97 protein-coding genes, 1 tRNA gene and 2 pseudogenes (2 of these 100 cut by a window edge) are annotated in these 115343 nt (G+C 58.0%); 57 read left to right on the top strand and 43 right to left on the bottom strand.

The window, feature by feature from the left end; translation table 11 throughout:
* Positions 1-485, bottom strand: partial view of a pyruvate kinase gene (gene pyk, locus LOY56_RS20390; RefSeq protein WP_258616831.1) — the 5' portion only. The gene continues 967 nt to the left of window position 1, outside the view; only the first 485 of its 1452 coding nucleotides appear in the window; its start codon is at positions 483-485; the stop codon falls past the left edge of the window.
* Positions 486-675: 190 nt separating this feature from the next.
* Between pyk and LOY56_RS20385 the strand changes: the two genes are divergently transcribed.
* Together LOY56_RS20385 and LOY56_RS20380 are read left to right on the top strand one after the other, a co-directional pair.
* A complete protein-coding gene (locus LOY56_RS20385) occupies positions 676-1050 on the top strand; it encodes a tol-pal system YbgF family protein (RefSeq protein ID WP_258616829.1) in 375 nt (124 codons plus the stop codon).
* 242 nt (positions 1051-1292) lie between these two features.
* Positions 1293-1652, top strand: a complete 360-nt coding sequence (locus LOY56_RS20380; RefSeq protein ID WP_258616827.1) for a PilZ domain-containing protein — start codon at positions 1293-1295, stop codon at positions 1650-1652.
* Positions 1653-1794: 142 nt separating this feature from the next.
* Here LOY56_RS20380 and LOY56_RS20375 read toward each other — a convergent pair whose 3' ends face one another.
* Entirely contained in the window at positions 1795-2169 is a 375-nt protein-coding gene (locus LOY56_RS20375; protein ID WP_258616825.1) for a DUF6124 family protein, read from the bottom strand.
* Positions 2170-2670: 501 nt separating this feature from the next.
* Here LOY56_RS20375 and LOY56_RS20370 point away from each other — a divergent pair.
* The 4 genes from LOY56_RS20370 to LOY56_RS20355 all read left to right on the top strand — a co-directional run bounded on the left by LOY56_RS20370 (position 2671) and on the right by LOY56_RS20355 (position 18471).
* Positions 2671-5955 (top strand): hypothetical protein, encoded by a 3285-nt coding sequence (locus LOY56_RS20370; protein ID WP_258616823.1) that lies wholly within the window; start codon positions 2671-2673, stop codon positions 5953-5955.
* Positions 5956-6077: 122 nt separating this feature from the next.
* Positions 6078-9683, top strand: a complete 3606-nt coding sequence (locus tag LOY56_RS20365; RefSeq protein WP_258616821.1) for a Tc toxin subunit A — start codon at positions 6078-6080, stop codon at positions 9681-9683.
* Positions 9684-9728: 45 nt separating this feature from the next.
* The gene (locus LOY56_RS20360; RefSeq protein ID WP_258616819.1) at positions 9729-13817 is read left to right on the top strand and encodes a neuraminidase-like domain-containing protein; all 4089 of its coding nucleotides are present in this window, start codon (positions 9729-9731) and stop codon (positions 13815-13817) included.
* Positions 13810-18471 (top strand): Ig-like domain-containing protein, encoded by a 4662-nt coding sequence (locus tag LOY56_RS20355; protein ID WP_258616818.1) that lies wholly within the window; start codon positions 13810-13812, stop codon positions 18469-18471. The genes LOY56_RS20360 and LOY56_RS20355 overlap by 8 nt, the downstream gene beginning before the upstream one ends.
* 23 nt (positions 18472-18494) lie before the next feature.
* On the opposite strand, the gene LOY56_RS20350 is transcribed toward LOY56_RS20355, so the two are convergent.
* Positions 18495-19826: a DUF58 domain-containing protein gene (locus LOY56_RS20350; RefSeq protein WP_258616814.1), complete on the bottom strand. Its 1332-nt coding sequence runs from the start codon at positions 19824-19826 to the stop codon at positions 18495-18497.
* A gap of 187 nt (positions 19827-20013) precedes the next feature.
* Entirely contained in the window at positions 20014-21015 is a 1002-nt protein-coding gene (locus LOY56_RS20345; RefSeq protein WP_258616813.1) for a MoxR family ATPase, read from the bottom strand.
* A 184-nt stretch (positions 21016-21199) separates the two neighbouring features.
* Between LOY56_RS20345 and LOY56_RS20340 the strand changes: the two genes are divergently transcribed.
* The 3 genes and pseudogenes from LOY56_RS20340 (at position 21200) to LOY56_RS20330 (ending at position 23450) form a co-directional block, all read left to right on the top strand.
* Complete coding sequence (locus tag LOY56_RS20340) at positions 21200-22009, top strand: hypothetical protein (protein WP_258616812.1); 810 nt, start codon at positions 21200-21202, stop codon at positions 22007-22009.
* Between the two features lie 261 nt (positions 22010-22270).
* Positions 22271-22871: pseudogene (locus tag LOY56_RS20335) on the top strand (metallophosphoesterase).
* A 222-nt stretch (positions 22872-23093) separates the two neighbouring features.
* Positions 23094-23450: a hypothetical protein gene (locus LOY56_RS20330; RefSeq protein ID WP_258616809.1), complete on the top strand. Its 357-nt coding sequence runs from the start codon at positions 23094-23096 to the stop codon at positions 23448-23450.
* Between the two features lie 362 nt (positions 23451-23812).
* Here the strand turns inward: LOY56_RS20330 and LOY56_RS20325 are convergent, their stop codons facing one another.
* Complete coding sequence (locus tag LOY56_RS20325) at positions 23813-24112, bottom strand: hypothetical protein (RefSeq protein WP_258616808.1); 300 nt, start codon at positions 24110-24112, stop codon at positions 23813-23815.
* Between the two features lie 456 nt (positions 24113-24568).
* Here LOY56_RS20325 and LOY56_RS20320 point away from each other — a divergent pair, with 456 nt between their 5' ends.
* Positions 24569-25195, top strand: a complete 627-nt coding sequence (locus tag LOY56_RS20320) for a transcriptional regulator (RefSeq protein ID WP_258616807.1) — start codon at positions 24569-24571, stop codon at positions 25193-25195.
* A 111-nt stretch (positions 25196-25306) separates the two neighbouring features.
* Here the strand turns inward: LOY56_RS20320 and LOY56_RS20315 are convergent, their stop codons facing one another.
* The 5 genes from LOY56_RS20315 to LOY56_RS20295 all read right to left on the bottom strand — a co-directional run bounded on the left by LOY56_RS20315 (position 25307) and on the right by LOY56_RS20295 (position 30313).
* Entirely contained in the window at positions 25307-25690 is a 384-nt protein-coding gene (locus tag LOY56_RS20315; protein WP_258616805.1) for a RidA family protein, read from the bottom strand.
* A gap of 63 nt (positions 25691-25753) precedes the next feature.
* Complete coding sequence (locus tag LOY56_RS20310; protein ID WP_258616804.1) at positions 25754-26899, bottom strand: asparaginase; 1146 nt, start codon at positions 26897-26899, stop codon at positions 25754-25756.
* 30 nt (positions 26900-26929) lie between these two features.
* The gene (locus LOY56_RS20305; RefSeq protein ID WP_258616803.1) at positions 26930-28186 is read right to left on the bottom strand and encodes a dicarboxylate/amino acid:cation symporter; all 1257 of its coding nucleotides are present in this window, start codon (positions 28184-28186) and stop codon (positions 26930-26932) included.
* Between the two features lie 164 nt (positions 28187-28350).
* The gene (locus tag LOY56_RS20300) at positions 28351-29379 is read right to left on the bottom strand and encodes a threo-3-hydroxy-L-aspartate ammonia-lyase (protein WP_258616802.1); all 1029 of its coding nucleotides are present in this window, start codon (positions 29377-29379) and stop codon (positions 28351-28353) included.
* Positions 29342-30313, bottom strand: coding sequence for an ornithine cyclodeaminase family protein (locus LOY56_RS20295; protein ID WP_258616800.1), 972 nt, complete (start codon positions 30311-30313; stop codon positions 29342-29344). Before LOY56_RS20295 ends, LOY56_RS20300 begins: the two co-directional genes overlap by 38 nt.
* Before the next feature lie 283 nt (positions 30314-30596).
* Between LOY56_RS20295 and LOY56_RS20290 the strand changes: the two genes are divergently transcribed.
* The 3 genes from LOY56_RS20290 (at position 30597) to LOY56_RS20280 (ending at position 32403) form a co-directional block, all read left to right on the top strand.
* Complete coding sequence (locus LOY56_RS20290; protein ID WP_258616799.1) at positions 30597-31079, top strand: YbaK/EbsC family protein; 483 nt, start codon at positions 30597-30599, stop codon at positions 31077-31079.
* 3 nt (positions 31080-31082) lie between these two features.
* Positions 31083-31730 (top strand): HAD family phosphatase, encoded by a 648-nt coding sequence (locus LOY56_RS20285; RefSeq protein WP_258616798.1) that lies wholly within the window; start codon positions 31083-31085, stop codon positions 31728-31730.
* A 175-nt stretch (positions 31731-31905) separates the two neighbouring features.
* Positions 31906-32403: a 3'-5' exoribonuclease domain-containing protein gene (locus LOY56_RS20280; protein WP_258616797.1), complete on the top strand. Its 498-nt coding sequence runs from the start codon at positions 31906-31908 to the stop codon at positions 32401-32403.
* A 484-nt stretch (positions 32404-32887) separates the two neighbouring features.
* Here the strand turns inward: LOY56_RS20280 and LOY56_RS20275 are convergent, their stop codons facing one another.
* From LOY56_RS20275 to LOY56_RS20245, 7 genes are all read right to left on the bottom strand, one after another.
* Positions 32888-33316, bottom strand: coding sequence for a TetR family transcriptional regulator (locus LOY56_RS20275; protein WP_258616796.1), 429 nt, complete (start codon positions 33314-33316; stop codon positions 32888-32890).
* A gap of 55 nt (positions 33317-33371) precedes the next feature.
* On the bottom strand, positions 33372-33815 hold the full coding sequence (locus LOY56_RS20270) for a hypothetical protein (RefSeq protein WP_258616794.1): 444 nt from the start codon (positions 33813-33815) through the stop codon (positions 33372-33374).
* Positions 33812-34042: a hypothetical protein gene (locus tag LOY56_RS20265; RefSeq protein WP_258616793.1), complete on the bottom strand. Its 231-nt coding sequence runs from the start codon at positions 34040-34042 to the stop codon at positions 33812-33814. The genes LOY56_RS20270 and LOY56_RS20265 overlap by 4 nt, the downstream gene beginning before the upstream one ends.
* A 445-nt stretch (positions 34043-34487) precedes the next feature.
* A complete protein-coding gene (locus tag LOY56_RS20260; RefSeq protein WP_258616792.1) occupies positions 34488-35651 on the bottom strand; it encodes a DUF4350 domain-containing protein in 1164 nt (387 codons plus the stop codon).
* The gene (locus LOY56_RS20255; RefSeq protein WP_258616791.1) at positions 35648-37189 is read right to left on the bottom strand and encodes a DUF4129 domain-containing protein; all 1542 of its coding nucleotides are present in this window, start codon (positions 37187-37189) and stop codon (positions 35648-35650) included. The genes LOY56_RS20260 and LOY56_RS20255 overlap by 4 nt, the downstream gene beginning before the upstream one ends.
* On the bottom strand, positions 37176-38153 hold the full coding sequence (locus tag LOY56_RS20250; RefSeq protein WP_258616790.1) for a stage II sporulation protein M: 978 nt from the start codon (positions 38151-38153) through the stop codon (positions 37176-37178). Before LOY56_RS20250 ends, LOY56_RS20255 begins: the two co-directional genes overlap by 14 nt.
* A complete protein-coding gene (locus LOY56_RS20245) occupies positions 38150-38875 on the bottom strand; it encodes an RDD family protein (RefSeq protein ID WP_258616789.1) in 726 nt (241 codons plus the stop codon). The genes LOY56_RS20250 and LOY56_RS20245 overlap by 4 nt, the downstream gene beginning before the upstream one ends.
* A 183-nt stretch (positions 38876-39058) precedes the next feature.
* On the opposite strand from LOY56_RS20245, the gene sbcB reads away from it, so the two are divergent.
* Positions 39059-40489 (top strand): exodeoxyribonuclease I, encoded by a 1431-nt coding sequence (gene sbcB, locus LOY56_RS20240; protein ID WP_258616786.1) that lies wholly within the window; start codon positions 39059-39061, stop codon positions 40487-40489.
* Between the two features lie 98 nt (positions 40490-40587).
* Here the strand turns inward: sbcB and mvaT are convergent, their stop codons facing one another.
* Positions 40588-40965 (bottom strand): histone-like nucleoid-structuring protein MvaT, encoded by a 378-nt coding sequence (mvaT, locus tag LOY56_RS20235; protein WP_007933316.1) that lies wholly within the window; start codon positions 40963-40965, stop codon positions 40588-40590.
* 325 nt (positions 40966-41290) lie between these two features.
* On the opposite strand from mvaT, the gene purU reads away from it, so the two are divergent.
* Both purU and LOY56_RS20225 read left to right on the top strand, forming a co-directional pair.
* Positions 41291-42139: a formyltetrahydrofolate deformylase gene (gene purU, locus LOY56_RS20230; RefSeq protein WP_258616784.1), complete on the top strand. Its 849-nt coding sequence runs from the start codon at positions 41291-41293 to the stop codon at positions 42137-42139.
* Between the two features lie 83 nt (positions 42140-42222).
* A complete protein-coding gene (locus LOY56_RS20225) occupies positions 42223-42399 on the top strand; it encodes a hypothetical protein (protein ID WP_258616782.1) in 177 nt (58 codons plus the stop codon).
* Between the two features lie 17 nt (positions 42400-42416).
* On the opposite strand, the gene LOY56_RS20220 is transcribed toward LOY56_RS20225, so the two are convergent.
* From LOY56_RS20220 to LOY56_RS20205, 4 genes are all read right to left on the bottom strand, one after another.
* On the bottom strand, positions 42417-43412 hold the full coding sequence (locus LOY56_RS20220) for a lysylphosphatidylglycerol synthase transmembrane domain-containing protein (protein ID WP_258616780.1): 996 nt from the start codon (positions 43410-43412) through the stop codon (positions 42417-42419).
* Positions 43409-44185, bottom strand: a complete 777-nt coding sequence (locus tag LOY56_RS20215) for a DUF2334 domain-containing protein (RefSeq protein ID WP_258616779.1) — start codon at positions 44183-44185, stop codon at positions 43409-43411. The genes LOY56_RS20220 and LOY56_RS20215 overlap by 4 nt, the downstream gene beginning before the upstream one ends.
* On the bottom strand, positions 44178-45299 hold the full coding sequence (locus tag LOY56_RS20210; RefSeq protein WP_258616778.1) for a glycosyltransferase family 1 protein: 1122 nt from the start codon (positions 45297-45299) through the stop codon (positions 44178-44180). Before LOY56_RS20210 ends, LOY56_RS20215 begins: the two co-directional genes overlap by 8 nt.
* 130 nt (positions 45300-45429) lie before the next feature.
* Entirely contained in the window at positions 45430-47319 is a 1890-nt protein-coding gene (locus LOY56_RS20205) for a methyl-accepting chemotaxis protein (RefSeq protein ID WP_258616777.1), read from the bottom strand.
* A gap of 174 nt (positions 47320-47493) precedes the next feature.
* On the opposite strand from LOY56_RS20205, the gene LOY56_RS20200 reads away from it, so the two are divergent.
* The gene (locus tag LOY56_RS20200; RefSeq protein ID WP_258616776.1) at positions 47494-48981 is read left to right on the top strand and encodes a DUF853 domain-containing protein; all 1488 of its coding nucleotides are present in this window, start codon (positions 47494-47496) and stop codon (positions 48979-48981) included.
* 147 nt (positions 48982-49128) lie between these two features.
* Here the strand turns inward: LOY56_RS20200 and LOY56_RS20195 are convergent, their stop codons facing one another.
* Positions 49129-49584, bottom strand: a complete 456-nt coding sequence (locus tag LOY56_RS20195) for a DUF721 domain-containing protein (RefSeq protein ID WP_123357942.1) — start codon at positions 49582-49584, stop codon at positions 49129-49131.
* Positions 49585-49890: 306 nt separating this feature from the next.
* Between LOY56_RS20195 and secA the strand changes: the two genes are divergently transcribed.
* The 4 genes from secA to LOY56_RS20175 all read left to right on the top strand — a co-directional run bounded on the left by secA (position 49891) and on the right by LOY56_RS20175 (position 55717).
* Positions 49891-52626 (top strand): preprotein translocase subunit SecA, encoded by a 2736-nt coding sequence (gene secA / locus LOY56_RS20190; protein WP_258616773.1) that lies wholly within the window; start codon positions 49891-49893, stop codon positions 52624-52626.
* A gap of 135 nt (positions 52627-52761) precedes the next feature.
* A complete protein-coding gene (argJ, locus tag LOY56_RS20185; RefSeq protein WP_258616772.1) occupies positions 52762-53979 on the top strand; it encodes a bifunctional glutamate N-acetyltransferase/amino-acid acetyltransferase ArgJ in 1218 nt (405 codons plus the stop codon).
* Between the two features lie 164 nt (positions 53980-54143).
* Positions 54144-54776 (top strand): glutathione S-transferase family protein, encoded by a 633-nt coding sequence (locus LOY56_RS20180; protein ID WP_258616770.1) that lies wholly within the window; start codon positions 54144-54146, stop codon positions 54774-54776.
* Positions 54773-55717: a Nudix family hydrolase gene (locus tag LOY56_RS20175; protein WP_258616769.1), complete on the top strand. Its 945-nt coding sequence runs from the start codon at positions 54773-54775 to the stop codon at positions 55715-55717. Before LOY56_RS20180 ends, LOY56_RS20175 begins: the two co-directional genes overlap by 4 nt.
* A gap of 134 nt (positions 55718-55851) precedes the next feature.
* Here LOY56_RS20175 and LOY56_RS20170 read toward each other — a convergent pair whose 3' ends face one another.
* The 3 genes from LOY56_RS20170 to LOY56_RS20160 are packed head-to-tail and all read right to left on the bottom strand — an operon-like array spanning position 55852 to position 59435.
* On the bottom strand, positions 55852-56433 hold the full coding sequence (locus LOY56_RS20170; RefSeq protein WP_258616768.1) for a cob(I)yrinic acid a,c-diamide adenosyltransferase: 582 nt from the start codon (positions 56431-56433) through the stop codon (positions 55852-55854).
* 2 nt (positions 56434-56435) lie between these two features.
* Complete coding sequence (locus LOY56_RS20165; protein WP_258616766.1) at positions 56436-58472, bottom strand: PAS domain-containing sensor histidine kinase; 2037 nt, start codon at positions 58470-58472, stop codon at positions 56436-56438.
* A gap of 45 nt (positions 58473-58517) precedes the next feature.
* Positions 58518-59435 carry a putative 2-dehydropantoate 2-reductase gene (locus tag LOY56_RS20160; RefSeq protein WP_258616764.1) on the bottom strand — a complete coding sequence of 306 codons (918 nt, stop codon included), beginning with the start codon at positions 59433-59435 and terminating at the stop codon, positions 58518-58520.
* 140 nt (positions 59436-59575) lie between these two features.
* On the opposite strand from LOY56_RS20160, the gene LOY56_RS20155 reads away from it, so the two are divergent.
* Together LOY56_RS20155 and LOY56_RS20150 are read left to right on the top strand one after the other, a co-directional pair.
* Positions 59576-60061 carry a YajQ family cyclic di-GMP-binding protein gene (locus tag LOY56_RS20155; RefSeq protein ID WP_007906601.1) on the top strand — a complete coding sequence of 162 codons (486 nt, stop codon included), beginning with the start codon at positions 59576-59578 and terminating at the stop codon, positions 60059-60061.
* Positions 60062-60196: 135 nt separating this feature from the next.
* Positions 60197-61039, top strand: a complete 843-nt coding sequence (locus LOY56_RS20150; RefSeq protein ID WP_258616761.1) for a mechanosensitive ion channel family protein — start codon at positions 60197-60199, stop codon at positions 61037-61039.
* Between the two features lie 145 nt (positions 61040-61184).
* On the opposite strand, the gene LOY56_RS20145 is transcribed toward LOY56_RS20150, so the two are convergent.
* Positions 61185-62513 carry an OprD family porin gene (locus LOY56_RS20145; protein WP_258616758.1) on the bottom strand — a complete coding sequence of 443 codons (1329 nt, stop codon included), beginning with the start codon at positions 62511-62513 and terminating at the stop codon, positions 61185-61187.
* A gap of 865 nt (positions 62514-63378) precedes the next feature.
* Between LOY56_RS20145 and LOY56_RS20140 the strand changes: the two genes are divergently transcribed.
* Both LOY56_RS20140 and LOY56_RS20135 read left to right on the top strand, forming a co-directional pair.
* Positions 63379-63810 carry an HIT domain-containing protein gene (locus LOY56_RS20140; RefSeq protein WP_258622790.1) on the top strand — a complete coding sequence of 144 codons (432 nt, stop codon included), beginning with the start codon at positions 63379-63381 and terminating at the stop codon, positions 63808-63810.
* Positions 63807-64013, top strand: a complete 207-nt coding sequence (locus tag LOY56_RS20135; RefSeq protein ID WP_253550924.1) for a SlyX family protein — start codon at positions 63807-63809, stop codon at positions 64011-64013. Before LOY56_RS20140 ends, LOY56_RS20135 begins: the two co-directional genes overlap by 4 nt.
* Positions 64014-64086: 73 nt before the next feature.
* On the opposite strand, the gene LOY56_RS26865 is transcribed toward LOY56_RS20135, so the two are convergent.
* Positions 64087-64689, bottom strand: a complete 603-nt coding sequence (locus LOY56_RS26865) for a cold-shock protein (RefSeq protein ID WP_309474864.1) — start codon at positions 64687-64689, stop codon at positions 64087-64089.
* A 464-nt stretch (positions 64690-65153) separates the two neighbouring features.
* Here LOY56_RS26865 and LOY56_RS20125 point away from each other — a divergent pair, with 464 nt between their 5' ends.
* The 18 genes from LOY56_RS20125 (at position 65154) to nadA (ending at position 79593) form a co-directional block, all read left to right on the top strand.
* Entirely contained in the window at positions 65154-65492 is a 339-nt protein-coding gene (locus LOY56_RS20125; RefSeq protein ID WP_258622789.1) for a ribbon-helix-helix domain-containing protein, read from the top strand.
* Between the two features lie 137 nt (positions 65493-65629).
* Positions 65630-65851, top strand: a complete 222-nt coding sequence (locus tag LOY56_RS20120; protein ID WP_010457489.1) for an FmdB family zinc ribbon protein — start codon at positions 65630-65632, stop codon at positions 65849-65851.
* A gap of 122 nt (positions 65852-65973) precedes the next feature.
* Positions 65974-67749: an aspartate--tRNA ligase gene (gene aspS, locus LOY56_RS20115; protein ID WP_258616757.1), complete on the top strand. Its 1776-nt coding sequence runs from the start codon at positions 65974-65976 to the stop codon at positions 67747-67749.
* A gap of 124 nt (positions 67750-67873) precedes the next feature.
* Positions 67874-68620, top strand: coding sequence for a YebC/PmpR family DNA-binding transcriptional regulator (locus LOY56_RS20110; protein WP_008072427.1), 747 nt, complete (start codon positions 67874-67876; stop codon positions 68618-68620).
* A 158-nt stretch (positions 68621-68778) separates the two neighbouring features.
* Positions 68779-69303, top strand: coding sequence for a crossover junction endodeoxyribonuclease RuvC (gene ruvC / locus LOY56_RS20105; RefSeq protein ID WP_007897036.1), 525 nt, complete (start codon positions 68779-68781; stop codon positions 69301-69303).
* Positions 69304-69418: 115 nt separating this feature from the next.
* Positions 69419-70033, top strand: coding sequence for a Holliday junction branch migration protein RuvA (gene ruvA / locus LOY56_RS20100; protein WP_038981959.1), 615 nt, complete (start codon positions 69419-69421; stop codon positions 70031-70033).
* A complete protein-coding gene (gene ruvB / locus LOY56_RS20095; protein ID WP_034149142.1) occupies positions 70034-71095 on the top strand; it encodes a Holliday junction branch migration DNA helicase RuvB in 1062 nt (353 codons plus the stop codon).
* A 127-nt stretch (positions 71096-71222) separates the two neighbouring features.
* Positions 71223-71690: a tol-pal system-associated acyl-CoA thioesterase gene (gene ybgC / locus LOY56_RS20090; protein WP_063341317.1), complete on the top strand. Its 468-nt coding sequence runs from the start codon at positions 71223-71225 to the stop codon at positions 71688-71690.
* Positions 71680-72375, top strand: a complete 696-nt coding sequence (gene tolQ, locus LOY56_RS20085; protein ID WP_007897030.1) for a protein TolQ — start codon at positions 71680-71682, stop codon at positions 72373-72375. The genes ybgC and tolQ overlap by 11 nt, the downstream gene beginning before the upstream one ends.
* A gap of 23 nt (positions 72376-72398) precedes the next feature.
* Entirely contained in the window at positions 72399-72851 is a 453-nt protein-coding gene (gene tolR / locus LOY56_RS20080; RefSeq protein WP_162556275.1) for a protein TolR, read from the top strand.
* Positions 72851-73930, top strand: coding sequence for a cell envelope integrity protein TolA (gene tolA, locus LOY56_RS20075; RefSeq protein WP_258616756.1), 1080 nt, complete (start codon positions 72851-72853; stop codon positions 73928-73930). Before tolR ends, tolA begins: the two co-directional genes overlap by 1 nt.
* 29 nt (positions 73931-73959) lie before the next feature.
* Entirely contained in the window at positions 73960-75228 is a 1269-nt protein-coding gene (gene tolB / locus LOY56_RS20070) for a Tol-Pal system beta propeller repeat protein TolB (RefSeq protein WP_258616755.1), read from the top strand.
* 52 nt (positions 75229-75280) lie between these two features.
* Positions 75281-75778: a peptidoglycan-associated lipoprotein Pal gene (gene pal, locus LOY56_RS20065; RefSeq protein ID WP_003178634.1), complete on the top strand. Its 498-nt coding sequence runs from the start codon at positions 75281-75283 to the stop codon at positions 75776-75778.
* Between the two features lie 6 nt (positions 75779-75784).
* Positions 75785-76636 (top strand): tol-pal system protein YbgF, encoded by an 852-nt coding sequence (gene ybgF, locus LOY56_RS20060; protein ID WP_258616754.1) that lies wholly within the window; start codon positions 75785-75787, stop codon positions 76634-76636.
* A gap of 166 nt (positions 76637-76802) precedes the next feature.
* Positions 76803-77450, top strand: a complete 648-nt coding sequence (queE, locus tag LOY56_RS20055; protein WP_258616753.1) for a 7-carboxy-7-deazaguanine synthase QueE — start codon at positions 76803-76805, stop codon at positions 77448-77450.
* 1 nt (position 77451) lies between these two features.
* On the top strand, positions 77452-78144 hold the full coding sequence (gene queC / locus LOY56_RS20050) for a 7-cyano-7-deazaguanine synthase QueC (protein ID WP_258616752.1): 693 nt from the start codon (positions 77452-77454) through the stop codon (positions 78142-78144).
* Positions 78145-78207: 63 nt separating this feature from the next.
* Positions 78208-78283 (top strand) — tRNA-Lys (locus tag LOY56_RS20045).
* 251 nt (positions 78284-78534) lie between these two features.
* Positions 78535-79593 (top strand): quinolinate synthase NadA, encoded by a 1059-nt coding sequence (gene nadA / locus LOY56_RS20040; RefSeq protein WP_258616751.1) that lies wholly within the window; start codon positions 78535-78537, stop codon positions 79591-79593.
* A gap of 92 nt (positions 79594-79685) precedes the next feature.
* Here the strand turns inward: nadA and LOY56_RS20035 are convergent, their stop codons facing one another.
* The 13 genes and pseudogenes from LOY56_RS20035 to LOY56_RS19975 form a co-directional block, all read right to left on the bottom strand.
* Positions 79686-80174, bottom strand: coding sequence for an RDD family protein (locus LOY56_RS20035; RefSeq protein ID WP_258616750.1), 489 nt, complete (start codon positions 80172-80174; stop codon positions 79686-79688).
* Positions 80175-80269: 95 nt separating this feature from the next.
* Positions 80270-80482: a cold-shock protein gene (locus LOY56_RS20030; protein ID WP_003175786.1), complete on the bottom strand. Its 213-nt coding sequence runs from the start codon at positions 80480-80482 to the stop codon at positions 80270-80272.
* Positions 80483-80874: 392 nt separating this feature from the next.
* Entirely contained in the window at positions 80875-81999 is a 1125-nt protein-coding gene (gene gcvT / locus LOY56_RS20025; protein WP_258616748.1) for a glycine cleavage system aminomethyltransferase GcvT, read from the bottom strand.
* Positions 82000-82032: 33 nt separating this feature from the next.
* Positions 82033-83409: an L-serine ammonia-lyase gene (locus LOY56_RS20020; protein WP_258616746.1), complete on the bottom strand. Its 1377-nt coding sequence runs from the start codon at positions 83407-83409 to the stop codon at positions 82033-82035.
* 133 nt (positions 83410-83542) lie between these two features.
* Positions 83543-86395 carry an aminomethyl-transferring glycine dehydrogenase gene (gene gcvP / locus LOY56_RS20015; RefSeq protein WP_258616745.1) on the bottom strand — a complete coding sequence of 951 codons (2853 nt, stop codon included), beginning with the start codon at positions 86393-86395 and terminating at the stop codon, positions 83543-83545.
* An 11-nt stretch (positions 86396-86406) separates the two neighbouring features.
* Entirely contained in the window at positions 86407-86781 is a 375-nt protein-coding gene (gene gcvH / locus LOY56_RS20010) for a glycine cleavage system protein GcvH (protein WP_258616744.1), read from the bottom strand.
* A gap of 437 nt (positions 86782-87218) precedes the next feature.
* On the bottom strand, positions 87219-88727 hold the full coding sequence (locus LOY56_RS20005; protein ID WP_258616743.1) for a sigma-54-dependent transcriptional regulator: 1509 nt from the start codon (positions 88725-88727) through the stop codon (positions 87219-87221).
* Between the two features lie 214 nt (positions 88728-88941).
* Entirely contained in the window at positions 88942-89304 is a 363-nt protein-coding gene (locus LOY56_RS20000) for a DUF5064 family protein (RefSeq protein WP_258616742.1), read from the bottom strand.
* A 12-nt stretch (positions 89305-89316) separates the two neighbouring features.
* A complete protein-coding gene (arcC, locus tag LOY56_RS19995) occupies positions 89317-90246 on the bottom strand; it encodes a carbamate kinase (RefSeq protein ID WP_258616741.1) in 930 nt (309 codons plus the stop codon).
* Positions 90247-90319: 73 nt separating this feature from the next.
* Entirely contained in the window at positions 90320-91330 is a 1011-nt protein-coding gene (locus LOY56_RS19990; RefSeq protein WP_258616740.1) for an ornithine carbamoyltransferase, read from the bottom strand.
* A gap of 69 nt (positions 91331-91399) precedes the next feature.
* The gene (gene arcA, locus LOY56_RS19985; RefSeq protein ID WP_258616739.1) at positions 91400-92656 is read right to left on the bottom strand and encodes an arginine deiminase; all 1257 of its coding nucleotides are present in this window, start codon (positions 92654-92656) and stop codon (positions 91400-91402) included.
* A 37-nt stretch (positions 92657-92693) separates the two neighbouring features.
* Positions 92694-94121, bottom strand: coding sequence for an arginine-ornithine antiporter (arcD, locus tag LOY56_RS19980; RefSeq protein ID WP_258616738.1), 1428 nt, complete (start codon positions 94119-94121; stop codon positions 92694-92696).
* A gap of 409 nt (positions 94122-94530) precedes the next feature.
* A pseudogene (locus tag LOY56_RS19975) lies at positions 94531-94791 on the bottom strand (RNA polymerase sigma factor); the annotation flags it as partial.
* Between the two features lie 301 nt (positions 94792-95092).
* On the opposite strand from LOY56_RS19975, the gene LOY56_RS19970 reads away from it, so the two are divergent.
* Genes LOY56_RS19970 through LOY56_RS19955 form a run of 4 tightly spaced genes read left to right on the top strand, consistent with a single transcriptional unit; the run spans position 95093 to position 101023 of the window.
* Entirely contained in the window at positions 95093-95944 is an 852-nt protein-coding gene (locus LOY56_RS19970; protein WP_258616736.1) for a hypothetical protein, read from the top strand.
* Positions 95945-95955: 11 nt separating this feature from the next.
* The gene (locus tag LOY56_RS19965; protein ID WP_258616734.1) at positions 95956-98118 is read left to right on the top strand and encodes a lipase family protein; all 2163 of its coding nucleotides are present in this window, start codon (positions 95956-95958) and stop codon (positions 98116-98118) included.
* 29 nt (positions 98119-98147) lie between these two features.
* Positions 98148-100205, top strand: coding sequence for a type VI secretion system tip protein TssI/VgrG (gene tssI, locus LOY56_RS19960; RefSeq protein ID WP_258616733.1), 2058 nt, complete (start codon positions 98148-98150; stop codon positions 100203-100205).
* Positions 100202-101023 (top strand): DUF4123 domain-containing protein, encoded by an 822-nt coding sequence (locus LOY56_RS19955; protein WP_258616732.1) that lies wholly within the window; start codon positions 100202-100204, stop codon positions 101021-101023. The genes tssI and LOY56_RS19955 overlap by 4 nt, the downstream gene beginning before the upstream one ends.
* Before the next feature lie 41 nt (positions 101024-101064).
* Here LOY56_RS19955 and LOY56_RS19950 read toward each other — a convergent pair whose 3' ends face one another.
* Positions 101065-101529 carry a methylglyoxal synthase gene (locus LOY56_RS19950; protein ID WP_258616730.1) on the bottom strand — a complete coding sequence of 155 codons (465 nt, stop codon included), beginning with the start codon at positions 101527-101529 and terminating at the stop codon, positions 101065-101067.
* 179 nt (positions 101530-101708) lie between these two features.
* Positions 101709-102710, bottom strand: a complete 1002-nt coding sequence (gene gap / locus LOY56_RS19945; protein WP_258616729.1) for a type I glyceraldehyde-3-phosphate dehydrogenase — start codon at positions 102708-102710, stop codon at positions 101709-101711.
* Positions 102711-102929: 219 nt separating this feature from the next.
* Between gap and edd the strand changes: the two genes are divergently transcribed.
* The 10 genes from edd to LOY56_RS19895 form a co-directional block, all read left to right on the top strand.
* Positions 102930-104756, top strand: a complete 1827-nt coding sequence (gene edd / locus LOY56_RS19940) for a phosphogluconate dehydratase (protein ID WP_258616728.1) — start codon at positions 102930-102932, stop codon at positions 104754-104756.
* Entirely contained in the window at positions 104753-105706 is a 954-nt protein-coding gene (locus LOY56_RS19935) for a glucokinase (protein WP_258616727.1), read from the top strand. The genes edd and LOY56_RS19935 overlap by 4 nt, the downstream gene beginning before the upstream one ends.
* A gap of 101 nt (positions 105707-105807) precedes the next feature.
* Positions 105808-106539, top strand: coding sequence for a response regulator (locus tag LOY56_RS19930; RefSeq protein ID WP_258616725.1), 732 nt, complete (start codon positions 105808-105810; stop codon positions 106537-106539).
* The gene (locus tag LOY56_RS19925; protein WP_258616724.1) at positions 106529-107998 is read left to right on the top strand and encodes an ATP-binding protein; all 1470 of its coding nucleotides are present in this window, start codon (positions 106529-106531) and stop codon (positions 107996-107998) included. Before LOY56_RS19930 ends, LOY56_RS19925 begins: the two co-directional genes overlap by 11 nt.
* Before the next feature lie 147 nt (positions 107999-108145).
* Entirely contained in the window at positions 108146-109405 is a 1260-nt protein-coding gene (locus LOY56_RS19920; RefSeq protein WP_258616723.1) for an AGE family epimerase/isomerase, read from the top strand.
* Positions 109406-109522: 117 nt separating this feature from the next.
* Positions 109523-110830, top strand: a complete 1308-nt coding sequence (locus LOY56_RS19915; RefSeq protein WP_258616722.1) for an ABC transporter substrate-binding protein — start codon at positions 109523-109525, stop codon at positions 110828-110830.
* Positions 110831-110996: 166 nt separating this feature from the next.
* The gene (locus LOY56_RS19910) at positions 110997-111905 is read left to right on the top strand and encodes a carbohydrate ABC transporter permease (RefSeq protein WP_007902369.1); all 909 of its coding nucleotides are present in this window, start codon (positions 110997-110999) and stop codon (positions 111903-111905) included.
* Positions 111898-112743: a carbohydrate ABC transporter permease gene (locus LOY56_RS19905; protein ID WP_258616721.1), complete on the top strand. Its 846-nt coding sequence runs from the start codon at positions 111898-111900 to the stop codon at positions 112741-112743. Before LOY56_RS19910 ends, LOY56_RS19905 begins: the two co-directional genes overlap by 8 nt.
* 3 nt (positions 112744-112746) lie before the next feature.
* Entirely contained in the window at positions 112747-113907 is a 1161-nt protein-coding gene (locus tag LOY56_RS19900; RefSeq protein ID WP_258616720.1) for an ABC transporter ATP-binding protein, read from the top strand.
* A gap of 129 nt (positions 113908-114036) precedes the next feature.
* Positions 114037-115343, top strand: partial view of a carbohydrate porin gene (locus LOY56_RS19895; protein ID WP_258616719.1) — the 5' portion only. The gene runs 40 nt beyond the window's last position; 1307 of the gene's 1347 nt are visible here — the first part of the coding sequence; its start codon is at positions 114037-114039; the stop codon falls past the right edge of the window.

Here is a 115343-nt window from a genome sequence, read left to right as displayed (position 1 = left end):
CGGTTGATGCCTTTGTGGTCCGACAGCGGGCCGCCGATGGTCACGGTGCAGTGCAGTTCGGTGGCGGTGGCGGTGTCGACGCGCATCACCACGCGGCCGTCGTCGAGCAGCAGCTCGTCGCCCACGCCGCAGTCTTTCACCAGGTCCGGGTAGTCGATGCCGACCACTTGCTGGTTGCCTTCGGTCAACGGATGGCTGGTGGAAAAGGTGAATTGATCACCGATCTTCAGCTCGATCTTCTTGTTGGCGAATTTGGCGATACGGATTTTCGGGCCTTGCAGGTCACCCAGCAGGGCGACGAAGCGGCCGTGCTTGGCCGCGAGGTCACGCACCAGCTTCGCGCGAGCCTTGTGCTCGTCGGGGGTGCCGTGGGAGAAGTTCAGACGGGCGACGTCCAGGCCAGCCAGAATCAGCTGTTCGAGAACTTCCGGCGAGTTACTGGCCGGGCCAAGGGTAGCGACGATTTTGGTACGACGGACGGACATGCAAAGACTCCTGAGTTCAAGCGCTAGCAGAGGCTACTATGGTCCGTAGGTGTAGTCATTGTTCGTTTGCACTACTTTTTGTGAAGAACTTGGTTATTGCTTTCTTTATTGAGCCCCGACAACTTTGCAGCAGCCATCCTGAAGATTTCCGCCAACGAGTCGATACAGAGCTCAAGACAGGAGATCCCCCATGCGATTCGTGCTCATTGCCGCCCTTGCCCTCAGTGTCGTGGGCTGCACCCGTTGGTCGATGAACCATCATTTGAATAATGCCTACAGCGCCTATGATCGCGGTAACTGCGAACAGGTGATGCTTGAGTTGTCCAAAGTCGAGCGCGACAGCCGCGCCCGCCCGCATGTGTGGCCGGAAGTGTCGATGATGCGCGGCCAGTGCCTGGAACGGCAGAAGCTGTTTATCGATGCGGCGCAGACCTACCAGTTCATCATCGTCGCGTACCCGCAAAGCGAATACGCCTACCGCGCCCGCGCGCGTCTGGAAACTTTGCAGAGCCTGGGGCATTACCCGACTCGTAGCGCGGCAGTCGTGAGCCCGACCCGGTTCTGATTGAAGGGGTATTCAAAGGCTGGCTGACCGGTGGCGGTGAGCTATAGTCGAATAAATCGGTTTAGAGCCTTGTTTCTAATTCGAGGTAACACCTGTGATCGGCAGCAGTAAGCGGCAGCGGAAGGATGGACTGTCGCACCGGGATCGGGGAGAGCGCGGCTTATGCCTATCAAGCAATAGAGCAGGCCCGTTCCGAAGCATTAGTGCGGCCCTGCTTAAGGGCCTTGCGTAGCGAAATCAGCATGTTCACTGACCGCCGGATCGAGCGGCATCAACTGCCGTATTTTCTCAAAGTGTTCAACAGCGTCACCGACAAACCCATCGGCTTTCTGGGCAATCTGTCCGAGGACGGGCTGATGTTGATCAGCCAGTTGCCGATGATGGTGGGCGCCGATTTTGACCTGCGCCTGAAAATCCCCATGGATGGCCATTGTCAGCAGGTGATCGACCTCAACGCCTGCTGCCTGTGGTGCCACGAAGACGAAACCCCTCACCACTATGACGCCGGCTTCAGCCTGCAACGGGCACCGCCGGAGTATGAGCAATTGGTCGAGGCGTTGAAGCAGTACTTCAGTTTTCAGCCGTTGCCTGCTTCGGCCTGAAGGCTGCGGCGGCTTCACTATTGTCATCGCAGGCAAGCCCGCTCACAGTTTCGGCGGTGTTCACCTATCGTGTGTTCACCGAAGATCCCTGTGGGCGGGCTTGCCCGCGATGGCGTCAGACCAGACGGCCAATACTTAAAGGCTAGGCCGGCTTAATCGCCCGCTCGATATCCAGCGACCTCTCCGCCAGCATCAACCCCATCTCACTCATCTGATAAATCGCCATCGCCAGATGCCGCTGTTTGTCTTCCAGGCTGTCCGCCAGATCCAGCAGCAAAATGCTCACCGAGGAAAAGGTTTCATAGGTCTGGATGACAAGGGCTTCGGGGTTTGCATCAGGTGCGACGGTGAACATTTTCATGGCACGGTCCCGGGATGAGCGCAGCGATTCGATATCGGGTTTGAGGTAGTGGTCGAGGGCCTTTTCGGCGGCGGCGTGGAGTTTTCTTGAATCGAGGGAGGCGTAGGGGGAAACCGGGTCGGTTTCGGGTGGGGGATTGGGTGTGGCTTTGAACATAGTGATTTTTCCCTTAATTGGAGCCTTGACCACTTCGCGACTAAACGGAGGGTGGCGGCTGTACGCAGGTTAGTCGACCGGGGAAATGTCACCAAAAACCGGCGCGCCGAAGCGCCCTGCGCACAACCACCATCAAGTGCAGGGATAGGGAATACCTGACTGATAGAGGCGCAATGCACCTTGATGACACACCCCGAGCGACTAAACCCGGCCGCTGATGAGCAGCGACGCGGATCAAGTTACGGGGCAATACCAAAGCGCACAAGCCGGCGGATTCTGGCGGATCTGTAGGCAAAGGCGCAAGACGTTGTAGTTTGCGGCCGGTGTCTGAAGACGGTGTGCGGATAGACCTGAAACGGGATTCTTTGTTTTCGAAATCAGCACATTTATTTTTATACCATTTTGATCTTTCTGACTGTCAGTTCTGACAGTAGTAAGCGGATCAGGAGGCCAGTAGGCTTTTGACAAGTTGTCGCCTATGCCTTGTTGAGAGCCGCTGAAATGAACGAATACGTTGATGATGGAGCTAAAGGTAGAGCCTGGCTGGATGATGAAAATGTCCAGACGACCAGCTATGCGCATATCACTGAACTGGAGGACGGCTCATTTCGCGAGCAAGGTGAAGGTGCACAATATTCCGAAGTTTTCTGGAGTGATGCGGTCACCACCACTCTCCATCAGACGCACCCGCGTGTGTCTTCGTTGAAGACTCAGTTGGTCTGTCAGTACAAGTTTGAGAATGGCCGGATATATGTAAAGACTTTGCGTTACCACATGACCACGCGAAGTGGTAACTGGTACAGGGCCAACATTGATGTTGGTCTTCAGGCCGGCGAATGGGTGCGTCTGAATTCACCTGACTCGATGTCGCAGGATGATAAATGGCACGATTATGTCGTATGCCTCGACTCGCTCCTTGGGGCGCCTGATTTTGGTGTAAGTCTGACAATACGCGTGGACTACGATGGGACCAACAATGATGTCGAGCCTCATGAAGGGTGGGGCACGGATGTCTTTCCTTCACAGAAGCCGATCATTGAGGTGCCAGCGCCGGGTGCGGTGGTCGAGATGCCATTTTCCGTTTCGGGAGGAAACGGCCTCTATGGTAATGGTGCGAAGGTCAATTTGCTTTGCCTGTACAGTGGCAATGTGACTTTGCTCAGATCCGCGACCGTAGGGAGAGATGGTCGGTGGAACGCCTCCATCTCGTTGCCACCAGGCGTTTCATCTTTTTACGCTAAACAAATAATAGGCAGTGAAACTTCTGGGTCGTCGAATATTGTCACTATTAAGCGCTCTGTGGCTGCTCCACAAATCACCAAACCGTCTTCCAATGAAACAGTCGATCCGCGACCAACTATTTCGGGTACGGGAGTAAGCGGTTCGACAGTCAAGGTATGGCAAACCAATCCGTACCGGGTTTTGGTGACAGGCACGCAGGTCGGTGCCAACCTGAACTGGTCAAAGCAATCGGAAGTGGCTCTGGAAAGTCCATCGGTCACCATCAGGGCACAAGCGACACTTGATGGCGTGAGTTCGCCCGAAACGGAGAATCGAACATTTATCGTGCGTTTGAACTCCCTGAGTATCACTTCGCCGGCCGCCGGGTCGTTACAGAATCAAACCTTTACGCTTTCAGGAACGGGCGGTGAGGCAGGCGCTATCGCTCGAGTATTTCTTGATCTTAACGATACCCCGGTAGGCGCAAGCGAGACGTTGACAGGAGACCAGTGGAGTGCATCCGTTACCGTACCTGTGGGACCTGCGTCAGTGGTCGCGCAAAATTTCAAAGGTCAGTTGGAGTCGCCGCGCAGCACCCCTCGCCATTTCAAAATCCGCCCCCCAAAATTCAGCTCATTCACCGCCTGTCCCGCCGACGACAACACCGTGACATTCTCCGGCAACGGGGGGTATGTGGGGGAAGTGCCGGCCTATATTGAAATCACCTTCACCAGCCCTGAGCTGGCCCCGATCGAATTGCCTGTGCAAACTTCGTCCTGGACCTACACCTCCGCCAACTGGGTACCGGGCAATTACACCTGTCAGGCGCGCCAATGGGTGTGTGGGGCATCGGCTGGCGAGAAGATCTATTCCGAGGCTACCGCTCCCTTTTCTTTTTCGATAAGCGTTCCGACGCCCACGCTCACGTTTCATGTGGGTGAGGATCAGCGGCCGAAGTTTTCCGGGACCGGTCATCATTGGGACAACCAGCCTGATACCCAGGTCGAAGTGTCTGGGGGCACATCACCTGTGCCGAAAACTCCCGTGATATTGGGCCAATGGTCGGCTGAAGCGTCAGTGCCTTGGGCGCCTGGCAGCCATTCAGTGAAGGCGAGGCAGCTGTTCCAGGCAAGCGGAAGCCCGGAACTGGCATCTGCCTGGACCGAGCCGGTGTCCGTGGTCGTTCGGCCTCGGCTCCCGACGATCGACACCATTGACGAAGACGGTTTGTTTCCGATTTTTTCAGGCACCTGTTGGCCTGGAGCGGAGGTCAATTTCGTGTTCAGCGACGGCGGGCCATCCGGTTCCGCGACCGATAGCGACAAGGACGGTCGATGGACGTTCACCCGGTCGCAACTCTCATTGCCAGGCGCGCATACCGTCACGGCAACCCAGACATTCGGCGGACAAACGTCCAACCCGGCGAGCAAGTCGTTCAGTGTGGCGGTGGTAAAACCCGTCATCACGCCGATCACGGTGCCGGTAGGCCACCAGGATTCGGTGATCGAAGGCCATAGCGGCGTGCCCGGCGCGGTGATGAAAATCTATGACCAACGCACCGAGGAGTACCTGGGTGAGGCGCCCGTGACGGAGGGCAAATGGGCGGTAATCATTGACGAACTGGCATTTGGACCCAGTGATATTTATGCACGGCAGACGTTCAACCAAACGCACTCCGCACACAGCCAGCATGTCCGCCTGGAGGTCACGTTGTTGGCGCCTGTCGTGCAAACACCGCTGCCGGACGATACGGTCGCGCGCAGGTTCAGAATCCAGGGGCGTGGGGCTCGTCCAAAGGGTTCGGATGCGGCGTATGTGTATGTGTGGCTGAACGATGCGCCTGATCCATGGGATGTTCGGGTGGTGTGGAACACCGGTCATTGGGAGTTCGACGCCGTTTTGCCGGTGGGCGCTCACACCTTGACCTTCCAACAGTATTTCAGGGATCACAAGTCTGTGTGTGAAGAGCTGGTGCTTGCAGTGGTGCCCGCCAAACCGTTTATCGAAACCCCGGCCAGCGGCGAAACCATCGAGGCGCACATGGCGGTGTTCGGCTTCGGCTATCCGGGCGATACGGTCAGCCTCGCCTTTGCCGATGCCATCGAAGTACCCCTGGGTACCGCGCAGGTGCAAGAGGATGGCACCTGGTCGCTGCGCCTGCCGCTTGACCGGCCGGCCGGCCAGGCAGCGTTGCTCGCTCAGCAGCGTTATGGAGAGCACCTGTCCGGGTGGACCGAGGCGCGAGCCCTCGAACTACGAAGCGATCCACCGCTGTTTACAACCCCCCGGTCTGGCCGATGGATTCTGCCTCAACCGGTGTTTGCCGGTACGGCCGAGAAAGGAAGTGCTGTTGCACTGTTTGCCTGGTTTGACCCGGAGCTAAAACTGGGCGAGGCCCCCTTTACCGGCCAAAGCTGGGAAGCGACACCGTCGCAAGCGGTGCGGTCCGAGGAGCATTGGGTCCGGGCGCAAACATCGGGAGGCACGCAGACATCCGCCATGGCCGACAGTCCTCGGTTCGAAGTGATTGCCGTCGCACCGGAAGCTGCCCGTTCGGGCGTCTGAAGTCCGATGAACGGTCACGTCTACTGTCAGTTCTGACAGTAGACGCCCCAGCTCGGCCAGCGCATCGTTATTCCAGACATTATTCACCGTGACCGTTTCACTTACGCCGGAGCATCAGGATCATGGATACGCCCAACCGCCTGGCCAGACAGTTTTACGAGAATCTTTTCGATGCTCCTGAACGCGAGGCGTTGCCTGAGCTCAACCAGTTTTTCGACGCGAAGGGCTCGGTGTGTGCCCTAGCCCAAAAGGGCGTCGACGGGCTGGTGGCCGACTACGGAATGAACCGTGACAAGGCACAGGCGTTTCTGACGCGACTCAACCCGCTGGCGACCTCTGTGCTGCGTCAGTTCATCCACCACCAACAAACCGGCCCCGGCGACGTAGACCCGGCACGATCAAGATGGCCTGCCGGGGATCACGGGCCGACCTATGCCAGTTTGTTGAAGCCCGCTTACGAAATGCTGTGCTCACCGCAATCCATTGAAGCCGTTCATTCGCCGGCGGCTTATTTGGCCTCCCTGGGTTATTGGGCCGAATATCGGCTCGGGAGCGCGGACGAAGAAGGATTACCGTTAAAGAATCGCCGTACGGACCTCGACAAATTGCTTGTCGATATCACCACGGTCCATGACAGCGTGCCCTCCGTGGAGGTCGTCACCCACGTGATGGAAACGTTCATCAAAACTGAAAGCGCCCAGCTCGATATCGATAGAGCCTTGAGTCGCAGCCGCTACCCCAATGGGCTGCCGTTTCATCGGCCCTGGGTGACGCTCAATTACCTTGCCCGGGAGCATCTGGAATCGGTCGGCAGTGTAAGGCGGCTCTGTGACCCCAGGTTTCCGTATTTCCTTGACCCGGCGCTTTGGAGTAAGGAATCGGATGCGGCTCTCTCCCTGGCAGCACGGTTCAGTGTTGAGCAGAGAACAGTGCTGACGGAAGCTCCCCACTTTTCTTCGCAAGCGCAAGCAGAAGAGTCTTATTTCAAGGAAAACTTCGGCTTGGTGGGAGTGCAGCCGGGTAATTTGACCTCGCAGGTGAGTTATTTCAACAGCAGAACTCAACTGAATCAGCAGGGGATGGAAGCGCTTCTATCGATCAAGGATTTCGCCACGACCTTGTCGCCAAATTACGTTCGGGACAGTAACAAGTCTGTTAGCGGTGCGCATTCAGGCTCGGTTTTTATCAACGCAGGTGTTTCGCCTGCCATTTCCATTGCCTATTCCGACACAGCGGAGGTCTTCAACCAGTTTCGAGACCTCGACAAACCCCGCATCGATCGGATAAACCGCAAGTTGCGCCTGGACAAATGGCTGGGATTGCCCTGCCACCAAGTCGACAGGTTGCTCATCGCTGCGATGGAGGCTGAGTACGCACCTGCGCCATCGAAATACTGGATAACCCCCAATACGATCCGCGCGCTGGGGTTGTTTCAGGAATTAAGGGAGCGCTACGCGTGCACCGCCGAAGATTTTTCGGTGTTTATCCACCACATTTCCGTTTTTGGACGAGGCATCGAGGCCGCTCAATTCGACCGTGTGTTCAATGAGAACACTCTGTTTACGCGCCCCTTGAAGATCGACAGCGGTGAGTTTGCGATCATCCCGCAGACAGAAGCCGACATGCTGACGATCAGCCAGATACGCAGCGCGCTGGGCATCGAACTGGAAACCTATCTTTACCTGGCGCAAGTGATCGCGCAGGCCCATGGGGTGACCGTGTTGCGCCGCAGCGTGCCCATTCTTTCCAGTTTTTATCGAATGGCAAAACTGCCGCGCCTGATCGGGATCACGCCGATCGAGGCCGTGGCGCTGTTGCAGATGATGGGTGGCGATAACAGCCTGCTGTTCAGTCTGGCAGGCGCACCGCGGATCATCGCCGGGCAAAAGGAGCCTGAGCACACCGATGTGCTCAGCGTCATTCAGGCGTTGGTGGACAGTGTGCGTTGGTGCCTGGACGCCGGCCTGACGGTGCATTGGGTTGCCCAGCATATACCGACGGTCATCGCCCCTGCGTTGCCTTCGCAGGTCGAGTTCGCGCTGGCTGAACAGTTGATGAGTCAGATTGTTCCGGCGCTGTTGACCGAGCAATTGTTGAGCATGAGCGGTGCGCCGCTTCTGCCGAACAATCGGCCATGGCTGGAGGTGCTCAGGGCATTAGTGGATGAAAAAGGGCTCGTGTTGCATGTTGAAGAAACGCAGGCGCGGCCTTACAAGACCCATGCCCGGGAGGCGATTGACAGGGCGGTAAAGGCAACTCTGCCGGATCTTGATGAAGGCGAGCAGGCGGTACTGACAGAAAAAATACTCGATGTGCTGCTGCGTTGCCGCAGTGGCCAGCACAGCGTGGTCCAGGAAGGCTTGTCGGGGTACTCCGGCCTGGCTTCGGATATCACGCTTTTGGTGCTGACCTGGTCGGGAGCCTCTGTGTACCAGGTGCTGGCTCGGGTTTTTTCGACTTCCACGCTCGATGCAATAGCTGTCTCCCGGCGTCAGGATCCTGATCATCCCGAAGACGCGTTTTGGGTCATTTTGGCGGAGTTTCTGCGGCGCAGTTCCATTGTCCGCACGTTGGAACTCAGCACGATCTTTCTGCAGTATCACCTGGAAGAAAACCGCGAACAAACGCCTGATGGACACACAGCCCCGGCCTTTTCACTCGCGACGCTATACCAACTGAGCGTATACAAGCGGGCGCTGGCCCTGAGCGCCAAACCGGAAGAACAGCTGGTGAGTTATTTCCAGCGCGTCGGTGCGCTGCCGACCAACCTTGCAGCGGACGGCAAGACCCTTGTCCAGCATGCAGCGGCGAAGTTGTTGGCTGAACTGTTTACCTGGAGTACCCGGGAAGTTTTGGCGTGCGCTTTGCGGATAAGCCCGGACGAAGGGCTGATTCGAACCGTGGCGCAGCTTGACTTGCTGTTGCGTGTCCGGGCGTTCGCCTTGCGCAGCGGCATGGACGCCGAGGCGATCCTGGCGATCGGCACGCTGCCTCCGGATGGCAGCTACGAGCAGTACGAGACCGTGGCCGATCGGGTCACGGCCAGCCTGACCCAGCCGGGAAATTCGCTCATCGCTGATGACATCGGCTCGGTGGGGCAGGACGTGCAGATGACCGTCAAGGTTGAGCCTGAACGCTTGATCGCCAACAAACCTGACGAGTTTGCGACCTATACCATCACCGTTCAAAACCGCGCAGGCATACCGCTGAGAAGGGTCAACGTGCACTGGCTATCGACGCTGGGGCGGCTCGAAGCGTTGATGACGCCCACTGACAACGATGGCGTGGCAACCGTGAAGTTGCATGCTGGTACGGTCATGGGCAGTGCGATGACGTTCTACCAGCATGACTTGGGCAAACAGCTGGCGGGCCCGACGGTAGAGATTGGCTTTGATGTGAGCACACTTAGCCCTACCGGCAAGTCACCCGTACCGACCAAGCCGATGGTAGGGAAGCCGGTCTCGTTGTTTCTCACGCTTGAGGACGACTACGGCAACCTGGCGGCCGATCAGTCGGTGCTCTGGACATTCAATTCGCCGACCATCCTTCCGATCGAGACGGACACAAACCGGGCCGGCTTGGCTGAGGTCACGTTCACCAGCGAAGAACCCGAGAGCATTACGGTGACAGCCACAATCCTCGCCAATGGCAACAAAGCGATATTCAGGCCGATCGAGTTCACACCCGCTGCTGACGGTTCAGCTGATTCACCTCTTAGCATGGCATGAGCCATTGTCCAGCCATTGACGCTCGACATCGACAAGGAGATTGACATGATTACGCAGCAGATGGGGGCGCTCAAGGCATTACGGCGTGATGCGCTGATCGAATTTTGCATCGGCCTCAAAGACCTCGACGCGAACGAGGGCGATCATTCACGTATTGTCTCGCTTGATAATTTATTCGAATGGTTGCGCACCGATCCTGCCGACAGCGATCAGGTCATGACCTCTTGGGTGGCTGAGGCCGTGAGCTGTTTTCAGCAATACATTCACGCGGTCTACCAGAAACTGGAGCCGGGTTACGTCGGACGAGAGTTCCCCGCCAAGGATCTGGAAGACTGGGACATTGCCCATAATTACCCCGTCTGGGCCGCCAGCCAGTTGCTTAAATGCACGCCCGAAGACTACATCACGCCTTATGCGCGTATTCGCAAGACCAGCCTGTTCAAGGTGCTTGAAAGCAACCTCAATCAAACTCGCCTGACGACCGATTCGGTACAGCGTGGTGTGCAGGAATACCTTCGGGTGTTCGAAGAAACCTGCAACCTGGAAGTGCTCAATGGTTACATGAGTACCGCAAATCCGCTTGACGCCGTTTATTACTTCATTGGCCGCGAGCGCATCGAGCCGCACCGTTATTTCTGGCGCAAAGCGGACATAGAGCTCGACGGTTCGTCCGTGGCTGTGAACCCGACCGCCTGGAGTGAGTGGCAACAGATCGACATTGGCGCCGAAGGTCGGGTGCTGGACAGCCGTCCGGTGTTCTGGGGTGGCCGGTTGTGCCTGGTATGGGCGACGTGGCATGAGGCATTGTTCGACGCAGACAACAAACTGCAAAAGCCCTATGAGTTGGAACTCAGCGTGGCGTTCATTGCCTTGAACGGGCAATGGTCGGCACCCGTCAACTTGCACCGGTCGCAATATAAAGAGGACGTCTCGCTACACTTGAGGATGGTGGCGGTGGCGCTACGTGATGTGTTCGACAAGGCCGACCCCGATGGACGCCTGGCGGTGCACGTGACCAATGGTCGCGGGACGACGGTGGGCAACAACCCGGTGGAAATCTACGAAACCCGCGATTCGCTGTTTCGCAAGGTGCCCGATGAAAGCTCTCTGATGGATTATCTGGCGCAGGAGCAATTCGATAGTTCGTTGACCCTCCAGCATTCGATAGCGCCCAAGGATTTTCCCTCTCTAACTTCACGTGTTACGACGCCGGGCAGCTTGACGGAGGACTACGCATTAAAGGCTTATGTTGTTCGTCGAGGCACAGAAGATCACTTGTTTGTACAGGGACATTGTTCCCGGGTGCCCGGCGGGGACGCCGCGAACAGAACGGTTACGCTGAAAGTCAAATACGCTGCAGGAGGTGACCTTGACACGTACTCCGGCAGCCACTCCGGGAGCGGGGGATGGTCTACGCCCTGGCTAGACATCAAGCGGCCGTCATTGGCCAATACCAACATTACCGTCACTTTGGGGGGGCCGATTTTCGGCACTAACACCTATGAGCTTCGGATCCAAAGCGTTCCTGAAGTCAAACCGCTGCCGACGTTGCTGAAAACCAATGAAAAAGGCGCGCAGTTTCTGAGTTTCAGCCAGCCGATCACGCTCAAGTACGTGCGCATGAATACGCTGATCGGTGGCGAGCTGGTGTTTCGTACCCATGTGTCCATGGCCGCGGTGCTTGACTGGACCACCCAGTTCCCGGAAGAGCCACCGTTGCCCGAGGGGAGCGAACCCAATGGCCCTTTCGACGGTTGTAACGGTTTGTTTTTCTGGGAACTGTTTTTCCATCTGCCTCATCTGGTGGCGTGCCGATTACGTGACGAAGAACGCTTTCTCGAGGCCCAACAGTGGTTACATTACCTGTTCGACCCGCAGGCTCCGGCCGACCTGCCCGGCGTGCCCAACCCTAAACCTCAGTATTGGCGCTGCCGCCCGTTAAATGTCGACCAGGCCAATATCGCCTACGAGGTGAAGGCACCGACTGACCCGGACGCGGTTGCCTACTCATCGCCCCGGCATTACAAAACGGTGATTTTTCTCGACTATGTCAGCAACATCATGGCCTGGGGCGATTGGCACTATCGTCAACTGACCCGAGACAGCCTTGCCGTTGCCAAAATGCATTACACGCGTGCAAAAACATTGATGGGGGCTGCGCCCATCAAGCAGACGGTGAGCAAATGGACGTCGACCCCTCTGAATGTGCTGATCAAGGAGATCGTCGATCAGCCGAACCTGCAAGCCTTCGAAGAAGCGCTTGCTGTGGACCCAACTCAATTACCCCTAAGTGCCAAGCACTTCGAGGCTCCATTCGCCTGCGGCACCAAATCGTTCAAGTTGCCGATCAGCCCTCGGTTGCTGGAGCTGTTTGACCTGCCGGCGAGCCGGATGTTTAACCTGCGCCATAACCTCACGATCGATGGCAAACCCTTGTCGATTCCGTTCTTCAGCCCCCCGGTAGACCCTAGTCAGCTATTGAACAGCCTGGCGGCCGGTGGCACGGGCGCCGCGCGGTTTATGGGAGGCCAGTTGCGCGTGGCGGCATTCCGCTGGCGAGTGCTGTTTGATACGGCGCTGCGTTCTGTGCAGTTGTTGCAGGAATTCGGCAACCAGGTGATGCGTCTGCTGGAGCAGGCAGATCGCGCAGAGCAGGAAGAGGTCCAGCAACGGCACCTGGTCGAGCTGGGGGATTTTGCACAAAAAGTCCACGAGGAAACCATCGCGCAACAGCGTGCCAGCCTGAGTGCCTTGCAACATAGCAGGACGATGGCCGAGGAGCGTCGTTCGCACTATGAGAAGCTGGAGCGGGAGAACATTTCATCGGGCGAATACAACGTCCTGGCCGAGCTCGATTTGGTCAAGACCTTAATGGCTTCCACCAGCGGGCTTCAGTCGGCAGGCGCGGCCCTCGATCTTTTCCCGAATGTCTTTGGGACGTCATTCGGTGGGGTGCAATTGGGCAGCATCCCCCGTGCCATTGGTTTGGGCATCCAGGTTCAGGCTGATATCACTCTCAAGGATGCCGAGAAATCCCAAACGTCAGAAAACTATCGGCGCCGCCGGCAGGAGTGGCGTCTGGCCCGTGATCAGGCCAGGGCGGAAATCAATGCCATCGATGGGCAAATCGGGGCCCAGAAATGCGCCATCGACGCAGCCCGGGCGGGCTTTGTGCAGACACAGAAGGCCAATGCCCAGGCGTTGAATCTGTTCGAGTTTCTAAAAAAACGAGCCAGTAACCTGGAGCTGTATCGCTGGCACTTGGGGCAGCTTAAAACCCTGCACTTCCAGGCCTACGATGCCGTTGTCGGCTTGTGTCTGAGTGCCCAGACGGCGCTGCAAGCGGAAACCTGCGAGTTCGATACCGCAACGATTCGGCCGGACGTCTGGCTCGATCATCGCCATGGCCTGACGGCGGGCGACTCTTTGCGTCTGGACCTGCTGCGCATGGAGGCCAATTACCTGCAACGCTACGAACGGCGCCTTGAGCTGGTCAAGACCGTTTCGTTGCGTCAGTTGTTTGACGACAGCTCGTACGAACAAGAGCCCGGTTCATGGACGGAGGCGCTCGACGAACTCCAGGAGAACGGCACCTTGAGCTTCTCGCTGGGCCAACTGCTGTTTGACCGTGATTACACCAATCATTATTGCCGCCAGATCAGCGCCATAGAGGTCACGCTGCCGTTGATAAAAGGGCCCTTCGAAGATACCCGGGCCATCCTGACGCAGGTAGGCAGTTATACCGCCACCCAACCGTCGATCGCGTCCCTGGAATACCTCCATTCACCAGGGGATTCAGTAGCCCCGTCGGACGTGCTGATCAATCTAGGCAGTGGCCAGCAAGTGGCATTGTCCAGCGGGCTGGACGACATGGGGTTGACGACCTTCAAAGCCGATGAAGGTTTGCTCAATCCCTTTGAAAACACAGGGGCCGTTTCCCGCTGGCAATTGAAATTCCCCTGGCACGAACGGCCGCAACAGGAGGCGCAGTTGGCGGCGTTGACCGACATCGTGCTCAAGGTTCGCTATACCGCCAAAGTCGCTGATGCGAAGTTTGCAGCGAAGGTGGAGGAGCTGGTAGGGAACAAAAATCCTGGAACTGAAGCGTCTGCAAAGGTAAGCCGCCATGAATGAACGTGCGCCTAATGCCAGCACCAACCTGGTAGTCGATGGCGATCTTTGTGAGGCCTACGAATTCTGGGAGGACGGCAATCCTGACAGCCTGTACGAGATTGAATCTGAAGAATGGCAAGGGAGCCACGTGAACTTTTTGCTCCTTCAAGAAGAGGCCGCCGCGTATCAAATGATTGACGTGCCGTTCAGTCATAAAGGGGACGATGCGCGTTACCGCCTCACGTTTTTCTATGAAATTCGCGGTGAAACCTATGGCATGGTTTCTGTGATCAACGAGCGCAACAACGAAAAGGTCGAAATCGGACTGCCGGCCCAGCGGCCCCTTCAAGACCAGGCCGAGCCGTTGGCTCTGACGCTGGTTGAACATGAAATGTTCCTCGACCTTGGACTGCAGCAAGGCGATCAGTTGAAGGTCATGTTTTCCCACGTGAAAGACCTCCCCAATGTCTCTAACCAAAAAGTGATCGTGACGTTGATCGAGCTGCATTTGGTGCTTGCACCGTTGCAGTTGCAGCGAATGATCAATGATGACCAGTCGTTCGAAACCGGGCAGACGCTTTATTTGTGCCTGGGCGCCGAGGGTGAAACCGCCCATCGGTTGCGTTTCGAGCCGCTGCCGGATAGCCCATGGGCCGCTTTACCGGCCGCGTTGTGGACCGTGGAGAATCCACAGGAAGCCATCCTCATCGAGCCGACGCTGGGTGAGAACCAGACTCTGGATCTGGCCTGGCGTCTCGATTGCCCGGTGCTGAAGGGGGATGCGCCTTTTCTGTTCTCGCTGTCGCTTCACAACCAGTACACGGCAGAACCCTACACGATGGATGTTTCCCTCGGTCACCATCGGCTGGAGATGAACGTTCTTCAAGGAGCCGATGTCTGGCCTGTTCTGGAGTACGCGCAGACAGTGCCGCTGGAGGTTCAGGTGGTGTCGTATTACACCCGCCAACCGGTCCCCGGCCAGGAGGTGACTTGGAGTTTGGGCCAGGAGATTCTGTATCGCGGCGAGAGTGACAGGGAGGGCAAAGCCTCTTTCGATTTTACGCCCGCCAGCAAGGGAGAACAGGTGATCAGGGCTACGGTGTCGAGCCCTTATTATCAGGATGCCAGCGTCCAGCAGGCGTTCGATGTTCGCGTTCTGGAATTCGATCCCTTCAACACAGTGCAGGTCCGGTTCGAAAACGGACCGGCTGCGATATGGGGAGAAAAAACCGGTTTTCCCGACCGGGCCAGCTCGTATCCGTTCACGGTGGTTCTGCCTGAGGACAGCCCCTTGCGGGATGATTCGATCGCGGTGCACTGGAGCGAGGGCGGATACTTGCCTGAAGAGCTGGACGTCACTTGCACCCCCGATTTTGGCGAATTGATTGTTGCCGACAGCAACGAGCTGGCGTGGACGCTGCTTTGCGGCGACAAGCTGGACGCGCGGTTCGGTTTGTTTCTGTCGAGCCCTCACTTACTGTGTGATTCCCGCAGTAACGCCATGTCGCTGGCGCGCAATACATTCAAAATCGGTGATTGGCGAGAAGCCAACAAATCACCCGTGGTGGATGAGGGCGATAGCGTTCATTGCATGCTGCAAGTGCTGAGCAAAACAGATGAGCCGGCGCTCAATATCCCCGTCGACTGGATCATCTCCGGTGACAAGGTCGCCACGACCCTGACCGGCACAGGCGGTTGGGCCAGCGTATTCCATACACCGACCCAGGCGCAGACATACGAGATCATCGCGCAAGTTCAACTACCTGATGGCGGCGTGCCGCTGGAACATTCGTTCACAGTCATTTCGCGGTCAACCAGCGGCTGGAAAGACCATATTGAGTGCTCGCTGGATACGCAGGTGATCGATAGAAATCACTGGGGTGTGGTTTGTCGCAGTGGCAGTACTCATAAATTCCGGATCGCCCCCACGAATGATGCCAGCCCGTTTATCGGCCAGCCCATCACCTTGAACTGGCGTGGGGGGACGGATCCCGCACCGGGATTGGTATTTGTCCCGGCGCTGGGGGCTCCTCATCCCCTGACGAAAGAAGGGCTGGAGTGGACGGTCACCTCTGGCGCTTCATACATCGGATTGTTCGAACTGGAAGTGACCAGCGGTTATCTGGAGGAGAAACGCGAGCTTTCAGGTCGTCTGTTGGGCGAAAGCATCAAAGACGAAGCCACGCTGCTGTTCGATCAGCTGCCTTCGATGATGGCCGAGAAAACCTTGCATCCCTGCCTGGGAGCGGTTCATACCCTGCGAGTGCTGCCTCACGCGTTCAGCCCCTTGCTGGGCCTGGAGTTGCATTGGTCCGGCGCGGAGCCACCGCCGGGGCTGGTCATCACCCCAGACAAAACCACGGGGCAGGTCATCACGGCGGGGGGCGTGCAGCTGAGCATTGACTGCAGTGATGTACCGCAAAAGGCTGAGTACAGTATTTTGCTGACGGAGCAAAGCGGGGATTCCAGGCCTGCGGCACCCGTAGCGTTGAGCATTGACCACAATAAACTCAAGCCGGGTGAGCTGCGGCCGGTAGCAGTGGACCCCGTGCTGGACAAGGGGGAATGCGTCCACCTGGAAGTCCAATTCCGGTCCTGGTTCAGCGATGTGCCCGTTGCTGGCAAGACGGTGGCCTGGAGTTGGGATGCGCTGGGAGCGCCGAGCGACTCGGTGACCGATAACAACGGCTGGGCCAGGTTTGATTACGCACCGTCGCGCGCAGGGCTTATCCCTGTCCGGGCCAAGGTCGTTAACCCTTATGACGACAGCGAGGCTGTGCAGACCGTCGAAGTGAATGCCCTGCAACGCGATCCGTGGCAGGACCTCAGGGTTCAAACGGATGACGGCGATGGCGAGTGGGGAGCGTCTTTCCTGCTTCCTCGTCACAACGGTGAATTCGACCTCACGTTGTCGGCTAATGAGGAAAGTTATCTTCGTGGTCAACGTGTGGCTTTGGGGCTGACGGGGACCGGGCCCAATGCATTAAACATGGCGATAGAGCCCGTTCCGTTGGGTGATTTTCGGGACTTTGACAAAGATCTGCCCGTTACCCTCAAATCCAGCGAGGTGAAGGACGGCAGTTTCTCTCTCCGCTTGGCGGCCACACGATTGCTGTCGCTGTCGCCGAGCCAACCCGTGTCATTGGGCGCACCCTTCAGGGGCGTCACATTGTCTGCCGACAACCGTGTTTTGCAGATGATTTATTGGGGGGGGAAATTCGAGGCTGCTGTTACCGCTGTCTCCCGACTGGGTGAGCCTGTTGCCGGACTGCCTGTTTACTGGGAAGGGCCGGAAGGGGGACGCGTATCCACGGTTACCAATTTCTACGGCGTGGCGAAGATTCAATTTACCCCGAAGATCCCGAGAGAGTCTGAAGTGATTGCCAAGACAGGGGATGAACACCACTGGGACTCGGTTTCGTTTCGGTACACATTGATTGAGCCCCGGAAAATACAGTCGCTCTTTAGCCCAAAACCAAATGGTTATTTGGGGGAGTTGGTTTCAGCAGTCGTTACGGTGATTTCTGCCAGGACAGGTGCGCCTTTGCAAGGCGTTGAGGTGGTGTGGGATTACCCCGACAGGACGATTGCCCCGACAAGAACAGATGCTGAAGGGAACGCCCGGGTAGAGTTCAGGATGCCAGGCATTAGAAGGGGACTTCTAGAGGCTGCCGTGCCGGGTGGGTATGGTGGATGGGAAGTAAAATTTATTAAATTTGAATTGGTGCCAAATATGACTACTTCTTCGACTTGGCTGCAGGAATTCAGACCTTACATTAACGGCGTGGAAGTAGATTGGTTAGACGCGAAGCTGACTTTAGTAGCAGGAGAGATTTACACACTAAAGCTGGACTACAAATACAGTTGGCTGATTGGCGAGCCAGAAGGCTTTCTTGCTCTGGAATGCACGCCCGTCGCAGAGGATCAAGGTCTGGTTTTTTCTCCTCCCTTGGAGGAGCTGCAAGAGATGGCCAAGGGGACCACCTCCATGAGTTGGTCTATTTCTACCGAGCGCGCGCATAGCGGCCCTTTTGTATTGCAATTCGCCCTTCCGAACTTTGAACAGCTACCGAAATCACCGTCATTGCCGGGGGAGGTAGTTGATATCGCACAAGAGCTGGAGGTTAAATTCGACGAATTTCCAGTTACGCTCGGTAGGCGCGCCTATCCCTGCCATGGTGCAAGACACACCGTCACCGTGCGGCCCACCCCCACCAGCCATTTACAGGGTATGCATGTGAAATTGGTATGGAGTGGTGATTCTGCCGTAACTCTTGGTGTATTAGTGACACCTGATCCGGGGGAAGCTCGACAGCTGAATGCGGAAGGGGTGACTTGGGCGCTGGATTGCAGCGAAAGCCGCAAGAGCGGAGATTTTTCGTTGCGATTGATCATAGAGGAGTGGGGATTCGAAACTAAGCCAATAGACATGTTTCTGGCGCATAACTTGGTATCGGCATACCGATGGGCTGATTTTAGTAAGGAGCTATGGAACATTCGTGCAACTTCAAAATTTTTGAATCAGCCGGCACCTGGCGTATCAGTCCTTGTATTACCTGGCGGCGGTGGGGTGGAACATAAGGTGACTCAAGAAAACGGCGAAGTGAGTGACCCTATGAGAGGCGAAAAAACAGAGTTCATAATTGTAAATAGATACGATGGCAGTAATGTCTAACTTCGAGGTCGGGAGTGTCAGCACTAAAGCTCCCCGGCTTTCTTCCAACCCAAATACCGCGTCACCAACTCGGCCCCCAATTCTGAGGGCCGAGCATCCACCACCGGCACTCCATGAGCACTCAACCGCTCATGGAGCTGCGTCCGGGCGTTCAAATAATCCACCGTCCCGCAATAAGCCAGCGCCTCCGGCAAGGTTTGCACCGGCGCGTGCCGCAGATTGTCGAGCAAGTCTTCGCGCAGACTCGCCACCAGCACCCGATGTTGTTTGCTCAGGCGTTTGACGGCGGTCAGCAATTCTTCATCGTCTTCATCGCGCAGGTTGGTGACCAGCACCACCAGTGCCCGGCGTTTCTGTCGGGCCAGCAACTGAGTAGCCGCCGCTTGATAATCGGCGGGGCGTTGGGTGCTGTCGAGGTCGTAGACGCTGTTGAGCAATACGTTCAGTTGGCCCGTGCCTTTGACCGGCGCGAGGTAGCGCGGCTGATGGCTAGCGAAGGTGCTCAGCCCCACGGCATCGCCCTGACGCAGGGCCGCGTAACTGAGCAACAGACAGGCATTGAGCGCATGGTCGAAGTGCGACAACTCATCATCCTGGCTACGCATGCGCCGCCCGCAATCAAGCATGAAGATGATCTGTTGATCGCGTTCATCCTCATACTCACGGGCAATCGGTGTGCGTTGGCGTGCCGTGGCTTTCCAGTCGATCTGGCGCAGGCTGTCGCCTTCTCTGAATTCGCGTAGTTGATGAAACTCAAGACCCAATCCGCGCCGTTGACGTTGGCGTACACCGAGCTGGCTGAGCCAGTTATCCACCGCCAGCAGTTGGCCGCCGTAGAGGCGGGCGAAGTCGGGGTAGACGCGGGTGTTGTCGACTACGTTCAGTAGACGTTTGCCTGACCATAGGCCCATTGGGCTTGGCAGGCTGATTTCGCAGTGTTCGAAGGTGAAGTGGCCGCGCTTGAGTGGGCGCAGGCGATAGCCGATCTGGCTGTGTTGGCCGGGTTGCAGTTCGACCGACAGGGGAAGGAGTTCGAAGTCCAGGCCGTGCGGCACATGGTCGAAGATGTGTACGTTAAGCGGTTGCGCAAAATCGTGCTCGATCTCCAGTCGCACTTCGCCCCATCGACCGAGCGCCAGGCTGCCGGGCATTTGCCGTTGCACGCGGGGCGAGGGCAGGTTTTTGAGGCGGATGGCGTCGAGTATTGCAAGGGCCAGCAGCGCTAACAGTAATCCCCAGTTGATCGCCAAAAGGCCCGATGGAACTGCGATGTCCAGTGCCCGCAATGCGCCGAACACGATGCCGATGGCCAGCAGTACTGCGAGCCAGATCAGCAGCAGGCGCGTGGGTTTCATCGGCGCATACCTTTTGTGGCAAAAGAGCTTTTTGTGGCGAGGGAGCTTGCTCCCGCTCGACTGCGCAGCAGTCGTAAAACAGGTGGGTGTGGTTTGCCTGACATTGCGCGTCGCCTGGTTTTGGGGCTGCTTCGCAACCCAGCGGGAGCAAGCTCCCTCGCCACAGGGTTGGTCTGGATGACGGTGTTCACAACCGCGGCGCCGGTACTTGATCGAGCAGTTGCTTGAGCACCTGATCGACTTCCAGCCCTTCGATGTCCAGCTCCGGGGCAATTCGCACACGGTGACGCAGAACGGCCAGCGCGCAGCCTTTGATGTCATCGGGAATTACAAATTCGCCGCCGCGCAACAAGGCCCGGGCGCGGGCGCAGCGCACCAATGCGATGGAGGCGCGTGGCCCGGCGCCCAGGGTCAACCCTGGCCAGGTTCGGGTGGTGCGGGCCAGGCGCACGGCGTAATCGAGTACCTGATCGTCCATTGGCAGATCACTGGCAATGCGCTGCAAGGCCAGCACGTCCTTGGCTTGCAACACGGTGCGCAACGGTTGCACATCAAGCATGTCGGCCCGGGTCGAGCGGCTGACCTGGCGCACCATGTTCAATTCCTGATCGGCGTCGGGGTAGTCCATGCGAACCTTGAGCATGAAGCGGTCGAGCTCGGCTTCCGGCAACGGGTAAGTGCCTTCCTGTTCGATGGGGTTTTGCGTGGCGAGCACCATGAACGGTTGCGCGATGGGCAGGGCGCGGCCTTCGAGGGTGACTTGGCGTTCCTGCATGGCTTCGAGCAGCGCCGCCTGGGTTTTCGCCGGGGCGCGGTTGATCTCGTCGGCCAGCAGCAGATTGGTAAACAGCGGGCCTTTACGCAGCTTGAATTGCTCGGTTTGCAAGTCGTACACCGCGTGCCCGGTGACGTCGCTGGGCATCAGGTCCGGGGTGAACTGGATGCGCGCGAATTCGCCGCCGAAGCAGCGAGCGAGGGCGCGCACCAACAAGGTCTTGCCTAACCCCGGCACGCCTTCGAGCAACACATGGCCACCGGCGATCAGGGCGGTGAGCACATCGTCGATCACGCGGTTCTGGCCGATCACGGCTTTCTGCAATTCCGTCCTGACCGCTTGGGCCAACTGGCTGGCGCGCTGGCGCTGCTGGGCGGTGTGGGTCTGTATGCCGGGCTCGATCTGTTCACTCATAAGTTCCGGAGCCTTATTAACTGTTGCAATAGATTTATCTTCCATAAATCAGTCACTTACCTAATTTAACCTTTTTGAGGTTTTGGACGGGACAGGAGCTCGGTCGTGATCTGGTGTTCTGCGCGTGTGAGCTTACATAGCAGATGGTAGTCTCGACCTACCTCTATCGTTGAAGTCAAAAGCTATGGACGCTGGATTTGTAGATCTCGACATATTGCTCACTCGCATTCGACATCCCCAGTCGAAGGTATACTTTCTGGACGCCGTGAAGGCCTACAAGGCTGGCGCATTGCGGGGTGCACTGACCTCCGCCTGGGTCGCGTTGGTGTATGACCTGATTGCCAAGTACCGAAAGCTGAGCGCCTTGGGCGATACCGCCGCAGCCACGTTCCTTCAGGCTTGGGACAACGCAACCAACTCCGGCGACATTAGTGAGCTGCTTCTGCTGGAACGAACGATTCTGGATCACGCCACGGGCAATACCCAAGTTGTAAACCAGATCGCCCGAAAGCACTTGGAACGCCTTCGAGAGGATCGGAATCTTTGTGCCCATCCAGCCTTCTCCGCCGAAGCCGATCTATTTGAACCGTCCGCCGAACTCGTGCGGCTACACCTCGTCAACACGGTCGACCTTGTGCTGGCCCAAGAGCCTTTGCAGGGCAAAGCGATTTCAGATCTTTATGATATCGATGTTCAGTCGCCGGGGTTCCCAACGAACCATGAACGCATCCTCGATTATGTCGAGCAGCGTTACCTTGCGCGAGTCCGCTCTCAGAACGTGCGCAATTTTGCTACGGTACTCGCTAAATCGCTTCTCAAGGGAGTTCCCGCACAATGGGAGCCCCTTCATCACAAGATCATCTCGTCACTTGTCGCAGTGCGGGATCGGGCGCCCGAATGCTGGCCGGATATCTCGCAGGTAATTGCAAACCTTTTGGACAGCGGAGCCGGCCAGCCGTCCACGCGCCGTGGCATTTATCGCGGCGTTCCCTGATTTCTGGCAGCGACTTCAGTAACCGACCCGCACTGTGTTGCAGGAGACCGTTAATAATGCTCCCGGCGAGACGATACATGACTACCGTATCCTGGCCGGGGTAGCGCTTCCGCAATTTCGGGATGCCTTGACGGGTCTGATCGGCGGTCTCACTCACCAGCAACTCGTCGATGCGATAGCCTCTCGGCCTGTCGTTGAGTTATGGCCCAGGGCAATTGAAATATATTCGAGATCCGGTAATTGGCGGGGATCAGAAGAAAGATTCAGGGCGCTCATTACCCCTTTCGCAGGGCATTTAAATGGTTCGATCCCGCCCCAAGCGATGCGGACGTAGTCATCCTCGCCGGTGCCATCGATCTGAAATCGCGTGGAGTGAAGTGGGCGAACGAAGTGTTCCAGTGTCCTGTGATCTACGTATGCGGCAATCATGAGTACTACGGTGGTCACCTCGAACAGACGCTGCGTAAGATGAAGGAGGCGGCAGTACCGCACATGCACGTGCTGGAAAATGAAGTGCTGATTTTGGATCGCACGCGTTTTCTGGTGACTACGGGGTGGACAGATTACAGCTCGACTGGAGATGTCGAGGCAGCAACCCGCACTGCGTGGAAGTGGATGAGCGATTTCCGTGTCATCAGAACTGACGTGAGTTATCGACGCTTACGGCCTGCTGACCTGATTGCCAAATCAAGGACTGCCTACAGCTGGTTGGCTCAGGCGTTCGGTACACCCTTCGACGGTCTACGGACACACCCACGTAGCAGCAAGCTTCACCAAATGTGGGTGCCGCCTGGTTTCAAATTCGCGTGGATACCCAGGCCAAGACACCGGTTTTGATCCTGGTTTATTGATCGAGCTTTGATGCCAGTGATTGGTCAATGCGAAAGCTTGTGCGATTGGCCTCGCTCGACGAGATGGAGGATTTTTGATGGTGACGTTGGAAGAAATCGCGCAACTCTTTTATGGCGCGGGGGAAGAGGTTTCTGGTTGGGAGGGGCTAGCTTAAGGGCTGCTTTTTCGATGTCGGCTGGGTAAGCGATGTTCGACGGAAAATATTCTGAAGTCGTTTTGGAGCTTGGATTGGATGCCGGAAATCATTGAGCTGGAATTTCATAGTAAGGATTTGAGTGACTTTCAACTGAGTCGCTTGGTGCGAGCAAGCCTTCGCAAATACACGGTGCCGATCAAAGCTTTCATTAGCGACGCACTGATCGCAGATGACACATGCCTGGGCGTTTCCTTCGACCATTCTGAGCGTGACGATGCGTACCACAGGGCGGATGGTTCTATTCTTCGCACAGGTAAAATTCAGTCAGCGAGGAAAGAGGGGCTGTTTTGGCCGCTCGAATCTCAAGACGGTAATTACGTCATCGCTAGCTTCAAGCGAGACCTCGATAGAACTAGCTTTCTCAAGCTTCTCCAGTCCGCCGATAGTTTCTAATCGACGATATGAAAACCATCATTTGATCACGTGATAGGGCCTGGCACATGGCAGATGAACGATGGTTAGTTTCTCGGGCAATAACCCGGTTCGACGAGTTGCTCGACCAAGTGATCACGGCTCGAAAACCGATTTTCGTTGAGGGAGAACGCAGGACTGCGGTGCTCATTTCAATGGAAGAGTGGGAGTCGATTCAGGACAAGCTCATTTCTCGAGCTCCGTCAGACCTCTAGAAGTCGCTCGCTATGGCCTCTTAGGGTTTCAATTAGCAGCGCTCCGAATTGGCCATGCGGAGCGCTTCAAACCGACTTTATCCTGCGGTGCACATCAGCCGCTGGACGTTCTCAAAAGTCGCGCCTGGCTCAGTAACCGTACTCGCTCAGTAATTTCTTCAAAAAATCGCGCCGCCTTTGAACGATGCTCAAAATGAGATAGTCACGCTCGGTATCCCTTGTTGAAAGGTGCCCGGCATCTACCAAACCATGGATGTAGCCTTCAGCTTTTCCCCTCGCCTCCAGCAGCGCTTCGATGGAAGTACTTTTGTAAATGTCTCCAGCGATGAGCTGCCACCGCTTTTTCTGCCGGTGCCCAACGGGATCGTCGGAAAATTTCGGTGCGTTGATCAGGGTGTTGAAATCGGCACGTGCATCAAGTGTGTTCAAAGCGGATTCTCAGAACAGTGATGTTTGAGCCGAGGCTATATCATGCGCACACTTAATCGCTTGGTGCTGGTGGATTCACTGCTAGCAATTTCCTGATTGATGTATTACGCAAAGGGTAGGCGCTTACGCGAAGAAGCGATTGCTTTAGTGCTGGGGGATTTTCACAGAATTGCATGTCGGTTTTGCATTAGGCGTGACCAGCCATCTGCCTCGAGTTTGTTCACAATGCTAGAGGTCTGACCGGCAACGATCGACTGTGGATTCAATCAGTGGTCAGATGCAGCGCAATAACTGGTAGGTCGAATGCAAACCGATGCCTAAGTGGAACGCCATGCGCGACTGCCAACAGCCCATCCAAAAGTGTTCAGGATCCAACCCTCGTACTCCCTAAATTACCCAAATGGGCCTTAGCTGAATTTATTGACGGTATTTCCAGTTATTGGATATCTTGTCCAGATGAAAAAAACCACTGCCGAACAACGAGCATTGCTCGATCAAATGGAACAGGTCGCGAAGGGGCTCAGCGAAACCTTCAGCCCCTTTTGCGAAGTCGTCCTGCATGATCTGCGTGACCCTGAGCACGCAATTCTTGCGATCCACAACAATCTGTCTGGTCGTCAGCCCGGAGACCCTGCCACCGAGCTCGGGTTGGCCCGTATCGCTGACCCCGACTACCCACAGGTCATTGCGAACTATCCAAACCGGTTCAGTGATGGTCGCCAGGTAAAAAGCACTTCCATCGGGATCAAGGACTCCAATGGAAAGTACATCGCCGCGTTATGCATGAACGTCGATCTTTCCCTATTTCGGGGTCTGCAAGGGATGCTTGACCAGTTCAGTGCTTTCGGGGGAGAGCGTCCGGATGAGACGCTTGAGGTTGCAGGAGCGGACGTTATTCGCGGACGTATCGATCAATTCGCCGCGCGGCTTGCTACGACTCCCCGAGCCATGAAGGCACCAGACCGCCGCGCCCTTCTCGTGGAACTGAAAGAAACCGGTCTGTTGGATGTGCGCCGAGCGATGGAAATCGTCGCGGCCTATCTGGGCGTATCACGCGCCACCGTTTACAACGACGCCAAGTAACCGATACCCCATCAGTCATGGAAGGAGTGCCGGTTGGGCGCCTTCCATGGATACCCTGGTTAGCCGAACCGTTCTTAGCACAAGCCATTCACAATGGTAACGTCAACCGTCTCAGGCAGTCTTCACCTGAGCAATAGCTTCGATTTCGACCAGATATCCATGGTGAAGCTCGGGCACCGGCACAACGGCGCGCGCAGGCCGATGAACTCCCAACGCAGCGCTGTAGATGCGGTCGAACTCGGGCCAGTGCTTGACCCCTGCCACATAGACGGTGACCTTCACCAGGTCATCAATGGAACAGCCAGCAGTTTTTAGAATGGCAATAAGATTGCCCAACGCCACAGTCGCTTGCTCGGAGAAGCTGGCCTGAAGATTATGAGTGCCATCCGGGCTAACGGGTAGCTGCCCCGAGATGTGAAGGGTATCGCCATGGATGATCCCTTGAGCGTAATGCCCTGCCGGGCGTGGAGCATTTTCGGTGGCTACGATTTTCATTATTTGGCCCGATGTCAGATAAGGCGTTGCCGCGAACAGGCGCGGCAACGTGACTTTGCGGTTTTACCGCACGTTTGAAAAAGCTTCCTGAGCCTTCTGGGGTTCGCTTACTCCATTCACGAGGAGAAGCTGGGTTAGCACTCTCGCCTTCTGCGGATTCAAATCCACCGCAGCGACAAAACCGCTCTGGTCATCGTTGAATTCGATGTTGCGATTCACGTAGCCCTGAGCAACCCGAGTCGAGCGAACGACGAGGACTCCCTTGGCGGCGGCTTTTTTCAGCGCGGCTAGAGCGGCTTTTGATGCATTGCCGTCGCCCACGCCGGCCAGGACAATCCCCTTCGCCCCATCTTCGACGGCGTGATCGATTTGCCGAGCATCCATATTTGCATGGCAGTAGATCACCTCGACGCGTGGCAGCTTTCCATCAGCAGGAAGCGCTAACGCTGCCCCGCGATGAGTTGGGACGGCTTGGACGAATCGTACATGCCCAGGATCGACGAAACCGATAGACCCCAGGTTAGGGGACTGCATCGCTTGCACATTGGTACTGTGCATTTTGGTGACCCCCCGAGCGCTTTCGATTTGCTCGTTCATGACCACCATCACGCCTCGTCCACTTGCTTCGGGATCGATAGCGACTTTCACGGCCTGATAAATGTTTGCCGGGCCATCTGCTCCCAGTCCGGTCGAGGGACGCATTGACCCCACCATCACCACAGGCTTATTGATGTCCAGAACGAGGTCGAGGAAGAACGCTGTTTCCTCCATCGTGTCCGTCCCATGGGTAATGACAACCGCATCGACGTTACCTTCATCGAGTTCGTGTTGCGCTCGCTTGGCAAGTTTCATCCAGATGTCGTCGGTCATGTCTTGAGAGCCAACCTTGGCTACCTGATCGCTGCTCAGCTGTGCAAGGCTGGACAAACCAGGCACTGCATCGATCAGTTGTTGGGCACTCACTGCGCCGGAGTTGTAAGCGCCCACGCCCCGGCTGTCAGCGGAGCCCGCAATGGTGCCTCCCGTTGCCAGTAGCAACACGCGGGGACGGGCCGAGGATTGGGACACTGTCTCCATAGATTTCTCCTGCGCGGATAATGTGGAAGCGCACATCGTCATACTGATAAAAAGAGTTAACGCACGGGCCAAGCGAAACTTACCGCTGACCTCATTCAACATAGATTCACCGTCAATCACTGGCTTGTTCATTGGCACTTCCTGCAGAGTTTGGTCAGGGTTTCAAACGGCTTGGGGACTGGCCGCGCGCTCGCCAACTGGCTCTTCGCTTCCCTTTCCGATTACGGCAGTAGCCACCCCGCAGCCAAAAACATTCGTAGCGGTGCGGCCCATATCCAGGATGGGGTCGATAGCCAGAATGAGCAGCAGTCCGGACTCCGGGAGTCCGATCATGGGAAGTCCCGCAGCCAACACCACGAGCGAGCCGCGTGCGACACCTGCAGTGCCCTTACTGATGACCAGCAGCGTGAGCAGAATCATGACCTGATGGGTGAAGGTCATTTCTATGTTGTAGGCTTGGGCGATGAACATGACGATGAATGCCTGATACATCATCGAACCATCCAGGTTGAACGAATAGCCCAATGGCAGGACGAAACTGTTGATACGCTTGTTGGAGCCGAAGTTGTCCAGCGCCGCAATGGTTTTTGGGTAGGCGGCTTCGCTACTGGCAGTGGAGAAAGCGACCAGCACCGGTTCCCGTAGGTTGGTCAAAAGCGCCTTGAGCCGTTTGCCGAATGCCAGGTAACCCGCTCCGGCGATGAGCAGCCAGAGGATCGCCAGCCCCAGGAAATATTGCGCAACCAGCTTGCCGAAGCTCACGACCATCTCCAAGCCGTGCACAGTGATGGTCGATGCGATGGCGGCGAAAACAGCGAACGGTGCGACGACCATTACATAATCAGTGATGCGGAACATCACCTTGGACAACTCTTCGAGAATGTCCACGATGCCTGACTTTCCACTGCCTTTGACGAACGCCAACGCGGCGCCGAAAAATAGAGAGAAGACCACGATTTGAAGCACTTCGTTGCTGCCCATGGCTTCAACGATGCTGCGAGGAAATACATGGGACAGGAAAATGGGCAGGCTGAATGTGGCCGTGTTCAGCCCCGTGCTGCCGGTGGCCTGGCCGACAACGAGATTCAAACCCGCGCCTGGTTGGAAGAAGTTGGCGAGAACTAAGCCGATGGTCAGCGAGATCAGCGATGCGATCAGAAACCACGCCATTGCCTTGAAGCCAACACGGCCAATCGAACCACTGTCGGCCATGCTCGCCACACCGGTCACCAGTGTCGCGAAAACCAGCGGAGCGATGACCATCTTGATCAGTCGCAAGAAGACATCCGTAATCAGATTTAAATTGGTAGAAACGCTTTTTGCCGCCTCCCCATCGAGATGGGAGTGCAATAGACCGCCCAGCAAGACGCCGAGAACCATCGCGATTACGATTGCACGAACCAAGTATCTATTTCTCATACGCACCTCTTTTTTATATGGCCTCAGGACAACCCAAAGGCGCTCTTATAGGCAGCAGCAAAAAATGTAGGCAAAGCTCACCCGCCAAACGTTCTTGCGAACGAATGGTGGGCACTGGTTTCCTATCTATTGTTTGAAACAGTTGCCTCTACGGGCAGCGCGAATTATTCAGTGGTCAGAAATCTGGCGTAGCGCTCGATGTCGACATTGCCACCCGTAATGATGATGCCGACCTTCTTGCCCTGAAGCTGATCTTTCATCTTTCGAACGGCTGCCAGGCCTAGACATCCGGTGGGCTCGACCATGATCTTCATGCGCTCGGCAAAGAACTTCATGGCCGCGATCAGCTCCTGGTCGGAGACGGTGACGATATCGTTAACGCCATTGAGAATGATCGGAAAGGTGTAGTGCCCCAAGTGCTGGGTTTGAGCGCCGTCGGCAATGGTGTCAGGTGTGTCGATATGGACGATCTCACCCTTGCGGAATGATTCCTGACCATCGTTTCCTGCTTCCGGCTCGACGCCATAGATCAGGCACTCCGGCGCCAACGCTCGTGTGGATAGGGTTGTCCCGGACAACATACCCCCACCCCCGAGACCGACGAAAAGCACATCCAGCGGGCCGGTACTTTCTAATAGCTCTTTCGCCGCAGTACCTTGGCCTGAAAGCACATCTGGGTGGTCATATGAAGGGATCAACGTCATCCCATGCTCGGCTGCCAGTGCACGGCCAATCGCCTCGCGATCTTCGGTATAGCGATCATAGAAAATGATCGTGGCGCCATAACCTTTGGTCGCAGCCACTTTGGCGGCGGGGGCATCGTTGGGCATTACTATCGTCGCGGGCATCTTCAGCAAGGCGGCAGCCAAAGCAATGCCTTGAGCATGATTACCGGAAGAAAACGCTACCACGCCAGCTTTACGTTGTTGCTCGTCGAATTTCGCCAGTGAGTTGAATGCACCACGGAATTTGAACGAACCGGTGCGTTGTAGGTTTTCGCACTTGAAGAAGATCTGCGCCCCAATTTCTTCATCGATGGTGCGGGACGTCAACACGGGGGTTTTGTGAGCAAAGCCTTCAAGGCGGTTAGCGGCAGCTACGACTTCATTGAAGGTTGGCAAGATTACTGGATCCACGGCAATTTCCTCTAGCAAGTTACCAAGGCCACGAAATGTCGTGCCCAATGCTTTCATTCTTGGCCTGCTTAAACAGCAAGCGGGCGACGGTCAGGTCTTGCAGCGCCAAACCAGTCATATCGAATACCGAGATGTCTTGTGCCTCACGGGTAAAGACTTGGCGACCGGTCAACAAATCGCCGATTTCGATCACCGGCACCTCGGGAGCCCACTGCGTCTCGCCAATCTGGGTCGCCTGGTTGATGTCGTCGACCACCACCCTAGCCTTGGCGATCAAGCCTTCTGGAAGCTCCCGCTTGCCGCGAGTGTCGGCGCCTACGCAGTTGAGGTGAGTGCCAGGTGCGACCGCTTCAAGATCGAAAAGCGCACCAGCACCCGGAGTCGCAGTGATCACGATGTCGCTTCGGCTCACCGCATCGTTGGCTTCCATGCTATGACGAATCAAGCAGCGGCCATCGAACATGGATTCAAAGCGCTGATCTGGCTTGCGGTCATAAGTCAGGTATTCAATTTCCTTGATACCCGGCATAACCCGCAGAGCGTAGTCGAGCTGGATCGAAGCTTGAACGCCGGAACCGAATACACAGACACGCGAGCTGTCCTTTCTTGCCAGCAATTCAAGACCAAGGGCGCCGGCTGCGCCGGTGCGTAAGGTGGTAACAGTGTTGCCATCGATAACGCACAGCGGCCTTCCCGTTGCCGGATCAATGAGCATGATCGTGGCTTGGTGAGGCTCGCCACCGGCTCCCCGGTTCGAAGGCCAGAAACCTGCCGCCTTGAATCCCAGAACACCCTCGCTGCTGATACCGCCCGACTTGATTCCAAAAATACCACCAGTTTCCAAAGCCTCGCGAACGACCGGGAATACCTGCCCCTTGCCCGCGCTATGGAGGAAGAAGGCTTCCCTTACGGCGAAGAGGATCTGTTCGGGATTGATCAAGGCGTCGACGTGGTCGCGGTCGAGCAGCTTCAGCGTGGCAGTGTTGGGCATCTGCGGTTTTTCCAGAAATTAGGATTTTATACAGATTATCCATAATTAGACATTATGTAAATATTTGCCGATGGAATGTCTCTTTGTCAGCTATCAGGGAATCGAAAAAAGCAGGTGCGATGCTGTATTTATTCGTTGTAAATCAATGGATAAAAACCAAAATCCACAATCATGAGCGCATCTGATGTGATGGATATTTTATCTATAAATTGACAAATAATCTTTTTTGTTTCTAATCTCGCGCCCGATGTTCGCCCCATAATCTGCCGCTAGAGGTTTCACCATGACGCCCCATCAAGCACTGATCGATCTCCTGGATCGTCATCAATGCCGCTATCGGCTCGTCCAGCATGCTTGCGCCGGCAAATCTGTCGAGGTCGCGATTGCACGAGGAACTGAGGTAGGCCAAGGTGCGAAAGCTCTTGTCTGCAGTGGTACTGACGAACTCGGCAAGGCCATTCATGCGCTGGCTGTGCTACCCGCAGATCGCCGGCTTAATTTAGGGTCGTTAGCGATGGCACTAGGTGTTCGCAAGATGCGCCTAGCGGATAAATCACTAGCCACTGATCTGACAGGTTGTGAGGTAGGTATGATCCCGCCGTTCTCGTTTCACAAAGACCTGGTTGTTGTACTGGATCCAGATCTGACCGATCGTTTCGATGAGATTGCGTTCAATGCCGCCTCCTTTGAAACATCCGCGATCCTGAACTCCGAGGATTACCTACGCGTGGCCTCGCCACTTTTGCACAAGATCCAAGCAGATTGACCCATGCTTTTATTTGACTGTGATGGCACCGTGGTAGATAGCGAGACACTTGCATATAAAGCGTTTCGATCCGTTTCCTTGGCCATGCTTGGCTTAAGCATCACTCAGGAAATGTGGAGCCAACATTTTCTAGGGCACAGTCGAAATACTTGCCTGGAGGTGCTCTCCCACTGGTGCAAAGGGCTGCCCGAGGACTTTGCAGTCACACTGGCTCGTACGCTTCGCACCAGCCTCGAAAATGAGCTTGTTGAGGTAGCTGGGATAAGGGCCGCGTTGGAGGCCATATCAATTCCAAAGGCTATTGTGTCGAACGCCAGCCTCGCCCACGTCGGCTTCGTGCTCACCAAGACTGAGTTGAGCCACCATTTCCACCATGTTTGCTCCTCCGGTAGTCAGGGTTTAGCTCCAAAACCTGCGCCTGACATTTACCTACATGCCATCTCAACCCTTGGCGTACAGGGAACTCAATGCATTGTCGTGGAGGATTCTCTGCCGGGTGTTGTTGCTGCCAAGGCGGCGGGACTGAAGACAATAGCCTTTGCGTCTCAAGTGACCGCTGCAGAGCTCGAAAATGTTGGAGCTGACTTTGTAATTTCCAGCATGGTGGAACTACCCTGTCTCATCCAAAGATGGACGAACTCCGCAGTTTGATTACTCAGCACGTTACAGCGATTACTTATCCACGCTAGGAAATGTGAGCGGCACCGAAGCAAGGGTCGCATCCCTTGGCTAGGTTACTGATAGCCACGGTACGTTCATCCAAATAGCAGGACGAACATTGCTCCAATGACAGACCACGCTAACAGGAGATGAGGAGGACAGGTCGTTGAAGTTATTCCTAGATTGCGAATTTACCCAGCTCAATCAGGACTCGAAGCTGATATCCCTAGCGCTGGTATCAGAGTCAGGCGAAGAGTTTTACGCTGAGTTGACGGATACCTATTCGGTCGAAGACTGCAGTGATTTCGTCATCCAGAACGTTTTACCGCGGCTTGACCCTCTGCAATACGGTCAGTCGCTTGTCGAAGCTCGAGCCTCGCTTCGAAGGTTTCTAGGCTGCTTCGACGAGGAGCTTGAGGTGTGTTCAGATGCGCCACATTGGGATTGGGAGTTTTTCCGTGATCTCGCTTGTGCGGATCATCAACGCTGGCCAGTCCGGGTTGTGAATCAACCGACCAACCTAACAAGTCTTTTCAATCAGGTGAACGCGGAAGCTCTTGAACAAGTAGAGCTGTCTGATCTGCCACACCATGCGTTGCTAGATGCACGAATGCTTGCAGAGCTTTTCAATATCTTGGCCTCCCGGCTTGTTTTGTCGTCATAGAGGCGCATCTCCGTTCGACATCCTGCAGATGGCCTGGTGGCGTGGCGAGTGTGCCACCGAGCCGGATAATACCGGGAGATGGTGAGCCAAGGCTCCATGACGGGTTGATCAGCTTTGGACTGTGTACTGCGAGTGAGTTTTAACCTCTACAGACAAGGTCGAGGAGCTGCCGACAAAAATTATTCAGAATTATGGCTCAGCAATAATTATTGCTTAGTCATAATTTTTTGCTCCGGCTATGGGCATCAGAAAATTGGATTTGGCCCTCCGCTCGATGTCGAACTGACAACAGGGACGAAATGATTTGTTGATTGAATGATGCCCCTGGGAGGAGGAACCGTGCTCAGCTACTTGTTCATAGGCGCCAACGATGTGGAGGCATCTGCACGACTCTATGACGCCATCCTTTCGCCGCTAGGCTAATCGTCTAGTGAAGTCAGCTCACGACTTTCGTCAAATTGCGGGAGCTCACGCGTCATGAGGCCTACCCGCGCGGCTGGGATGAAACCAGTTCAACTACGCTCCGGTCTTTCAGCTTGGCCTTGAGCACACGGTTCTCCTCCAGCAGCACCTCATATATGGATGCAATGCTGGCGAGCTTGGCTCTGAGCTCCTCTATCTCTTGACGGTAGCCTGCAGACTTTTGGCGCTCGGCGATAAGATCTTGATGTTTGACATCCAGCATGGCTCGGCTGGACCGACCCTGCTTCTCTCGTATTGTCTCTGCGATTGCCGGATAGTGATTGTGGGTCAGCGCGGTCGACACGCCGGCCTCTCGGGTGACGGCAGCGATGGTCACTTTGGCTTCCTTGGTATGAGCGCGTCCGTTCTCGATCCGGGAGATGGCCAGCCTGAGATCCTTTTCTCGATCCACGGCAGGCTTGTAGTTGGTTGATTTGCCCTTGCTCTTCATGCTGTCAGAGCCTCCGGAGGCATGCCCAGCTGTACCAATACGTCTCGGCAGCGATTCAGGTCGCGCTCAACGCGTTGACGACCTCCGTCTTACAGTGCAGCAACTCTTTAAGTTCATCGTAGAGGCGCTGATAGATAGGTACATGGACGTTTCCGATCACTGAGTGGTTGCTGCAGCCACTGCAGCGGGATCGCTCAAGGGTGTTGCCGACGCAGCCGTCATTGTCTGCTGTGCACCAAGCGTGGCCGTTGCTGCGGATAGCTGTGCTCTCAGAAATGGACTTCAGCATCGACGCGTGATCCTTGAAGATCAGCAGGTTTTCTGGCTTCCGCTGCCATCCCTTGATGGCGCGCTCGTAGCCCCCGGCCAAGGACTCATAGTCCATCCAGTTGTCGACGACGCCGAGCTTGATATCTTCCAGCTCTCCCTGGATTTCCATATACAGCTCAAGATCCAGGTGCTGTCCCCAGCTTGCATCCATGGCATAGCCCAGGGTCATGTCCAGCGAACAGTGAGCGAAATGTTCCTTGAGGTAGCGCAGGTCACCAAGGCTTTGCCACCACTGGCATCGAAGTGCTCAAGGAAACTCGTCTCACGTTTTACGGTGCGCTCTTCATGGCCGAACGGCAGGCGCGTCACCCAGCCTTTCTTTAGGGCGAATTCGTAGAACTTGCAGATGTACATCAGTCGCTGGCGAGTAGTGTTGCGTGCCAGTTCGCATGTCACCAAGCAGTAGTCCCGGTAGGCAGCGACAAGGCTTTTGGCCTCACCACGATCTACGTCCCGCCAATCAAGCTCATGGGCTTGCAGGAAGCTGAAGTAGTCGTACAGCGCTCGCCCAGCGCTCGCCCAGCGCTCGCCCAGTGCTAGGCCAGGATTGCTTGGAGCCGATGTCCCCACGAAGGAGGTAGTAGCGGAAGAACTGATTGGCTTGGCTGCAGCTCTCCATAGAGTCCCACGGCAGAATCGGAAACCCTTGGTAAGGTTGTCCGGCGATTACGAATTCCTTGGTGCCCCACGCAAGCTCCACCTTTCACCCTGTCGTCGACCAATCACCCTGTGCCCTGTCTGCCTAGATTGCATGAAGGCTTCTGCTGCGGCCCACAACTCCCCGTCAGATACATCTATGGTTTTTAATGTCACATCAATCCAACGTCTGCAACGCTCCAGATCATAAGGTGTTCCTCAAGGTTTGCAGGTGGGCGACCTGACGGCTGAATTCAGCGCTGGACAGCCGCTGCTTCGGTCGCGGGCTCATGGCCTGGCGGATGGCGCGTGTAGGTTGGCCAGTCAGGCGTGCGAGCACCAGCCATTGTTCGGCAACGCCGAGTTGTTCAAAACCGGGATGACGGTGACGGATACGACGCAGGATGTCTTGTTGCAAGGCTTGCAACAGGCTGTGCTGACCGTTGTGGCGGAGCATGAAATCGGCGCTGGCACGCAGGTGTTCCTGAAGCTGGCGGCGAGCTCTCGTGGCCGGCGCCAGCAACGGGCCGTTCCGCACGCCAACATGCCAGGATCCGAAAGCGATCAAGGCGATCAGGGCCACCAGGGCTTGTGGAAAGTAGCGCCATAGTAATGTCAGCAAGCTGTCGTGATCGGTATTGAACAGCAGGGTCACGTCTGTGTCGGCCGTCAGGTACCACAGCAGCCAGGCGTTGTCGTACTGGTCGATGGCCGGGGTTTTCCAGAGGTTGGCGTCGGTGACCACGGTGATTGAACCCTGCCCGTGACTCAGCTGCATCATGTGCGTGGCCTTGCCGCTGTTGGCCCAGGCCTGGGCGAGGTTTTTCGGGTCGTCGAGGTGGAACGCGGTATCGAAGGTGACGTAGGCCGGCGCCTCTTCGTTTTCCAGGTAGAGCTTGGTCAGTTGGGGGTAGGAGTCGTCGTTTAGATCGGGCGGCGGTTCCTTGAGGTCTTTGCTCAGGGATTGGTGCAGTTGCACTCGGTCGAGCAGCAGGTCATTGCTCTGACCAGTCTTTTCATCCCACAGGGCTTCGGCGACGAATAAAAGACGTCCACCGGCGCGGGTCCAGTTCAACACCTGACTCACCTGTCGTGGGGACATATTCGACCGATCGCCGAGCAACAACAAACTGCGCTGATGCGGCTCGAGCGTCGGCAAGATGTTGAGGCTGTTGGCATGGCTGACGCTCAGGCCCTGTTGTCGCAGAAAATGCTCGGCCGCCAGGTAGGGATTGGCCTGGGCTTCAGGGGCAGGGCCATGATCGATTTCTGCCTGATAGGGTATGGCCTTGAAATACAGGTAAACACTCAGCACACACACTAGCAGTGCGATGAACGCACCGACCGAAAGCCATAAACGCCGGTTCAACGGACCGCTCCCGGGCCAAATAACGCGCGCCAGCCATCACAGAGTTCCTGTTGCAAATGCGCGGGGGGCAATCGATGCCCATACGCCATGTTCTGCCAATGGCCGGTGAGGTTTTTACTGAAGGCCAGCAGGGCAGGTTGTTGCAATTGTTCAACGCGCTGAAGAACTTCGCCTTCGGTGTCGGCGGGTTTGAGCGCCAGGTTGAAATCGTGCAGCAAGTGGCTGAGCAAGGCGCGATAGAGCAACCCGAGGGCTTCACGGGGATTGGTCTGCCAGAGGCTTTCGGCGCTGGCTGCGATGTCGACGGGCAGGGTTTCGCGGTTGAGGTCCAAACCGAAAGCCTGTTGCGGTAACGGCCGCGCGACTATGCGATTTAACGTGGGTCGGCGGCTGACGAAGGCTTGCAGCCAATCGCGGTAACGCCAGATTAATAGCCCAATGGCGCCGATCATCGTGCCCCACAGCAACACTTCGATCAGGCTGGCCAATACACCAAAGCGTTGGCTGTCCAGCAAGCCGAATAACGCTTTCAACCAGGCAGGCGTTTGAGACTCGTGCGCAGTGTCGGAGGTAGGTTTGTCTTCGCCAAAACGATAGCGGGTCACCGTTTCCTTGTTCTTGAACGGTGGTTGTTCGAGGAGGGCCTTGATGCTGTCCCGGGATGCCTGACTGGTCAGCGGCTGATCCAACAAACGCGGTGAGTCTGGTGAGATAACCGGTTCGGCCCAGACGTTTTGCCCGGTCGGCACCAGCAGGATCGCGGCCAGCAGCAGCGTGACGATCGCGCTGCTCAAGCGCTGACGCAATCGGCGAAAGACCAGCTCGATATCCCAGGCTTCAAGCCTCGTGCGCCGGTTCAGATAAAGGCTGAAACCGCAGGCCACATAGATCGGTTCCCAGGCCACCAGCACCAGGGCGTAAAAGGCGTTGGTCAGGTGTTCCAGCCAGCGCCAGTCTTGTGTGGCGGCGGCAATCAAGGTCTGCCAGCCCCAGTCGAGTTCGATCTGTTGCGGCAAGAACATATAGAACAGCACCATCAAGCCGATCCACAGCGCGGTTTCCAGATGCACGCCGATGATGGTCAGCCACTGCGCGGCACCGGCGTTACGCTGTTGCAGTACGCGCAAACGTTGTTGGCGTGCTTCGCCCCCCAAGCCTTCGAGTTGCACCACCGGCATCAGAAAACTGCGGCTCAGGCTCAGGCGGCGCCAGGTCAGGCTGGCCAGCAGTTGCGGTTTGAGCAGGCGCGGCCATTGGCGCAGGGCCTGTTTCAGCGTGGGCGTTTCGCCGAACATGGCTTTGGACAGAATATAAAGTGGCAGCCTGTCGAACGCCGGTTTGAGCCACCAGAACAGGAACACGACCAGGGAGGGCGAATCCCACAGCAGTAAGGTGAGCAGGGCGAAGACCGGCAAGGTCACGATGGCCCAATTGGTCATCAACAGTCGTCGATGGCGCTGACTCAGCAGCACTCCCAGGTCCATGGCTTCCCAGGTCGTGCGCGGGCGGATCACCACACTGGCATCACTCAGGCGCATGGCGAGTCCGTCCGGCGAACAGCAGATAAGTCGCCATCGAGCACCAGAGCGCCGCGCCAACCAGGTATTTGGTCAGTGGCGTGAACCCGGTCCGCGACGACCAGTAGGCTTCGACAAACGCCGCAATCAGCAGAAACAGCATGACCCCGCAAATCAGCAACACGCTCTTGCGCGCAGCCAGTCGCAAGGCCTCGGCGCGCGGCAAGCGTCCCGGTGCGATCAAGGCCCAGCCCAATTGCAGGCCAGCGGCACCGGCCAGGGCAATGGCGCTCAGTTCGAAGGCGCCATGGCCAATCACGAACGACCAGAAGGTTTGCCCGTAGCCGATGTGCGTCAGGTGCCCGGCCACCGCACCGATCATCAACCCGTTGAAGAACAGGAAAAACGCGCTGCCCAGGCCAAACAGCAAACCGCTGGCGAAGGTCTGAAAGGCGATGCCGATGTTGTGCATGATGTAGTAACCGAACATCACCCAGTCTTCGCTGGCCGCCCGCTCGGCCGAACGTCCCAGGTGGCCGGCGACGGGGTCGTACATGCTTTGCATCTCACTGACCTGCTCGGCCGGGATCAGGTTGTAGATCAGGTCCGGGAACAAATACACCAGCAAGGCGAAGCCGATCAGGCTGGCAAAAAACATCAGGCTGGCGGCAAGCACGAAACGCCACTGCTCGCGTACCAATCGCGGGAAATCGGCGAGGATGAAACTCAGCGCGTTGGCCCCCAGTCGACTGCGATGCCGATAAAGCTGTTGATGCCCGCGCAAGACCTGTTGCTGCAATGAATCGATCAAGAAACTGCTGTAACCGCGCTCCTGAGCCAAGGCCAGGTGTTGGCAGAGCCGTCGATAATCGCTGGGGAAACTGGCGACTCCTGAGGCGTCCTTGCCCCGTTCCAGCCGTTCCAGCATGAGTGCAAATTGCTCCCATTCGGCACTGTAGCGACTTTCGAACAGGCTTTGCTTCATGTCGGGCCCAACAAGCCACGGGCGATGCCGTTGAGTTCGGCCACGGCCTGTGGCTTCGATACCTGCAACGGTTGCGCGAGTATCGAGGCGAGCTCATTGGCCCGTGCCGCGGAGAGTTCGCCCTGGCGTTCGGCAAACCCGAGGATGGCGCGTTGTTCGATCAGCGTCAGCGTAAACGCCGCGCGCCGTGGTGGGACATCAGGCAGCTGGGGACGGGTGAGTGGTCGTTCGCGGTAGATCACCAGCGTGCCGGCGGCCAGGTCGCCGAGGCGTTTGAAGGTGGGATGTTGCAGGCAACTGATCGCGCCGAGGAAGTAGCCGAACGGCAACATGTCGACAAATCGCAGCAGGTTGCGCAGCAGTGAAGCAGACCAGCCGATCGGCGTGCCGTCGTCCTGCACCACGCGCAACCCCATCCATTGCTTGCCTGGCGAGCGGCCCTGATTGAGCACCTCGAACAGCACCATGTACCACCAGCTCACCACGAACAGCAGAATCGAGCCAAGCCCCGCACCGGGTTTTCCGAGAAACGCCAATACAATAAACAGCAGGCCCAGGATCAACCCGCGCAGGCCCAGGTCGATGGCGAACGCCAGCGCACGAACCATCAACCCGGCCGGGCGCAGCGGCAAGTCGATGCCTTCCGGCGTTTCGACGTGATACCGCGTGTCCAATGGCGGGGCCAGCGGCGCTTTCCCTGGCAGTGCTGTGGTCTCGAGCATGGGCAACCCTGATGTGGCCTGGTCCGGATTCGATGTCCGCCCGATGCTAGCAGCCTCTTGGGGGAAAACGACATAACTATGTATTGCACAGTGCGTGGCCGGAAATGATTGAATGACAAGATTTCTGGTCGGGGCGGTGTGTGTGCGCCTAGACTTCGCCGCTCTTCAGTTCAGGAACAGCCCGTGACCTCGATCTTCTGGTACGACTATGAAACCACTGGCATCAACCCCCGTTGCGACCGTCCGCTGCAAGTGGCGGGGATTCGTACCGACTTCGATCTCAATGAAATAGACGAACCGGTCAACCTTTATTGCCAGCCCAGTGACGACATCCTGCCGCATCCGGCGGCTTGCGCGATCACTGGTATTACGCCCGCGCGTCTGGCCGAGCAAGGGTTGAGCGAAGCCGATTTCATGACCCGGGTTCATGCCCAGCTCGCGGCGCCCGGCACCTGCGGGGCGGGGTACAACACGCTGCGTTTTGACGACGAGATGACCCGTTACAGCCTGTATCGAAATTTTTTCGACCCTTATGCACGGGAGTGGCAGGGCGGTAACAGCCGCTGGGATTTGATCGATGTGGTGCGCGCGGCTTATGCCTTGCGTCCCGATGGGCTTGTCTGGCCCAGGGATGACGAAGGGCGAGTCACGCTCAAACTCGAACGTCTGACCGCCGCCAATGGCATCGATCACGGGCATGCGCACGAGGCGCTGTCGGATGTTCGCGCCACCATCGCCCTGGCGCGTCTGATTCGGGAAAAACAGCCGAAGTTGTATGACTGGCTATTTCAGTTGCGCGGTAAACAAAAGGTTATGGATCAAATTCGGCTGTTGCAGCCGATGGTGCATGTTTCCGGGCGCTTTTCGGCGGCTCGCAACTATGTGGGTGTGGTGCTGCCGTTGGCCTGGCATCCACGTAATCGCAACGCGCTGATTGTCTGTGACCTGCACCTGGACCCTCAGGGGTTGCTCGATCTGGATGCCGAAACCTTGCGTCAGCGGCTTTATACCCGCCGCAATGACTTGGCCGAAGGTGAACTGCCGGTGCCGCTCAAGCTCATACACATCAACAAGTGCCCGGTAGTGGCGCCGTTATCGGTACTTCGTCCTGACGATCAGCAACGTTTGGGGCTGGATATGGCGCTTTATCAGGAGCGGGCGCTGCGGCTAAGTGACGCACAACAAGTTTGGCGAGATAAAGTGTCAGACATTTATGCCCGCGACGATTTTTCTCCGAGCCTGGACCCCGAGCAACAGTTATATGACGGTTTTATCGGTGATCGGGACCGACGTCTATGCGAGCAAGTCCGAACCGCCGACCCCGCGCAATTAGCACAAGAGCAGTGGCCTTTCGATGATGAGCGCTTGCCTGAATTATTATTTCGTTATCGCGCACGCAACTTTCCCGATACGTTGAGCCTGGAAGAGCAAGAACGCTGGCGAATATTCTGTCAGAAACGTTTGTGTGCACCCGAGTGGGGGGCACCCAATACGCTGGGAAGTTTTCTGACAGACGCTGCTCAATTGATGACTAGTGCTACATCGTTTCAGCAAGAGGTTCTGGATCAATGGCAGAATCATGTCCAGGTATTACGCAAACGGTTGAGCCTTTAAAAATGAAAACAATCTGTGCTTGAATTCAAGGCATAAAAAAACGCCAGCATTGGCTGGCGTTCTTTTGGTCGCGAATCAGACTGCGACAGGCGTGCGGCTTAGCCCAGCAGGGTAGCCCAGCCTTCAACCACATCACCGCCCCACTTGGCTTTCCACTCTTTCAGCGTCTTGTGGTTGCCACCTTTGGTTTCGATGACTTCGCCGTTGTGCGGGTTTTTGTATTGTTTAACTTTGCGAGCACGCTTGGTGCCGGTAGTTTTTACTGCGCCGCCGCGTGGTGCCTTGGTTTTGGACTCTGGATCCAATAACGCGATGATGTCACGCAGGGATTTGGAGTATTCGCCCATCAGGGTGCGCAGTTTGCCTTCGAATTCCAGCTCGGTTTGCAGTTTGTCGTCTTGGGACAGGTTCTTCAAACGGGCTTGCAGCTCTTTGATAGCTTCTTCGGTGGCGCGGTATTCGTTGATCAAGGACATGAGGACTACCTTATGTAGGGCACTGGATGCAGGGTGACAGTGCGACAATAATAGTCAGGGTGTTTCATCAAGTAAACATTTAACCGGAGTTTTATTTAAATTAGTTGCGCGAGAGGACACATATTGGAGTGATAGTTAAATAGGGTCACACATATTCACAGTTGACTTCTTGAGGATGGCCCGCAAGAACACCATCGCATGGGCAGCGTGGTGCTTCCAGAACCTGCGCCAGCCCTGCGTGCAAGGCCGCACGTCATCAATACTGCAGTTTTGCTGCGCAATGGCTAGAATGGCGGCCTTTGCGAAGTTCTGGAGTTTCCCCCTCATGCGCACTTTTCGGCTGGTGATTGCTTGCCCGGACCGCGTCGGCATCGTTGCTAAAGTCAGTAACTTTCTGGCGTCCCATAACGGCTGGATCACTGAAGCGAGCCATCACTCGGATAATCTCAGTGGCTGGTTCTTCATGCGTCACGAAATTCGTGCCGATTCGCTGCCTTTCGGTATCGAAGCCTTTCGCGAAGCGTTTGCACCGATTGCCGAAGAGTTCTCGATGGACTGGCGTATCACCGACACCGAGCAGAAGAAACGCGTGGTGTTGATGGCCAGCCGTGAATCCCACTGCCTGGCTGACTTGCTGCACCGCTGGCACAGCGACGAACTGGACTGTGAAATCGCCTGCGTGATTTCCAACCATGACGATCTGCGCAGCATGGTCGAGTGGCACGGTATTCCTTACTACCATGTACCGGTCAACCCGCAGAACAAGGAGCCGGCCTTCGCCGAAGTCTCGCGGCTGGTCAAACAGCACGACGCCGAAGTGGTGGTACTTGCCCGTTACATGCAGATTCTGCCGCCCGAGTTGTGCCGCGAATATGCGCACAAAGTCATCAATATTCACCACAGCTTCCTGCCGTCGTTCGTCGGCGCCAAGCCGTATCATCAAGCCTCGATGCGTGGGGTGAAGTTGATCGGCGCCACTTGCCACTACGTGACCGAAGAGCTGGATGCCGGCCCGATCATCGAGCAGGACGTGGTGCGCGTCAGCCACAGCGACAGCATTGAAGACATGGTGCGCTTCGGCCGAGACGTCGAAAAAATGGTGTTGGCCCGTGGTCTGCGTTATCACCTGGAAGACCGGGTGCTGGTGCACGGCAACAAAACCGTTGTGTTCTGATAGCCCTATACGGTTGAAATTCGAAGGGCCTGAGCGTTCAATCGCTTCAGGCCCTTCTTCGTTTTTGCACTGAGAACATAACCATGGCCGATCCATTGGACAAAGCCACTTCCAAAGCACCTGCCACAGTGGGTGAGGGCTGTTTGAGTCGCTATGACCCGGATGAACTGAGCCCCGAAGACGGCACGGCGTTCCCCGGTGCGGTCGAGTTGTGGGAGCAGTTGCAGGACGATTCTGACGATAAATTCGGGCAGCCTTGAACAGATTGTTCAGACTTTTAAGCCTGCTTGAACTTCATCAACTTCTTGAGCAATGGCCGCCCGAGCATCAGTAAAAATACCGGGCCACCGACCACCAGATAAAAGTAATAGGTCACTGTTCGCCAGATCAGAATCGCCGCCGCTGCCGTAGATTTCCCCACCATGGGCGCCAGTAGCGCCGCCGACGTCAATTCCGCCGCCCCGGCACCGCCTGGCAACAGGCTGAACTGCCCAGCACTCAGTGACAGCATCTGGATCAGAAAACACCAGGCCCACTGCAAATCCACGCCAAGCCCGAGCAATGCCAGATACAACACGCTATAACGCAAGGCCCAATGCAGGCAGGTCAATGCAAATACCGCGATCAATGTCTGAAAAGGCAACTTCAGTGTGTCAGTGAATGCCGCCAGGAAGTGCAGGAGCTTTCGCGTCCAGCGCATTCGAGTGGTGCTTTTGACATTGAACCGGGCAAGCAACCGACCGCTCAGACGAATCAGCAATCGGTGATAACGAGCCACTAATACGCAACTGAACAACCCGCCGAACATCGAGATGGCGCTGACGGTCAGCAACCATTCCATGCGCTGACTGAGGTGCTGGAACAGTGCATAAATCAGAATCCCGCTCAGCGCGCAGAGAAAAAACAGCAGATCACTCAATTGATCCATGGCGAACACGGCGCTGCCCCTGGCCGGCCGGACGCCGTGACGCGCGAGCAGCGCCATGATGGTCAATGGTCCGCCACTGCCGCCGGGGGTGGCGCAGTAAGCGAATTCGGCGGACATCACCACCCCGAGACTTTTCAGCCGACTTAGCTTGCCGTGCTGATCACCCAGCAACAGGCGCAAACGCAAAGTGTTGAGCATCCAGCAGAGCAGGATCATGCCGAACATGATCAGCAACCACTTCAAGGGAAAGCTTTGCAGCCGAGACCATGTCTCGGCGCCACCCAGCAACGACGGGATGAGCACTGCTGCGAGCAGCGCGATGATCAGCAGAACCCCGCGGCTCATGCGGCGCGACCGGCCTGGTCGCGTTGCCGTGCCAGCCAATGGGCCTTGGTCATCGGCACACGACCCTCGTCGAGCAAACGCTTGAGGGTTTGCAGCCAGTAGTGACGCGAGAATTCATGACGCATGTCCACCGGGTGCAGGCCGAGACGAATGATCGGCGCCTGGCGCCAGCGTTGTTCACGCTGATCGCTGATGATTTTCGACAGGCCTCGACGCCAGGCGCTGCGCGCGCTCCAGACTAGACTCGGGGCATCGATCGCGGTGAAATCCGGCAAACGATACAGGTGTTGTGCGTCGCTGGTGTAGCGCAGCGGTAATTGGCGCAATGCCTGGCAGGTGCCTTCGCTCATCAGCCAGGCCGGCGCGACGAAACCTTCCAATGGCCAGTGGTAACGGTGGAACATCTCGATTCCGGCGCTCAGGCGGGTGAGGGCGGCTTCCTGTGACAAGTTGTAGAACTCGCCTTCATGGGTGTAGATCCGGCGCATGAACCAATCTCGGGGCGTGATGGGAATCGGCCCTTCATCGCAATGAAAGTAACCGTGCAATGCCAATTCGTCACCACGAGCGACACGGCGGCTCAGCAAGCGTCGAAACGGCGGATGTGCGTCCAGGTCGTTATGTTTGTGGAAGTTCGGCACCACTAGCCACGTAATTGGCACTTCGCCCAATGCGTCGACGGCTTCGACGAAGGCTTGGTAATCGGGCCAGGTTGGCGGTGCAACGTCGTGCAGCACCAATAGCAGGCTTCGCTCGTTCATGGGTTCAACCATTGGCGGTCAGCGGCCATTGAGTGCCGAGTACGGCGTGATAATGACCCAACAAGCTGTCGACCACCGTATCCCAGGCGTAATGCCGCTCGACATGACTGCGGGCTTGCTTGCCCAGCACTGCGCTGCCCTGACTGAACAGTTCGCGCACGGCGTTGGCCATCGCCGCTGGATTGTTCGGCGCGCACAGCAGGCCGCATTGATCGGTGACAATTTCCTGAAAAGCCCCGGCCGCCACGGCCACCACCGGAATGCCGCTGGCCATGGCTTCGAGGATCACCAGGCCAAAGGTTTCCTGATCACCGGCATGCACCAGCGCATCGGCACTGGCCATCAGTCGAGCAATTTGTGCCGCTGGGCAAAACTGATCGATGACGGTGACATTGCGCGGCACCAGCGCTGGCATTGACGAGCCCACCAGCAGCAGGTGATAGCGTCGGCCCAGGCGTTTCATGCAATTGAGCAGTACCGGCAGATTTTTTTCCTTGGAACCACGGCCGGCGAAAATCAGCAGGTGAGTGTTTTCATCAATGCCCAACTCGGCCCGCAGGCCTGGGTCCCGTGCATTAGGGGTGAACGTTTGCAGGTCGACCCCCAAGGGCTGCACGAAAACATTCTTCACGCCCAGCGCAATCAGTTTGTCGGCCATGACCTGGCTTGGCGCCAGAACCCGGTCGAAGTTGCCGTAAAGCTTGCTGACATAGGCTTCGACATTCGGTGTAACCCAGTTGCCCATGCGGTTGCTAACCAACAGCGGCAGGTCCGAGTGGTAAAAGCCGATGACCGGCACATCGAGTTGGCGCTTGGCGTCCAAAGCAGCCCAGGCGGTCAGGTAAGGATCACCGACTTCAATCAGGTCGGGCTGCAAGTCCTGCAGAACATTGCGCCAGGGCGCGAGACGGAGAGGAAAACGATACCCCTTGCCGAAGGGAAGGGCAGGGGCCGGAACCGTGTAGATACCATCCAGTTCACTAAAATGAGCCCCGGGAATCAACAGGCTGTGACGAATGCCCGGTTTGATGCCAAGGCGACGGTGTTTGGCATCCAGATAAGTGCGCACGCCACCGCTGGCAGGGGCGTAGAACATGGTTATGTCAGCGATATGCACGATGGACATCCCTCCGGTCCGTTCTCCTTTGATTGACCTATAAGAAGGATAGATGTTCGATTGGGGTTTTGCGGCGAAGCGAAGGGCTTTGGACGGTTGTGTGGCGAGGGAGCAAGCTCCCTCGCCACAGTGTCAGACGCTAGATGCGGAAACTGCCTACCAACTGCTTCAATCGCGAAGCCTGCTGCTCAAGGTCCGAGCACGCCCGCAGTGTTGATTGCAGGTTTTCCACGCCTTCCTGGTTCAACGTGTTGATCTCGGTGATATCCACGTTGATCGACTCAACCACCGCCGTCTGTTCCTCTGTCGCTGTGGCCACTGACTGGTTCATGCCGTCGATTTCGCTAATGCGCAGCGTTACGCTATTCAAGCGTTCACCGGCCAGGTTGGCGATTTCTACGCTGTCCTGACTGTGACGCTGGCTATCGCTCATGGTGCTGACGGATTCGCGGGCGCCGATTTGCAGCTCCTCGATCATGGTTTGCACTTGTTGCGCCGATTCCTGTGTGCGGTGCGCCAGGTTGCGCACCTCGTCGGCCACCACGGCAAAACCGCGCCCGGCTTCACCGGCCCGCGCGGCTTCAATGGCCGCGTTCAGCGCCAGCAGGTTGGTTTGCTGGGAGATGCTGGTGATCACTTCGAGAATCTGCCCGATGTTCACGGTTTTGCTGTTCAGCGATTCGATGTTGGTGCTCGAGGTACTGAGCATGCTCGACAGCTGATTCATCGCGGCAATGCTGCGATCCACCACGTGCTGGCCGTCTTCGGCCAGGCTGCGAGCATCGCTGGCTTGATTCGACGCTTGCGCGGCGTTGCGGGCGATTTCCTGGGCGGCGGCACCGAGCTGGTTGATTGCCGCGGCCACGCTGCTGGTGCGCGAGGCTTGCTGGTCGGAGTTGAACATCGATGAGTTGGACGCTGCGACCACCCGCAAGGCGACTTCATTGACTTGGCCGGTGGCCGAGGACACTTCGCGGATCGAGGTGTGAATACGTTCCACGAAGCGGTTGAACGCCGTGCCAAGGATGCCGAATTCGTCCTGATTCTGGACGGTCAGACGCTTGGTCAAGTCGCCTTCACCGTCGGCGATATCTTCCATGGCGCGGGTCATGATGTGCAGCGGCTGGATCAGGATGCGGATCAGCATTCCCAGCAGGGCGATGATGATCGCCACGGCAATCACGGTCGCGACGACCGCCGAGGCGCGGAATTCGCTGAGCATCGAGAAGGCTTTGTCTTTATCCACCGACAGACCGATGTACCAGCTCACCGATGGCAGGCCTTTGATCGGGGTGAAGGTGACGATACGGGGCTTGCCGTCGACCTCGACTTCACTGATGCCGCCGCTGATGCGTGGAGTATTCTTCGGGTAAGCCTCGCTGAGGGACTTCATCACCATGGATTTGTCCGGATGGACCAGAATCTTGCCGTCGGCGCTGACCAGGAAGGCATAGCCCATGCCGCCGAAGTCACGCGCGGTCAGGGTGTCGATCAGGGTTTGCAGGCTCAAATCACCGCCTACCACCCCCACGCTTTGCCCGGCTTTCTTCGAGGCAGTGGCGATGGAGATGATGGTCTGACCGGTCGCCGCATCTATGTAAGGTTCGGTCAGCGTCGAGCCATTGCTGTTTACCGCGTCTTTGTACCAAGGGCGAACTCTGGGGTCGTAGCCGTCCGGCATCTTGGAGTCCGGGCGGTTGATGAAAGTGCCGCTGGCATCGCCCAGGTACCTGGCCATGAAGGTCGACTCCAGAGCCTTCTGTTCAAGCAGGTTGGCGACGTTGGAGTGTTCGGGGTTGATGGCAATGTTCTGCGCGAGGCCCTCGATCAACAGGATGCGACCTGTCAGCCAGGTCTGAATGTTGTTGGCGGTGACGTCGCCCATCTCATTGAGGTAGTTGTCCAGATCCTCGCGGATGGCATTGCGCTGTAAATAGTCGTTGTACAGTGTGAACGAGGCGAAGGCAGCAATAACGATGAGGGCGGCGGCCAGCAGGATTTTATGACTGAAGCGCAGATTTTTGTTCATGGCTTGGGGTTCCGCTAAGGTCTTATTACTCAGGGCGTGCTTTTATAAAGGCACGCAGAACGGGCAGTGTTGAAATCAAGCTGATATTTGCGTCCTCTCCTTAGGGGAACTACCGACGCTTTTCAGTCTTTTATATCGGCCGTGAAGGATCAAAGATTAACCATGGGTGACAAAATGCCTGACTCATCGCAACTCGTTATCGGCGCTGACCTTGCGGGCCAGTCCATTGCCCAGGCCATGCGTCTGGCGAATCGTCACGGGCTGGTCGCCGGGGCTACCGGGACCGGTAAAACCGTCACCTTGCAGCGCCTGGCCGAAGCCTTCAGCGATGCCGGCGTGGCGGTGTTCGCGGCGGACATCAAAGGCGACCTGTGCGGCCTGGGTGCCGCCGGCAACCCTCAAGGCAAGGTCGCCGAGCGGATCGCCGGGATGCCCTGGCTGAACCATAAGCCTCAGGCGTATCCGGTGACTCTGTGGGACATTCACGGTCAATCTGGTCATCCATTGCGCACTACCTTGAGCGAAATGGGGCCTCTGCTGCTCGGCAGCTTGCTGGAACTGACCGACAGTCAGCAGTCGGCACTCTATGCCGCGTTCAAAGTGGCCGATCGCGAAGGGCTGCTGTTGCTGGATTTGAAGGATTTGAAAGCGCTGCTCAATCATCTGCGCGATAACCCCGAATTATTGGGGGATGACGCCGCGTTGATGACCACCGGCTCCAGTCAAGCGCTGTTGCGCCGTCTGGCGACGCTGGAACAGCAGGGCGCCGAAGCATTGTTCGGCGAGCCGGCGCTGCAACTGGAGGATATGTTGCAACCGGCCGTGGATGGTCGCGGGCGTATTCACTTGCTCGACGCCAGCCGTCTGGTGCACGAAGCGCCGAAGGTCTATGCGACGTTCCTGCTGTGGCTGCTGGCTGAACTGTTCGAGCAACTGCCGGAGCGCGGCGATGCCGAGAAACCGCTGCTGGCGCTATTTTTCGACGAAGCGCACTTGTTGTTCGCCGGTACGCCCAAGGCCTTGCAGGAGCGTCTGGAACAAGTGGTGCGACTGATTCGCTCGAAAGGTGTGGGGGTGTATTTCGTCACTCAATCACCGGGCGATTTGCCGGATGATGTGTTGGCTCAGCTGGGCCTGCGTATTCAGCATGGTTTGCGTGCATTCACCGCCAAAGAGCAGAAATCCCTGCGCGCGGTGGCCGAAGGTTTCCGGCCGAACCCGGCGTTTGACGCCTTGTCGGTGTTGACGGAGTTGGGGATCGGCGAGGCGCTGGTCGGCACCCTGCAAGACAAGGGCACGCCGGGGATGGTCCAGCGTGTATTGGTTGCGCCGCCGCAATCGCGGATCGGGCCGCTGACCGAGACCGAACGCACCGTGCTGATCGCCGGTTCGCCGTTCAAGGGGCGTTACGACAAACCGGTCGATCGCGAATCGGCTTATGAAGTGCTGATGGGGCGTAAAGGACTGGCGCCAGATCCTGAAGTCGCGCCGGGCAAACCTGCACCTCAAGAGCCGAGTTTCACCGAACAGGCCGGGGAATTCCTCGGCACGGCGGCAGGCCAGGCGCTGAAATCGGCGATGCGACAAGCGGCGAATCAATTGGGCCGACAATTGGTGCGCGGGTTGATGGGGTCATTGCTCGGTGGCAGCAAACGCCGATAGCCAGTGGGCAATCAAAATGTGGGGGCTGGCTTGTGGCGAGGGAGCTTGCTCCCGTTGGACTGCGAAGCCGTCCCATTTTGGGGCCGCTTCGCAGCCCGGCGGGAGCAAGCTCCCTCGCCACAGGCCAGCTCCCACATGGGTTCTATGTCACACCTTGGGTTTGGCGTGCGCCGCCAGGCGTTCGAGGGCTGCCCGCAGGTTCGGGTCGGTAATCCCGTCAGCCGTCGCCTGAATGGTTGCCGCCGCATCAGTCGACAAATTTATCGTATGCCCGGCAGCTCCTTGCTGAACGGTAGGCGGCTGAACCTTGAACAGGATCCGCGTCAGGCTGGCGAACTCGTCGAATAGCTGTAACTGCCGTTGCAGACGCTTTTGCTGATAACGCAGGCGGGTGGCCCAGTGGCCGTCGGTGACGATCAGCAATAAACTGCCTTCGCGCCACGACGCTACATGGCAGTGTTCGCGGGCAGCCGGCTGCAACTGACTTTCCACCAGACGTTGTAAATGACCCAGGCGTTGAGCGTGGCCAAAAATGGCTTTCAGCGGTTTGGCTTCGCGAAGCAGAACGGCGGGTGCTCTGGCCGTGAGAGGGCGAAATGCCATGATCAGACACCTGAAGTAACAGAGCGGCCATGGTAACAGAAAGCACCCGCTGCCCCCGACCCATTGCTTTGCGAGCGTTTTACCCATTAAATCAACAAGTAACTTGTGCCCTCGATGGGTTGAAGTTCAGCAAAATGCCCTTATTTTAAGTGAGCCCCGTTACAACGCAGTGCATGCATCGTGGAATAACGCCACTTTCCTCACCATCGTTTCCGGGTAGAATGCTCGTTCGCATGCGGCCATAGGGCTGCACGGGCGACTCTCGGGGCCGCCCTCCATCCCTTTAGTGTGGAAGATCCTGCCGATATGTTTGCGCCTTTGTTAAAGAAACTTTTTGGAAGCAAGAACGAGCGTGAAGTCAAACGCATGCTCAAGACGGTGCAGCTCGTCAATGCCTTCGAAGAGCAAATGGTGGCCCTTTCGGACGATCAATTGCGTGCCAAGACCGACGAGTTCAAGGCCCGCCTCGCCAAAGGGGAAACCCTCGACAAGCTGCTGCCCGAAGCCTTTGCGGTCGCCCGCGAAGCCGGCAAGCGCGTCATGGGTATGCGCCACTTCGATGTCCAGCTGATCGGCGGCATGACCTTGCATGAAGGCATGATCGCGGAAATGCGTACCGGTGAAGGCAAGACCCTGGTGGCAACACTGGGCGTTTACCTCAACGCGCTGTCCGGCAAGGGCGTGCATGTTGTGACGGTGAACGATTACCTGGCCCGCCGTGACGCCAACTGGATGCGTCCGCTCTACGAATTCCTCGGCATGACGGTCGGCGTGGTCACCCCATTCCAGCCGCCGGAAGAGAAGCGCGCCGCTTACGCCGCCGACATCACCTACGGCACCAACAACGAATTCGGTTTCGACTACCTGCGCGACAACATGGCGTTCAGCATGGAAGAAAAATTCCAGCGCGAACTCAACTTTGCCGTGATCGACGAAGTCGACTCCATCCTCATCGACGAAGCCCGTACCCCACTGATCATCTCTGGTCAGGCCGAGGACAGCTCCAAGCTGTACATCGAGATCAACAAACTGATCCCGCAGCTGGAATTGCACGTCGAAGAAGTCGAAGGCGAAGTCACCAAGGCTGGCCACTACACCGTCGACGAGAAGACCCGTCAGGTCGAGCTCAACGAAGCCGGTCACCAGTTCATCGAAGACATGCTGACCCGCGTCGGCCTGCTGGCTGAAGGCGAGAGCCTGTATTCGGCGCATAACCTCGGTCTGCTGACCCACGTTTATGCTGGCCTGCGCGCGCACAAACTGTTCAATCGCAACGTTGAATACATCGTGCAGGACGGTCAGGTCGTGCTGGTCGACGAACACACCGGCCGTACCATGCCGGGTCGCCGTTTGTCCGAAGGCCTGCACCAGGCCATTGAAGCCAAGGAACACCTGAACATTCAGGCCGAGAGCCAGACCCTGGCGTCGACCACGTTCCAGAACTACTTCCGTCTGTACAACAAGCTGTCCGGCATGACCGGTACCGCGGACACCGAAGCGTTCGAATTCCACCAGATCTACGGTCTGCAGGTCATGGTCATCCCGCCGAACAAACCGTTGGCGCGTAAAGATTACAACGACCTGGTGTTCCTGACCGCCGAAGAGAAATACGCGGCGATCATCAACGACATCAAGGAGTGCATGACTCAGGGCCGTCCGGTGCTGGTGGGTACCGCCACCATCGAAACGTCCGAGCACATGTCCAGCCTGCTCGTGAAGGAAGGCATCGAACACAAGGTTCTGAACGCCAAGTTCCACGAAAAAGAAGCCGAAATCATTGCTCAGGCCGGTCGCCCGGGCGCGCTGACCATCGCCACCAACATGGCCGGTCGTGGTACCGACATCCTGTTGGGCGGTAACTGGGAAGTGGAAGTCGCTTCGCTGGAAGACCCGACCCCTGAGCAGATTGCCCAGATCAAGGCCGACTGGCAGAAACGTCACCAGCAAGTGCTGGAGTCGGGCGGCTTGCAGGTGATCGCTTCCGAGCGTCACGAATCGCGCCGTATCGACAACCAGTTGCGTGGTCGTGCCGGTCGTCAGGGCGACGCCGGTTCCAGCCGTTTCTACCTGTCGCTGGAAGACAGCCTGATGCGCATTTTCGCCTCTGACCGGGTGAAGAACTTCATGAAGGCGCTGGGCATGCAGTCCGGTGAGGCGATCGAGCACCGCATGGTGACCAACGCCATCGAGAAAGCTCAGCGCAAGGTTGAAGGCCGTAACTTCGACATTCGTAAACAACTGCTTGAGTTCGACGACGTCAACAACGAACAACGTAAAGTGATCTATCACATGCGTAACAGTTTGTTGGCCGCTGACAACATTGGCGAAACCATCGCCGATTTCCGTCAGGACGTGCTCAACGCAACCGTCAGCGCGCACATTCCACCGCAATCGCTGCCAGAGCAGTGGGACGTGGCCGGTCTGGAAGCGGCGTTGCAGAGCGACTTCGGTGTGGCGTTGCCGATCCAGCAGTGGCTGGACGAAGACGATCACCTGTACGAAGAGACCCTGCGCGAGAAGCTGATGAACGAGCTGATCGCCGCGTACAACGAGAAAGAAGACCAGGCCGGTGCCGAAGCACTGCGCTCCTTCGAGAAGCAAATCGTTCTGCGCGTACTGGACGACCTGTGGAAAGATCACCTGTCGACCATGGATCACCTGCGTCACGGCATCCACTTGCGTGGTTATGCGCAGAAGAACCCGAAGCAGGAATACAAGCGCGAGTCCTTCACCTTGTTCTCCGAGCTGTTGGATTCGATCAAGCGCGATTCGATCCGCGTGCTGTCGCACGTTCAGGTTCGCCGCGAAGACCCGATCGAAGAAGAAGCACGCCTGCGTCAGGAAGCCGAGGCGCTGGCTGCGCGCATGCAGTTCCAGCACGACGAAGCACCTGGCCTGGAGCAACCGGAAGTGTTGGGTGAAGAGGTCGATGTCGCCCTCGCCACCGCACCGGTACGCAACGAGCAGAAGCTGGGCCGTAACGAGCTGTGCTACTGCGGTTCGGGCAAGAAGTACAAGCATTGCCACGGGCAGATCCAGTAAACCCGTTTCATACGCTGAAATACCCGCGCCGCGACCGGCTTATGCCGTCGCGGCGTTTTGCCATTTAAACCACCGCGCCACGTTAAAAGAACGGGGTAATGACGGTGCAGACACTACTTTTTAAGGAGCGCATTCATGGCTGTTGGTCTTGGTCCTTTGCCAACGTTGCACCCGGTTGCCGGTTTTGAACTCGGTATCGCCTCGGCCGGCATCAAGCGCCCGGGGCGCAAGGATGTCGTGGTCATGCGCTGTGCCGAAGGTTCCACAGTGGCGGGCGTGTTCACCCTGAACGCCTTTTGCGCCGCTCCCGTTATCCTGGCCAAACAACGCGTGCAAGGCCCGGTGCGTTACCTGCTGACCAACACCGGCAATGCCAACGCTGGCACCGGCGAGCCGGGCCTGGCAGCCGCCGAGCGCACGTGCGCCAAACTGGCTGAGCTGACCGGTGTCGATGCAAGCCTGGTGCTGCCGTACTCCACCGGTGTGATCGGCGAGCCGCTGCCGGTCGAAAAAATCGAAGGCGCGCTGCAAGCCGCCCTCGACGATCTGTCGGTGAATAACTGGGAAGCCGCCGCTACCGGCATCATGACCACTGACACCCTGCCAAAGGGTGCCAGCCGCCAGTTCCAGCATGATGGCGTGACCATCACCGTCACCGGCATCAGCAAAGGCGCGGGCATGATTCGCCCGAACATGGCGACCATGCTCGGCTACATTGCCACCGACGCCAAAGTCTCCCGCGACGTGCTACAAGACCTGCTGCTGGACGGCGCCAACAAGTCGTTCAACCGCATCACCATCGACGGCGACACCTCGACCAACGACTGCTGCATGCTGATCGCCACCGGTCAGGCAGCACTGCCGGAAATCACCGAAGCGAGCGGCCCGCTGTTCGCTTTGCTGAAACAAGCGGTATTCGAAGTCTGCATGGACGTGGCCCAGGCCATCGTGCGCGACGGCGAAGGCGCGACCAAGTTCGTCACCGTGGAAGTCAACGGCGGCGGCAATCACCAGGAGTGCCTGGACGTCGGTTACACCGTGGCCCACTCGCCGCTGATCAAGACCGCGCTGTTCGCCTCCGACCCGAACTGGGGCCGCATTCTGGCCGCCGTGGGCCGTGCCGGCGTACCGAACCTGGACGTGAGCAAGATCGACGTATTCCTCGGCGACGTGTGCATCGCCAGCCGTGGCGCCCGCTCTGCCACCTACACCGAAGCCCAGGGCGCGGCGGTGATGCAGCAGGAAGAAATCACCATCCGCATCGAGCTGGGTCGCGGTGATTGCAGCGAAACCATCTGGACCACCGACCTGTCCCACGAATACGTGAAGATCAACGCTGAGTACCGTACTTAAGACCGAGTCGACCCTATCGCGAGCAGGCTCGCTCCCCCCGTAGATCTCCAGTGAACACAGATTTTGTGTACGGCAGAAAAACATGTGGGAGCGAGCCTGCTCGCGATGGCGGCCTGTCAGTCGCTAGCTAGACTGGCCTGTTTTCTCATCAAAAGGTCCCGAACATGAGCCTCCACCTGATCATCGGCGACAAACTGTATTCCTCCTGGTCCCTGCGCGCCGCCCTGGCCCTCGACCTGACCGGCGCGTCCTATACCGAAGAACTGATCAAGCTGAACCAACCGAACACTCGCGAGCGCGTGCTCAAGCATTCGCCGACCGGGAAAGTCCCGCTGCTGAAAACCGAACACGGCACCGTCGCCGACTCCCTGGCGATTGCCGAATACCTGGCCGAGCAATTCCCCGATGCCGGCCTCTGGCCCAAAGACACCGCCGCCCGTGCCCAGGCGCGTTCGGCGTGCGCGCAGATGCACAGCGGTTTTTTCGCCATGCGCAGCAATTTGCCGTTCGACCTGAGCCGCGATGCGCCACTGTCGCCGACCCCGCCTGAGGTTCAGGCTGAAATCGAGCGCATGCTGGCGCTGTGGGCTGAATGTCGTGCCGTCGCGACTGAAACCGGCCCGTTCCTGTTTGGCGGTGCGACCCTGGCCGATGCGTTTTTTGCACCGATCGCCGTACGCCTGCGCACCTATCAGGTAAAGCTGCCCGAGGCCGACGCGGCCTATGTCGAAACCATCTACCAATGGCCAGCCTTCAAGGCTTGGCGGAAGGCGGGTCTGGAGGAAATAGAGCGGTGAAACGAGTCCATGTAGCAGCCGCGGTTATCCGCGATAGCAACGGCAAAATCCTCATTGCCCGCCGTGCCGACACCCAGCATCAGGGCGGTTTGTGGGAGTTCCCCGGTGGCAAGGTCGAGGATGACGAATCCGTCGAAACGGCCCTGGCTCGCGAGCTTCACGAAGAGTTGGGCATCGTGGTCAACTCCGCGCGGCCGATGATCAAGGTCCGCCACGATTACCCGGACAAGCAGGTGTTGCTGGATGTCTGGGAAGTCTCGGCATTTACCGGCGAACCCCATGGCGCCGAAGGTCAGCCTTTGGCCTGGGTGGCCGCGCGTGAACTGGTGGACTACGAATTTCCGGCCGCCAACCAGCCGATCGTTGCCGCTGCCCGTTTGCCTGGCGACTACCTGATCACCCCGGAGGGCCTGGAAACCCCGGCCTTGCTGCGCGGTATCCAGAAAGCCATCGCTGGTGGCATCAAGCTGATTCAATTGCGCGCGCCCAACGGCTACGACCCGCAATACCGCGATCTGGCGGTGGACGCGGCGGGGCTGTGTGCGGGCAAGGCGCAGTTGATGATCAAGGGGCCGTTTGAATGGCTGGGGGACTTCCCGTCCGCCGGTTGGCACATCACGTCGGCACAGTTGCGCAAGTACGCGGCGGCCGGGCGACCGCTGCCGGCGTCGCGATGGTTGGCGGCGTCTTGCCACAATGCTGAGGAACTGGCGCTGGCCGAGCAGATGGGCGTGGACTTCGTGACCCTGTCGCCGGTACAGCCGACGCAGACTCATCCGGATGCGTTGCCATTGGGTTGGGAGCAGGCTTCGAGCTTGATCGAGGGCTTCAGCAAGCCGGTGTTCTTGCTCGGTGGGGTTGGCCCGGCAGAGCGGCAGAAGGCTTGGGAGGCGGGGGCACAGGGTGTGGCGGGGATTCGGGCGTTCTGGCCTGAAGCCTGATTCTGCGGTGTAGCTGCTGGCGCCATCGCGGGCAAGCCCGCTCCCACAGTGGTTCGTAGTGGACACAGATTTGTGTACGACGCTGAACCCTGTGGGAGCGGGCTTGCCCGCGATGGCGTCTTCAGACGCGCCGACTAAACTTGGGGTTTCGCTGCCGCTTGCCACAAAACCTCGGCAATCCCCTGACGCTTGGCAATCAACCGTGCCGCCACAAACAACAAGTCCGACAACCGATTGATGTACGCCAGGCCAACCCCGGCCAGCGGCTCGATTGCATTCAACTGCTGACAGCGCCGCTCGGCACTGCGCGCCAGGCAGCGGCATACGTGGGCCTGGGCGATCAGCGCCGAACCGCCGGGCAGAATGAAATTCTCCAGCGGCCCCAACTCTTCATTCCACACATCGATCGCCGCTTCCAGGCGCTCGACTTCTGCCGTGTTCAGTGCCTGATAAACCGGCATCGCCAGTTCACCGCCCAAGTCGAACAACCGATGTTGGCAGGGCGCCAACACCTCGATCACTTCGTTCAACCCCGGGTAGGTATCACTTTGCGCCGCCAACCCGGCCAACAGCACACCCACCTGGCTGTTCAATGTATCGACTTCGCCAATGGCTTCGATTCGCGGATGGTCCTTGGGCACCCGGCGGCCATCGCCGAGCCCGGTTTCGCCTTTGTCGCCAGTGCGGGTGTAAATCTTCGACAAGCGAAAGCCCATGGTTACCTCGACAGCTGATTGAGTTCTTGAGAGACCACCGGCGTGCCCGACAACGGCAGGCGCAAGGTGAAACAGGTACCTTGGCCCGGCGTCGATTGCACTTCCATCTGGCCTTTGTGGTTGTTGGTGATGATGAAATACGAAACCGAGAGCCCAAGGCCAGTGCCCTGACCGATTTCCTTGGTGGTGAAGAACGGCTCGAATGTGCGTTTGCGCACGCTCTCGCTCATGCCGATGCCGTTGTCCTCGACCTGAATTTCCGCCCATGGCGGATTCAGTTTGGTGCGCAGAATGATCCGCCCCGGTTCGCGGTCGTCCGGGCGCTGGTGAATGGCTTGCGCGGCGTTTTTCAGCAGATTGAGCAGCACTTGTTCCAGTTCGTTGGCGGTGCCGGGCACCGGGCCCAGTGCCGGATCGAACTGCCGAATAATCGCCTGACCCTTGAAGTCGAAACCGATAGCGAGGTCGAAGTCGTTGCCGGCGATTTCCACCGCTTGATCGATCAGCGCCGGCAAATCGCACGGGGCCATCTGCCGGGTACTGCGGCGGCTGAAGCTGAGCATGTGCGTCACGATTTTTGCCGCCCGGGCGCCGGCCTGTTGAATGCCATCGAGTAATTGCGGCACTTCACGTGCTTGTAAGTACCGATTGACCGTTTCCAGCTCGATGCCGAGTTGCTCGGCCTGTTCGAGGTTTTTTGGCAGTTCGGGTGACAGGCGTCGACGAATGTTCTGCACGTTGTGCAGGATCGCGCCCAACGGATTATTGATCTCGTGGGCCATGCCGGCGGCGAGGCCACCGACCGAGAGCATTTTTTCCGACTGCACCATCATTTCTTCCAGGGACAAACGCTGAGTGATGTCGTCGATCCGGATCACCACGCCACGTCCGGCGCCGCCCATCAGCGGGTAGAACGTCAGGGCGTAATGCCTGGGTTCATCGTCCTTGAGCCAGGTGACGCGTTCAATCTTGGCCACCGTATGCTGTTCGACGGTTTGCCTGAGCTGCGGCAGGAACGGTTTGAGCGGCTCGAAGGCGAGGAAGATCGGCTGGTTCAAGGCTTCGTCCAGGCGCGTGCCGGACAGGGCGCTGGCTTCCTGATTCCACTGGGTCACGTAGAGTTGCTCGTCGAGGGCGATCAGTGCCGACGGCATGGAGTCGATGATGCTGTTGAGGTAGTTCTGGAAACCGGTGAGTTTCTTTTCGATCTTGCTGCGCACCTGAACTTCCAGTTCCAGCTTGCGGTTGGTGTGACGGGTTTCTTCGGCCAGCCCCTGAGCCTGGTCATAAGCGGCCTGGGAATCATCGCGGGCGCGCTTGAGCTGCTGCTCCCGGGCCTCGATGCGCGAGAGCATGGTGTTGAACGCTTCGGCGAGGCTGCCGATTTCGTCGTGGTTGCCGCGAGAGGCGCGCAGGGCGTAGTTCTCTTCCCGGGTCACTTGGCGGGACAATTCTTCGAGCTGATGGATCGGCCGGGTAATCAGGCGTTTGATCTGCCGGGCGATCACCAGCCATAACAGCACGCTGAAGATCAGAATCCCCAGGCTGGCGGTCAGGGTTCCGGTGTAGAACGCCATCGGCAATTCGCTGCTGGCCACCAGCAGCAAGTGCCCCGGCGCGGTGCCAGGGCGGGGCAGGGTGATCACTTGATTGCTGCGAAACTCCAGGGCTTGCCAGGCTTCGAGGTGACGGAAATGCTCCGGCAAGTTCAGCTTGTCGCCATGCTGCAACTGCGCCAGACGCACACCCTTGCCGTCATAGAGGGCCGCCGCACGCAGGGGTGTATAGCTGTTGAGTTCATTGAGCAGGCGTTCGGCGGTTTGCGGTGACTTCAGGGCTTCAGAGACCAGGCTTGGGTTGGACACCAGTCGGCCAATAGTCTGCAAGGCCTGGGGCGCCATGCTTTCCTGGGAGATGTAATAGGCGGCGCTGATAAAGGTCAGGTTGGCGACCAGCAAAACGGTGGTCAACAGCACCAGCAGGGCGGCCAGCAGTTTCTGGCCGACTGGAAGGTTTTCAAGGCGCTGGCGCAATGGCATCAGGTTCATCGCTGAAAAGGAACAAGTGGCCAGCGTAGCCGCTGCTCAGTCGCTGGGCAATCCAAGGCTGTGCAGATGGACGATCAAGCGCTGCTGCAATTGATCGAGGTGGGGCAGGTTTAACTGATGCCGCGACGCGACTTTGCAGGCATGACCCAACAGGTAGCTGATTTCGGTGCGGCGTTGATTCGCCACGTCCTGATACATCGAGGAGAAATTGGCCGCGGTGGCCTGGATCACCCGTTCGACTTCCTCCTGGAGGTTTTCCGCCGCTGCCGGCTGACCGCAGCGCTCCAGCAGTTCGGTGAGCTCGGCGCACAGGGTGGCGACTTCGCAATGATGTTGCTGCAAACCGCCGTTGCGGCATTCGTGCAGCACGGTCAGCGGGTTGATCGCACAATTGAGCGCCAGTTTTCGCCACAGCCTTGTGAGGATGTCGGTGCTCCACTCATGGGGAATGCCGGCGGCGCTCAACTCCTCCAGCCAGATCGGCGCCACCGGGTGGCCAGCATCCCCCAGCCAGGTGTAGCCATGACCGGCGAACACCACACGCCAGTCGCCATCGCGAAACGCGCCTTCAGTGCTGGAGGCGAAGATGCAGCGCGCCTGAGGCACCTGTGCGGCAACCGCGTCCTGACTGCCGAGGCCGTTCTGCAACAGTATCAGTTCGGCGTCGGGTGTCAGACGGTGTGCTAGCCGGACCACGGCTTCTTCGGCGTCGTAGGCTTTGCAGGCCACCAGCAAACGGCTGATGGGCTCGTCGCTGTCAGCCGTTTGCGCGGGCACGGCATAGGTTTTTGCTTCGCTGTGCTCCACGAGCGTGAGCCCGCCCGTCGCCTGATAGGCCAGCAAGCGCGCCGCGTCCCGCACGATCAGCCTGACCGGCACATCGGCCCGCGCCAGACGTGTGGCCCAAAGGGTGCCGAGACTCCCGCCGCCCAAAACATGCCAAGGGGTGGACATCAGTTTTTTGCTCGGTTTATCGCTGGCATGTGAGGCTCGCCGTATCGGTTGGAAAAGACCCGTTATAATGAGCCCGATTTTAACCGCAAGCCAAGCGCGCTCCATCGTTATCGAGCGCGCCTTTTTACTGGAGAGATTACATGCCGTCGTTCGACGTGGTATCCGAACTGGACAAACACGAAGTCACCAACGCGGTCGAGAACGCCGTCAAGGAACTCGATCGTCGCTATGACCTGAAAGGCAAAGGCACCTTCGAGTTCAAGGAAAAGGACCTGACCGTCAACCTGACCGCGGAAGCCGATTTCCAGCTCGAAGCGATGATCGAGATCCTCAAGCTGGCCCTGGTCAAGCGCAAGATCGACGTGCAGTGCCTCGAGGTCAAGGACGCCTACGCGTCGGGCAAGTTGATGAAGCAGGAAGCGGTCCTCAAGGAAGGCATCGACAAAGAGCTGGCGAAGAAAATCGTCGCTCACGTCAAAGACGCCAAGCTCAAGGTCCAGGCGGCCATTCAGGGCGAGCAGGTGCGCATCACCGGCAAGAAGCGTGACGATTTGCAGGAAGCGATTGCCGCCCTGCGCGCCAAGACGTTCGACATGCCGCTGCAGTTCAATAACTTCCGCGACTGACTTTTCAAGCGGGAACCTCTCGGCGCTTTCGACGTCCGAGGCCCAAGCAACGGCAGAAATGATCGAGCCTCAGGTGTTCGGTCTTTCTGCCGCTAATTTTTGCGTGCCGGGTAGCCGGAAATCAGGAGAAAGAAGATGGATTTGAATGCTGAAGTGGACAACCTGGTCAAGGCATCCCAAGCCTGGATTCCGATGATCATGGAATACGGTAGCCGTGTGCTGTTGGCGGTGATTACCCTGGCCATCGGATGGTGGCTGATCAGCAAAGTTGCGCAAAAACTCGGCGGCCTGCTGGCATTACGTAATGCCGACCTGGCGCTGCAAGGCTTCATCAGCAGCCTGGCGAATATCATCCTCAAGGTTCTGCTGATCGTCAGCGTGGCGTCGATGATCGGTGTGGAAACCACTTCGTTCGTTGCGGCCATCGGTGCCGCTGGCTTGGCGATCGGCCTGGCTTTGCAGGGTAGCCTGGCGAATTTCGCCGGCGGCGTGCTGATTCTGTTGTTCCGCCCGTTCCGTATCGGTGACTGGATCGAAGCCCAAGGCGTTGCGGGTACTGTCGACAGCATCCAGATCTTCCACACCGTACTGCGCACCGGCGATAACAAAACCATCATCGTGCCTAACGGTAATCTGTCGAATGGCATCATCACTAACACCAACCGTCAAACGACACGCAAAGTAGTGTTTGATGTCGGTGTGGATTGCCACGCGGATCTGCAAAAGGCCCGTGAAGTGTTGCTGGAACTGGCCAGGGATGAGCGGGTGTTGGCTGACCCGGCACCGGAAGCGGTCATTTCCATGTTGGGCGAAAGCTCGATCACTGTTTCGCTGCGAGTGTGGGTCAAGACCGCTGATTACTGGAATGTGCTGTTCATGTTTAACGAGCACGCCCGTGATCGTTTGAAAGCAGCAGGAATCGATATTCCGTTTCCGCAGCGGGTTATTCGAGTGGTTCAGGAATCGGCAACGGTGTAAGGATCGGTCTTTCGATTCATATTTGACCTTTCGGTCAGACTTGTTTTGCAAGAGCCCGATTTGTTAAACACAATGCTGTAGTCAATAAAAAAGGCCCATCCGAAGATGGGCCTTTTTTTGATTACCGCGAACTAGCTAACGGCAATTACAAAATCGACAGCGGGTAGTCGACGATCAGACGGAACTCTTTGATATCGCCTTCGCCTTGGTCGCCATTAGCGAAGTGCCATGCTTGACGAACGCGGAAGGAAAGATCTTTTGCCGGGCCAGACTGAACAACGTACTTGGCTTCCAGGTTGGTTTCGTTGTGCTTGCCATCTTCACCGTACAGGCCGGCGTAAGCACTGCCTGTTGGAGTGTTGCTGCCGTCGATGTCCCAACCTTTTACGTAACGGGTCATGAAGCTCAGACCTGGAACGCCGTACTCAGCCATTTTCAGGTCATAACGAACCTGGGCAGACTTCTCGTTAGGGCCGTTGAAGTCAGAGTACTGGATGGAGTTGGCGAGGAAGATCGAGTCGCCGCCGCGGTTGTTGTCACCCACGCCGATGTAGTCGAACGGGACGTCGCCGTTAACTTTCTGGAAGGCCACGGTAACGGTGTGTGCTTTCAGGAACGAGTAAGCAGCAGCCAGCGAGAACGTGGTGTTGCTGATCTCGCCTGCTTTGGCGGAACCGGTATCTTGGGTGTTGTAGATGTTACCGTCCAGGTTAATCGACTGATCGCTACCCATTGGGATGGTGTAGTTCAGGTTCGCGTAGTACTGGTTCCAGATGTCTTCCAGCTGGGCGCCGTACAACGATGCGCTGAGGTTGTCGGTGAATGCGTACTTGCCGCCAGCATAGTCTGCGTTGTCAGCGGTAACGCCGGCGTAGTTCGCCCACAGTTCGCCATCGCTGTTCATCTCATCCTGGCTGGAGGCCGAGTAGAAGTGACCGGCTTCCAGGTCCAGGTTCTTGATTTCGCTGCTCTGCAGTTGGAAACCGGTAGCGGTTTGAGGCACCAGACGGGAACCGCCGATAGCGAATACTGGAGAGGTGCTTGGCTGCATCTCACCGAACTTCAGTTCAGTTTTGGAGACGCGAACTTTAACGGCGGCACCGGCTTTGCCGAAGTCGTCGTGGTTGCGGCCTTGGGAGTCGCGGCTCAGGTTACCCGAACCAGTTGTGCCGTCGCCACCGTCCAGTTTGATCCCCAGATAACCGAATGCATCAACGCCGACGCCTACGGTACCTTGGGTGTAACCGGAGCTGAGATTGGCCCAGAAGCCCTGTGTCCAGTCTTTCTGGTCGCTTGCGCCGTCTCTGCGGTCACGGTTGAAGTAATAGTTGCGAAGCAGCAAGTCGAACTTGGCGTCTTCAACAAAACCTTTGGCTTCAGCCTGGTCACTTACGAAAGGTGCGGCCGTAGCCATTTGAGTACTGGCTGCTGCTGCAACTGCCAGTGCGATCATGCTCCACTTCATCACGCGCATCGTGATTTGCTCCTTTGGTTTTTAGAAGAGTTACTGCCGTCCCACCTGTTTTATTATCCGGGCGGCTCTTTCTTTTTGTGTCGGCGCAAACTTATATCACGCTGACCTTGTTAGCGATACTTGCGCATCTAACCTTTCAGCTTCTTTACGACCCTGTCGCAAATGGCTGGGTAGGTGTCGCAAATTCACAACTCCGATGCAGCCGGATTGACAACTTCAGGGCTGTTTTCCAGAGCTTGAGCATCGGTAAAAAAGAGTCCTTGGTCCTGCACTTGAATCTCCATCGGGCAATCCTGCCACTGTTTTTATTGGCCTGAAGCGCTCCACTTCCAGCGGAGCGCTTATAGACGATACGGGTGTGAATGCAACAAGCGTGCACAAATTGGAATTCTGTTGCTGTTTTTTTTCAAAGATTTGCCTGCTGCTGTAAAAACCTCATAAACCCGGGGGGTTCAAGCTCGTTTTACTTGAGCTTGACGCCATGCTTCGCATCATGGTTACCACATCGAACCAGCGGGGGTGACAACCAAAAACGTTACCGGTTCACCCCGCCAGTGAGTAGTTGGCGGATGCTGACGCACTGAGCGTAGACGCGTTGTGCGGTTTTGGTGCAGAAAATTTCATTTCCTGTACTGAATTCACACACTGTCGCTGTGTCGTGGATTCAAACAGGTGACGGCTGGTTCTGTCGTGGTGCATGCCGGATCAAAATGGCTCATGTTGTGGTACCCGGAGGACGCAGCAGGCGGCAGTTTTCGTGAAGCCCGTGGCGTTCGCAGGTATGCTGCCTTCCTGTCGCTTGGTGTGCCGTCTTTTCTGTATGGGCGCTAAGCTGAAAAAAGATGACCAGAGGGGAGTGCGCGCTGTGTTCGCTTTAGATCCACGACTTCAACAAGACACGTTGCCGATCGGCGATTTCCCGCTCTGTCGGTTGCTGTTATCCAATGATTCGAACTACCCGTGGTTTATCCTCGTGCCACGCCGCGAGGATATCAGTGAGATATTTCAGTTGGATGTCGCAGATCAACAGCAGCTGTGGCAGGAAACGACCGCGCTGGCGGAGATGCTCAAGGACTCATTCGATGCGGACAAGTTGAACGTCGCGGCCCTGGGTAATGTCGTCAGTCAGTTGCACATGCATGTGATAGTGCGCAAGCGTGAGGACGCCGCCTGGCCAGCCCCGGTCTGGGGCAAGCAGCCGGCCAAATCCTACAGTCAGGAGCAGATCGCGACGATTCGCGAACGGCTGCGCCTGGTGTTGACCGATGACTTCACGTTTCTGGAGGGTGAGTCATGAGCCTGGAAGAGCGCGTTACCGATCTGGAAAGCCAGTTGGCGTTTCAGGATGACACCATCCAGACATTGAATGATGTGCTGGCGGCGCAGCAGCATGCGGTTGAGCGCCTGCAACTGCAAATGATGGCGCTGCTCAAGCGGCAGGAGGAAATGGTTGGCCAGTTCGAGTCCTTCGAAGAAGAGGCCCCACCGCCGCATTACTGAGCCGCGTTACTAAAAACAGGTCATAAAAAACCGCGAACAGCCTGGGCTGTTCGCGGTTTTTTTTAGCCTTGAATCAGCGACGCGGCAGGGCGGCGATCACATCTTCGGCTTGCAGACCTTTATCACGGTTCATGACGGAGAACTCTACACGCTGGCCTTCGACCAGAACACGGTGGCCTTCACCGCGAATTGCCCGGAAGTGCACAAAAATATCATCGCCGGAATCGCGGGAAATAAAGCCGAAGCCTTTGGAAGTATTAAACCATTTAACGGTGCCAGTATCGCGATTGCTCATGTCATAGCTTGGCGAGGCGGAGGTCGGTGAAGATTTGTAGAAGCTGACGGCCAGGTGCAAAAAAATGGCGATCAGGGTAGCGACCAGGCTGAACAGAACGGCAGGTTGACCGGCGATGACAGGCATCGGGGCGATCAGCGTCAGGGTTTGCAGCACGACAGCCAGAACCAGCAAGGCACTGACCAGGTTTTGCAGTTGATGACGCGGGCCTTTGTTCCAGTAAGGGATTACAGGTGCAAGGGTGAGGTTGAGCAGGCCGAAAAAGGCCAGGTACAGCGCATCGGGTTGTTGCAGGTAAGGTACCGCTTCGGATCGCAGGCTAGGGATGAAGGACAGCAGCAGGGCTGCTGCGCCCATTAGCAGGTGGACGATTTTCAACATTTTGATTAACTCACGTTAAGACGGATCACAAGGAAGAGCTGACGGAGCACGGTTCGCTTCAGAACAATAAGAGGCGTTGGACACGTACCTGCTGTCAGCCTATGCGCAGCCCCCGGAAAATAGGCGGTAGCGACACACTGCCTATTTAACAGCAAAGCCCGCGGCTACTCAAATCAGGCAGTCCAGCGGTGCTTTCCACTGGCGGGTGTGCGAATGACGCTTGCTGAGTGTTGTTCGGGCCCTGTGTTCCTCGGATCTTTTGCCTCTTCATTGAGTGATGTTGCGTCAGTTCTTGTGGGAAAACGTCCGGCCTAGGACGTGCTCCATGATCTCCCCTCCGTTGTCGGCTTATCCTACGTTGATGGTCATAAAGTCATCTGGATATGCCTGTGCGCCTGCGCTTTTATAAGGAAACGGAATATGACTCTTATAAGCAGCAAGGATGGCAAAGGAGTGTCTACGGTATGGTTTATGAAGACAGGCGAAACGAGGGGAGGGTCGGTCCACTCAAGGACGTAAGGATTGATTCATTAGTCAGCGAATTCGACATGGGCCTGGCCCAGCCCTTATCCCGGTCAGTGCGTTTGAATGGCTTTGCGACCTGTTTGCGGCTTGAGCAGGTCTATTGGGATATTTTGGGTGATATGGCCAAGGTCAATTGCTGTTCGGTCAGTGCACTGCTGTCCCACGTAGATCGCGAAGTGCATTTGCGTCATGGCGGGGTGAAGAATTTTACTGGGCTGGTGCGGGTTGTCTGCGTCGTGCATAGCCTGAAGGAGGGAAGTTGCCTCATCATGGCTTAGCCGGTGGCGGTTGATCGGGTCGAGTGTCGGTCTGTGCAGTCTTACGGCTGCACAGGCTGCATTTAATGGATATAATCCCGCCCTTTGCCGCAAAGCTCAGCATGCGCGGTAGCAATCTGATCGCCGAGACAACCCCCATGCCGATGTACGACTATCAATGTGCTTCCTGTGGTCATCAGTTGGAAGCCATTCAAAAGATCAGCGCAGCACCGCTGGTCGACTGCCCTGCCTGCCAGGCGCCAGAGCTGAAAAAGATGCTGTCCATGCCGGGCTTCCGCCTCAGCGGCACCGGCTGGTACGAAACCGACTTCAAGACCGGTTCCAAGAAGAATCTGGCCGGTGGCGACAAAGCTGACTAGGGTCTAGCGCCCGGGCTGAATGACACGCGCGAGCTCTTGCATCATCTGGCACCTTATTTAAGTGTGGGGATGCGGCAAGACCTCCAACCGAATTTCGAATTACGAGAAGTGAAACCACGACCATGATGCGCAGCCATTATTGCGGCCAACTGAACGAAAGCCTGGAAGGCCAGGAAATTACCCTTTGCGGATGGGTTCACCGTCGCCGTGACCACGGTGGGGTGATTTTCCTCGATATCCGTGATCGTGACGGTCTGGCCCAGGTGGTGTTCGACCCGGACCGCGCTGAATCCTTCGCCGCCGCCGATCGCGTGCGCAGCGAATACGTGGTCAAGATCACCGGCAAGGTGCGCCTGCGTCCGGCCGGTGCCACCAACGCCAACATGGCGTCGGGCATGATCGAAGTGCTGGGCTATGAGCTGGAAGTGTTGAACGAAGCGGAAACCCCGCCGTTCCCGCTGAACGAGTTCTCCGACGTCGGCGAAGAAACCCGCCTGCGTTATCGCTTCCTCGACCTGCGTCGCCCGGAAATGCTCGAGAAGCTGCGTCTGCGTTCGCGCATGACCACCAGCATCCGTCGCTTCCTGGACGAGAACGGCTTCCTCGACGTCGAGACGCCGATCCTGACCCGTGCGACCCCGGAAGGCGCGCGCGACTATCTGGTGCCAAGCCGTACCCACGCCGGTTCCTTCTTCGCCTTGCCGCAATCGCCGCAGCTGTTCAAGCAACTGCTGATGGTTGCCGGCTTCGATCGTTACTACCAGATCGCCAAGTGCTTCCGTGACGAAGATCTGCGCGCCGACCGTCAGCCGGAATTCACCCAGATCGACATCGAGACCAGCTTCCTCGATGAAAAAGAGATCATGGGCATCACCGAACAAATGATCCGCAACCTGTTCAAGGAAGTGCTGGATCTGGAATTCGGCGACTTCCCGCACATGACCTTTGAAGAGGCCATGCGTCGTTATGGTTCCGACAAACCGGACCTGCGTAACCCACTGGAACTGGTGGACGTTGCCGACCAACTGAAAGAAGTCGACTTCAAGGTGTTCAGCGGCCCGGCCAATGACCCGAAATGCCGCATCGCCGCCTTGCGCGTTCCAGGCGCGGCGAGCATGCCGCGCAAACAAATCGACGACTACACCAAGTTTGTCGGTATCTATGGTGCCAAGGGCCTGGCGTACATCAAGGTCAACGAGCGCGCCAAAGGCGTTGAAGGTCTGCAATCGCCGATCGTCAAGAACATCCCTGAGGCCAACCTCAACGTGATTCTCGATCGCGTCGGTGCGGTCGATGGCGATATCGTGTTCTTCGGCGCTGATAAATCGAAGATCGTCAGCGAAGCCCTGGGGGCTCTGCGGATCAAGCTCGGCCACGACCTGGAGCTGCTGACCTGCAAGTGGGCGCCAATGTGGGTCGTCGACTTCCCGATGTTCGAAGAAAACGACGACGGCAGCTTCACCGCGTTGCACCACCCGTTCACCGCGCCGAAGTGCACGCCGCAAGAACTGGAAGCCAACCCGGCAACCGCGCTGTCCCGTGCCTACGACATGGTCCTGAACGGCACCGAGCTGGGTGGCGGTTCGATCCGTATCCACCGCAAGGAAATGCAACAGTCGGTGTTCCGTCTGCTGGGTATCAGCGAAGCGGAACAGGAAGAGAAGTTCGGCTTCCTGCTCGACGCCCTGAAATACGGCGCGCCGCCGCACGGTGGTCTGGCCTTCGGTCTGGACCGTCTGGTGATGCTGATGACCGGCGCCCAGTCGATCCGTGAAGTGATCGCCTTCCCGAAAACCCAGAGCGCTGCCTGCGTCATGACTCAGGCTCCGGGTCTGGTGGATGCCAAGGCATTGCGCGAACTGCACATTCGTCTGCGCGAAACGCCAAAGGCTGAGTAAGACTGACCTTGTGGGCGCATCTTCGGATGCGCCCCTTCTTTATAGATAGGGTCGAGATTTTTTTTTGCTGGCTGGCGCATCATGGCGTGGCGGGCAATGTTTCAAAGATAATTCGGAGCGAGTTATGGCGGGTCATTCCAAGTGGGCGAACATCAAGCACCGCAAAGAACGTCAGGATGCCAAGAAGGGCAAGATTTTCACCAAGTGGATTCGTGAACTGACCGTTGCTGCCCGTCAGGGCGGTGGTGATCCGGGTTCCAACCCGCGTTTGCGTCTGGCGCTGGACAAGGCCCTCGGCGCGAACATGAGCCGCGACATCATCGATCGCGCGGTTGCTCGCGGCGCCGGTGCTGCCGATACCGACGACATGGTCGAACTGACCTACGAAGGTTACGGCCCGGGCGGTGTGGCGGTGATGGTCGAATGCATGACCGACAACCGCAACCGCACCGCAGCGGCTGTTCGCCATGCGTTCAGCAAGTGCGGCGGCAACCTCGGCACCGACGGTTCGGTGGCCTACCTGTTCGAGCGCAAGGGGCAGATTTCCTTCGCACCAGGCGTTGATGAGGATGCGCTGATGGAAGCGGCCATGGAGGCCGACGCCGATGACGTGGTGACCCACGAAGACGGTTCGATCGACGTGTTCACCTCGTTCGCCGGCTTCTATTCCGTGCGCAACGCTTTGGAGGCTGCCGGCTTCAAGGGCGATGATGCGGAAATCGTCATGCTGCCGACCACCAGTGCCGAACTGGACCTGGAAGGCGCCGAGAAGGTTCTGAAGCTGATCGACATGCTCGAAGACCTGGACGACGTGCAAAACGTGTATTCCAACGCCGACATTCCAGAGTCGGTGGCCGCACAGCTCGGATAAGGGCGACTAAGATTCAGTGTGGGAGCTGGCTTGCCTGCGATGGCGGCGTGTCAGGCTACATCATTGTTTGATGTGCCTACGCCATCGCAGGCAAGTCAGCTCCCACATTTGTTATTCGCTGTATTGAATATCGTGCTCTTACCTAACCCGCAGGCGTTATGACTTTAATTCTTGGAATCGACCCCGGTTCGCGTATCACCGGTTATGGCGTGGTACGTGATACCGGGCGTGGCTGCGTGTACGTGGCGTCGGGCTGCATTCGCACGGGCTCCGGCGAGCTGCACGAGCGCCTGCAAATCGTCTATCGGGGCGTGCGTGAAGTCATTCAGACCTACGGCCCGGTGACCATGGGCATTGAAAAAGTCTTCATGGCGCGCAATGCCGACTCCGCCCTCAAACTCGGCCAGGCGCGCGGCGCAGCCATCGTGGCCGGTGCCGAGGAAAGCCTGGAAATCGCCGAATACACCGCGACCCAGGTTAAACAGGCGGTGACCGGCACCGGCGGGGCGAACAAAGAACAAGTGCAAATGATGGTCATGCACATGCTGAAATTGACCAGCAAGCCGCAAATCGATGCTTCGGATGCCCTGGCCATCGCGATTTGTCATGCTCACACCCGTTCCAGCCTGTTGCCTCATGGTCTGGGTACGGCACGCAGTCGTGGCGGGCGCTTGCGTCTCTGATAGCATCAGCAATCATTTTTTATGGAATGAGGGTTTTGCGCCTGTGTTGTCGGCGCAAAACCCTTGTTCTGTCAGTCGCCAGCACTGATCTGGCCAAGGCTCAAGGATCTGAAACGTGATTGGACGCTTGCGCGGCACTTTGGCTGAGAAACAGCCGCCGCACCTGATTCTGGATGTAAATGGTCTGGGTTATGAGCTGGAAGTGCCCATGACCACGCTTTATCGCTTGCCGTCGGTCGGTGAACCGCTGACCTTGCACACCCATTTGGTCGTACGCGAAGACGCGCAGTTACTCTATGGCTTCTTTGGCAAGCGCGAGCGAGACTTTTTTCGCGAATTGATCCGTCTCAATGGTGTGGGGCCGAAACTGGCGCTGGCCTTGATGTCGAGCCTGGAGGTCGACGAGCTGGTTCGTTGCGTGCAGTCCCAGGACACTTCGGCGCTGACCAAGGTGCCGGGCGTGGGCAAGAAGACGGCCGAGCGTTTGCTGGTGGAACTCAAGGACCGCTTCAAGGCCTGGGAAACCGTGCCGGCGATGTTCGCGTTGGTGCCAAACCAGCCGGGTGGGCCAGATGCGCCTCCGGTCGCCACCGCCGAAAATGACGCGGTCAGCGCGCTGATTTCCCTGGGCTACAAGCCGCAGGAGGCCAGCAAGGCGATTTCCGCGATCAAGGAGAAAGGTTTGAGCAGTGAAGACATGATTCGTCGTGCCCTTAAGGGAATGATCTAAGTGATTGAAGCTGATCGTCTGATCGCCGCCACGGGAGGTCCCCGTGATCGCGAGGAAGTCCAGGACCGGGCGATTCGTCCCGTCAGCCTGGCCGAATACATTGGCCAGCCGACCGTTCGCGAGCAAATGGAGTTGTTCATCCAGGCTGCGCGCGGGCGCAATGAATCGCTGGATCACACGCTGATTTTCGGCCCGCCGGGCTTGGGTAAAACCACCCTGGCCAACATCATTGCCCAGGAAATGGGCGTGTCGATCAAAAGCACCTCGGGGCCGGTCCTCGAGCGCCCGGGTGATCTGGCGGCGTTGCTGACCAACCTTGAGCCCCATGATGTGCTGTTCATCGACGAGATCCATCGGTTGTCGCCGATCGTCGAAGAAGTGCTGTACCCGGCCATGGAGGATTTCCAGCTCGACATCATGATTGGCGAAGGGCCGGCCGCGCGCTCAATCAAACTCGATCTGCCGCCGTTCACCCTGGTTGGCGCAACCACTCGGGCCGGTATGCTGACCAACCCGTTGCGCGACCGTTTCGGCATTGTCCAGCGTCTGGAGTTCTACAGCACCGCCGACCTGGCGACGATTGTCAGCCGTTCGGCGAACATTCTCGGCTTGCCGCTGGACCCGGAAGGCGCTTTTGAAATCGCCCGCCGTGCCCGTGGCACTCCACGAATTGCCAACCGCTTGCTGCGCCGCGTCCGGGATTTCGCCGAAGTTCGCGCCAAGGGTCATATCACCAAGCCGATCGCCGACCTGGCGCTGAACCTGCTGGATGTCGACGAGCGTGGTTTCGACCATCAGGACCGACGCCTGCTGCTGACCATGATCGAGAAATTCGACGGTGGGCCGGTGGGGGTGGACAGTCTGGCGGCGGCGATCAGCGAAGAGCGTCACACCATTGAAGACGTGCTGGAGCCATATTTGATCCAGCAGGGCTACATCATGCGCACGCCGCGGGGACGGGTGGTCACTCGGCATGCGTATCTGCATTTCGGTTTAAACATCCCGTCACGATTGGGCGAGATGCCCGTGGTAGACGAGTTCCTCGATGCCGTGGACGATTAATCACCTTTGCGCGCTGATTTATTCGGGGGTTGTGCTGTCCCAGGACCGTACTTTCGCCAGAAAGCCGCGAATCAATGAAAAACAGTTGCCTGGCCGGATTGGCAACCTGAGGAGTAAGCACTAGAGTATGCGCGCGCAAAACGGGCTTGAGCCGTTCGCACATCGTTGTCGCGTTTATTACGAGGACACCGATGCGGGCGGCATCGTGTATTACGTCAATTACCTCAAGTTTATGGAACGGGCTCGAACCGAGCGGCTCCGGGAGCTGGGCTTTGCCCAGTCGGCGCTGGCAGGGGAGGACCTGTTGTTCGTCGTGCATTCCAGCGAAGCGCGTTACCACGCGCCGGCGCGACTGGACGACGAGCTGCTCGTAAGCGCTGAAGTCATTGAATTGAACCGGGTCAGCCTGCGCTTCAAGCAGCAGGTCAGGCGGGCTACGGATAATGTGCTGCTCTGCGAAGGGCAGTTTCTGGTGGCCTGTGTGCGCACCAACAGTTTGAAACCCCGGGCCATTCCCGAAACTCTACGTGCGGCCTTTGCCGACGTGAGCGGCGCGGGTACACACTCAAAGCAGGAGATAAAGCGTGGAAGCTAACGTCGTCGACCATTCCTCCATGTGGAGCCTGGTCAGCAATGCCAGTATCGTGGTGCAACTGGTAATGCTGATCCTGGTAGCCGCATCGGTGACCTCATGGATCATGATCTTTCAGCGCAGCAATTTGCTGCGCGCCGGTCGACGTGCCCTGGAGAGCTTTGAAGAGCGCTTCTGGTCGGGTATCGACCTGTCCAAACTCTACCGTCAGGCCGGCAGCAACCCTGATCCGGATTCGGGCGTCGAGCAGATCTTCCGTGCCGGCTTCAAGGAATTCTCCCGCCTGCGTCAGCAGTCCGGCGTTGACCCGGAAGCGGTCATGGAAGGCGTGGCCCGTGCCATGCGCGTGGCCATTTCCCGCGAGGAAGAAAAGCTCGAGCAGAGCCTGCCATTCCTCGCCACCGTCGGTTCCGTCAGCCCGTACATCGGTCTGTTCGGTACGGTCTGGGGCATCATGAACTCCTTCCGTGGTCTGGCAACTGCCCAGCAAGCGACCCTGGCCACCGTGGCCCCGGGTATCGCTGAAGCACTGATTGCTACCGCGATCGGTCTGTTCGCCGCCATCCCGGCCGTTATCGCGTACAACCGTTTTGCTGCTCGCAGTGAAACCCTGCTGGGCCGTTACTACACCTTCGCCGATGAATTCCAGGCGATCCTGCACCGCAAAGTGCACACCAGCGAAGAATAAGCAGGTAATTTCCAATGGCTTTAATCGCTCGAGCTCGCAAAAAGCGCAAGCCGGTTGCCGAGATGAACGTGGTGCCTTACATCGACGTGATGCTGGTGCTGCTGGTCATCTTCATGGTGACCGCGCCGATGCTCAATCAGGGCGTGAAAGTTGATCTGCCCAAGGTTTCCAGCGAAGCCTTGCCGCAGGACAACAACACCCAGGTCCTGACCATTTCGATCAAGTCTGACAAGACCTACTACTGGAACCTTGGCAGCGAAGTCGACACCGAAAAGCAACAGGACAAGGCCATGACCTTGCCGCAAATGACCGACGCGGTGACCAAGATCATTCGCGCCGGTACTGAAGGCGGCAAGCGCACCCAGGTCTTCATTCGCGGCGACAAGACTGTCGATTACGGCTCCGTCATGGGCGCGATGGGCGGGTTGCAGAAAGCCGGGGTCGGTAATGTTGGCTTGATTACCGAGGCCCCCTGATGCAGCCAATGCGAGAGCCGTCCGCCTCGGAAAGCTACTTCTGGCCTAGTGTCTTGGCGATTGTCTTGCACGTGCTGGTTTTTGGCATGCTGTTCGTCAGTTTCGCCTTCACACCGGAGCTACCGCCGGCCAAGCCGATCGTCCAGGCGACCCTGTATCAGTTGAAATCGAAAAGTCGGGCGACTACCCAGACCAATCAGAAGATTGCGGGTGAGGCGCAGAAATCCGCTGCGCGCCAGACCGAAGTCGAACAGATGGAACAGAAAAAGATCGAACAGGAAGCGATCAAGGCCGCGGAACAAAAGAAGGAAGATGCGGCTCAAAAAGCCGAAGAATCCAAGAAGGCCGACGAGACGAAGAAAGCGGAAGAGGCAAAAAAGGCTGATGAAGCCAAGAAAGCCGATGAAGCCAAGAAGACTGCCGAAGCCAAAAAGGCCGAAGAGAAACAATTGGCTGATATAGCCAAAAAGAAATCTGAAGAAGAAGCCAAGAAAGCGGCTGAAGAAGAGGCCAAGAAAGCGGCCGCTGAAGAAGCGAAGAAAAAGATCGTCGAAGACGCGAAGAAGAAAGCCGCCGAAGACGCCAAGAAGAAATCTGAAGCTGAAGAGGCGAAGAAGAAAGTCGCCGAAGACGCGAAGAAGAAAGCTGCTGCCGATGCTGCGAAGAAAAAATCGCAGGAAGCGGCACGTAAATCCGTCGAAGAGAAAAAGGCTCAGGCCCTGGCAGATTTGCTTTCCGACACGCCGCAGCGTCAGCAGGCCTTGGCCGATGAGCAGGGTGACGAAGTCGCCGGCAACTTCGATGACCTGATTCGCTCACGCGCTTCTGAAGGTTGGGCGCAGCCACCGTCGGCCCGCAAGGGCATGAAAGTGATCCTGCAAATCAACATGCTGCCTGACGGAACGATCTCCGGCGTATCGGTTGTCCATTCCAGTGGTGATGTGCCGTTCGACAGTTCAACGGTAGCGGCGGTAAAAAATATTGGTCGATTGACCGAAATGCAGGGTCTGAAGCCAGCTGACTTCGCACCCTATCGTTCATTCAAGATGACATTCACACCTGAGGATCTAGCCTTGTGAGAAACCTTCTTCGAGGACTGCTTGTAGTCATGTTCTGCTTTGCAGGACTGGCCACCGCAGATGAAAAAAATATCCTGGTCAGCAGTGGTAGCTCCCAGGCAACTCCAATTGCCGTAGTGCCATTCGGTTTCCAGGGTGGCAGCGTGCTGCCGGATGACATGGCCGAAATCATCGGTAACGACCTGCGTAACTCGGGTTACTACGCGCCGATTCCAAAGCAGAACATGATCAGCCAGCCAAGCCAGGCCAGCGAAATCATCTACCGTGACTGGAAGGCTGTTGGCGCCCAGTACATTATGGTCGGCAGTATCGTTCCGGCGGGCGGTCGCCTGCAGGTGCAGTACGCACTGTTCAACGTCGCCACCGAGCAGCAAGTGCTGACCGGCAGCGTGTCGGGCAGCGTCGACCAACTGCGCGACATGGCGCACTACATCTCCGACCAGTCGTTCGAGAAACTCACCGGTATCAAAGGTGCGTTCTCGACGCGTCTGCTGTACGTGACGGCCGAGCGGTTCTCCGAGAAGAACACTCGCTACACGCTGCAACGTTCGGACTATGACGGTGCCCGTGCCGTGACCCTGCTGCAATCGCGCGAGCCAATCCTGTCGCCGCGTTTTGCACCGGATGGCAAACGCATTGCCTACGTGTCGTTCGAGCAGAAGCGTCCGCGCATTTTCATGCAGAACATCGACACCGGTCGCCGTGAGCAGATCACCAACTTCGAAGGTCTGAATGGTGCGCCAGCCTGGTCGCCGGATGGTCAGCGTCTGGCATTCGTATTGTCGAAAGATGGCAACCCGGACATTTATGTGATGAACCTGGGTTCGCGTCAGATCAGCCGCGTTACTAACGGCCAAGGCATCAACACCGAACCGTTCTGGGGTAAAGATGGTTCGACCATCTACTTCACCTCCGACCGTGGCGGCAAGCCACAGATCTACAAAACCAGCGCAAGCGGTGGTGGTGCGGAACGTGTGACCTTTATCGGCAACTACAACGCCAACCCTAAACTGTCGGCTGATGAAAAGACCCTGGTGATGATCCATCGTCAGGAAGGCTTCACCAATTTCAAGGTGGCGGCCCAGGATTTGCAGCGAGGTAGTGTAAAGATCCTCACTGATAGCACTCTGGACGAGTCGCCTACTGTTGCGCCCAACGGCACCATGGTAATCTACGCCACCCGCCAGCAGGGCCGGGGAGTCTTGATGCTCGTGTCCATTAATGGACGCGTGAGGCTCCCGCTTCCTACCGCACAAGGCGAAGTCAGAGAACCGTCCTGGTCCCCTTACCTGAACTGACGCGGCGCTACACGTTGTACTTAACACACTGGGGTTCATTAGGAGTTTCACGATGGAAATGCTGAAGTTTGGTAAATTTGCTGCGCTGGCTCTGGCCATGGCTGTAGCTGTAGGTTGCTCGTCCAAAGGCGGCGACAACGCCGGTGAAGGCGCTGTTGATCCAAACGCTGGTTACGGCGCTAACACTGGTGCTGTTGACGGCTCCCTGAGCGAAGAAGCTGCTCTGCGCGCAATCACCACCTTCTACTTCGAATACGACAGCTCGGACCTGAAGCCAGAAGCCATGCGCGCTCTGGACGTTCACGCCAAAGACCTGAAAGCAAACGGCGCTCGCGTTGTTCTGGAAGGCAACACCGACGAACGTGGTACTCGTGAGTACAACATGGCACTGGGCGAGCGTCGTGCGAAAGCCGTTCAGCGCTACCTGGTACTGCAAGGTGTTTCCCCAGCTCAGCTGGAACTGGTTTCCTACGGCGAAGAGCGTCCAGTTGCTACCGGCAACGACGAGCAGTCCTGGGCTCAAAACCGTCGCGTCGAACTGCGTAAGTAATTCGTCATGCGAACGTGCCGTCGTGCTGTAACTGTTTTGGCTCTCAGCCTCGCACCGCTTGCGGTGTGGGCTGCGGTTCCTGTGGTCGAGGACAACTCCGGCTATAACAATAGCGGGAGTAGTTATCCGCCTGCGGGTTACGGTACGAACGGCGCCTATGCCGGGGGAGGGGTTTCGGCCCCTGTCTCGGCACAGGGCGAGCTGTTCAACCAACTGCAATCGATGCAGGAGCAGATCTCACGCCAACAGGGTGTGATCGAAGTTCTGCAAAATGATGTAGCGCGCATGAAGCAAGAGAACCTGGAGCGATATCAGGATCTTGATCGGCGCATAGGAACCGGCGTTGCACCAGCCGCGACTCCTGATAATTCTTCCACCGGTGGCCATTTGAATGCCCCCGGTGCAGCAACCGGCGCAGGTGCGGGAGCGGCCGCCGCTGCCACTTCCACACAAGCGCCTGCCGCGGGTGGCGAACCGGCTGATCCGGCGAAGGAAAAACTGTATTACGATGCAGCCTTCGACCTGATCAAAGCCAAGGATTTCGACAGGGCCAGCCAGGCTTTCGCCGCATTCCTGCGCAAATACCCGAACAGCCAATACGCGGGCAACGCCCAGTACTGGTTGGGTGAAGTGAACCTCGCCAAAGGCGATCTGCAAGGTGCAGGTCAGGCATTTGCCAAGGTTTCGCAGCTGTACCCCAAGCACCCCAAAGTGCCTGATTCGCTGTACAAGCTCGCTGATGTAGAGCGCCGCCTCGGTCATACCGACAGGGTCAAAGGCATTCTGCAGCAGGTTGTGTCCCAATATCCGGGTACTTCCGCCGCTCAGCTGGCGCAACGCGACTTGCAGCGCATGTAAGCCTGCTCGACCTGTTTCGAAGAAACCCGCGCTTGTCGCGGGTTTTTTCGTTAGAATTCACCCCCTTTTTCTGAAACACGCTTTTTGGGATCTGCGCATTGCCGGGGTTCCTTGAAGTGCCTGACGGAGGCGGACAGCCTGTTTAGCTGTTACGCCCGTGGCGACTATGCAAGACACATTGAGAATCACCGAAGTTTTCTACTCGTTGCAGGGTGAAACGCGGACTGCCGGGCTGCCCACTGTATTTGTGCGCCTGACCGGTTGCCCATTGCGTTGCCAATACTGCGACAGCGCCTACGCGTTCACCGGCGGCACCCTTCGCACCCTCGACGACATCCTCGAACAAGTGGCCGGTTTTCGCCCGCGTTATGTGTGTGTCACGGGCGGCGAGCCCCTGGCGCAACCGAATGTCATTCTCTTGCTCAAGCAGTTGTGTGACGCCGGTTACGAAGTGTCGCTGGAAACCAGTGGCGCGCTGGACATCTCGGCAGTCGATCCACGGGTCAGCCGCGTCGTCGACCTGAAAACCCCGGGTTCGAAAGAAGCACACCGCAACCGCTACGAGAACATCGAGCTGCTCACGCCTAACGATCAGGTGAAGTTTGTCATCTGTTCGCGGGAAGACTACGACTGGGCCGTGTCCAAGCTGATTCAGTACGGCCTTGACCTGCGTGCCGGCGAAGTCCTGTTCTCGCCGAGCCACCATGACCTGAATGCGCGTGATCTGGCGGATTGGGTGGTGGCGGACAATCTGCCTGTGCGTCTGCAATTGCAGCTGCATAAATATCTTTGGAATGACGAGCCGGGGCGCTGAAATGACTGAACAAACGAACACTGCAGAAAAACGTGCGGTCATCCTGCTGTCTGGCGGCCTCGACTCGGCGACCGTTGTGGCCATGGCCCGCGCTGAAGGCTATAGCTGCTACACCATGAGCTTCGATTACGGTCAGCGGTCTCACGCCGAATTGCATGCCGCGGCACGTGTCGCCCAAGACTTGGGTGTGGTCGAGCACAAGGTGATCAGCCTGAACTTGAACGGTATCGGCGGCTCGGCGTTGACCGATACGAGCATCGATGTGCCGGAAACACCGGGTGAAGGTATCCCGGTGACTTACGTGCCGGCGCGCAACACCGTGTTTCTGTCCCTGGCGCTGGGCTGGGCCGAAGTGCTGGGGGCGCGTGACATCTTTATCGGTGTCAACGCGGTGGACTATTCCGGTTACCCGGATTGCCGCCCCGAGTTCATCGAAGCCTTCGAACGCATGGCCAACCTGGCGACCAAGGCCGGAGTAGAAGGGCAGGGCTTCCGTATCCAGGCGCCACTGCAGAACCTGAGCAAGGCGCAGATCGTTCAGGCTGGTGTGAAGCTTGGCGTTGATTACGGGCTGACCGTTTCCTGCTATCAGGCAGACGATAATGGCCGTGCCTGCGGTAAATGCGACAGCTGCCGCCTGCGTGCAGAAGGCTTCGCGGCAGCCGGTGTGACCGACCCAACACCTTATTTTTGATTTATTTCAAATTAGGTGTTGAATAGTCCTTAAAAATCAGTATTATACGCGCCACCACACAGCGGGTCGTTAGCTCAGTTGGTAGAGCAGTTGGCTTTTAACCAATTGGTCGTAGGTTCGAATCCCACACGACCCACCATTTTAAAAAATCTGGAAGGCCCACGTAAGTGAGGATTTCCGGGTTTTTTTTTGCCCGCGATTTGAGCTCGGCTCAGTCCGGGTGACGCAGGTCAGAATCATCTTTTGCATCCACGGGATATTCTGTAGCCTTGCGCAGCTTCAACGCTGTCCACGCCTGATGAATACTCACTCTCCCGGCGGTACCCTGAAGGGGCCGGAGCCGGGTGTATACTCGACTTTCGCGCGAAAGCGCCTGCAGGTCTTGCGAACATGACGCAGATTTCCGAACGCCTTCTGGTTCAAGCCCACCTCGACGCCAAGCAGCCCAAACCGCTGACCGCCGAGGAAGAGGCTTATTACCGTACTGCCATCGCTGCCGAGCTCAAGGCTCAGGACGCGGTGCTGGTTGCCCACTTCTATTGCGATCCCGTCATTCAGGCCCTGGCCGAAGAAACCGGTGGTTGCGTCTCCGACTCTCTGGAGATGGCCCGCTTCGGCAATGCCCATCCGGCCAAGACCGTGGTGGTCGCCGGTGTGAAGTTCATGGGCGAAACCGCGAAAATCCTCAACCCTGAAAAACGCGTGCTGATGCCGACCCTGGAAGCGACCTGCTCGCTGGACCTGGGTTGCCCGGTAGACGAGTTCTCGGCGTTCTGCGATCAGCACCCGGAACGCACGGTGGTGGTGTATGCCAACACCTCGGCGGCGGTCAAAGCCCGGGCAGACTGGGTAGTGACTTCCAGCTGCGCGCTGGAAATCGTCGAAAGCCTGATGGATAACGGCGAAACCATTATCTGGGGCCCGGACAAGCACCTGGGGACTTACATCCAGCGCAAGACCGGCGCCGACATGCTGTTGTGGGACGGTGCCTGCATCGTCCACGAAGAGTTCAAGGCCAAGCAGCTCGAAGACATGAAAGCGCTGTACCCGGAGGCGGCCATTCTGGTGCACCCGGAGTCGCCGACTGCCGTCATCGAATTGGCCGACGCGGTGGGTTCCACCAGTCAGCTGATCGCGGCTGCGCAGAGCCTGCCAAACAAGACTCTGATCGTCGCCACCGACCGCGGCATCTTCTACAAGATGCAGCAGCTGTGCCCGGACAAGGTCTTTATCGAAGCGCCAACGGCCGGTAACGGTGCAGCGTGCCGCAGTTGCGCGCATTGTCCCTGGATGGCGATGAATACGCTAGAGCGCACGCTGAAGAGCTTGCGTGAAGGGACCAACGAGATCTTTGTTGATCCGGCGTTGATTCCGCAGGCAGTGCGGCCGTTGAAGCGGATGCTTGATTTCACGCAGGCGGCGCGGATGAAGTTGGCCGGCAACGCTTAAGGGCAAGATCAAAAGATCGCAGCCTTCGGCAGCTCCTACAGGTCTACATAGAACCTTGGAGCTGCCGAAGGCTGCGATCTTTTTTATGGGCGCTACTTTTGTTTCTTTGGAATGCGTACAAGCTGGGTATTGGAATAGATGTCATGCCAGCTGCGCTTCTGCTTGTCGAACAGCGACCAGAGGAACCCCAGCCCGAGGCATAGCCAGGACGCGATCGACACCACAAAGCGCAGCAGCGCCTGCCACAGGCTGATGGATGAGCCATCGGCGTTCTGCACGCGGATGCCCCAGACCTGCATGCCCAGCGTCTGCCCCGACCAGGTCCAGAACTTGGCGAAGAAGCCGAATAGCACGAACAGCAGAACCGTCGATAGCAGCGGATCACCGTCCAGCGCGCCGGCGTCGGTCAAGGCTCGCATTTGGCCTTCGCCGATGATCGCCATCTGGATCATCTTGTAAATGCCGCTGGTGACGATCAGCAGAGCGGTGCATAACAGGAAGTCGTAGAACATCGCTGCCAGGCGACGACCCAGGCCGACGGCGGGGAAGTCGCCCTGTGGGTTGAGCAGGTGTTTCGACATGGCAGCCTCTGAACGGAAAAAGAAGCCATTTTACGGATTTACGCGCACAAAAAAGCCCCTGATGTCAGCATCAGGGGCTTTTTCGTTACAGAAGATCAGGCTTCTGCTTGTACTTCGTCAGCTTGCATGCCTTTCTGGCCTTGCACAGCAACGAAAGTCACTTTCTGGCCTTCTTTCAGGCTCTTGAAGCCGTTGCCCTGAATAGCGCGGAAATGTACGAACAGATCCGGACCGCTTTCTGGAGTGATAAAACCAAAACCTTTCTCGTCGTTAAACCACTTGACAGTACCGCTCTGACGTTGGGACATTTCTTATTTCCTTTGACGCAAAAATGAATGACAGTCTCCTTCTCGTGAAAGAGTACTGGGGCTGGTTGCAGGAGAGTAAGAAGACGTCGAACGGGATGTAGCTAACTTGTAGGCTACTGCCCAGGTCACGATTCCAAGCGACCCATGCAAACACAGTGAACAAACTCTACGCCAACTAGCGGACAAAAAACAAGCCCTGCAAAGGGCCCGGTTTTGCTTAGGTTGATGGCAATTATTCAGTCCACTAGTGCGGGCTTATACGAATGTGCGGTTCAGTTATTTTCGATCGTTATAAGCCGAGTTCATAATTGAAAGCTTGCACTGTTTTATGGCGGCTGCGTTACAGATTAGTGCACTGTTAACGCAACCGCGTTACTTATAGAAACAGTCAATCAACCGCGATAGTAGCGTTGTGGAACAAATGGCATTTTGCTTACAAGCAAAGGCACCTTTTTCCCACGAACAATTGCCCAAGCCGGCGTATCCAAAGCTATATAAGCGCTGTCGAGGTAACCCATGGCCAAAGGACCGCCAAGGGTCGGACCGAAGCCGCCGCTGCACACGCTGCCGATGATGTCGCCGGCTTCGTTGACGATCTCTGCACCTTCGCGCACTGGCGTACGTTCCTGCGGCAGCAGGCCAACGCGTTTGCGGCTGACACCAGCTTGTTGCTGGGCGAACACGGTTTCAGCTCCAGGGAAGCCGCCGGCCCGTGCGCCATCGGCACGACGAGGCTTGGAGATGGCCCACAACAGGCTCGCTTCGATTGGGCTGGTTTCGGTGTTCATGTCGTGGCCGTAGAGGCACAGGCCGGCTTCCAGGCGCAGGGAGTCGCGAGCGCCGAGGCCGATGGCCGCCACTTCCGGTTCGGCCAGCAGGGCACGAGCCAGGGCTTCGGCGTTGGCCGCTGGTACGGAGATTTCGAAACCGTCTTCGCCGGTGTAGCCCGAACGGCTGACAAAGCAGTCCACGCCCAACAGCTTCAAGCGGGCGAACTGCATGAAGGTCATCTTCGCAACTTCCGGCGCCAGGCGTGCGAGCACGGTAACGGCAGCCGGGCCTTGCAACGCGAGCAACGCGCGCTCTTCGAACAGTGGCTCGATGGTGCACTGGTCACCGATATGCTTGCGCAGGTGCGCCAGGTCCTGATCCTTGCAGGCGGCGTTGACCACCAGGAACAGTTCGTCATTACCGAGGTTGGCGACCATCAGGTCGTCGAGGATGCCACCGGTCTCGTTGGTGAACATCGCGTAGCGCTGCATGCCCACTGGCAGGTCGATGATGTCCACCGGCACCAGGGTTTCCAGGGCTTTGGCCGCGTTGGCGCCGGTCAGGCGGATCTGGCCCATGTGCGAAACATCGAACAGCCCGGCCTGATCACGGGTGTGTTGGTGTTCTTTCATCACGCCCAACGGGTATTGCACCGGCATGTCGTAGCCGGCAAACGGCACCATGCGGGCGCCGAGTTCGAGGTGCAGTGCGTGCAACGGGGTTTTCAACAATTGTTCGGTGGACATATCCAGCTCCTGAAAATAGTGCAGATGCGCGCATCAGCACTCGATAATGTTGACCGCCAAACCGCCACGGGCGGTTTCCTTGTATTTGCTTTTCATGTCGGCGCCGGTCTGGCGCATGGTGCGGATGACTTTGTCGAGGGAGACGAAGTGCTGACCGTCGCCGCGCAAGGCCATGCGCACCGCATTGATGGCCTTGACCGAACCCATGGCGTTGCGCTCGATGCAAGGCACTTGCACCAGCCCGCCAATCGGGTCGCAGGTCAGGCCGAGGTTGTGTTCCATGCCGATTTCGGCGGCGTTTTCCACCTGCTGCACGGTGCCGCCCAGCACTTCACACAAGGCGCCGGCGGCCATGGAACAGGCGACGCCAACCTCGCCCTGACAGCCGACTTCGGCGCCGGAGATCGAGGCGTTTTCCTTGTACAGAATGCCGATCGCGGCGGCCGTCAATAGAAAGCGCACGACGCCATCTTCGTTGGCGCCGGGGATGAAGCGCATGTAGTAATGCAGCACCGCCGGGATGATTCCGGCTGCACCATTGGTGGGCGCCGTAACTACGCGTCCGCCGTTGGCGTTTTCTTCGTTGACCGCCAAGGCGTACAGGTTGACCCAGTCCAGCACCGACAGCGGATCGCGTAGCGATGATTCCGGGTTGTTGCACAGTTGCCGATGCAGCGCAGCGGCCCGACGTTTGACCTTCAATCCACCGGGCAGAATGCCTTCGTTGCGGCAACCGGCGGCGACGCAGTCTTGCATCACTTGCCAGATCTTCAGCAAACCGGCACGGGTTTCCGCTTCCGGACGCCAGGCGCTTTCGTTGGTCAGCATCACTTGGCTGATCGATAAACCATAGGTGGTGCAATGACCGAGCAGGTCCTTGGCGCTTTTGAACGGGAAGGTCAGCGGTGTGGCGTCTTCGACGATGCGGTCGGCACCGGCGGCGTCTTCATCGACGACAAAACCACCGCCGACCGAGTAGTACTCGCGGCTGCGGACTTGCAGGCCAGCGGCGTCGAACGCGCGAAAAATCATGCCATTGGGGTGATAGGCCAACGGTTTGCGAATCATCGCCAGGTGTTCTTTCTCGTTGAACGCAATGCTGTGTTCGCCGAGCAGGTTCAAGCGACCGCTGCCGCGAATTTCTTGCAGGCGAGCGGCGACGGTTTCGGTATCTACGGTATCCGGGTGTTCGCCTTCCAGGCCCAGCAACACAGCCTTGTCGCTGCCGTGGCCTTTGCCGGTGGCGCCAAGCGAGCCGTATAGCTCGACTTTGACGCAGGTGGTTGCGGCCAGCAGCCCTTCACGGCGCAGACCTTCGGCGAAGCGCGCAGCAGCACGCATCGGGCCGACGGTGTGGGAGCTGGAGGGGCCGATGCCAATCTTGAACAGGTCGAACACGCTTAACGACATGGTTGTTCTCCGGTTTCTTGTTATAGGCGTAAATATCACGAGGCATGCACCCTGCAGGAGCAGCCTGCGGCAGCTCCTGCAGGGAGATGTGGTGTTCTTGAAAATGGGGGCGAGCGAACCCGCCCCCTATAGATCAAGCGTAGCTTTCGATCGACGGGCAGGCGCAGACCAGGTTGCGATCGCCGAAGACGTTGTCGACGCGACCGACCGGTGGCCAGTACTTGCCTTCGATCAGCGACGCTACCGGGTAAACCGCTTGCTCGCGGCTATACGGATGCGTCCACTCGCCAACGATTTCCGCGGCGGTGTGTGGCGCGTTTTTCAGCGGGTTGTCGTCCTTGTCCAGCGTGCCGTTTTCCACCGCGCGGATTTCTTCGCGGATGCGGATCATGGCGTCGCAGAAACGGTCCAGTTCTTCCCTGGATTCGCTTTCGGTCGGCTCGATCATCAACGTGCCGGCCACCGGGAACGACATGGTCGGGGCGTGGAAGCCGAAGTCGATCAGGCGCTTGGCGACGTCATCGACACTGATGCCGCTGCTGTCTTTCAACGGACGCAGGTCGAGGATGCATTCGTGCGCCACCAGACCATTGCTGCCGGTGTACAACACTGGGTAATGCTCTTCGAGGCGACGGGAAATGTAGTTGGCATTCAGGATCGCCAATTGCGAAGCACGCTTGAGACCCGCGCCACCCATCATTCGAATGTACATCCAAGTGATCGGCAGAATGCTCGCGCTGCCGAACGGTGCCGCGCAGACCGCGCCTTCCTTGCGTTCCATCTGGGCGTGGCCCGGCAGGAACGGCGTCAGGTGCGACTTGACGCCAATCGGGCCGACGCCCGGGCCGCCACCGCCGTGTGGAATGCAGAAGGTTTTGTGCAGGTTCAGGTGGGACACGTCGCCGCCGAACTTGCCCGGTGCGCAGAGGCCGACCATGGCGTTCATGTTGGCGCCGTCGATGTACACCTGGCCGCCGTTGTCGTGAATGATGTCGCAGATTTCGCGGATGCCTTCTTCGAACACGCCGTGGGTCGACGGGTAGGTGATCATCAGCGCAGCGAGGTGTTCGCGGTGCTCGATGGCCTTGGCGCGCAGGTCTTCGATGTCGACGTTGCCGCGGGCATCGCAGGCAGTCACGACCACACGCATGCCAGCCATGTTGGCGGTGGCCGGGTTGGTGCCGTGGGCGGACGATGGGATCAGGCAGATATCGCGACGGTCTTCACCACGGCTCTGGTGGTACGCACGAATCGCCAGCAGGCCAGCGTATTCACCTTGGGAACCGGCGTTCGGTTGCAAGGAGATCGAGTCGTAACCGGTGGCGGCGCAGAGCATCGCTTCCAGTTCATCGGTCAGCTGCTGATAACCGGTGCTTTGCTCGGCCGGGGCGAACGGGTGCAGGGCACCGAACTCAGCCCAGGTCACCGGGATCATTTCGCTGGCGGCGTTGAGTTTCATGGTGCAGGAACCCAGCGGGATCATGGTGCGATCCAGGGCCAGGTCCTTGTCGGCGAGCTTGCGCAGGTAGCGCATCAGCTCGGTTTCCGAGTGATAACGGTTGAACACCGGGTGGCTGAGGATCGGCGATTGGCGAACCAGCGCGGCCGGGATCGTGCTTTCAACGCTTGCGGTCAATGCGGCGAAGTCTGGCAGGGTTTGGCCGTCGGCCAGCAAGGCCCACAGGGTTTCCACATCCGCTTGCGAAGTGGTTTCGTCGAGGGACAGGCCCAGGCGTTCAGCATCGACCACGCGCAGGTTGATCTGCTGGGCACGCGCCTGGTCGTGCAGCTTGGCGGTATTAACGCCGGTTTTAATTGTCAGCGTGTCGAAGAAGCTGGTTTGCTCGACGGTCAGACCCACTGCGCTCAAACCTTGGGCGAGGATCGCGGTCAGGTGATGAATGCGCTGGGCGATCTGCGTCAGGCCTTTCGGGCCGTGGTACACGGCGTACATGCTGGCAATGTTGGCCAGCAGCACTTGGGCGGTGCAGATGTTGCTGGTGGCTTTCTCGCGGCGGATGTGTTGCTCGCGGGTCTGCATGGCCAGGCGCAGGGCCGGCTTGCCGAAACGATCCACGGAAACGCCGACCAGACGGCCCGGCATGTCGCGCTTGAACGCATCACGGGTGGAGAAGTAGGCCGCATGCGGACCACCGAAGCCCAGCGGCACGCCGAAGCGTTGCGCGCTGCCAATGGCCACGTCAGCGCCGAACTCGCCTGGCGGGGTCAGCACGGTCAGGGCCAGCAGGTCAGCGGCGACCGCGACCAGCGCATTAACCGCGTGGAAGCGCTCGGTCAGTTCGCGGTAATCGAACACGTCACCGTTGCTGGCCGGGTATTGCAGCAAAGCACCGAAGAACGGCGTCACGTCGCTCAGTTCACGCTCGTCGCCGACCACCACGTCGATGCCCAACGGCTCGGCACGGGTGCGCAGCACGTCGAGGGTTTGCGGGTGGCAATGGCTGGAAGCGAAGAACGCGTGGCTGCCTTTGTTCTTGCTCAGACGTTTGCAGAAGGTCATGGCTTCGGCAGCGGCGGTGGCTTCGTCGAGCAGCGAGGCGTTGGCGATCGGCAGGCCGGTCAGGTCGCTGATCAGGGTCTGGAAGTTCAGCAGCGCTTCGAGACGGCCCTGGGAGATTTCTGGTTGGTATGGGGTGTAAGCGGTGTACCAGGCCGGGTTTTCCAGCAGGTTGCGCAGGATCGGCGACGGCGTGTGGGTGCCGTAGTAGCCCTGGCCGATGAAGGTCTTGAACAGCTGGTTTTTGCCGGCGATGGATTTGATCAGCGCCAGGGCATCCGCTTCACTCAGGCCGTCTTCCAGGCCGAGGACGCTGGTGCCTTTGATGCTGTCGGGAATGACGCTGGCGCTCAGGGCTTCCAGCGAATCAAAGCCGAGGCTGTTGAGCATGGCTTGCTCGTCGCCGGCACGCGGGCCGATGTGGCGCGCGATGAATTCGTTGGCGGTCGTCAGATTGACTTGAGTCATGTCGGCGCTCCTCAGGCTTGGGCGATCAGACGGTCGTAAGCGTCTTGATCCAGCAGTTGGCCGACAGCCGAGGCGTCGGTTGGCTGGAAGCGGAAGAACCAGCCTTCGCCCAGCGGGTCTTCGTTGACCAGTTCAGGGCTGCTGTCCAGCGCCGGGTTCACTTCCAGCACTTCACCGTTCAGTGGCATGTACACGCCGCTGGCGGCTTTTACCGATTCCACGGTGGCGGCTTCAGCGCCTTTGTCGTAGGACTGCAGCTCAGGCAGTTGTACGAAAACCACGTCGCCCAGGGCGTTCTGTGCGAAAGCAGTGATGCCGACCGTGACGGTACCGTCAGCTTCGGTGCGCAGCCATTCGTGATCTTCAGTAAAACGCAATTCGCTCATGGAAACTCCTAAGGGGCCAGACTCGTCTGGTGGACGCGATTGAATGCTTGGGCAAAAAGCCCTGCTTTATGGGTGGTTACTAAGCAAAAACGCGGCCAATGTTGTTTAATCGTTATAAATCAATAACTTATATGTTTGTTCAACGTGTAAAAATTTGCTGGCTGTAGCGAAATCGCTACAGCACAAGGTGGGGAAAAAAGCCTAAGGGGATCAAAACCTTGCACAGCGGTGATCAGGCGAGGGTGTAGCGATATCGTTCCGCTGTAGCGCTTTCAGTACAGATAGGGGTCGCTTTTGAGTTGAGCAAATGATCGTTCCCACGCTCCGCGTGGGAATGCCTCTAGGGACGCTCCGCGTCCAGTGATGCGGAGCGTCACGGGCTGCATTCCCACGCAGAGCGTGGGAACGATCAATACAGCTAGTCCGGTACCGAAGCCTTACGGCTTATTGGGAATCCCGTACTTACGCAACCGATGGGCAATCGCGGTGTGGGAGGTTTGCAGGCGGCTGGCCAGTTGGCGAGTCGAGGGATAGCTGACGTAGAGCTTTTCCAGCAGGGTTTTCTCGAACTCTTCCATGGCCTGTTCAAGGCTGTCGACCTCACTGTCGCTCTGGCGCGCCACGGAAGTGCCGGCGATATCGAGGTCACCGATGTCCACCAAGCTGCTTTCGCAAATCGCCGCGGCGCGGAAGATCACGTTCTGCAGTTGCCGCACATTGCCCGGCCAGCGATTGCCCAGCAGCGCCGGGTAGGTGCCGGGGGCCAAGCGACAGACCGGGCGCTGGATCTGCGCGCAGGCCTGCTGCATGAAGTAGCGCGCCAGCAGCAGAATGTCTTGGCCGCGTTCGCGCAGCGGCGGGACTTCGACATTCAGCACGTTGAGGCGATAGAACAGGTCTTCGCGGAAGGCGCCTTCGCTGACCATTTTTTCCAGGTCGCGGTGGGTCGCGCTGAGGATCCGCACGTTGACCTTCACTTCGCGATCGCCACCGACCCGTCGGAAGCTGCCGTCGTTGAGAAAACGCAGTAATTTCGCCTGCAAGTACGGCGACATTTCGCCGATCTCGTCGAGAAATACCGTGCCCTGGTTGGCCAGTTCCATCAACCCCGGTTTGCCGCCTCGCTGCGCGCCAGTGAAGGCGCCGGGGGCGTAGCCGAACAGCTCACTTTCGGCGAGGTTTTCCGGCAGTGCCGCGCAGTTCAAGGCCAGGAACGGCGAACTGTGGCGGGCGCTGATGGCGTGGCAGGCGCGGGCCACCAGTTCTTTGCCGGTGCCGGTTTCGCCCTGGATCAGCAACGGAGCATCGAGGGCTGCGACTCGCTGGGCGCGGGCCTTGAGCGTACGAATCGCCGGAGATTCGCCGAGCAAGGCGTCGAAGCCTTCGGCGTGATCGTGGTGCAGCGCCGAAAGACGTTCACCGATGCGATTCGGTTGATACAGGGTGAGCAAGGCGCCGGCGTCGGTGATCGGCGTGGCGTCCAGCAGCAGGGTCTGGCCGTTGACGGTGATCTCCCGCAGCGGCAGGCGGAAGCCGTTTTCCAGCAACGTGTCGAGCAGCGCCGGGTCGGCGAACAGCCCGCTGATGCTTTCACCTGCCGGTTCGCGGCCGTACAGGGCAATCAGCGCCGGGTTGGCCAGCAGTACCTTGCCAGCGCTGTCGAGAGCTAATACCGGGTCGGTCATAGCGGCGAGCAACGCATCGAGTTGCAAGTGACGGCGCTGGCCGGGAAGGATATCGACCACCGTCACCGCTTGTACCCCACGTACGCTGAACAGCGCATCGCGCAATTCTTCGAGCACAGCCGGGCTCAAGGTCGGGGCGTCGATGTAGACGTTGGGCGGCACCATTTCCACCGCATCCAGATTGAGATTGCGCCCACCGAGCAGGGCCAGGACTTCCTGGGTGATACCGACGCGGTCGATGAAACTGACGTGGATGCGCATGGGGCGGTTGAGTTCTGGAGTGCGGAGGGTGGCAAGTATGCCTTGGGGCGGGCCAATGGTGAAATCCTGCGCAGGACTTCAGGGCAACGATGATCCCTGTGGGAGCGGGCTTGCCCGCGATTGCGGTTTAACATTCAACATCTATGTTGTCTGACACACCGCTATCGCGGGCAAGCCCACCCCACAGGTACAGCGTTCATCCAGGGGAATAGGGTTATTCGAAGTTCTCGAGGTTTACCGGGTCGCCGGATTTCATATCCAACTGCTTCCGGATGTCTTCAAACATTAAATCGTAATGCTTGTGAACCGAGCCGATCTGGCTGTGTGTCTTCGGGATTCCGTACTTCTCGGCGATTTTTGTCACGTTGTTGGCGAAGTTGTAAGCCTCCTCCTTGGGCAGAAAGAAGGACTCTGTCATGTCCTTTCCCTGCATGCTGCCGTGCATGGTGAACAGCATCCCTTTGCCTTTCTTGGGATCCTGCGTGACCTCATAGTCGAGGTGCACGTTGTAGTTGACATCATCCGGGGTCAGCGCGTGGCGCTCGATGTGCAGATGACCGGGCTCAAACGTTGCCATTGACGTCTCTCCTTACAAGTAAGTTATGCCAGGTGTCGCCGTACTGATACGCGTGCCGGCCTTGCCCTGGACGATCGCCTCGATATCCGAGAGTGAACCGATCACCGCGGTTTTTCCAGTATGGCGGGCGAACTCGCAGGCCGCCTGGACCTTCGGTCCCATGGAGCCGGCCGCGAAGCCTAGTTTTTCCATCTCATCGGGGTGAGCCTGGGCGATGGCTTTCTGGGTGGGTTTGCCGAAGTCGATGAACGCTGCGTTGACGTCGGTGGCGATCACCAATAGATCGCTTTCAAGCTGTTCGGCCAGCAACGCCGAGCACAGGTCTTTGTCGATCACCGCTTCCACGCCCTGCAGTTTGCCGCTGGCGCCGTACATCGTCGGGATGCCACCACCGCCCGCGCAAATCACGATGCTGCCTTTTTCCAGCAGCCACTTGATTGGGCGGATTTCGAAGATGCGTTTCGGTCTCGGGCTGGCCACCACTCGACGGAATTTGTCGCCGTCCGGAGCAATCGCCCAGCCTTTCTCGGCAGCGAGTTTTTCCGCTTCGGCCTGGGTATAGACCGGGCCGATGGGTTTGCTGGGGGCCTGGAACGCCGGGTCGTTGGCGTCGACTTCGACCTGGGTCAGCAGGGTGGCGAACGGGACTTCGAAGTCCAGCAGGTTGCCCAATTCCTGTTCGATGATGTAGCCGATCATGCCTTCGGTTTCGGCACCGAGCACGTCCAGCGGGTAAGCGGAAACCTGGGTGTAGGCCGCCGCTTGCAGCGACAGCAGGCCAACCTGCGGGCCATTACCATGAGCGATCACCAGTTGGTTGCCGGGATAAACCTTGGCGATCTGTTCGGTGGCGATCCGGATGTTGGCGCGCTGATTGTCCGCGGTCATGGGTTCTCCCCGGCGGAGCAGGGCGTTACCACCCAGAGCAATGACGATACGCATAATGCAGTCCTTTCAGAGAGGGAGCGAACAACACGATCAGCGGTGAGCGTGGGAACGATCACCGCGTCAGTCTTTAGATATCCGCCAGCGCCGACACCAGAATCGCCTTAATGGTGTGCATGCGGTTTTCCGCTTGCTCGAAGGCGATGTTGGCCGGCGATTCGAAGACTTCTTCCGTCACTTCGACGCCGTTTGCCAGGTGCGGATAGCGCGCGGCGATGTCTTTGCCGACCTTGGTTTCGCTGTTGTGGAACGCTGGTAGGCAGTGCATGAATTTCACGCGCGGGTTGCCCGAGGCCTTCATCATGTCGGCGTTGACCTGGTAAGGCAGCAGTTGCTCGATGCGCTCGTCCCACGCTTCCACCGGCTCCCCCATCGAGACCCAGATGTCGGTATGAATGAAGTCCACGCCCTTGACCGCTTCTTTCGGGTCTTCGGTGATGGTGAGGCGCGCGCCGCTTTCCTCGGCGAAGGCTTTGCACTGATCGATGAAGTCCTGATGTGGCCACAATGCTTTCGGAGCGGCGATACGCACGTCCATGCCGAGTTTGGCGCCGATCATCAACAGCGAATTGCCCATGTTGTAGCGGGCATCGCCGAGGTAGGCGTAGCTGATGTCGTGCAGCGGCTTGTCGCTGTGTTCACGCATGGTCAGGGTGTCGGCGATCATTTGCGTCGGGTGGAATTCAGCGGTCAAACCGTTGAACACCGGCACGCCAGCGAACTTCGCCAGCTCTTCGACGATTTCCTGTTCGAAGCCGCGGTATTCGATGGCGTCGAACATCCGCCCCAGCACGCGGGCGGTATCTTTCATGCTTTCCTTGTGGCCGATTTGCGACGACACCGGGTCGATGTAGGTGACGTGGGCGCCCTGGTCATGGGCCGCGACTTCGAAGGCACAACGGGTGCGGGTCGAGGTTTTTTCGAAGATCAGCGCGATGTTTTTGCCTTGCAGGTGCGCACGCTCGGTGCCGGTGTACTTGGCGCGTTTGAGGTCACGGGACAGGTCCAGCAGGTAATTCAGCTCGCGAGTGGTGTGGTGCATCAAACTCAGCAGGCTGCGATTGCGCATATTAAAAGCCATGATTGGATCTCCTTTGGTCTCGGTTATCCCCCGGGCCGCGCTGGATAAGCGGCGGCCAGGGTTTGAAAGTTAATAGTCGATAGGGTCGCGAATGATCGGGCAGGTCATGCAGTGGCCGCCGCCACGCCCGCGACCGAGCTCACCGGCGGTGATGGTGATGACCTCGATGCCGGCCTTGCGCAGCAGGGTGTTGGTGTAGGTGTTGCGGTCGTAGCCGATCACCACGCCCGGCTCCACGGCCACCACGTTGTTGCCGTCGTCCCATTGCTCGCGTTCGGCGGCGAAGCTGTTGCCGCCGGTTTCGACGACGCGCAGCGCTTTGAGGTTGAGGGCCTTGGCCACGGTGTCGAGGAAGCTGGTTTCTTCGCGGCGGATATCGATGCCGCCCGGTTTGCTTTCATCAGGGCGCACGCTGAAGGCGACGATCTGATTCACCACTTCCGGGAAAATGGTCACGAGGTCGCGGTCGCAGAAGCTGAACACGGTGTCCAGGTGCATCGCTGCGCGGGACTTCGGCAGGCCGGCGACGATCACCCGTTCGACTGCTTTGTTCTTGAACAGGTTGACCGCCAATTGACCGATGGCCTGGCGGGACGAACGCTCACCCATGCCGATCAATACCACACCGTTGCCGATCGGCATCACGTCGCCGCCCTCAAGGGTGGCGCTGCCATGGTCCTGGTCCGGATCGCCGTACCAGATCTGGAAGTCGGCGTTGGTGAATTGCGGGTGGAATTTGTAGATGGCCGTAGCCAGCAGGGTTTCCTGTCGGCGCGCCGGCCAGTACATCGGGTTCAACGTTACGCCGCCGTAGATCCAGCAGGTGGTATCGCGGGTGAACTGGGTGTTGGGCAGCGGTGGCAAGATGAAGCTTGAGTGACCGAGGAATTCGCGGAACATCTGAATGGTCTTGCCGCCGAAGCTGTCCGGCAAGTCATCGGCGGAGACGCCGCCAATCAGGAATTCAGCGATCTTGCGCGGCTCCAGGCTACGCAGCCAGGAACCTGTTTCGTTGACCAGCCCCAGGCCCACCGAGTTGGCGGTGATCTTGCGTTCCAGAATCCAGTCCAGCGCTTCTGGAATCGCAACGATGTCGGTCAGCAGGTTGTGCATTTCCAGCACGTCGACGTTGCGCTCGCGCATTTTGGTGACGAAGTCGAAATGGTCACGCTTGGCTTGAGCAACCCACAGCACATCGTCGAAAAGCAGTTCATCACAGTTGTTCGGGGTCAGCCGCTGGTGGGCCAGGCCGGGGGAGCAAACCATGACTTTGCGCAGTTTGCCGGCTTCGGAATGGACGCCGTACTTAACTTTTTCGGTGGTCATTACAGTGATCCTCCAGATGACAAATGAGAGTCGGGTGTTACAGAGTCAGGAAGCCGTCATACAGCCCGTAAGCTGCCACCAGGGCGCCCACGACTACGGCGGCGAAAATCAGCTTCTCGACGTTGGTGAAAACCGGTTTGTTGACTTCAAGTTTGGCCTTGGCGAACAGGATCACGCCGGGCGCATAGAGCAGGGCGGAGAGCAGCAGGTATTTGACGCCGCCGGCATAGATCAACCAGACCGCATAGATCAACGCGACGGCGCCGATGAACAGGTCTTTCCTGCGCTCGGCTATAGCGTTTTCATAACTTTCGCCGCGTACCGCCAACAGCAGCGCGTAAGCCGCCGACCAGAGGTACGGCACCAGAATCATTGAGGTGGCGAGGTAGATCAGCGACAGGTAAGTGCTGGCCGAGAACAGCGTGACGATCAGGAACAACTGGACCATGACGTTGGTCAGCCACAAGGCGTTGACCGGTACATGGTTGGCGTTTTCCTTGCGCAAAAACGCCGGCATGGTGTGGTCCTTGGCGGCAGCGAACATGATTTCTGCACACAGCAACACCCACGACAGCAGCGCACCGAGCAACGAGATGATAAGGCCGACGCTGATCAGCACCGCGCCCCAATGACCGACCACATGTTCCAGCACCGCGGCCATGGACGGATTCTGCAGTTTTGCCAGTTCCGGTTGGGTCATGATCCCCAGCGACAGCACATTTACCAGCACCAGGAACAGCAGCACGGTGATGAAACCGATGACGGTGGCTTTACCCACGTCACTGCGTTTTTCCGCACGGGCCGAGAAGATGCTTGCGCCTTCGATGCCGATGAACACCCACACGGTGACCAGCATCATGTTGCGCACCTGGTTCATCACACTGCCCAGGTCAGGGTTTTTCAGGCCCCAGATGTCGGCGGTGAAGATGTCCAGTTTGAACGCGAACACGGCGATCAGCACGAACAGCAGCAACGGCACGACCTTGGCGATGGTGGTCACCAGGTTGATGAACGCTGCTTCCTTGATCCCCCGCAACACGAGAAAGTGCACGGCCCAGAGCAGTACTGAGGCGCCGATCACTGCGGCAACGGTATTGCCTTCGCCAAAAATCGGGAAGAAATAACCGAGGGTGCTGAACAGCAATACGAAGTAACCAACGTTGCCCAGCCAGGCACTGATCCAGTAACCCCAGGCGGACGAGAAACCCATGTAGTCACCGAAACCGGCTTTGGCGTAGGCGTAAACACCGCCGTCCAGATCAGGTTTTCGATTAGCGAGGGTCTGGAAGACGAAAGCCAGGGTCAACATGCCCACCGCGGTAATTGCCCAACCGATAAGAACGGCACCCACATCAGCACTGGCGGCCATGTTTTGGGGCAAGGAAAAAATCCCGCCACCAATCATTGAGCCGACAACCAGCGCAATCAGTGCACCGAGTTTCAATTTTCCGGGGGATTCAGACATTGCATGACTCCAATGCAGGAGAGGAGAGAAAACAGGTTAGTTTCGTTCGCTGTTCAATCGTCTGATTTAGATCAATGCATGGTCACATTCCATTGTTAATTAATGACTTAGGGGGGGGCTTTGGCAGGCATAAGGCTAATGCCCGGAAAGCCCTGTGCAGAGACCTCGGGATAAAAATTAAAGAAATAAAGCGTATCAGTTGAGGTTTAGACGCTAGTTTGTTTTTTTGTTTTGGCAAGTATTGGTCATTTGATTTTGCAGTGATATTGATTTATTAGAATCTACCGACAAAACCGCTATTTCGGGATGGCTGCAATAGCGTGATCAGTTATAAATAAAGACAAAGTTGGCGTTAATTGATAAACGTTATTGCGCTTTATCTATTCAGTTAAAAACCGGCTATGTGACGGTCTTGCGGCCATAGCTGCCGTTGGCATGCTGACCCTGGCCTTCGTCTTTCAGACACTGGCGGCGCCAGGTTGCGGGCGGTCTGGAACACGAAGGGTTCAAGGTGATCGATGGTCCGCTCGCTGAGCGCTCGGGTCACGCTCAGGTAGGTTTCCTGCAAGAGGTCTTCGACGGTGCTGTGATTGTTGACCATCCGCTCCAGCGTGCGCAGCAGCGAGAGGCGCTGGGCGATGAAGAGGTGATTGAAATGCAATTGACTCACGGGAGGACCTGATCCATTTCGAGCGAATGATAATGCTTATCATCTGAGTGGGCGATCAAGTACTAGTTTTGTAAGCGTCGTCATACGTTCAGCGCGGGAGGGGAGGACGCTAATAGAGAGCTGCTCGCTTTGCGGAAAATTGCCCAGCTCCCAATCATTGCATGGCTGAAAATGTCAGATATTTCAGAGATTGGCGTAGGCGCGGTCCCAAACGTTTCCTGGCCCCTCAGACAGTTCTGGATGACTGCTATACCCCTGTTGATACTTCGTTTTCTACGGAGTCAGTTGGCAGGAGCATCAAGTGACAGCACGCCAGGAATGGGATAAGCCAGTTCTCAATAACGGTCCATCGTCGTGTTTCGCGAGCGGGCAATTTGCTCGCGCACTGGCAATCATTGCGCTGGCGCTTGCCGCTGGCGGTTGTGTTTTTGCACCGTCAGAGAGTTTTACCTTGCAGGCCCAAGTGCCGGCCGATTTCAGGGTCAAGGCCGATGCCTATTACGAGCCGGCCAGCGGCGAAACCTGTGAGGCGCCGCCGCGCCAGCGTGGAAAAGTGGCGCCGAACCGCAAGTTTTTCACCAGTGAATTCCAAAGCATTGCGCGCACGGCCGAGTTTCAGATCCCGTTGACGACGCGCGCGGGCGGCTGTCCGTTGGTGTTGAGTAGTTTGAGGTTGAATTTGCGAGCGAAATGGGGGCCAGCTCGGCTCGATGGCAGTAATGATTTTGCCAGCCTGTCCTTTTATGACGAACTTGCAGATGACCGTCCAGGTTTTCCAGCCTCCGGTATTCAGGCGTTTCAAGGGCAATGCCAGTGGCTGTTTCGCACGGTGGGACCCAAGCGGGCGATCATAAAAATCCTGCACTGTCGGGCCGTCGACGCGGATGGACAAATGGTGAAGCGCATAGCGGGCGGGGTATTGCAGCGCGATCAATTGCCGGGCAGGACGGTGAGGATGGTGTTCGGGATGGCGGCCGAGGAGCGGCCCTTTGGGCAGGACACCTGGATCCGCTTTCCGCAAGGTTGGAAACGTTGCCTAGGTGAAAACCTCGAGGATCAAGACGCTTTTTGCCGTGGTAACACCGTCGATTTCAAGTCTTTCAAAATGCCGGATGGTCGCGAGTGCACCGTCTACCCCAACTGCACTGAATAAGGAAATCAGATATGGCACATCAGGAGCGAGATCACTCTTGTTTCAGCAGCAAAATGCTGGTTTGCCCGCTACGGGGGCACTGGACGAGTTTTCGACTAGTTGACGAGCAAGGTGACGGGAAACCCTATGGTGGTTTGCCTTACACCGTTGTGGACAGTGTCGGCCAGGAATATACCGGACGATTGGATGGTGAGGGATTTGCAAAACTAGAGAACCATTACCGAGGAACTGTCGTACTCAACTTGGACAAGCGGTACAGCGGACTCGACAAACCCTATGAACGGTTGATAAAACGAGACTACTACCCCCTCCCCATCACCGAACTCCAGTTCCGCGCCGAACAAACCCGTTTCTTCCACGAAGACGGATTTCGTCGTGAACACAACCCGGCCATCAAGGACGCCGATGTCTTTATCCAGGTCGAGGTGCGGGATCTGGTCCGTGAAGGCGCGCATTTACCACCGGTGGTCAAGCGCTTCTACGAACCAAAAAGAGCACTGCTTCGGGCCATGAGCGAGCTGGGTTTCGGCCCCGAGCATTCGTTCGGCGTTGCGTTGAGCCCCAACCGACACACTGTGCTGGAAGTGCGGCCGATGCGCGCCTTGCGGCCACTGTTGTCTACGGATGACAAATTTTGTGCGCTGAATCTCTATCAACTGGCACTGATGGCGACCTTGAGTTACACCGACTTCGCCCAAGACCCGCGCGAAAAACCGCTGGATAAAGTGCGCTTTCCTGAGGACCCGAGCATCGGCAATCTGTTCGGCGAGGCGTTGGCCAGTTACCGGGAAAATTGGCGAATTGATAAGAGCCAGTCCCAGAGATTTTACCCGTTGTACGAGGATGTGCCGTATTCAAAACGGCTGGAAATCCTGCCGTTCGACCCGACGCTGTATGAGCAAAATCACCCGGACAAAGGCAAGGACCAGGAACATCCGGCCAACCAACATTTTTTCGATGATCGGGAAGATGGCGGCGATACCCAGGCGTTCATGTGTCATCACGATGAAGTCATTCTGATTTCGGTGCGCGGCACGGCCAGTCTGAAAGATGCATTACGTGATGTGCATGCGCTTCAGGTTCCGTTCGAGGAGGGTGTCGGGCAGGTTCATAAGGGGTTTTACAGCGCATATCAAGCGCTCAGCGAGTTCGTGCAAAACTATTTGCACCGATTCTACGCAGGTCAAAAAATCATCATATGCGGCCACAGTCTCGGGGGAGCTATCGCCTTGCTGCTGGCCGAAGCACTGCGTCGAAACACCACGCATAAATACAACATCCTCCTCTACACCTACGGCGCCCCACGCGCCGGCGACTCAACCTTTGTTGAAGGCGCCAGCGACCTCGTCCACCACCGCATGGTCAATCACAACGACCCGGTGCCCGGCGTACCGGCGCCATGGATGGACGCTAACTGGAAGATCTGGGTCCCGGGCCTGGCGACGACGGTCGTTTCCGGCCCCTATGGCATGTTGCTGTTTGGCGCCGGTCTGGTGCGCGTGGGCGGTGATCCCTATCAGCATCATGGGCAACAGCAGCATTTCATGCCTGTGCGCTTTGATGATAAGGAGTGGTCGTCGATTTTGTGGGACCCGGATTGCGAGTCCATCGAAGCGGCCGCCTGTACCGCCATGCTGGAAAAGACCCGACGGGCTGATATGCCGGCTCGCGATGGCCTGCTCGCGCAACTGATCAATTACACCGACCACATGATGATCGCCAGCTACATCCCTTGTGCCTGGGCGACTTTGCGCCGCTGGCAGCAAACCCAGGAGAACGGCGTGTCCATTGTCACCGACCGCGAGTACCGCGTCGTCGAAGACGCCTTGGCAACGCTCAAGGAGAAACTTTACGAATATGCCCGCCAGGTGCGCCATAACGAGGGGCCGCGTGGTGCGACGACGAAGGAAAACGCCGCGATGAATGCCCTGTACCGAGAGCGAAGTCGCCTGGAAAAAACCCATAAGCGCTTGCAAACCGTGCGCTATCGCCGCCTTACCCTGGCGGATGTGTATGGCAGTGCTGCCCAGTTACCGGCGTTCACCGGTAGCGTGGAGCGCTGGGCAAAACACGCTGAAAACCAGAGCCCGGTGCAGTACGCAATGATTCCAAGGCAATTGGATGATGGCTTTCGGCTGGCCCGCGAGCCGCTGGATATCGATTCGATCAGCTGAGCGTGGTCAACATTTTAAAGGACTCTGCGATGCATGACTCAATCTCCAAACCGCACTTCTATTTCGATATCAGCGGGTTGCAGCATGACTTTCAAGTCCTGGCCTTCAAAGCCAGTGAATCGATCAGCCAGCCCTATGAGGTGACGCTGGAGCTGGTCAGTGAACGGTCAAATTTTGACCTCGAGACGCCGCTGCACAAACCTGCATTCCTAGGCTTTGGCCCTCCCGGCGAGGGCTTGCACGGGCTGGTTTATAGCGTTGCGCAGCGAGAGTCAGGTAAACGACTGACGCGTTATGAACTGACATTAGTGCCTCAACTGGCGTATCTGGCCTTCTGCAGCGACCAGCGAATTTTTCAGCAACGCAGCGTCGAGCAGATCATTACCGAAGTGTTGAACAAGCACGGCATGCTCGGCGATACGTTCACTTTTCAATTGGGCCCAAGCGTCTATCCGCCACGCGAGTACTGTGTTCAGTTCAATGAAACCGATCTGGGATTTATTCAGCGACTCTGTGAAGAGTCGGGTATTCACTACCATTTTCAGCACAGCCCACAAGGGCACCTATTAGTGTTTGGCGATGATCAGACCTGTTTTCGCCGGTTGGCCCCGTCAACCTTTCGACAAAAAAATGGTCAGGTTGCCGATCACCCGGTGATTGACACTTTCGGCGTGCGTTTCGCCGCTCGACCCAGTCAAGTGGCGATTCGGGACTATGACTTCGAAAAGCCCAACCGGCTTCTCGAAGAAAAAAGCAAAAGCCTGGCCGTTCCGCCCCTGGAGGACTACCGGGCGCCGGGACGTTTTAAAAGCGGTGATGAGGGCAAGCGGCTGGCCACGCGCCAGCTGGAGCAACATCGCAGCGACTACCGCTTGGCGGAAGGCGCCAGCGATCTCGGTAACCTGCACAGCGGTCACTTTCTCATCATGACTGATCATCATTGTGCGCAATGGAATGATCTTTGGCTCCTGACCGGCGTGACGCATGAAGGCCAGCAATTACAAGTGCTGGAAGAGGCGATGCCCTGCCAGATCCATGCCGCGGACTTTCAGGGTTATCGAAATACCTTCACCGCGACGCCTTGGGAGACTCCATATCGGCCGCCGAAAAAATACCCCAAACCGACCCTTTCCGGCAGTCAGACCGCCAAAGTTACCGGGCCGGCAGGAGAGGAAATCCACTGTGATGAATACGGTCGGGTCAAAGTCTGTTTTTACTGGGACCGTACCGACCCGCAAACCGATAAAAGCAGTTGCTGGCTGAGAGTCTCGACCGTTTTGGCTGGCGACGGCTACGGAATGGTCAGCATTCCCCGTGTCGGCATGGAAGTATTGATCACCTTTATGGATGGCGACCCCGATCGCCCTGTGATTTCCGGTTGTCTGCCTCACCGTACCAACCCGGTGCCCTATGAACTGCCGCAGAACAAGACCCGAAGCGTCTTTCGTAGTCGCAGTTCGAGCAAGAGCACAGGGTTCAATGAATTGTATATCGAAGATCGCGCCGGGCAAGAGCTGATCTACCTTCGGGCGCAGCGCGACATGGAGCAAAAAATTGAAAACGACAGTCGGCTGGAAGTCGGTCGCGAGCGCCGGGAAACGATCAGGGGCACCAGCACCAGTGTGTTCAAGACCGAAGAACATCGCACCACCACAGGCGACCGCAAAACGCGGCTAATGGCCAATGATCATCTGCACATCGCGCTAAGCAGCCATACCTATGTGGGTGAGGTGCTGGTCGCAGAGGCGGGTCAGGAAATTCATTTCAAAGGCGGGGTGAAACTGGTGCTCGACGCAGGCGATAACATGACCTTGTGTGCTGGCGATCAGCATTTTGTGATCTGTTCGAGTGGCATTTACAGCAGTTGTGCAATCGAGGTGGGGGGGAGCCCCGCGCTAGGTACGCTGGCGGCACCGTTGATACCGGGTGCAACTCAGGCATTGACGACCCCGATCGAACGAGCGCCGGTCATCGCTTTTGTCCAACGGTCGCTGATGGCGCTGGCTCGCGAGCAATGCGCAGACTTCTGCCCGATCTGCGAGGCCTGTCGAGAGGGCGTTTGTTCAACCGAAGGAGTCTGCGCATGAGCAACCTGCCTGTTCAGTGGATGGTGCAGCAATCACAACTTGGCCGCAGTCTGGGTTTGATACTTGACTCGAAGGCGGCGCCGCGAATTCATCAGAGTTTGTTGCACCAGCTGACACCTGAACACTATCGCAGCATCTACAGGGAAACCGCCGTCGCCGCGCTGGCCGTGGGCGGCCCGTTTATTTTTTCAATCGATAGTCTGAATCCGTCATCGCTCAATGAGTTGTTCGAAGGGCAGTCCCTGGATTGGGGGTGGCTGGCGAGCATCGAAAAACACTCAATCGCAATGCTGGTGAAACATTGGCGCGAACGTCTGTTAATCGGGAAGCGATCGCAACAGGCGCTGTACCGTTTCCACGATAACCGGGTGTTGGCGCGAGCACTGGCTCATCTTCCCGAGTCGGCGTACCCCGAATATCTGGGGCCGGTCATCAGTGCCTGTTACTGGCAGGGCGAGCACTGGACGACAGTAGAGAATCCTGCGTCGGGTGAATACCCGGTCCCCGACGCTCCGCAATGGCTGGATATTCCGGCACCGGTCAACCAGGCGCGGGCGATCCTGTTGGCGAATGTGGGTCAGTACCTGTTGGCCGAGCACAGTGAGGACCTTGCCCGATTGCCGGAAGACCTGTCGCCGAGCGCCTGGCTGATAGAACAACTCGACCTGGCACAGCGGTGGGGATGGCAGACGCCGGAGCAGCTGCATTTTTTGGTTGTCGAGCGTTTGCGGGAGATGCACACGCCCGGTATCAAAAACTGGGATCCGAGGCCTGAAGAATACGCGCAGGCTCATTTTGAGCGCCTGCGCGGCGAGTGACTTCCCGAGATCAAAACCTGTCGGCAGACCGCAAGCCTGTGCTAGCACCGTCCCGACAGATAGGTCGCGTAATCCGGAATGCGGTGTTCGTGAGCCTGATCCATCAACGGGCTACTGAGCAGGTAATCGGCGCTGCACTCGTTGCAGGCCACCGGGATGTTCCACACCGCCGCGACCCGCAGCAGCGCCTTGATGTCCGGGTCGTGGGGTTGCGGTTCGAACGGGTCCCAGAAGAACACCAGCATGTCGACCCGCTGCTCGGCGATTCGCGCGCCGAGTTGCTGATCACCGCCCAGCGGACCGCTAATCATGCTTTCCACCGGCAGGTCGAGGCGTTGTTGCAACAACAACCCCGTCGTGCCGGTGGCGACCAGTTCGTGTTGCGCGAGTTTGTCTTTCTGCCGCTCGGCCCAGTCCAGCAAAAACACTTTGCAGTGGTCATGGGCAACCAGGGCGATACGCTTACGCGCGGCCAGGGTCTTTTGCGTAAAGCTGATACCGATCATCGCTTGCTTCTCCAGACGAGAATGCGCGCCTGCGACGACGCATTTTTCGGCGTTTCCTGTAGGCGCTGCCGAAGGCTGCGATCTTTTGATCTTGACCGATGGTGAGACCGATAAAAGATTAAAGGATCGAAGCCTGCGGCAGCGCCTACGGGGCCGCGTCGACACAGGTGTCGAGCTGTTTATTCTGCGTTGCAGAGTGCCAGGCAGTTATCGAGCATGCGGTTGGAGAAGCCCCATTCGTTGTCGTACCAGGCCAGCACTTTGAGCAGCTTGCCGCTGGACTTGGTGTGGTTGGCGTCGAAGATCGACGACAGCGGGTTGTGGTTGAAGTCGCTGGAAACCAGCGGCAGGGTGTTGTAACCCAGAATCTTCGAATGCTGGCTGGCTTCTTTGAGCAGCGCATTGACTTCATCGGCCGACGCTTCACGCTTGAGCTGCACGGTCAGGTCCACCAATGACACGTTGATCACCGGAACACGCACCGCCATGCCGGTCAGTTTGCCCGCCAGTTCCGGCAGCACCAGGCCTACCGCTTCAGCGGCGCCGGTCTTGCTCGGGATCATGTTCTGGGTGGCGGAACGGGCGCGGTACGGGTCGGTGTGGTAGACGTCGGTCAGGTTCTGATCGTTGGTGTAGGCATGGATGGTGGTCATCAGACCGCTTTCGATGCCCAGCTCGCGATGCAGCACCTGGGCCACCGGGGCCAGGCAGTTGGTGGTGCATGAGGCGTTGGAAATGATCTGGTGTGATTGGCGCAGAATGTCGTGGTTAACCCCGTAAACCACGGTGGCGTCAGCGCCTTTGGCCGGGGCCGAGATAATCACTTTGCGCGCGCCGGCCGTAATATGCGCGGCGGCTTTGGCACGGTCGGTGAACAGACCGGTGCATTCGAACACGACGTCGACCTTTTCCGCAGCCCAAGGCAGTTCAGCCGGGTTGCGAATGGCGCTGACCGAAATACGGTCGCCGTTGACGGTCAGGCTTTCCTGATCGTGCTGAACATCGGCATCGAATGTACCGTGAACGGTGTCGTATTTGAGTAGATGCGCGTTCATCGAACTGTCGCCCAGATCGTTGATCGCTACGATCTGCAGATCCTCCCGATAGCCTTGGGTATACAGTGCGCGCAGGACATTACGGCCAATACGGCCAAAACCATTGATTGCGATTCGAAGAGTCATTTACAGCGCCGCCGTCGGTTTGTTGTTGGAATTACAAGATTATTCGCAAAAAAATAGAAAACAAGCCTTTTTAGTGGCAATATTTTGTTTTATCTACAACGAGTGACCTGAATCAACTGGTCCGAATGATCAAGAAAACCGTCTGTCATCCCAATCACAGCGGAGCTTGATCAGCATAGACAATCAGGTCGCCACATCCGTTAGCCTGGAGTTCTACACATGCATCCCCGCGTCCTTGAGGTCACCGAACGGCTTATCGCCCGCAGCCGCACCACGCGTGAGGCTTACCTTGCATTGATCCGCGGCGCCGCCAGCGACGGCCCGATGCGCGGCAAGCTGCAATGCGCCAACTTCGCCCATGGCGTGGCCGGGTGTGGCAGCGACGACAAGCACAGCCTGCGGATGATGAACTCCGCCAACATCGCCATCGTTTCGTCATATAACGACATGCTCTCGGCGCACCAGCCGTACGAAGTCTTCCCTGAACAGATCAAAAAGGCCCTGCGCGAAATCGGCTCCGTCGGTCAGTTCGCCGGTGGCACTCCCGCGATGTGCGATGGCGTGACCCAAGGCGAGCCGGGCATGGAATTGAGCCTGCCGAGTCGTGAAGTGATCGCGCTGTCCACTGCCGTAGCGCTTTCCCACAATATGTTCGACGGCGCGCTGATGCTCGGCATCTGCGACAAGATCGTGCCAGGCCTGATGATGGGCGCGTTGCGTTTCGGTCATTTACCGACGATTTTCGTGCCGGGCGGGCCGATGGTGTCGGGCATCTCCAACAAACAGAAAGCCGATGTGCGCCAGCGCTACGCCGAAGGCAAGGCGACGCGCGAAGAGCTGCTGGAATCGGAGATGAAGTCCTATCACAGCCCTGGCACCTGCACCTTCTACGGCACCGCCAACACCAACCAGTTACTGATGGAAGTGATGGGCCTGCACTTGCCGGGCGCCTCGTTTGTCAACCCGAACACCCCGTTGCGCGATGCCCTGACCCGCGAAGCGGCGCACCAGGTTACCCGCCTGACCAAGCAGAACGGCGACTTCATGCCGATCGGCGAAATCGTCGACGAGCGTTCGCTGGTCAACTCGATTGTTGCGTTGCACGCCACCGGCGGCTCGACCAACCACACGCTGCACATGCCGGCCATCGCCATGGCCGCGGGTATTCAATTGACGTGGCAGGACATGGCCGACCTCTCCGAGGTGGTGCCGACCCTGAGCCACGTCTACCCGAACGGTAAAGCCGACATCAACCACTTCCAAGCAGCGGGCGGCATGTCGTTCCTGATCCGCGAACTGCTGGAAGCCGGCCTGCTACACGAAAACGTCAACACCGTGCTCGGCCACGGCCTGAGCCGCTACACCAAAGAACCGTTCCTCGATAACGGCGAACTGGTCTGGCGCGAAGGCCCGATCGAAAGCCTCGACGAAAACATCCTGCGTCCGGTCGCTCGCGCATTCTCGCCTGAGGGTGGCTTGCGCGTAATGGAAGGCAACCTCGGCCGTGGCGTGATGAAAGTATCCGCCGTCGCTTTGGAAAACCAGGTCGTCGAAGCGCCGGCCATGGTGTTCCAGGATCAACAGGACCTGGCCGATGCGTTCAAGGCCGGTTTGCTCGAGAAGGATTTTGTCGCCGTGATGCGCTTTCAGGGCCCGCGCTCCAACGGCATGCCGGAGCTGCATAAGATGACGCCGTTCCTCGGCGTGTTGCAGGACCGTGGCTTCAAAGTTGCGTTGGTGACTGACGGGCGCATGTCCGGCGCCTCGGGGAAAATCCCGGCGGCGATCCACGTCAGCCCCGAAGCTTATGTGGGTGGCGCTTTGGCGCGAGTGCAAGAGGGCGATATCATCCGCGTCGATGGCGTCAAAGGCACCTTGGAGCTTAAGGTGGACGCCAAAGAATTCGCAGCGCGCGAACCTGCCAAGGGTCTGTTGGGCAACAACATCGGCAGCGGTCGCGAACTGTTTGGTTTCATGCGCATGGCCTTCAGCTCCGCAGAGCAAGGCGCCAGCGCCTTTACTTCTGCCCTGGAGACGCTTAATTGAAACTGGCTTTGGTCGGTGACATCGGTGGCACCAACGCACGTTTCGCGTTGTGGAAAAACCAGCAGCTGGAATCGATCCAGGTGCTGGCGACGGCAGACCACGCCAGCCCGGAGGAGGCCATTGCGCTTTACCTGAGCGGGCTTGGTCTGGCGCCGGGTTCGATCGGTTCGGTGTGCCTGTCGGTGGCAGGCCCCGTGAGCGGCGATGAATTCAAGTTCACCAACAATCACTGGCGGCTCAGCCGCAAGGGGTTCTGCAAGACTTTGCAGGTGGATCAATTGCTGCTGGTCAACGACTTCTCGGCGATGGCGTTGGGCATGACCCGTTTGCAGCCGGGCGAGTTTCGGGTGGTCTGCGAAGGCACGCCGGAACCGTTGCGGCCGGCGGTGGTGATCGGTCCGGGTACTGGCCTGGGCGTGGGCACCTTGCTCGATCTGGGCGAGGACCGTTTTGCCCCGCTGCCGGGGGAGGGCGGTCACGTCGACCTGCCGCTGAGCAGCCCGCGAGAAACCCAACTGTGGCAGCACATCTTCAATGAGATCGGCCATGTCAGCGCTGAAACGGCATTGAGCGGCAGTGGTTTGCCGCGGGTCTACCGGGCGATCTGCGCGGTGGACGGTCACACGCCGGTGCTCGACACGCCTGAGGCGATTACCGCGGCCGGGCTGGCGGGCGACCCGATTGCCCTGGAAGTGCTCGAGCAGTTCTGCTGCTGGCTGGGGCGCGTGGCCGGCAACAATGTGCTGACCACCGGCGCGCGCGGCGGTGTCTACATCGTTGGCGGGGTGATTCCACGGTTTGCCGATTTCTTCCTCGAAAGTGGTTTCGCCCGGTGCTTCGCCGACAAGGGCTGCATGAGCGATTACTTCAAAGGCATTCCGGTGTGGCTGGTGACGGCGCCGTATTCCGGGTTGGTGGGCGCGGGTGTGGCGCTGGAGCAAGCGCAGTAATGATCGTTCCCACGCTCTGCGTGGGAACGATCGACGCGGTGTTTGTTGGTTTCGTGCTTAAGGCATAATCCACCTAATTCAAACAACAAGGACGCCGCCCCGTGAGCTCAGTCAACAAGTCAATTTTGTTGGTCGATGACGATCAAGAGATACGCGAGTTGCTGGACACCTACCTGACCCGCGCCGGTTTCCAGGTCCGCACCACGCCCGATGGTGCAGGCTTTCGTCAGGCCCTGAACGAGGCGCCGAGCGATCTGGTGATTCTCGATGTGATGCTGCCGGACGAAGACGGTTTCAGCCTTTGCCGCTGGGTCCGCCAACACCCGCGCCAGGCCCATGTGCCAATCATCATGCTCACCGCCAGTTCCGACGAGGCCGACCGCGTCATCGGCCTGGAACTGGGCGCCGACGACTACCTCGGCAAACCCTTCAGCCCCCGTGAATTGCAGGCGCGCATCAAAGCCTTGTTGCGCCGCGCGCAGTTCGGTCAGGAGCGTTCCGGCAGTGAAATGCTGGCTTTCGACGACTGGCGGCTGGACATGGTCAGCCATCGACTGTTCCACATCGACGGCGAGGAAGTGATTCTCTCCGGCGCCGATTTCGCGCTGCTGAAACTGTTCCTCGATCACCCCCAGGAAATTCTCGACCGCGACACCATCGGCAACGCCACCCGTGGCCGTGACTTGATGCCGCTCGATCGCATCGTCGACATGGCGGTCAGCCGTTTGCGCCAGCGCCTGCGCGACACCGAAAAGCCGCCGCGGCTGATCCGTACCGTGCGCGGCAGTGGCTACCAATTGGCCGCCAATGTGGTTGCCAGCAATGGTCACTGATCTTCTGCGCAAGCTCGCCAGGCAGGTGCCGGTACCGCGCTCGCTGCTCGGGCGCATGTTGCTGCTGACGTTGCTGGCTGTCCTGTTCGCCCAGGCGCTGTCGAGCGTGATCTGGGTTTCGCAATTGCGCGCCACGCAACTTGAAGGCCTGGTCACCAGCGCTCGTAGCCTGGCGCATTCGATGACGGCCAGCGTCAGTTATTTCCGTTCGTTGCCGGTGGCGTTTCGTCCGCTGGTACTCGATCAATTGCGCAGCATGGGCGGCACCCGGTTCGTGGTGACCCTCAACGACAAACCCTTAGGGATGGAAGTGCTGCCGATCACCCCCCGCAAAGAGGCGGTGCTCAAGGCTGTGGACGAAGTGCTGCGCCAGTCGTTGGGCCAGGACACCGATATCTCGGTGACCTTCGTCAGCCCCGAAGACCTGCGGATTTTCAACGGCGGCTTGAAGCTCGATGAGTTGCCGCGCTCTTGGGCGCATTACGCGTTGACCCTGGAACCGGTGAACCCGCCGGTGTTGGTCACGCAAATCCAGATGGCACCGGGGGAATGGCTGTACATCGCCTCATTGTTGCCCGAACCCTACACCAGTCTTGAAGAGCAAGGCCTGCCCGCGCAGCAGGTCTGGTTCATCGTTCTCACCAGCGGTTTCTTGCTGCTGTTCATCGGTCTGTTGGTGCATTGGCAGAGCCGGCCGCTCAAGCGATTGGCGCGGGCGGCGCGGGAAATGTCGCTGGGTGCGGAAGTCGAACCGGTGGCCGAGGGCGGCGGCAGTGAAGTGGTGGAAGTGGGCCGTGCGTTCAATGCGATGCGCGAGCGTATCAGCCGTTACCTGACCGAACGCAGCCAGTTGTTCAGCGCGATTTCCCATGACTTGCGCACGCCGATCACCCGATTGCGACTGCGGGTGGAACTGCTCGAAGACGAAAAACTGCAGGCCAAATTCGGACGCGATCTGGATGAGCTGGAGTTGCTGGTCAAGGGCGCATTGCAATGCGTGAAAGACACCGACATTCATGAAAACATCGAGCCGGTGGACCTCAACCATGTGCTCAATTGCCTGGTGGAACCGTATCTGGCGCCCAACGGCAATGGCCGTGTGACTCAACATGGCCGGGCGCTGGCGCCGTATCCCGGTAAGCCATTGGCGCTCAAGCGGTGCATCGGCAACCTGATCGACAACGCCTTGAAGTATGGGCAGAACGCGCACCTGCACATCGATGACGACGAAAGCGCGTTCGTCCTGCATGTCGACGATGAAGGGCCAGGCGTGCCGGAGCAGCGGTTGGAGCAGGTGTTCGAGCCGCACTTCCGCCTGGCCGGGCAGCAGCAGGGTTATGGCCTGGGGCTGGGGATTGCACGCAACATTGCTCATAGCCATGGCGGTGAAGTCAGCCTGCAAAACCTGCGTGAAGGCGGGTTGCGGGTGACGCTGCAGTTGCCGCGATCAATGGATTGAAAACGCTCCCTCGCCACAAGACAGCACTCACCTCAGAGTCGGGGCTAATGTCACGACTCGGTGACATAGCTCGCCCCCTTCGTTACCTGCCTGCCATCTCCCGTTGTTTAGACTGCCCACGGTCATAACAACAAAAAAGGTATTCCCATGGACACCTTCCAACCCGCCTTCAGCCGTTGGCTGAACGCGCCTGCCCATCAGCAATGGCTCGCCGCTGAAGGCCTGCGCCTGCTGGGATTCGCCAAGGCTTCAAAGCTTGCCGAAGGCTTCGGCAACCTCGATGAAAAGGGTCGCCTGCCGGCCAACGCGCAAGCCGAAACCATGAACACCGCGCGCATGACCCACAGCTTCGCCATGGCCCACATCCAGGGCCTGCCGGGTTTTGCCGAGCTGGTGGATCACGGCATCAACGCCCTCCGCGGGCCGCTGCGTGATCCCGAACACGGCGGCTGGTTCGCCACGCCCGAACACCGCGACGGCAATACCGGCAAAGCTGCTTATCTGCATGCTTTCGTGGCGTTGGCCGCGAGTTCTGCGGTGGTCGCTCAGCGCCCGGGTGCACAAGCCTTGCTCGACGATGCGATCCACATCATCGACACGCATTTCTGGAGTGAGGAGGAGGGCGCCATGCGCGAATCCTTCAACCGCGACTTCAGTTGCGAGGAGGCCTATCGCGGCGCCAACAGCAACATGCACGCCACCGAAGCCTTTCTCGCCCTGGCCGATGTCACCGAGGACAACCGCTGGCTGATTCGCGCCCAGCGCATCGTCGAGCGCGTCATTCACGATCACGCCGCGTCCAACGATTATCTGGTGGTCGAGCATTTCGACCGCGACTGGCAGCCGCTACGCGACTACAACCACGACAACCCGGCTGACGGATTCCGCCCTTACGGCACCACGCCGGGCCATGGCTTCGAATGGGCGCGGCTGTTGCTGCACCTTGAAGCGGCGCGGGTGCAGGCCGGCATGCTCACGCCGGGCTGGCTCGCCACCGATGCGCAAAAACTGTTCGAGCACAATTGCCGTCACGGCTGGGACGTCGACGGTGCGCCGGGCATGGTCTACACCCTCGACTGGGACAATCGCGCGGTGGTTCGCCATCGTTTGCACTGGACTCATTGCGAAGCCAGCGCCGCCGCCAGTGCGCTGCTCAAACGCACCGGTGAGGAGCAATACGAGCACTGGTACCGACTGTTCTGGGAATTCTGTGACAGTCATTTCATTGACCGCTGCGATGGCAGCTGGCATCACGAACTCGATCCGCTGAACCGTCCGAGCGCCGATATCAGGGCCGGCAAACCCGATCTGTATCACGCCTGGCAAGCCGTTTTGATCCCGCGCCTGCCGCTAGCGCCGAGCATGGCCACTGCACTGGCGCAATGGTCCCAGAATGCTCCTGTGTAACCATGTGGTGACATTCGCGCGTCCCTTCGTTACCTGCGAAGGGACATCCCCTGTTTAGAATCCTATGCAGCGCAAGCACCAGACTTGCATGCATAACAACAAGAAAGGTACTACTAGATGAATGCGATTTCTCGCCTCGCTACTGTCATTTCTCTCGCTTCACTGCTTCCCGTTGCTGCATTTCCCGTCAGTGCCCTTGCCGCCGATGCCAAAGGTTCGGTGGAAGTCGTTCACTGGTGGACGTCTGGTGGTGAAAAAGCGGCCGTCGATGTGCTCAAGACCCAAGTCGAAAAAGACGGCTTCACCTGGAAAGACGGCGCAGTCGCCGGCGGTGGCGGCTCCACGGCCATGACCGTACTCAAAAGCCGCGCCGTGGCCGGTAACCCGCCGGGCGTTGCCCAGATCAAGGGGCCGGACATCCAGGAGTGGGGCAGCACTGGCCTGCTCAGCACCGACACCCTCAAAGACGTTTCCAAGTCCGAAGGCTGGGATAACCTGCTGATCAAGAAAGTCTCCGACACTGTGAAATACGAAGGCGATTACGTCGCCGTGCCGGTGAACATTCACCGCGTCAACTGGCTGTGGATCAACCCGGAAGTCTTCAAGAAAGCCGGGATCGATAAAGCGCCGACCACCCTCGAAGAATTCTATGCCGCGGGCGACAAGCTCAAAGCCGCCGGTTTCATCGCGCTTGCGCACGGTGGCCAGCCTTGGCAGGACAGCACCGTGTTTGAAGACGTGGTGCTCTCGGTCATGGGCGCAGACGGTTACAAGAAAGCCCTGGTCGACCTGGATCAGAAAACCCTCTCCGGGCCCGAGATGGCCAAGGCCTTCACCGAGCTGAAAAAAGTCACTGGCTACATGGACCCGAACCGCGCCGGTCGTGACTGGAACATCGCAGCCGCCGACGTCATCAGTGGCAAGGCCGGCATGCAGATGATGGGCGACTGGGCCAAGAGCGAATGGACCGCCGCGAAGAAAGTCGCGGGCAAGGACTACCAATGCGTACCGTTCCCGGGCACTGAAAAAGCCTTCACCTACAACATCGACTCGCTGGCTGTGTTCAAGCTCAAAGCCGATCGCAAAGGCGACATCGCCGCCCAGCAAGACCTGGCCAAGGTCGCTCTGGGCACAGACTTCCAGAAGGTCTTCAGCATCAACAAGGGTTCGATCCCGGTGCGCACCGACATGTTGAGCGAGATGGACAAGCTCGGTTTTGACTCTTGCGCTCAAGCGTCCGCCAAGGATTTCCTGGCAGACGAGAAGACCGGCGGTCTGCAACCGAGTATGGCGCACAACATGGCCACGTCCCTGGCCGTGCAGGGCGCGATCTTCGATGTGGTCACCAACTTCATGAACGACAAGAACGCTGACCCGGCCAAGGCCAGCGCGCAACTGGCGTCGGCCGTCAAAGCTGCCCAGTAAAACCAAGGCCGCCGCAGGCCTGGCCTGCGGCATCCATCGATGATCTGCCAACTGTAGGAGCCGGCTTGCCGGCGAAGGCGGTGTGCCTGACACACCGTGTCGTTAGGTTCGCCAGCAAGCCGGCTCCTACAGGTTTGATCTTCATTTCTTGCAATGGATTATCCCGATGAGCTCTGTGGCGGTTTTTAGCAAAGCCTCACCGTTCGACGCATTGCAGCGCTGGCTCCCCAAGCTGGTTTTGGCGCCTAGCATGCTGATCGTCCTGGTTGGTTTTTACGGTTACATCATCTGGACATTTGTTTTGTCCTTCACCAACTCCAGCTTCATGCCGAGCTACAAGTGGGTCGGCCTGCAGCAATACATCCGCTTGATGGACAACGATCGCTGGTGGGTCGCGAGCAAGAACCTCGCGGTGTTCGGCGGCATGTTCATCGGCATCAGCCTGGTATTGGGCGTGTTCCTCGCCGTGCTGCTGGATCAGCGCATTCGCAAGGAAGGCTTCATCCGCACCGTTTACCTGTACCCGATGGCGCTCTCGATGATCGTTACCGGTACCGCCTGGAAATGGCTGCTCAACCCAGGGCTGGGTCTGGACAAGATGCTGCGTGACTGGGGCTGGGAAGGCTTCCGTCTCGACTGGCTGGTGGATCAGGATCGCGTGGTGTATTGCCTGGTGATCGCCGCTGTATGGCAAGCTTCCGGGTTTGTGATGGCGATGTTCCTGGCCGGCCTGCGTGGCGTCGATCAATCGATTATCCGCGCGGCACAAGTCGACGGTGCGAGCTTGCCGACCATCTACTTGAAGATCGTATTGCCGAGCCTGCGCCCGGTGTTCTTCAGCGCTTTCATGATCCTGGCGCACATCGCGATCAAGAGCTTCGACCTGGTGGCGGCGATGACCGCGGGCGGTCCCGGTTACTCATCCGACCTGCCGGCGATGTTCATGTACTCCTTCACTTTCAGCCGTGGCCAGATGGGCATTGGTTCGGCGAGCGCCATGATGATGCTCGGCGCGATCCTGGCGATTCTGGTGCCGTACCTGTACTCCGAATTGCGAGGCAAACGCCATGAGTAATCAACTTGGCAAACCAGGTATCAGCTTCAGCCGCATCGCCATTTATGCAACCCTGTTGCTGGCCGCGGCGATCTATCTGGTCCCGCTGGTGGTGATGTTGCTGACCAGTTTCAAATCCCCGGAAGACATCCGCACCGGCAACCTGTTGAGCTGGCCGCAAGTGATTGACGGCATTGGCTGGATCAAGGCTTGGGACGTCGTGGGCGGCTACTTCTGGAACTCGGTAAAAATCACCGTGCCAGCGGTGTTGATCTCCACCTTCATCGGGGCCATGAACGGCTACGTGCTGTCGATGTGGCGCTTCCGTGGTTCGCAATTGTTCTTCGGCCTGCTGCTGTTCGGTTGCTTCCTGCCGTTCCAGACCGTTCTGCTGCCAGCCTCTTTCACTGTCGGCAAACTTGGCCTGGCCAACACCACCACGGGGCTGGTGCTGGTGCACATCGTCTACGGCCTGGCGTTCACCACGCTGTTCTTCCGCAACTACTACGTGAGCATTCCGGATGCGCTGGTCAAAGCTGCGCGGCTGGATGGCGCGGGCTTCTTCACGATTTTCTGGAAGATCCTGCTGCCGATGTCGATCCCGATCGTGATGGTCTGCCTGATCTGGCAGTTCACGCAAATCTGGAATGACTTCCTGTTCGGCGTGGTCTTCGCCAGTGGCGATGCCCAGCCGATTACCGTGGCCCTGAACAACCTGGTCAACACCAGCACCGGGGCCAAGGAATACAACGTTGATATGGCCGCCGCGATGATCGCCGGGCTGCCGACACTGCTGGTCTACATATTCGCTGGCAAGTATTTCCTGCGTGGGCTGACGTCCGGCGCGGTCAAGGGGTAGAACATGGCAACTCTCGAATTACGCAACGTCAACAAGACCTACGGTGCCGGTTTGCCGGACACCCTGAAAAACATCGAACTGAAGATCAATGACGGTGAGTTCCTGATCCTGGTCGGCCCATCGGGCTGCGGCAAATCCACGCTGATGAACTGCATCGCCGGACTTGAAAACATCAGCGGCGGCGCGATCCTGGTGGATGACGCCGACATCAGCGGCATGAGCCCGAAAGATCGCGACATCGCCATGGTGTTTCAGTCCTACGCGCTGTACCCGACGATGAGCGTGCGCGACAACATCGCGTTCGGTCTGAAGATTCGCAAAATGCCGGCCGCCGAAATCGACGAAGAAGTCGCTCGCGTGGCCAAGCTGTTGCAAATCGAACACCTGCTCAGCCGCAAGCCTGGCCAGCTCTCCGGTGGTCAGCAACAGCGCGTGGCGATGGGCCGGGCGCTGGCGCGGCGGCCGAAGATTTACCTGTTCGACGAACCGCTGTCCAACCTCGACGCCAAGCTGCGGGTCGAGATGCGCACCGAAATGAAACTGATGCATCAGCGCCTGAAAACCACCACGGTCTACGTGACCCACGACCAGATCGAAGCCATGACCCTGGGCGACAAAGTAGCGGTGATGAAGGACGGGATCATTCAGCAGTTTGGTACGCCGAAAGACATCTACAACAACCCGGCCAACCTGTTCGTGGCGAGCTTCATCGGTTCACCGCCGATGAACTTCATTCCCCTGCGTTTGCAGCGTAAGGAAGGTCGGTTGGTAGCGCTGCTCGACAGCGGTCAGGCGCGCTGCGAATTGCCGCTGGGCATGCAGGACGCCGGGCTCGAAGACCGCGAAGTGATCCTCGGCATGCGCCCGGAGCAGATCGTTCTGGCGGGCAGCGAGCCGAATGGTTTGCCGACCATTCGTGCCGAAGTGCAGGTCACCGAACCGACCGGTCCCGACACCCTGGTATTCGTCAATCTCAACGACACCAAAGTCTGCTGCCGTCTGGCACCAGACGTTGCGCCGGCCGTGGGCGAGACTCTGACCCTGCAATTCGATCCTTCGAAAGTGCTGTTGTTCGATGCCAAGACCGGTGAGCGCCTGGGGGTGGCCGGCCTGCCGAAAGCTGAAGCTCACAGCGCCAACGTAGCGCAGTTCAAAGGCAGATAAAGATCAAAAAATGTGGGAGCGAGCCTGTTCCCACAGGGGGAATTCGCGGCAGATGGGGACATCTGCCGCAATCGTTGTAAACCGCGTTAGATAAAAACAGTTAATAACAATAAAGACGAGGATGTAGGGATGAAGAAGAAGAACAACGCTCAGCTTATCTGCCAGTTGTCAGCCGTTGCGGCGATGATGCTGGCCGGTAGCGTGCACGCGGCTGACGCGTTCAGTGCCGACTCGCAGTGGATGACCGGGGATTGGGGCGGCGAGCGGACCAGGCTGATTGAGCAAGGTATCGACATCAAGGCCGACTACGTTGGTGAAGTGGGCGCCAACCTGCATGGCGGCTACAACGACGACAAGACGGCGCGTTACGCCGACCAGTTTGGCTTGGGCGTGGCGCTGGACCTGGAAAAGCTGTGGGGCTGGGATAACACCCAGGCCAAGATTCAGCTCACCAACCGTAACGGTCAGAACATATCCAATGACCGTGTCGGCGATCCGCGTGCCGGCACCTTGAGTTCCTCCCAGGAAGTCTACGGCCGTGGCCATATGGTCCGTTTGACCCAATTGTGGATCAAGCACCAGTTCCTCGACGGTAAACTGGACGTCAAGGCCGGTTACTTCGGCGAAGGCGAAGACTTCAACACCTTCCCTTGCGAGTTCCAGAACCTGGCGTTCTGCGGTTCACAAGCGGGTAACTGGGCGACCGGTATCTGGTACAACTGGCCGGTCATGCAGGCGGCGGTTCGCGTGAAGTACAACATCACGCCTGAGTTCTATGCGCAGATCGGCGCGTACAACCAGAACCCATCGCAACTGGAGCACGGTAACGGCTTCAAGCTCAGTGGCAGTGGTACCAAGGGCACCGTCTTGCCGGTCGAACTGGTCTGGTCGCCGAAGGTCAACAACCTGCCGGGCGAATACCGTGTCGGTTACTACAAGAGCACGGCCGATGCCGATGATGTCCGTAAAGATGACAGCGGCGATGATGCAGCGACCACCGGTAACGCCTATCGCAGCCACAACAGCAAGCACGGCTACTGGTTCGTCGCGCAGCAGCAACTCACGACCCATAATGGCGACGCTTCCCGCGGTCTGAACATCGCGGCCAACGCCACCTTCCATGACAAGGACACCAACTTCGTCGACAACTACCAGTCGTTGATGTTTGTGTACAAAGGCCCGTTTGATGCTCGTCCAAAAGACGACGTCGGGATCGGTTTCTCCCGTATCCATGTCAACGATGACGTGAAGAAAAACGCCGAGTTGGTCAACGCCGCCAATGGTGTCAGCGACTACGAAGATCCACTGTTCTCGCCGCTGCGCAGCACCGAGTACAACTACGAGATCAACTACGGCTTCCACGTTACCAACTGGCTGACGGTGCGTCCTAACCTGCAATACATCACTCATCCGGGGGGGGTGGATGAAGTTGATAA

The organism is Pseudomonas sp. B21-048, assembly GCF_024748615.1.
Taxonomy (GTDB): Bacteria; Pseudomonadota; Gammaproteobacteria; order Pseudomonadales; family Pseudomonadaceae; genus Aquipseudomonas.
The sequence above is the reverse complement of the archived record's forward strand: the minus strand, read 5'-3'. Positions and strand labels throughout refer to the sequence as shown.

Coding starts and splice junctions, on each gene's coding strand:
- LOY56_RS20385 (WP_258616829.1), top strand. CDS start 676: ATGCGATTCGTGCTCATTGCCGCCCTTGCCCTCAGTGTCGTGGGCTGC.
- LOY56_RS20380 (WP_258616827.1), top strand. CDS start 1,293: ATGTTCACTGACCGCCGGATCGAGCGGCATCAACTGCCGTATTTTCTC.
- LOY56_RS20375 (WP_258616825.1), bottom strand. CDS start 2,169: ATGTTCAAAGCCACACCCAATCCCCCACCCGAAACCGACCCGGTTTCC.
- LOY56_RS20370 (WP_258616823.1), top strand. CDS start 2,671: ATGAACGAATACGTTGATGATGGAGCTAAAGGTAGAGCCTGGCTGGAT.
- LOY56_RS20365 (WP_258616821.1), top strand. CDS start 6,078: ATGGATACGCCCAACCGCCTGGCCAGACAGTTTTACGAGAATCTTTTC.
- LOY56_RS20360 (WP_258616819.1), top strand. CDS start 9,729: ATGATTACGCAGCAGATGGGGGCGCTCAAGGCATTACGGCGTGATGCG.
- LOY56_RS20355 (WP_258616818.1), top strand. CDS start 13,810: ATGAATGAACGTGCGCCTAATGCCAGCACCAACCTGGTAGTCGATGGC.
- LOY56_RS20350 (WP_258616814.1), bottom strand. CDS start 19,826: ATGAAACCCACGCGCCTGCTGCTGATCTGGCTCGCAGTACTGCTGGCC.
- LOY56_RS20345 (WP_258616813.1), bottom strand. CDS start 21,015: ATGAGTGAACAGATCGAGCCCGGCATACAGACCCACACCGCCCAGCAG.
- LOY56_RS20340 (WP_258616812.1), top strand. CDS start 21,200: ATGGACGCTGGATTTGTAGATCTCGACATATTGCTCACTCGCATTCGA.
- LOY56_RS20330 (WP_258616809.1), top strand. CDS start 23,094: ATGCCGGAAATCATTGAGCTGGAATTTCATAGTAAGGATTTGAGTGAC.
- LOY56_RS20320 (WP_258616807.1), top strand. CDS start 24,569: ATGAAAAAAACCACTGCCGAACAACGAGCATTGCTCGATCAAATGGAA.
- LOY56_RS20315 (WP_258616805.1), bottom strand. CDS start 25,690: ATGAAAATCGTAGCCACCGAAAATGCTCCACGCCCGGCAGGGCATTAC.
- LOY56_RS20310 (WP_258616804.1), bottom strand. CDS start 26,899: ATGAACAAGCCAGTGATTGACGGTGAATCTATGTTGAATGAGGTCAGC.
- LOY56_RS20305 (WP_258616803.1), bottom strand. CDS start 28,186: ATGAGAAATAGATACTTGGTTCGTGCAATCGTAATCGCGATGGTTCTC.
- LOY56_RS20300 (WP_258616802.1), bottom strand. CDS start 29,379: ATGAAAGCATTGGGCACGACATTTCGTGGCCTTGGTAACTTGCTAGAG.
- LOY56_RS20295 (WP_258616800.1), bottom strand. CDS start 30,313: ATGCCCAACACTGCCACGCTGAAGCTGCTCGACCGCGACCACGTCGAC.
- LOY56_RS20290 (WP_258616799.1), top strand. CDS start 30,597: ATGACGCCCCATCAAGCACTGATCGATCTCCTGGATCGTCATCAATGC.
- LOY56_RS20285 (WP_258616798.1), top strand. CDS start 31,083: ATGCTTTTATTTGACTGTGATGGCACCGTGGTAGATAGCGAGACACTT.
- LOY56_RS20275 (WP_258616796.1), bottom strand. CDS start 33,316: ATGAAGAGCAAGGGCAAATCAACCAACTACAAGCCTGCCGTGGATCGA.
- LOY56_RS20270 (WP_258616794.1), bottom strand. CDS start 33,815: ATGACCCTGGGCTATGCCATGGATGCAAGCTGGGGACAGCACCTGGAT.
- LOY56_RS20255 (WP_258616791.1), bottom strand. CDS start 37,189: ATGCGCCTGAGTGATGCCAGTGTGGTGATCCGCCCGCGCACGACCTGG.
- LOY56_RS20250 (WP_258616790.1), bottom strand. CDS start 38,153: ATGAAGCAAAGCCTGTTCGAAAGTCGCTACAGTGCCGAATGGGAGCAA.
- LOY56_RS20245 (WP_258616789.1), bottom strand. CDS start 38,875: ATGCTCGAGACCACAGCACTGCCAGGGAAAGCGCCGCTGGCCCCGCCA.
- mvaT (WP_007933316.1), bottom strand. CDS start 40,965: ATGTCCTTGATCAACGAATACCGCGCCACCGAAGAAGCTATCAAAGAG.
- purU (WP_258616784.1), top strand. CDS start 41,291: ATGCGCACTTTTCGGCTGGTGATTGCTTGCCCGGACCGCGTCGGCATC.
- LOY56_RS20225 (WP_258616782.1), top strand. CDS start 42,223: ATGGCCGATCCATTGGACAAAGCCACTTCCAAAGCACCTGCCACAGTG.
- LOY56_RS20220 (WP_258616780.1), bottom strand. CDS start 43,412: ATGAGCCGCGGGGTTCTGCTGATCATCGCGCTGCTCGCAGCAGTGCTC.
- LOY56_RS20215 (WP_258616779.1), bottom strand. CDS start 44,185: ATGGTTGAACCCATGAACGAGCGAAGCCTGCTATTGGTGCTGCACGAC.
- LOY56_RS20210 (WP_258616778.1), bottom strand. CDS start 45,299: ATGTCCATCGTGCATATCGCTGACATAACCATGTTCTACGCCCCTGCC.
- LOY56_RS20205 (WP_258616777.1), bottom strand. CDS start 47,319: ATGAACAAAAATCTGCGCTTCAGTCATAAAATCCTGCTGGCCGCCGCC.
- LOY56_RS20200 (WP_258616776.1), top strand. CDS start 47,494: ATGCCTGACTCATCGCAACTCGTTATCGGCGCTGACCTTGCGGGCCAG.
- LOY56_RS20195 (WP_123357942.1), bottom strand. CDS start 49,584: ATGGCATTTCGCCCTCTCACGGCCAGAGCACCCGCCGTTCTGCTTCGC.
- secA (WP_258616773.1), top strand. CDS start 49,891: ATGTTTGCGCCTTTGTTAAAGAAACTTTTTGGAAGCAAGAACGAGCGT.
- argJ (WP_258616772.1), top strand. CDS start 52,762: ATGGCTGTTGGTCTTGGTCCTTTGCCAACGTTGCACCCGGTTGCCGGT.
- LOY56_RS20180 (WP_258616770.1), top strand. CDS start 54,144: ATGAGCCTCCACCTGATCATCGGCGACAAACTGTATTCCTCCTGGTCC.
- LOY56_RS20170 (WP_258616768.1), bottom strand. CDS start 56,433: ATGGGCTTTCGCTTGTCGAAGATTTACACCCGCACTGGCGACAAAGGC.
- LOY56_RS20165 (WP_258616766.1), bottom strand. CDS start 58,472: ATGCCATTGCGCCAGCGCCTTGAAAACCTTCCAGTCGGCCAGAAACTG.
- LOY56_RS20160 (WP_258616764.1), bottom strand. CDS start 59,435: ATGTCCACCCCTTGGCATGTTTTGGGCGGCGGGAGTCTCGGCACCCTT.
- LOY56_RS20155 (WP_007906601.1), top strand. CDS start 59,576: ATGCCGTCGTTCGACGTGGTATCCGAACTGGACAAACACGAAGTCACC.
- LOY56_RS20150 (WP_258616761.1), top strand. CDS start 60,197: ATGGATTTGAATGCTGAAGTGGACAACCTGGTCAAGGCATCCCAAGCC.
- LOY56_RS20145 (WP_258616758.1), bottom strand. CDS start 62,513: ATGCGCGTGATGAAGTGGAGCATGATCGCACTGGCAGTTGCAGCAGCA.
- LOY56_RS20135 (WP_253550924.1), top strand. CDS start 63,807: ATGAGCCTGGAAGAGCGCGTTACCGATCTGGAAAGCCAGTTGGCGTTT.
- LOY56_RS26865 (WP_309474864.1), bottom strand. CDS start 64,689: ATGTTGAAAATCGTCCACCTGCTAATGGGCGCAGCAGCCCTGCTGCTG.
- LOY56_RS20125 (WP_258622789.1), top strand. CDS start 65,154: ATGGTTTATGAAGACAGGCGAAACGAGGGGAGGGTCGGTCCACTCAAG.
- LOY56_RS20120 (WP_010457489.1), top strand. CDS start 65,630: ATGCCGATGTACGACTATCAATGTGCTTCCTGTGGTCATCAGTTGGAA.
- aspS (WP_258616757.1), top strand. CDS start 65,974: ATGATGCGCAGCCATTATTGCGGCCAACTGAACGAAAGCCTGGAAGGC.
- LOY56_RS20110 (WP_008072427.1), top strand. CDS start 67,874: ATGGCGGGTCATTCCAAGTGGGCGAACATCAAGCACCGCAAAGAACGT.
- ruvC (WP_007897036.1), top strand. CDS start 68,779: ATGACTTTAATTCTTGGAATCGACCCCGGTTCGCGTATCACCGGTTAT.
- ybgC (WP_063341317.1), top strand. CDS start 71,223: ATGCGCGCGCAAAACGGGCTTGAGCCGTTCGCACATCGTTGTCGCGTT.
- tolA (WP_258616756.1), top strand. CDS start 72,851: ATGCAGCCAATGCGAGAGCCGTCCGCCTCGGAAAGCTACTTCTGGCCT.
- tolB (WP_258616755.1), top strand. CDS start 73,960: ATGTTCTGCTTTGCAGGACTGGCCACCGCAGATGAAAAAAATATCCTG.
- pal (WP_003178634.1), top strand. CDS start 75,281: ATGGAAATGCTGAAGTTTGGTAAATTTGCTGCGCTGGCTCTGGCCATG.
- ybgF (WP_258616754.1), top strand. CDS start 75,785: ATGCGAACGTGCCGTCGTGCTGTAACTGTTTTGGCTCTCAGCCTCGCA.
- queE (WP_258616753.1), top strand. CDS start 76,803: ATGCAAGACACATTGAGAATCACCGAAGTTTTCTACTCGTTGCAGGGT.
- queC (WP_258616752.1), top strand. CDS start 77,452: ATGACTGAACAAACGAACACTGCAGAAAAACGTGCGGTCATCCTGCTG.
- nadA (WP_258616751.1), top strand. CDS start 78,535: ATGACGCAGATTTCCGAACGCCTTCTGGTTCAAGCCCACCTCGACGCC.
- LOY56_RS20035 (WP_258616750.1), bottom strand. CDS start 80,174: ATGTCGAAACACCTGCTCAACCCACAGGGCGACTTCCCCGCCGTCGGC.
- LOY56_RS20030 (WP_003175786.1), bottom strand. CDS start 80,482: ATGTCCCAACGTCAGAGCGGTACTGTCAAGTGGTTTAACGACGAGAAA.
- gcvT (WP_258616748.1), bottom strand. CDS start 81,999: ATGTCCACCGAACAATTGTTGAAAACCCCGTTGCACGCACTGCACCTC.
- LOY56_RS20020 (WP_258616746.1), bottom strand. CDS start 83,409: ATGTCGTTAAGCGTGTTCGACCTGTTCAAGATTGGCATCGGCCCCTCC.
- gcvP (WP_258616745.1), bottom strand. CDS start 86,395: ATGACTCAAGTCAATCTGACGACCGCCAACGAATTCATCGCGCGCCAC.
- gcvH (WP_258616744.1), bottom strand. CDS start 86,781: ATGAGCGAATTGCGTTTTACTGAAGATCACGAATGGCTGCGCACCGAA.
- LOY56_RS20005 (WP_258616743.1), bottom strand. CDS start 88,727: ATGCGCATCCACGTCAGTTTCATCGACCGCGTCGGTATCACCCAGGAA.
- LOY56_RS20000 (WP_258616742.1), bottom strand. CDS start 89,304: ATGGCAACGTTTGAGCCCGGTCATCTGCACATCGAGCGCCACGCGCTG.
- arcC (WP_258616741.1), bottom strand. CDS start 90,246: ATGCGTATCGTCATTGCTCTGGGTGGTAACGCCCTGCTCCGCCGGGGA.
- LOY56_RS19990 (WP_258616740.1), bottom strand. CDS start 91,330: ATGGCTTTTAATATGCGCAATCGCAGCCTGCTGAGTTTGATGCACCAC.
- arcA (WP_258616739.1), bottom strand. CDS start 92,656: ATGACCACCGAAAAAGTTAAGTACGGCGTCCATTCCGAAGCCGGCAAA.
- arcD (WP_258616738.1), bottom strand. CDS start 94,121: ATGTCTGAATCCCCCGGAAAATTGAAACTCGGTGCACTGATTGCGCTG.
- LOY56_RS19965 (WP_258616734.1), top strand. CDS start 95,956: ATGGCACATCAGGAGCGAGATCACTCTTGTTTCAGCAGCAAAATGCTG.
- tssI (WP_258616733.1), top strand. CDS start 98,148: ATGCATGACTCAATCTCCAAACCGCACTTCTATTTCGATATCAGCGGG.
- LOY56_RS19955 (WP_258616732.1), top strand. CDS start 100,202: ATGAGCAACCTGCCTGTTCAGTGGATGGTGCAGCAATCACAACTTGGC.
- LOY56_RS19950 (WP_258616730.1), bottom strand. CDS start 101,529: ATGATCGGTATCAGCTTTACGCAAAAGACCCTGGCCGCGCGTAAGCGT.
- gap (WP_258616729.1), bottom strand. CDS start 102,710: ATGACTCTTCGAATCGCAATCAATGGTTTTGGCCGTATTGGCCGTAAT.
- edd (WP_258616728.1), top strand. CDS start 102,930: ATGCATCCCCGCGTCCTTGAGGTCACCGAACGGCTTATCGCCCGCAGC.
- LOY56_RS19925 (WP_258616724.1), top strand. CDS start 106,529: ATGGTCACTGATCTTCTGCGCAAGCTCGCCAGGCAGGTGCCGGTACCG.
- LOY56_RS19920 (WP_258616723.1), top strand. CDS start 108,146: ATGGACACCTTCCAACCCGCCTTCAGCCGTTGGCTGAACGCGCCTGCC.
- LOY56_RS19915 (WP_258616722.1), top strand. CDS start 109,523: ATGAATGCGATTTCTCGCCTCGCTACTGTCATTTCTCTCGCTTCACTG.
- LOY56_RS19910 (WP_007902369.1), top strand. CDS start 110,997: ATGAGCTCTGTGGCGGTTTTTAGCAAAGCCTCACCGTTCGACGCATTG.
- LOY56_RS19905 (WP_258616721.1), top strand. CDS start 111,898: ATGAGTAATCAACTTGGCAAACCAGGTATCAGCTTCAGCCGCATCGCC.
- LOY56_RS19900 (WP_258616720.1), top strand. CDS start 112,747: ATGGCAACTCTCGAATTACGCAACGTCAACAAGACCTACGGTGCCGGT.